Here is a 95,372-nt window from a genome sequence, read left to right as displayed (position 1 = left end):
TGGCTTCAAGCGTGATGACAACCGCGGTGGTGGTTTCAAACGCGACGACAACCGCGGTGGTGGTTTCAAACGCGACGACAACCGCGGTGGCGGCTTCAAGCGTGATGACAACCGCGAAGGCGGATTCCGTGGCGCCCGTGACGATAACCGCGGTGGTGGCTTCAAGCGTGATGACAACCGCGAAGGCGGATTCCGTGGCAGCCGTGACGATAACCGCGGTGGCTTCAAGCGTGATGACAGCCGTGGTGGCGCCCGTGATGACAACCGCGGCGGTGGTTTCAAGCGTGATGACAACCGCGGTGACTTCCGAAGCAAGGGCGACCGCCCCGATCGCGGAACCCGTTTTGACGACCGGGGAGCAGAGGCACCTCGCGCTCACAACCCGGGCGACCTGCGCATCTCGAACCGTCCCGACCGTGAGCAGTCGCCAGAAATCGACGAGGACGTTACCGGTAAGGAGCTGGATCGCGTCGCACGCGCCCAGCTTCGCTATCTCGAAGAGCGTTCGGCAAGCTGGGTTGCTAAGCACCTTGTAATGGCCGGGCGTCTACTTGAAGAAGATCCAGAGCTGGCCTACGAGCACACACTGGCAGCTTCCCGTCGTGGTGGCCGTGTTGCGGTCGTCCGAGAAGCAGTTGGTATCGCTGCCTACCACGCAGGCAAATATGCTGATTCGTTGCGTGAACTGCGCACTCACCGCCGGATCTCCGGTTCGGACTACAACCTGCCGTTGATTGCCGACTCGTTGCGTGGCCTGGGCCGTGCCGAAAAGGCTATCGAACTGGCGCACTCCGAGGAATGCGCGAACCTGGAAACCGCAGTGAAGGTCGAAATGCATATGGTTGCGGCAGGCTGCTTCGGCGACTTGGGACAACTTGATAAGGCCCTGTCGGAACTGGAGTCCTTGGAGCAGCTAGACTTCAACCGTGCCTATTCGTTCAGCCCGCGTTTGTTCACCGCCTACGCTGATCTGCTTTCCGCAGCTGGACGTGGCGAAGAGTCAAAGCGCTGGTTTGCTCAGGTCGCTACTGCCGAGCGGGCCCTAGGCATCGAGGAAGAAACCGAATCCTTCATCGTGGATCTGGCTCCAGAGATGGACGAAGAGGATGAGCGTCCACGGGCCAAGGACGTGGTTGATGAAAACATCGTCGTCGTAGCTGATGAGCACGATGCTGTCGCAGAGGCCGACTCGGACGAAGCCGAGGAAGACGAAGTTGATGCCAAACTAGACGGTATCGACGAAGACGACTCAGTTGCCGAGCAGACCGGCATCGATGAAGAAGACGCACTGGTCGAGGTTCAAGCCGAAGAGGCCGAGGCTGAGATCGAGACCGAAACCGACTCCCAGAAGTAGGAACTAGTACCGAATGCTGATCTCCGGATTTGATTCTGTGCTTTCCGACCTCGATGGCGTCGTCTATGCGGGTCCCAATGGGATCCCCGACGCCGTCGAGTCGTTGAATGCACTAGCCGAAGTAAACGTCGCTCTGGCGTTCATCACCAATAATGCGGGGCGATCGCCGATGTCGGTCGCGGCCCACCTGCGTCAGCTTGGTGTGAAAACCGGTGCTGAGCAGGTTTTCGGTTCTGCCGATGCCGGCGCCGAAATGCTGGCACGCGAATTGAATCCGGGCAGCAAGGTCCTAGTGGTCGGGTCCCCGTATCTGCGTGAATGCATCGCGGTGCGGGGACTGGAAGTCGTCGAATCGCACAAAGACGAGCCGGTGGCGGTGATCCAAGGCTTCGATCCTAACGTCGCATGGAATGATCTAGCCGAGGCAAGCTATGCCATCAACAACGGCGCCCAGTGGGTTGCCACAAACACGGATCTCACGATTCCACGCGCCGAGGGCATCGCCCCGGGCAACGGTTCGTTGGTCCACGCGGTAAAACTGGCCACCGGTGTGACCCCACGTGTGGCCGGCAAGCCTGAATCCTATCTTTTCTCCCGCGCCGCGGACCGACTCGATTCTCGGCGCCCATTGGTAGTCGGTGATCGTCTTGACACCGATATTCTCGGTGGCTATCGGGCGGGGTTCTCAACCGCGCTGGTGCTGACCGGTGTAGATTCCCCGCGCACTGCGCTCGGGGCCCCGGTTGCCGAACGCCCAAACTACTTGATTTCAAGTCTCGCGGACCTCTACCGGCCGTACCCGACGATCAAGGTCCTCGGATATGGGGTTCAAGTCGGCGAGTCTGTAGCTAAGGTGGAAGGTGACTCCATTGAGGTCAACGGGAACGAATCGGACCTGAATGCCTGGCGGGCCGCGTGTCACGCATGGTGGCTGGCTCATTCGCGTCAGCAAGAACATGTCAGCCCAGAAATCCAGTTCACCTCCCGCGGATTGGATACCCTGCGACGAGCACAGAGGTGAATGACGTGAACATGGAACCCCCTCGCCCCAAGCCGGTAGCCCCCATGGACGACCAGCGGGTAGACGCAACGTTATCCTCGCTAGGGCAGCAGGATGTGATCTCGCACGCCGCAGTATATGAGCAGCTGCTCGATTCCCTCCAAGCCGAACTCAATTCCACGGAGCACCACGGATGAACCGACTCGATCAGGAACTTGTTTCTCGATCTCTGGCCCGTTCGCGCACCGAGGCCGCCAAGCTCATCGAGTCTCACCGGGTGTTGCTCGATGGAGTGTGCGTCACCAAGGCCGCCAAAAAAATTCCGACCACGGCCAGGCTCGAAGTGCTGGCCAGTATCGGCGAAGAATACGTTTCCCGAGCCGGGCACAAGCTTGCCGGAGCACTAGATGTGTTTACGACCGTCGACCCAATGTCTATGCGCTGTCTCGATGCAGGAGCGTCGACCGGCGGATTCACCGATGTGCTATTGCGCCGCGGGGCTAAGCATGTAGTGGCAGCCGATGTTGGGCATGGACAGCTCGTCGATCAGATCCGCCAAGACCGACGGGTTTCGGTTTTTGAAGGGCTTAACGTTCGTTATCTGAAACCCGAAGATATTGGAGGAGAAGTCGACCTTGTAGTGGCCGACTTGTCCTTCATCTCCTTGCGCTTGGTGATCGATGCGCTCGCGGGAGCAACACGCCTAGGCGGTTCCTTGATGTTGATGGTCAAGCCGCAGTTTGAAGTTGGCCGCGACCACTTGAACCGCACCGGTGTGGTTTCATCTCCCGAGCTACGCCGCAGCTCCATTGAAGGCGTCGTGAAAGCCGCGCGGGAAGCTGGGCTGGAGCTTTGCGGAGTAGCCCGCAGCCCGCTGCCCGGACAAGACGGCAACGTTGAATTCTTCCTCTGGCTCGGAAAAGTTCCAACCGGTCATCAACAATCGGTCAGTGAAACCGAAATGTGGGACGCGGTTGACTACTCTTAGAAGTGACTTGCTTGTGCGGTGACATACTCAGCGCCAAGCACATACCTCGAACCAGAGAGGGGCAGCCTGCCTTGCGACGCATTCTAGTTTTCACCCACACCGGGCGCCAAGAAGCGATCGCCGCGGCCATCGAAACCTGTGGGTTGCTCGATGCGGCAGGTGTGATGCCGGTAATGCGTCAAAAGGATCACGAAGCAGTGCTGGAGGCCAGCCACGGGCTGCAGGTTCCCATGGAGATCTTGGACCAGGACTGCACCATCGATGAGGTGGATCTGGGCGTAGTCCTTGGCGGCGACGGGTCGGTGCTGCGCGCCGCGGAACTGGTCCGCCAAGCGCCGCTGCCATTGGTAGGCGTGAATCTAGGGCATGTCGGTTTCCTTGCGGAGGCCGAGCGCTCCGAGCTGGCGAGCACCGTACGGGATCTCGTCTCCGGTGCATATTCCGTCGAAGAGCGGATGACCATCGAGGTTAAAGTGTGGTTGGACAATGTCTGCCTGGCCGAAACTTGGGCTCTGAATGAAGCCGCCGTTGAAAAAGCCAACCGTGAACGCATGATCGAAGTGGTAATCGAGGTAGACGGTCGACCAATCTCCACATTCGGCTGCGATGGCGTCGTGATGGCTACCCCCACCGGATCTACCGCCTATGCATTCTCGGCTGGAGGCCCGGTAGTTTGGCCAGAGGTTGCCGCGCTGATTATGGTCCCGATTAGTGCGCATGCGCTGTTTGCCAAACCGCTGGTGGTTTCCCCGGACTCGGTTATGGCTGTGGAGACGCTCACTCGCTCAGAGGCCGGTGCGGTGCTGTGGTGCGATGGGCGCCGTACCATCGACCTGCCTCCGGGTGCACGCATCGAGGTTACGCGCAGTGAAATACCGGTACGCATGGCTCGCTTGAACACCACTCCTTTCTCCGAACGTCTGGTGAAGAAGTTTGAATTGCCCATCCAGGGTTGGCGCGGACCTGCCGACGAGGACGATCGTCGTCCGGCGACCACCGCGCTGCAGGTGACCGGCCCGGGCTTTCAAAGCATTGAGCCGCACCACAAGGACGAACCAAGCATCCCCTTGGTAGCCCGTGACGAAACTAAGCAGTAGAAAACACGACCCGCAGTAACAATATTCGAACAAACTTACGATTGAGCAAGTACTATTAGGACGAGAACTGGAACGCATGAACTAGAACGACCGGGAGCGGGCTATGATTCAGGAAATTTCGATCTCCAACCTTGGTGTGATCACTAAGGCAACTCTGCCACTGGGGCCGGGGTTGACGGTAGTCACCGGTGAAACGGGCGCGGGTAAGACCATGGTCATCACCGCCTTGTCACTATTGCTTGGGCGGCGGGCCGATGCAGGTGCCGTGCGAAACGGCGCCAAGCATGCGCTGGCCGAAGCGGTCGTGCATCTGGAGCCCGACAATCACGTACTTGAATCCGCCACCCATGCCGGCGCGTTCGTGGACGAGGTGGGGGAGAAGAGCGAACTGATCCTCACCCGGTCGCTGTCCGCGCAGGGGCGCTCGAAGGCGACTGTCGGAGGACGAAGCGCTCCGGTAGGCTTGCTGGCCGAATTGGGCCAAGAGCTTGTCGCGGTGCATGGTCAGTCCGATCAGATCCGTCTGAAGGAAGCCAGCGCGCAGCGCGACGCGCTGGACCGTTTCGCTGGCTCGGCCCTTGCCCGCACGTTAAGCAGCTATCAGCGCACCTATCGGCAGTGGCGCACCGCCAGCAAGGAACTCGCGGCGCTGAAGCAAGACTCGCGAGATCGGGTGCGCGAAGCCGAAAATCTACGACTGGCTCTCGACGAGATCGATTCGCTGGAGCCAATGCCAGGCGAAGACGAACAACTGCGCGAAACCGCAATCAAGCTGGGCAATGTCGAATCGCTGCGTAACGCCAGCCAGCAGGCTCGCGCGATCGTCGACAGCGAAGATTTTGAGACCCCCGGGATCACCACCCTGGCCGAATCCGCTCGCGGTGTGCTCGCGCAGTCAAGCGGCGATGATCCAGCATTGGCGGCATTTGCCGAGCGCGCCGCAGAATTGGGCATTCTCGCCTCCGAACTTTCTAGTGATATGGCCAGCTATGTTTCGGACCTCGATGAAGAGGGGCCGGAGCGGCTGGCGCTGATCGAATCCCGCCGCGCGGAACTGAACAAGCTGCTGCGCAAGTACGCACCGAGCATCGATGAGGTGCTTGCCTGGGCTGATGAGTCCCGACAGCGGCTGGAGCAGCTTGGTTCCGATGACACCCGCATCGAGGAGCTCGAAAGCACGGTGGTCGAACTGGAGCAGAAGGCCGCGTCGCTGGCTACCGAACTATCCGAGTCTCGTCGTAAGGCGGCCGCAAAGCTCTCCAAGCGGGTCAGCGAGGAATTGACGGCGTTGGCCATGCCGGATGCGAAACTATTTGTCGAGATCAGTGAATTGCCTGAACCCGGTGCCTACGGCCAAGACCAGATCGAGATGCTGCTTGCTCCGCATGCCGGCGCCTCGCCGCGGCCGCTGGGCAAGGGGGCCAGTGGTGGTGAGCTCTCACGCGTGATGCTTGCCATCGAGGTGGTGCTCGCGGCGGTGGACCCGGTGCCAACCTTTATCTTCGACGAGGTCGACTCGGGCGTGGGCGGCAAGGCGGCGGTAAGCATTGGTGAGAGGTTAGCCATGCTCGCGCGCCATGTGCAGGTCATTGTGGTCACACACCTGCCCCAGGTTGCCGCTTACGCAGATCGTCATATCCGGGTGATCAAGACCTCAAATGGAAAATCCGCGGCCGGTGCAGGGTTTACCGCCAGCGATGTAATCACCTTGGACGAGGCCGAGCGCGTGCGCGAGTTGGCGCGCATGCTGGCAGGTCAGGAGGATTCCGACACCGCGCAGGCGCATGCCGAAGAGCTGCTCGCCGACGCGCGAAAGATGGTCGACGCTCTGGTGACGAAGAGCGCACGCTAGATTGCGGAATCGGACTTTGGCATCGCGGATGCGTGTCGTAGAGTTGCAAAGTGGATGGTCGGTATTCGCGCAAGCGAGCAATGGTGATAGGATGAAATCCCGTGGTGCAGCGTAATTTAACTCGTGATTCTCGGTCGTCTGAAACGACAAAGCATATCTTCGTCACCGGCGGTGTGGCCTCCTCCCTGGGTAAGGGATTGACGGCATCCAGCCTTGGACATCTACTTCGAGCTCGTGGTCTCTCAGTGACCATGCAGAAGCTCGATCCGTACCTGAACGTCGATCCAGGTACAATGAACCCCTTCCAGCACGGTGAAGTCTTCGTTACCGACGATGGCGCAGAAACCGACCTGGACATTGGACACTATGAGCGTTTCCTGGATGAAAATCTTCCAGGCAGCGCGAATGTGACCACCGGTCAGGTTTACTCAACCGTTCTGGAACGCGAACGTCGCGGCGAATACCTGGGCGACACCGTCCAGGTCATCCCGCATATCACCGATGAGATCAAGCGTCGTATGCGTTTGGCCGCCACCGATCCCGGTGCCGGCAAGTCCGCCCCGGACGTGATCATCACCGAAATCGGTGGCACCGTCGGCGATATCGAATCCCAGCCATTCCTCGAAGCGGCCCGCCAGGTCCGCCAGGATATCGGCCGGAAGAACGCCTTCTTCGTGCACGTCTCCCTCGTTCCATACATTGGTCCAAGCCATGAGCTGAAGACCAAGCCAACCCAGCATTCGGTGGCAGCCCTGCGCTCCATCGGCATTCAGCCAGACGCACTGGTAATCCGCTCGGACCGTGAAATTCCCGACGAGATGCGCGCCAAGCTCGGCCGTACCTGCGATGTGGAAACCGAAGCGGTCATTAGCTGCGCCGATGCGCCAAGCATCTACGAAGTTCCCAAGATCCTGCACTCCCAGGGCCTTGACGCCTACATCGTGCAGACCTTGGAACTGAAGTTCCGCGACGTGGACTGGGAGGGCTGGGACCGACTGCTGGACGTGGTGCACAACCCGAAGCATGAACTGACCATCGCTCTGGTGGGCAAGTACATCGATCTGCCAGATGCCTACCTGTCGGTTACCGAGGCGCTGAAGGCCGGTGGTTTCGCCAATGAATCCAAGGTCAAGATTCGCTGGGTGCCATCGGATGACTGCGCCACCGAAGACGGTGCACGCAAGTCGCTTGAGGGCGCCGAAGCGATCTGCGTCCCCGGCGGATTCGGCATTCGCGGCCTGGAAGGTAAGCTCGGAGCTTTGCGCTTCGCTCGCGAAAACCAGATTCCAACCCTCGGCCTCTGCCTGGGGCTGCAGTCGATGGTGATCGAGTACGCCCGCAACATGGCCGGCCTGCCAGGGGCTTCCTCGACCGAATTCGATCCAGAATCTTCCACCCCGGTCATCGCGACCATGGAAGAGCAGCTGAGCATCGTTGACGGAAAGGGCGATCTTGGCGGCACCATGCGTCTGGGACTGTATGACGCGAAGCTCGCAGCAGGATCGGTCTTGGCTGAAACCTATGGCAAGACCGAGGTCGCAGAACGACACCGTCACCGCTATGAGGTCAACAACTCCTACCGTGCGCAGCTCGAAGAAGCAGGTCTGGTCTTCTCCGGTACCTCCCCGGACGGACAGCTTGTCGAGTTCGTGGAACTGCCTAAGGACGTACACCCGTACTACGTCTCCACGCAGGCCCACCCGGAACTCTCCAGCCGCCCAACCCGTCCGCACCCGCTGTTTGCAGGTCTGGTCGCCGCGGCGCTGGCCAAGCGCAACGCCTAAGCAAAACCCGGTTCTAAACCGTCTAAGGTAGTACCAGCAAGGTAATACCTATAGAAGGGCCCGTTCGCGTGGAACCACAACCGATAGCCGATGAACTTTCACCACGAGAGCTCATCGCCAGCGAAACCGTTTATGAAGGACGCATCTGGAATGTCGTCCACGATACGGTGCAACTTTCGGATGATGGAACCCGCATCGAGCGAGACTACATCGTGCACCCTGGTGCCGTGTCGATTCTCGCCCTCGATGAGCGTGAACGGGTCCTTCTCGTTAACCAATACCGTCACCCGGTAGGCATGCGGCTATGGGAGCTACCCGCTGGCCTGCTCGACGTGGCTGGCGAGCCGCCCTTGGACGGGGCGAAGCGCGAGCTCTGGGAAGAAGCCGATAGCACCGCCGAGACCTGGTCGGTGCTCACCGATGTGTTCCTCTCACCGGGCTCTTCCTCCGAGGCATTGCGCATCTTCTTGGCGCGCGATGTGCAGTTGGTGCCAGAGGACCAACGCCACGCACGGACCGAAGAAGAAGCTGAAATCATCACCCGCTGGGTGCCCTTGGACGAGGCTGTTGCCGCAGTGCTCGCCGGGGAGATCCACAACCCTTCGGCGGTTGTCGGCCTGCTGGCAGCGCACGCGGCCCGAGCCACCGGTTACGCCTCGCTACGCGAGGCGAACAGCGCCTTCGAAGCGCACCCTGGGCTGCGCAGCAAAGCCTCATCGTAGCGATGAGCAGTCCCGAGCACGCCGCGGTACCAAGCCCGAAGTCCTCGAAGTTCGCTTCCGCGCTACGCCGCTACTTGCAGCATCTGGCCATTGAACGCGGACTGGCGAAGAATACGCTGGAGTCCTACCGACGGGATCTGACCCGGTACCAAGAAGCGTTGGAAGCGCGCGGCATCACCGACCCGGCACGCCTCACCGAGAATGAGGTCAGCGGCTACCTGCAACAGCTGGCCCGCGGGGATGCGGAGCACCAGGCGCTGGGGGCGCGTTCGGTCGCCCGGCATACGGTGGCCATCCGGCAACTGCATAAGTATTGGGAGCTAGAGGAAATCTGCTCCCCGAATCCGGCCCGCGAGGTGCAGCCTCCGGCCGTCGGCCAGTCGCTGCCCAAGGCGATCAGCATTTCTGCCGTCACCCAGATCCTCGACTCGATCGCTCTCGATACTCCCGCGGGGTTGCGCGATCGGGCGATTCTCGAATTCTTGTACTCCACCGGGGCACGCATTTCCGAGGTCGTCGCCCTGGACGTCGACGACCTGCACTTTGCCGCCGACGCGGTAGTGCGGCTGTTCGGCAAGGGCTCCAAGGAACGCGTTGTTCCGGTGGGCGGATATGCGCAACGCGCAGTGAGCGACTATCTGGTGCGGGCCCGTCCGGGGCTGGCCGCCAAAGGCAAAGGCACTCCCGCGTTGTTCTTGAATCAGCGCGGTGGGCGGCTATCGCGCCAGTCGGCGTGGCTGATCCTGTCCAAGGCCGCCGAACGCGCCGGGATTCAGGGCGACGTTTCCCCGCACACGCTGCGCCACTCTTTCGCCACCCATCTGTTGGAGGGCGGTGCGGATGTTCGCGTGGTGCAGGAACTGCTCGGCCATGCCTCGGTCACCACCACGCAGATCTACACGAAGGTCACCGTCGATTCGCTGCGGGAGGCGTACCTCTTCGCGCACCCGCGCGTGAACTAGCGGAGTGGGGCCAGTACGATGGTGACCCAGCCGCAACCCGTCGCGCTCTTGGCGCTGCTGCGCGAAGGCACCCGGGGCACCGAGCTGCTTTTGGGACGCAAGCTGCGCGGCTTTGGGCAGGGGAACATTGTGCTGCCGGGCGGAAAGATTGAGCCCGGGGAGTCTGCGCAGCAGGCTGCGATGCGGGAGTTCGGCGAAGAGACCGGGGCTTGTGTGCAATCGGCAGATCTGACGCTCGCCGCCCGGGTGGCCTTCACCTTTCCGGCGAATCCGCGCGCGGATATGGACTGTGCGGTCTTCACTGCGCGAATCGCCAGCGGAATGCCCTCGCCCAGCGAGGAACTTGAACCGTTATGGTTCCCTGTCGGTGAACTGCCGGTGAGGCAGATGTGGGAGGATTCCCCACTCTGGCTCCCGGCCTTGGCTGCAGGGACGCGGTTCACCGCGAAGATCATTCTGGCCGCGGATAATCTGGCGGTGCAATCGATCGATTTCGAGCCCTGGGACTAGGCTATTTTCGACGCGTCGGATGGAAGCGTGGCTTGGGACAGCGGAGCTTCGGATCCGCGCGGATCGTGGTTTTCGGCTTCGAATATCAAAAGGTCGCCCGGCTGGCAATCCAGGACCTGGCACAGCGCTTCCAGTGTGCTGAAGCGCACCGCCTTGGCACGTCCATTCTTCAGGACCGCAAGATTGGCCGGGGTAATACCGATCCGCTCGGCTAATTCGCCGACCGCCATTTTGCGTCGGGCAAGCATCACATCGATATCCACTCGAATGGCCACTAAATCACCCCGCCCAACTCGGTGCGTAGCATGGCCGCTTGGGCTTCGGTGGTCGCCGCCTGCGACAGCAGATGACGCAGCACCAAGACGATCAGGGCGATGCCCGCTAGCAGGACACCGAATCCGCCGACCAGGAGCACTACGCCGGGAGCCACCGCCTCGCCAGGGGCCATGATCGCGCCAAGTACGAATGTCAGCACCGCTCCGGAGGCAATTGCGGTGATGATGATGTTGACGAATTTGAATGAGGCGTGGGTGAATACCGTTCCGCGCCGCACCCGGGCGACCAGCTTCCACACGCAGACGCAGCAGATCTGGACGATCAGCAGGGCCAATACCGCGTAGCTGAACAACGAGATGCGCAGGTAGGCGAATTCTGCTGGACGGTCGGCCAGTTCCATGGCCGCCAGGGGGATCATGAAGCATTGGATGAAGAGCGAGCCGAGGACTACCAGTCCCAGCACGATTCGCAACGCCAAAGTGCTCGATTTACCCATGTGACACTCTCCAATTGTCGCTTAGCGATGCATACCTATCGAAAAACAATAGACTGTACTTGCCGGAAACGCAAGAGCGGGGTCGGACCCGTAGATCCGACCCCGCCGAATGAGCCGTAGCTGCGCTAGGTGTTTACAGGGCGCGCTGCTCCGGGCCGTTGTATGCGGACAGCGGCCGGATCAGCGCGTTGGAGGCGCGCTGTTCGAAGATGTGGGCGGTCCAGCCGGTGATTCGCGCCGCGATGAAGATCGGCGTGAACATTTCGGTGTCGAAGCCCATCAGGTGGTAGGTCGGGCCCGCCGGATAGTCGAGGTTCGGCTTGATCGCCTTGGCCTCGTCCATCGCGGATTCCAGCCCGTCGTACAGGCCGAGCATTTCGGAGCGATCGTAGTGCTCGATCATCTTATCCAGCGCGGCCTTCATCGTCGGCACGCGCGAGTCCCCATGCTTGTAGACCCGGTGGCCGAAGCCCATGACCTTCTTCTTCGCGGCGAGGGCTTCTTCCATCCACGTTTTTGCGCGGGCCGCGGCATCCTTGCGCGACTCGTTCTTGTCGATTCCGATCTCGTCGAAGGTGTGCATCACTGCCTCGTTGGCGCCGCCGTGCAGCGGACCCTTCAAGGCGCCGATGGCACCGGTAACCGCCGAGTGCAGATCCGCGAGCGTCGAGGTGATCACTCGCGCGGTGAAGGTGGAGGCGTTGAAGGAGTGCTCCGCATAGAGCACCATCGACACGCGGAACGCGTCGACTACCGCCGGCGCGGCTTCTTCGCCGAAGGTCATCCACAAGAAGTTCGCCGAGTAGTCCAGGTCCTCGCGCGGAGGCACCACTTCCTGGCCGCGGCGGCGGCGCTGATCGTAGGCGACGACCGCGGGGAAGGCGGCGAAGAGCTCTTTCGCCTTGCGCAGTTCCGCCTCGGGGGAGGAGTTCTCCGCCTCCAGGTGGTTCGCGCCGATCACCGAGACCGCGGTGCGTCCGACATCCATCGGGTGGCAATCTGTGGGCAGCAGATCGATGGCTGCCTTCACCCGCGGATCGAGCGCACGATTGGCCCGCTCGAAGGCGCAGAATTCGGTCAGCTCCGACTCGCTGGGCAGCTCGCCGGTCCAGAGCAGCAACGCGACCTCTTCAAAGGATTTGTTCGCCGCCAGATCCTGCACCGGGTAGCCGCGGTAGAGCAGCGAGTTGGTGTCCGGGTTGACCTTGGAGACGGCCGTGTAATCCACGACGACGCCTGCAAGGCCCTTCTTGATTTCCTCGGTGGTGGTCATGAGTTCATCCTCTTCGTTGATGGATTCCCGTGCTAGAGGTTCGAGTTGTTGGTATCGATGTCCAGGGTGGGGACTTGGAAGTTGAAGATCCCGGTGTCGAACCGGTTGTACGCCTCGTAGTCGACAAGCTCGTAGAGGCGTGACCTGGTTAACATGTTATCCACTTCACGCTCCTGAGTCCCATCCTCGCTGATTGCGTCGAGCACACGCTCGGCGGCGCCCATGGCGCTGCGCAGCAAGGTCACCGGGTAGATGATCAGCGCGACGCCCGCGTCGGCAAGCTCCTGGCGGTTGAACAGCTCGGATTTGCCGAACTCGGTCATATTCGCCAGCACCGGCACGTCGACCGCGTTGCAGACCGCTTCAAATTCCGAAACATTCTTCATCGCCTCGGGGAAGATCGCGTCGGCCCCGGCATCGACCATCGCCTTGGCCCGGTCGATGGCCGAGTCCAGCCCCTCCACCGCTCGGATGTCGGTGCGCGCCATGATCAGGAAGTTCTCATCGATGCGTGCGTCCGCGGCGGCGGCGATGCGCTTGAGCATGGTGTCGGTATCCACCACGTTCTTGCCGTCCAGGTGGCCGCAGCGCTTGGGGTTGAACTGGTCCTCGATGTGGCAGCCGGCCAGGCCGGCGTATTCAAGTTCCTGGATGCTGCGGGCCACGTTCATCGGCTCGCCGAATCCGGTGTCCGCGTCCACGATCGCCGGCAGGTCCGTCATCCTGGCGATCTGCCCGGCGCGGGTGGCGACCTCGGTCAGCGAGGTCAGCCCGATGTCCGGCAGGCCCAGGTCGTTGGCGAGCACCGCGCCGGAGATGTAGACCCCGTCGAAGTTCTTCTCGCCGATCAGCTTGGCCGAGAGCGGGTTGAACGCCCCGGGGAACTGGCGGGCGGCACCCGGGGTGAGCATTTCGCGCAGCGCGACCCGCTTCGCGGCGGGGGTGAGGGTTGAGTACAGCATGTTAGAACAGGCCCTTCGGTGCGTTCGACTGGTCGATCACGCCGGTGGCGGCGACGATGTTCAGCTGCTCCAGCTCGCCGGCGCCGAGGTTTTCCAGGTTTTCGGCGGCCGCGATGAAGCGGTCGATCTCCTGCTCGTCCACCAGGCCCGCGGCCAGGCTGCGGAACTTGTTGATGTACTGCTCGCGGGCGAAGGGGCGGGCGCCCAGCGGGTGCGCGTCGGCCACGGCGATCTCATCGGTGATCACAGTGCCGTCGTTCAGCGTGATTTCGACGCTGCCGCCGAAGGCCTTCTCCGCGATGTCCAGCGAGTGGTAGCGGCGGGTCCATTCGGCGTCTTCTTCGGTGGTGACCTTGTGCCACAGTTCGACGGTATCCGCGCGTCCGGCTCGCTCCGGGGCGTAGGAGTCCACGTGGTGCCAGGCACCGTCCTGCAGCGCGACGGTGAAGATGTAAGGGATCGAGTGGTCCAGGGTTTCGCGCGACGCGGTCGGATCGTACTTCTGCGGGTCGTTGGCGCCGGAACCGATCACGTAGTGGGTGTGGTGGGAAGTCTTGATCAGCACCGAGGCCACGTTCTTCGGATCGGTGGCTTCCGGGTGCTCGCCGTGCAGCTTGCGGGCCAGGTCGATCCAGGCTTGCGCCTGGTATTCGGCGGAGTGCTCCTTGGTGTAGGTGTCCAGGATCGCGCGCTTGGCCTCGCCGGCCTCGGGCAGCGGCACCTCGTAAGCGGCGTCCTTGCCATCGAGCATCCAGGCGATCACGCCGTCTTCGCCTTCGTAGATTGGGACCGGGGAGGTCTGCCCGCGCATCGCGCGGTCGGCGGCCTCGACGGCCATCTTGCCGGCGAAGGCCGGGGCATGGGCCTTCCACGTGGAGATCTCGCCCTTGCGCGACTGGCGGGTCGCGGTGGTGGTGTGCAGACCCTGGCCGACGGCTTGGAAGATCGTTTCCAGATCCAAGCCGAGCAGGGTGCCGATGCCGGCGGAGGCCGAGGGGCCCAGGTGCGCCACGTGGTCGATCTTGTGCTTGTGCAGGCAGATCGCCTTGACCAGGTCCACCTGGATCTCGTAGCCGGTGGCGATGCCGCGGATCAGGTCCTTGCCCGAGGCCCCGGTGTGCTGGGCGACGGCGAGGATCGGCGGGATGTTGTCGCCCGGGTGGGAGTACTCGGCGGCCAGGAAGGTGTCGTGGTAGTCCAGCTCGCGCACGGCCACGCCGTTGGCCCAGGCCGCCCATTCGGGGGAGACCTTCTCGGTGATGCCGAAGACGTTGGCGCCCGTCCCGCCGGTGGACGGCGCGTGGGCCAGTGCCTGGGTGCGGGCGGCGATGATCGGGCCGCGGTTCAGCGAGGCGATGGCCACCGAGGCGTTGTCGATGATGCGGTTGATGATCATGTCGGTGACCTCGGCGGTGACCTCTACCGGGTCGACCGCGACGGTTGCGATCTTGTGGGCGAGCTGATCCTCGCGGGCCAGATTTTCCTCGGAGCGGTAAACGCGAACTGGATGATTGATCATGGTGTCCTTTCAGAGGCGACCGCGTGGGTCATGATGTGTTCAAACGATTGGTGCAGGTGCACGGTGGTGGCCGCCGCGGCGACCTCTGGTTTGCCCGAAGCGATGGCCCGGGCGATCGCCGCATGCTCGCCGGCGGACTGCTCGAGCCGATCGGGGTTGTCCTTGGCCAGCCGGCGCACCCGTTGCAGGTGGACGCGCAGCGTGCGCAGCGCGTGAGATAGGTAGGCATTATTGGCCGCGTCGTCGATCATTTCGTCGAGTTCGCCCACCAGCTCGTAGTAGCCCTCGGTGGGGGTGCTTGCACGCAGCTGCTTGGCGGCCGTTTCGAAGCGCCGTGCCAGCTTGGCGAAGGCCTCGCTCCGGCTTGAGCGGGCCGCGAGCCGCGCGCTTTCGCATTCCAGCGCCCGGCGCAAGACGAACAGGTCCTCGACGTGGGATTCGGAAACCTCGGAGACGATCGCACCGCGCCCGCGCTGCTGCACCGCCAGCCCGTCGGCGACCAAGCGGGCCAGTGCCTCACGCACCGGGGTGCGGGAGACTCCGAGCCTGGCCGACTGCTCCACCTCGGCGAGTACCGTGCCCGGTGACAAACGCCATTCGACGATGTCTCGGCGCAGGCTCTCGTAGACCTTGTCACTTGCTTTCATGGTTCGATTGTATACACGAATAGCGAAAAAGCGACAGAGAGCCCGAATATTTTTCGTCAAATAACGAGAAATGTATACATAACACTTGCGATCATGTGACTGCGCTCATACGCTTGGAATCGAAGTTACCGCACAGCCGCCGGGTGATGACGCCCGGCCCCAGGAGGGAAACATGGCACAGGAATACCGTCAGGCCTTTGACCAGGCCGCTGCCGATCCGGCCGCGTTCTGGCTCACCGCCGCCCAAGATGTGCACTGGGATAAGGAACCCACCCAAGCCATCGACGACTCGAAGGCGCCGTTGTACAACTGGTTCCCGGACGGCGAGCTCAACCTGTCGGCCAACGCGCTGGATCGGCATGTGGCCGCCGGGCGCGGAGACTCCACGGCCTTGGTCTACGACTCGGCAATGCTGGGGACGAAGACCGAGTACAGCTACAGCGAACTGCTTCGCGAGGTCGAAATCTTCGCCGGCGTGCTCAAATCCCGTGGGGTGGAAACCGGGGACCGCGTACTGATCTACCTGCCGATGATCCCGCAGGCGGTCATCTCCATGCTGGCCTGCGCGCGGCTCGGGGCGGTGCACTCGGTGGTCTTCGGCGGATTTGCGCCCAAGGAACTGGCCGCGCGCATCAACGACTGCGCGCCGGTCGCCATCGTCACCGCCTCCGGCGGCATCGAACCCTCGCGGCATATCGAATACCTGCCGGCCGTGGCCGAGGCGCTGGCGCTCGCCGATGCCTCGGTGCGCGATGTCATCGTCGCCCACCGCGAAGGCTTTGCACATACGCCCGGCGAATATCAGGGCGCGGCGGCGGTGAACTGGCTGGATTGGGACGAGCTGGCCAAACTCGCGCAGCCGGCCGGACCGGTATCGGTTCCCTCCACGCATCCGCTGTACGTGCTGTACACCTCCGGGACCACCGGGGCACCGAAGGGCGTGGTGCGCGATACCGGCGGCTACGCCACCGCGCTGCAGTATTCGATGAATGCGATCTACGACGTGCACCCGGATGATGTCATGTTCACCGCCTCGGATGTGGGCTGGGTGGTGGGGCACTCCTACATCGTGTATGCCCCGCTGATCGCCGGGGCCACCTCCGTGCTCTACGAGGGCAAGCCGATCGGCACCCCGGACGCGGGCGTGTTCGGGCGCATCATCGAGGACCACAAGGTCACCACGATGTTCACCGCGCCGACCGCCCTGCGCGCGGTGCGCAAGGCGGATCCCTCCGGTGCCATGATCGCCTCCCACGACCTGTCCACGCTGCGTGCGCTCTTTGTCGCCGGCGAGCGGCTGGACCCGGACACCTACCATTTCGCGGTGGACCTGCTGGGAATCCCGGTGGTGGATAACTGGTGGCAGACCGAAACCGGCTGGCCGATCGCCTCGAACCCGCTGGGGTTGGAGGAGCTGAGCGCCAAGGCCGGCAGTCCGACCACCCCGGTCCCCGGATTCAACGTGGAGATCCGCGACGCACTGGGTGAATTGGTGCCCGCCGGTGCCGAGGGGAACATCGTGATCAAGCTGCCGCTGCCGCCGGGCGCGCTGACCACCCTGTGGGGCAACGACCAGCGGTTCATCGACACCTACCTGAGCCAGATCGAGGGCTTCTACCTGACCGGCGACTCGGGATTCCTGGACGAAGACGGGTATCTGTTCGTGATGGGCCGCACCGATGACGTGATCAACGTGTCCGGGCACCGGTTGTCCACCGGGGCGATGGAACAGGTGCTGGCGAGCCATCCGGCGGTGGCCGAATGCGCGGTGATCGGCATCAGCGACGCGCTCAAGGGGCAGCGGGCCAGCGGCTACGTGGTGCTCAAATCCGGTGTCGACACCGATGCGGAGACGCTGAAGAAGGAGATCGTCGCGCTGGTGCGCCAGCATATCGGCCCGGTCGCCGACTTCCGCGAGGTCACCGTCGTCGCCGGACTGCCTAAAACCCGTTCGGGCAAGATCCTGCGCAAGACCATGCAGCAGATCGCGGACGGCAAGGACTACACGGTGCCCTCGACCATCGAAGACAGCACGGTGCTCGATGACCTGACCCGGTACCTGCGTCCACAGGCCTAGCCCGGAACCTCCGACGGTTAACGCTGCAAGGGCCTGGCCCCGCAGAAATTCTGCGAGGCCAGGCCCTTGCCTTGTGCGGTGGATAAAGTCCTAAGACGAGCACCATCGAGATCGCCAACCAGGCCGCGCAGTCGGTCACCATTTGCCCCTGGAATCACAGCGAATCATACCGAACGCCGCGAGAGAAGGTGGCGGAAACCTTATTCCGCCACGGACGGCGCTAGCTCGAATTGTGCCGGTATTCGAATTCCGGTCTCCCGCGCGTGCCATGCCGAGGCTGCTTCACCGCCGAATTAGCCATCGCCAGATGCTCCAGGTAGCGGCGCGCCGTCACGCGGGAAAGGCCCAGTTCTTCGCCGAGCTCGGTAGCCGAGAAGGCGCGGGCGGGGCTGGCTGCCAGATGGGTGCGCACCTGCTCCAGGGTCTGGCTGATCAGCCCCTTGGGCAGGGACAGCGAGGCGCTGGTGGTGCGCAGCGCGGAGAACGCGGTATCGATGGAGGCCTGCGAGGTGGAGGAGCCGGTGGAACGCATGGTGGCGATGAACGCCCGGTGGTTTTCGAGTTTTTCGGCAAACACCGCGAAGCTGAAGGGCTTGATCAGGTACTGGGTGATGCCGGTGGCTACGGCCGAACGCACTACCGCCAAGTCCCGAACCGCGGTGATCGCGATGATGTCCAGCGTGTAGCCGCGCCCCCGCATGCGCCGGGCCACGTCGATGCCGTGCAGATCCGGCAGGGTCATATCCAGCAGGACCAGATCATAGGGCGTGCCGGCGGCGTGCGCTTCGGCCAGCAACTGCAGGGCGCCGTGTCCATTGGCCGCGATGGCTCCGGTGCGAAAGCCCGGCACCCGGTCCACATAGGTGGCGTGGGCGCGTGCGGTTTCCGGTTCGTCGTCGACCACCAGCACGAGGAATTCGGCGGTCGGCTCGGTGTGGCTCACGCGTGCTCCTCCTTGGGCGGTACCGGCAGGGTGACGGTGAAGATCGCACCGGCGTCGTTGTCTATGGTCATTGTTCCATGAAGCCGCGCCACCGCCTGCTGGACGAGGGCCAGACCGAGCCCGCGCGGTGCGCTGCCCTGTTTGGTGCTCACCCCGAAGCGCAGCAGGTTCTCCAAGAATTCGGGTTCGATGCCCGGGCCGGAGTCGGCCACCGCGATGATGACCTCGTCGGCAAGGGCGGTGACCTCCACCCAGACGGTGGATTCCGCGGTGCCCACCGAGACGTCCAGCGCATTGTCGAGCAGGTTGCCCACGATGGTCACAATGTCCGTGGCGTGGAAGGTGTCCGGACGCACCACGCCTTCGGCGCTGATGCTCAGCGTCACCCCGCGCTCGTGCGCCTGGGCGGACTTGGCCACCAGCAAGCTGGAGAGGTACACATCGTCGATATTGCGCACGATCGCGTCGGTGAGCGCCTGCGAGTGCTGCCGGTCGTCGACCGCGAAGGCCAGCGCCTTGTCCGAGCTGCCGTTTTCGATGAGCGTGGCGATGGTGTGCAGGCGGTTTGCGTGTTCGTGGGTTTGCGCGCGCAGGGCGGTGGAGAAGGTCTTCAGCGACTGCACCTCGCCGGTCAGCTCCTGCACCTCGGTCAGATCCCGCAGGGTGAGCACCTGCCCGGTGGGCGGCTGCACGCGCAGCCAGCGCAAGGGCAGGCGGTAGCGGCCGGGCAGCTGGGTGCCGGTCAGCCGGGCGTTGCTCTGCGACACGGCGAGCACCGATCCGTGGCCCAGATGGATTTCATCGCGGGCGGCTCGGCCACCGGCCATCAGCTCGCGCAGGGTGTCGGGCAAGCCGGCATCGGCCAATTCCAACCCGCCGCCGGGGGTCTGCGCCGGAAGCTGCAGCAGCCGGGCCGCCTCGGAGTTGTAGAGCACGATGCGGTGCTTGCGATCCAGCAGGATCAGCCCCTCGCGGACCGAATGCAGGGCGGAGAAGTAGAAGGCGTAGAGCCGGCGCAGCCCGTGCGGGCCGAAGCCGAGGGTGGCGCTCTGGATGTACCGGGAGAAGGACCAGGAGGTGAAACCGGCCAAGAGCAGGGCGAAGAGCGAAACCAGCAGGATCTGCGGGAGCTCCTCGCGGTAGAGCACCTGCAGGCTCTCCAGCGTGATGCCGGTGGCGACCATGCCGACCAGCGTGCCGTCCGCGGCGTAGACCGGGGCGATGGTGCGCACCGAGCGGCCGAGGGTTCCCACCGCTTGCTCCGAATAGACCTGCCCGCGCAGTGCTTGCGCGGTGGAGCCCGAATAGCGCTTGCCCAGCTGGGCCGGATTCGGGTGGGTCACGCGCAGCAGGTCCGGTGTCATGATCGTGATGAAATCTATCGTCGGCGCGTGGGACAAGATGTCCTGGGTGTAGGGCTGCAAGTCGGCGCTGGGATCCGGCTGCTGCAAGGAGTCAACCACAAACGGGTCGTTGGCCAAGGTGGTGGACACCGTGGCCACGGTCGATTGGCGTACATCGAGGACCACCCGGGCCTGCTGCTGGTAGGAAGCGATTCCCAGCCACACCACCACCACGATGACCAGCAGCATCTGCGCGGCGAAGATTCGTGCCGCGAAGGACCAGCCGTCGCGGGTCAACGGGACCGGCGCATTGGCAGCGGCAACCTCCTGCGGGTTGCTGACCATCTGGCTGACTCCTTCGTCGGGGAAGTTTAAGTTTCTGCTGTGTGAACAATATGAACGCAATAGAGAGGCGGATCACTTTGGCGCGCACGATGGGACAAGAACGATTTTACGCGCCAGCCCGATGATGACGTTGAGCTGGCCCCTCGGCATATTAAGGCTGGAATCTCCATGGCTGTCACAGAACAAGTTCCGCAGGACCCTGCGTCGCAGGCACCGGTCAAGAAAAAGGACCGCACCCACTGGCTCTACATCATGGTGATCGCCGCCGTGGTGCTCGGCGCAGCCATCGGGCTGATCGCACCGGACCTCGGCAAGGCACTGAAGCCACTGGGAACGGGCTTCGTTGCGCTGATCAAGATGATCATCGCACCGGTCATCTTCTGCACCATTGTCCTAGGCATCGGCTCGATCGCCAAAGCAGCTACCGTGGGCAAGGTCGGCGGCCTGGCGCTGCTGTACTTCATGACCATGTCGACCTTCGCGCTGGCCCTGGGCCTGCTGGTGGGCAACCTGATCCACCCCGGCGAAGGCCTGGAGCTCAAGCCCTACGAGGCCGGTGGCGGAGACGCCGAAAACCCGACCGTCGCCTTCCTGCTGGAACTGATCCCCGGTGATCTGCCGGTGCTGCCGACCCTGGTCCTGGCGCTCATCGTCGGCTTCGCGCTGCAGTCCATGGGAAAGTCGGGCGAGCCGGTGCTGAACGCCATCAAGAGCATTCAGCAGGTCGTCTTCCGCATCATGATGATGATCATGTGGGTTGCTCCACTGGGTGCCTTCGGCGCGATCGCCGCCGTGGTCGGCGCCACCGGCTGGGCCGCCATCGGCTCGATGGCCATCCTGATGGGCGCGTTCTACCTGACCTGTGCGGTGTTCATCGTGGTAATCCTTGGAACTATTCTGCGCCTGGTCACCGGCCTGAACATCTTCTCGCTGCTGAAGTACCTGGCCCGCGAATACCTGCTGATCTTCTCCACCTCGTCCTCCGAGTCGGCGCTGCCGCGCTTGATCGCCAAGATGGAGCACGTCGGTGTCTCGAAGCCGGTAGTGGGCATCACCGTGCCAACCGGCTACTCCTTCAACCTCGATGGCACCGCGATCTACCTGACCATGTCAGCGCTGTTCGTCTCCACCGCCATGGATATGCCGATGAACCTCGGCCAGCAGATCGGCCTGTTGCTGTTCATGATTATCGCTTCCAAGGGCGCGGCCGGCGTGACCGGTGCGGGTCTGGCCACATTGGCCGCCGGACTGCAGGCGCACCGTCCGGAACTGCTCGGTGGCATGGGCGTGATCGTGGGTATCGACAAGTTCATGTCCGAGGCTCGCGCGCTGACGAACTTCACCGGTAATGCGGTGGCCACCTTGCTGATCGGCAAGTGGACCAAGGAACTGGACATGGGGCAGGCCCGCGCCGTGCTTGCCGGCGACCGTCCGTTCGATGAGCTCTCAATGAATCCAGACGCCCACTAGTCTCGATAGACGCATAACCCAAAAATTCCGTGGTTCCTCTAAATGGAACCGCGGAATTTTTAGTTTCTGGCATGAAACCACGTCGAACTACCGGGCATTGGAGCTGGCGCATCGGCACAGACCGCCCAAGGCAACCGCCAGCGTTGGGCCGCTGACGTCTATCTATGATCAGCCGGCACCCATCGCGAACCGAGCTTGGGCTCAGTGCCCTGAATTAGTCCTTGGCAAGGCGAACCGTAGTAGTGGTGCCCATCATGCCCGCTTCGTAACTGATCTGTTCGTCGCTGAAAGTGAATTCTTTAGTGTCCGAAGTCGAAGCCAACAATGCGCTATCGGTAGCTGCTTCATCCCGTTTCGAAGTCCAGACGTACGACTCCGCGGCTTTTGCAGGAGCTTCGAAGGTGCCGACCCAATACACGGACTTGGTATCGCCGTTATTGGTCACCCAATCGATGCTGATCATGTCATCGCTAACGGTGGCGCTTTGGAAGGCGTCATCACTTTGGGAGTTAACCTGTTTCCATTCCCCGGTCAGGTCAGCCGGTTTCGCTTCTTGTATGACTTGCGCCTCGGTTGTCTCGGCGGATTTATCGGTAGCTGCAGGGGCACTGGAGCATCCGACGAGCATTACGGTCAGCGCAAGTGCGATGGGTGCGAGTGATTTTCTCATTCCTTCAGTGTTACAAGCGCAGACATTACTTTGAAGTAGTTGAGCCTTGAAATAAAACATCGTTCCACTGTGCGCTGATGTTCTCGCGATTCTCCCGACCTGTGCTGAGTTGGGCAGCGAGCCTGGGCCAATTGGCCGTTCTGCCGCGGCATTCAGGGCAGCGGAATGACCAGGGCCCCGGCGAGAACTACGCGATTTCCGTCGGGATCCTCCAACTGCAGGATATGCGCGCCCCCGCCCAATTGCGGACCCTGATGCGCGAGTCCGGTCTCAAGCAGGCGAGCGGCTTCCGCATCGAGGTCGGACTCATCGAGCACGATGGTCGAGTTGCCAGCACGGTCAGGTTCGGACCAAACCTGCACCCCGTAACCTACGCCAAGGTGCCATTCCAGCAAGCCAGGCATGGGCCGGTGATCCGGTTCGCGACCGAATAAGACGGTGTACCACTCTTCGGCACGTGCAAGATCGGTGACCGTGCAATTGGCAAGTATTCCTTTGATCATGGCTCTGTCCTTCGTTGCTGGATTATGCACCGTGGTGTTCCAGTCGAACACGGGAGCTGAACTGCTGCAAGCCTTTTGAGCCGGGAGGTTTTCAAACTACGGGGTTGGATTTTCTTCGACGCGACGGCCAAGGAATGCTACGAGCCTTTCGATCGCCGGCGCATCATCTGCGATGGCCTGCACCGGATCGAAGCGCCCGGTTCGGGGCTGATCTGCGAGCTGGCGCCGAACGAACTGCAAAGCTTGTTCGGCCAAGTCCTCTAGTGGCTCGAGTCGCTGGCCGGTGGCTTGGGCAAGGTCCCAGCCGTGCGCGAGCAGATCGTACATGCGTATCTGCAACCGCTCCTGTCCGGTGGCCGAACCCATGGGGCTCTGATAACTGCGTTCAAGGGCTCCGGGGCGATCGAAGGCGGCGAGTAGCCGGGTGGATGAATCGAGGTAAGCGGCGAGCGGATCATCGCCCAGGACGTCGGTCGTGCGCTGTGGCGGTGACTGCTCGGTCATGAGGGCGGTAAAGACGAGGTTCATGCCGACCAGGTGCGCGATCAACTCGCGCACCGTCCAATCGGTACACGGGGTGGGCGCGGAGAGCTCTCCGGCATCAGTCCCTTTGATGAGTTCCGCGACCGAGGACAATGCGCGCTCAAGCTGTTTCACGGTTAGCTGCTGTGGTGTGCTCATGATTCCTCCAGATGATTCATATGGCCAGGTGGCGATGGGTGCGCGACATCCATAGATGAAGTTTCCCGAAGCAGTTTATCGATAACAACGCCAGACGGCGGATGTTCTGATGCGGAGTTCGGGGAGCCGATGGGTTGACGGGCAATTATTTGGTGAAAGAATCACGATGCAACCATCGTCGAGCCTTGATTGCGAAGACCACCGGCTTGAACACTGAGCTCATCGCCCTGCCGGCCGGTGCATGGGTGGCGAAATGCCCGCGTCGTCGTCTTCAGCCGATACTCCGAGAGGCTTCCAGCTCCCATACAACATTTGAGTTAAGGTTCAAGGTAAAGGCTCGCCGTATGAGAACCGCAAACCCGAGAATTTTTGAACCGAACCGTTAACCTTTAACCAAGTACATCGTCCGATCCGAACGGGAAGTGTGGTTCACCCATCGTGAGCGAACAGCAGGGAAGCAAACAGCGCGGCACGGGAATGCTCAAGGAGCCCCGCCCGCTCGGTCCTACCGGTAAACCGCTAACCGAATTCCCGACCCCGCAAGAACTTCCATCGCACGGCCCGGCGCGGGTGATCGCGATGGTCAACCAGAAGGGTGGCGTGGGTAAAACCACCTCCACCATCAACTTGGCCGCCGCGCTCGCCGAATACGGTCGCAAGGTGCTGCTGGTGGACTTCGATCCGCAGGGTGCGCTCTCCGCGGGCTTCGGGATGAACCCCCACGAGCTGGACATGACCGTCTACAACGTGCTGATGGACCGCAAAACCGATATCACCGATGCGATCCGCAGCACCGAGGTGGAGAATATCGATCTGCTGCCGGCCAATATCGATCTCTCCGCCGCCGAGGTGCAGCTGGTCAACGAGGTCGCTCGCGAGCAGGCGTTGGAACGTGCGCTGCGCAACGTGATCGACGACTACGACGTGGTGCTCATCGACTGCCAGCCCTCCCTGGGGCTGCTGACCGTCAACGCGTTGACCGCGGCGCACGGAGTGATCATCCCGTTGACCGCAGAATTCTTCGCGCTGCGCGCGGTGGCACTGCTGATGGAAACCATCGACAAGGTCAAGGACCGGCTGAATCAGGTGCTCGAGGTCGACGGCGTGGTGGCCACCATGTACGACGCCCGCACCCTGCACAGCCGCGAGGTCATGTCCCGCCTGGAGGAAGCCTTCGGGGACAAGCTCTTCGAGACGGTCATCAAGCGCACCATCAAATTCGCCGATGCCAATGTCGCCGCCGAACCGATTACCACCTATGCGGGCAATCACCCGGGCGCCGTGGCGTACCGGAATCTCGCGAAGGAACTGATCTACCGTGGTGGCGCCCCTTAATGAGCGCGCAGGCCACCGAAAAAACCGCCACCGACCCATCCGCCACGGATGAGACGGCTGGCGGTTTTCGGCTTGCACTGGAAAATTTCAACGGCCCCTTCGACGTGCTGCTGCACCTGATCACGCAGCGCGAAATGGACATCACCGAGGTGGCGCTGGCCGAGGTCACCGACGAATTCATCGCCTATCTCAAGGAACTGCAGGGCGCCGGGGACGGGCTGAAGCTGCTCGATGAGACCACCGAATTCCTGGTGGTCGCCTCCACGCTGCTCGATCTCAAGGCGGCCCGGCTGCTGCCGCGCGGCGAAATGGCCGACGAGGAAGACTTCGAGCTGCTCGAAGCAAGGGATCTGCTCTTCGCCCGGCTGCTGCAGTACAAGGCGTTTAAGCACGCCGCAGAATTCCTCGGGCAGCGCTACCACGAGGAATCGGCGCGCCGGCCGCGCGAGGTGTCGCTGGAGCCGCAATTCGCCGCCCTGCTGCCGGAGCTGATCTTCAACATCGGCCCGGAGAAATTCGCGCAGCTCGCCGCCGCGGCTCTGGTCCCGAAGCCAGAGCCGGTGACCGAGGTAGGGCTTTCGCACCTGCACGGGGCGAATGTCACCATCGGCGCCGAGGCGGAGGCGATCACCGCGATGCTCACCGAGCGCGGCACCTTGGATTTTGCGGCGCTGATCGCAGACACCAGCGAACAGTTGGTCGTGGTGGTGCGTTTTCTGGCATTGTTGGAGATGTTCAGGCAGAAGGTCATCGTATTCGCGCAACAGGATCCGCTGGGCCGGCTGGAGATTTCGTTGGCCGGCGAGCAGGACTTCGACGTCCAAGCGGTGCAGGATAGCTACGAGGGGAGTGCTGGTGAGCCAGATCATGAGTGAGATTGCACCCATCGACGAGCTCCCCGGAGGGCTCAAATCGGGGCTCGAAGCGGTGCTGATGGTCGCCGATTCGCCCGTATCAACGGCACGTTTGGCCGAAATCTTCGAGCTGCCGGTAGCCCGGATTGCCACCACCTTGGAAGAGCTGGCGACCGAGTATGATGGTAAAGATCGTCCGCGTGGATTTGAACTACGCCGTGTCGCCTCTGGCTGGCGCTTTTATACGCGGACCGATTACGCCGATTTCGTCTCCAGTTATGTGCTCGACGGGCAAACAGCACGCCTTTCGCAGGCCGCCCTAGAAACCCTGGCTGTCATCGCTTACCGACAGCCGGTCTCGCGTGGACGTATTTCGGCGATTCGAGGTGTTAACGTCGATTCGGTGGTGCGCACACTGCTGACTCGGGGATTGATCACGGAGTACCCGGAAATAGGCGACGGCGGAGCGACGCTGTACCAAACTACCGAGTACTTCTTGGAACGACTGGGACTGGGCACGCTGGAGGAACTTCCGGCGCTCTCCCCGTATCTTCCCGGAGTAGCCGACCTTGAATCGCTCGATTCGGCAACCTACGACGATTAGGCATCCGCGAATATAACGGATGCCGACCGGACACCAGATGCGTCCCGCTTGGCTGAGCGGTGCGCCCGCGATACGTAACAGACAAGGGAAGTACGAACCATGAACAAGGGTTCCTCGGCACCGCGCAATCCGCGTGGCCCCAAGAGCTTCGGCGGCAAGTCCGCCGGCAACAAGTCCTACGGCGAGAAGTCGTACGGCAACCGCTCCGATGACAACAAGTCCTATGGCAATCGTTCCGAGGGTGGTCGCTCTGAGGGCGGTCGTTCCTACGGCGAGAAGTCGTACGGCAACCGCTCCGAGGGCAACAAGTCCTATGGCAATCGTTCCGAGGGTGGTCGCTCTGAGGGCGGTCGTTCTTCCGGCGAGAAGTCGTACGGCAACCGCTCCGAGGGCAACAAGTCCTATGGTGCGAAGAACGCGTCCGGTGCAAAGCCTTACGGCTCCAAGCCGGGGACCAGGTCCGGCAAGCCGGGCGAAAGCCGCGATAAGTCGAGCTCGGCGGCCTTTGGGAAGAACTCCGAGCGCGCCTTCGGCAAGGAGCGCTTCGGCAACTCGGTGCAGTCCAGCTACGCTCGTCCTACCCAGCGCGCTCGCGCCCAGGCACGGGTCGAAAACCAGGCCAACCGCGTCGAAAACCAGGATGGGATCCGTCTGCAGAAGGCCATGGCCAACGCCGGGGTCGCTTCGCGCCGCGTCTGCGAACAGATGATCACCGAGGGCCGGGTCGAGGTCAACGGCTCGCTGGTCGTCGAACTCGGTGCCCGCGTGGACCCGAAAAAGGACTCGATCCACGTCGATGGCATGCGTCTGCAGCTGAACCAGTCGAACAAGTACTTCGTGTTCAACAAGCCCAAGCACGTGATGTGCACCATGGATGACCCAGAAGGCCGTCGCACCATCGCGGACTACTTCCGCCACGAGCACGAGTCGCTGCGCCTCTTCCACGTCGGGCGCCTGGACTACAAGACCGAAGGCCTGCTGATCCTGACCAACGACGGGGAACTGGCAAACCGCCTGCAGCACCCGAAGTACGAGGTCCCGAAGACCTACCTGGTGCAGATTCCCGGCCCGATTTCGCGCGCCGCGAGCAATGCCCTGCGCGAAGGCATCCGCTTGGAAGATGGCTGGATCAAGGTTGATGATCTTAAAGTGATTGACACCACGCCGAAGTCCGTGATGGTGGAGGTGACCCTGCACTCGGGCCGCAACCGCATCGTGCGCCGCATGTTCGACGCGGTGGGCCACCCGGTAGAGCGCCTGGTGCGCGTGGGCATCGGACCGGTCCAGCTGGGCGACCAGAAGCAGGGAACCATCCGGCCACTGGGCAACCAGGAAATCGGACACCTGATGGCCATGGTGGGGATGTAGCCCATGCCCACCTCTCACCTTGCCGGCCCGGTGCTGGTGATCGGCACCGGACTGCTGGGCACATCGGTGGGCCTAGGACTGCGCGCCAAGGGCGTGGCGGTCTACCTGCAGGACATCTCGCCGACCGCGGCGGGCGTGGCCCAGGACATCGGCGCCGGCCAGCCGCTGGATGCGCAGACGCGCATCGCCCCGGAGCTGGTGGTCATCGGCGCTCCGCCGGATGTCACCGCCGCGCTGGTGGCCGATGCATTGCTGGCCTACCCGAACGCGACGGTGGTGGACATCGCCAGCGTGAAGGGCTCGATCCTCGACGCCGTATGCGCCGACCAGCGGCTGGGTGAGGCCGAACTCGCCCGCTATGTGGGAACCCACCCGATGGCAGGACGGGAGAAATCCGGTCCGGCCGCCGCGCGCGGGGCGCTGTTCACTTCGATGCCGTGGGTCATCTGCGCGCATGCGCAGGCTACCGCGGCCAGCGTGAAGACCGCCGAGGCGCTGGCCATCGATCTGGGGGCGACCCTGCATCGCATGGATGTCCGGACCCACGACGAGTCGGTCGCGCTGACCAGCCACTTCCCGCAGGCAGCCAGCTCGATGATCGCCTCGCGGCTGCTCAACGCCGAGGCCCACCAGCTGGGCCTGGCAGGCAACGGACTGCGCGACATGACCCGCATCGCGGCCAGCGATGAGAAGTTGTGGATCCAGATTTTCGCGCATAACGCCACCGCGCTGATCCCGATCCTCTCGGGGATGAAGGAAGACCTGGACCGGCTGATCAACACGCTGCACAACCCGCAGGGCCCTGGGGCGCTGCTGGATCTGTCGCAGCTGATGAGCGAGGGCAACGCCGGGCAGGCGCGGATTCCGGGCAAGCACGGTGCGCCGCCGCAGGCCTTCGCGCTTGTCACCGTCGTGGTGGATGACAAGCCGGGGCAGATCGCCGCGCTGATGGCAGACATCGGGGCAGCGGGGATCAACCTGGAGGACCTGCGCATGGAGCACTCCGCCGGACACCAGGTTGGCCTGGTGGACGTGTCGGTGCTCCCTGGCCGGCGCGATGAACTGATAAACGTATTGACGAACAACGGATGGAAAGTAGCCCAGTGACGCACGCAGCTAACCCGACGAACCTTGTCGTTGCCATCGACGGACCCAGCGGTTCGGGCAAGTCCTCGGTCTCCAAGGCCGTGGCCCGCGCACTGGGCGCGGCCTATCTCGATACCGGTGCAATGTACCGGGCGATCACCTATTCGGTGCTCGAAGCGGGAACCGATCTGAGCGACGCGGACGCGATCGCCCAGGCGGTGCGCGCGGCGACGCTGGAGATTTCGGTGGACCCGGACCGCGAGCAGGTGGTCATCGGGGATACCGTGGTGACGGACGCGATTCGTGAACCGCGCATCTCGGAGCAGGTTTCGGCGGTGGCCACCAATCTGGAGGCCCGCGCCGAGCTGGTGCGCCGGCAGCGCGAAATCATCGCCGCCAACACGCGCATCGTCGCCGAGGGACGCGATATCACCACCGTCGTCGCCCCGGACGCGGAAGCCCGCATCCTGCTGACCGCTTCCGAGGAAGCGCGCCTGCGCCGCCGCGGAATCCAGCTCGGCGGAACCCAAGACGCGAACCAGCTCCAAGCCCAGGTGCTGGAACGGGACAAAAAAGATTCGACGGTAGTGAACTTCACCCAGGCCGCCGACGGAGTCATCACCGTGGACTCTTCGGACCTGGATTTTGAGCAGACCGTCGCAGCCGTGCTTGACGCAATCGCCACGGCTGCGAAAAAGTAGTACCAACTAAGCCATAATCGGCGCCCATCCTCGGCGAGAGCCGATGAAGATTCACGTCCCGCCCGAAACAACGGGTCGGACCTATCGCCTTGAAGGGAAAATCATGAGCGAGCACAACACCTCCCACGACGGGGAGTACACCCCGGTCGTAGACGACGATATCGCCGAGCGCCTAGCCGAACTGAGCGAGGAAGACGCGGAAATCCGTACCCGCGCCCTGCTCTCCGGCCTCGAAGACTATGACCTGGACGCGGAGGACTCCGCCCTGCTTTCGGGCCTGGACGATGACTCCGAAGACGATTCAGACGTTGTCATCCCACCGGTCCTGGCCATCATCGGACGCCCCAACGTAGGCAAGTCGACCTTGGTCAACCGCATCCTCGGCCGCCGCGAAGCGGTCGTGGAAGACGTACCGGGGGTCACCCGTGACCGTGTTTCCTACTCGGCCGAGTGGCTGGGCCGCCCGTTCAGCGTGGTTGACACCGGTGGTTGGGAGCACGATGCCAAGGGCATCCACGCCTCCGTTGCCGACCAGGCCGAAATCGCCGCCGATGTGGCCGACGCGATCCTCTTCGTTGTCGACTCCCATGTGGGTGCCACCGCGACCGACGAGGCAGTGGTGAAGATGCTGCGCAAGAAGCGCAAGCCGGTCTTCCTGGTCGCCAACAAGGTCGACGATTTCAACCAGGAAGCCGAAGCCGCCACGCTGTGGGGCCTCGGCTTCGGCCAGCCATGGCCGGTCTCCGCTCTGCACGGCCGCGGCACCGCGGACCTGCTGGACGCGGTCATGGAGAAGCTGCCCAAGCACTCCGCCCACGGTGGAGTGATCCCTTCGGGCGGTCCGCGCCGTATCGCGCTGATCGGCCGCCCCAACGTGGGCAAGAGCTCGCTGCTGAACAAGCTCGCAGGCTCCGAGCGTGTCGTCGTCGACGATTACGCCGGCACCACCCGCGACCCGGTTGATGAGCTCATCGAACTCGGCGGCGAAGTCTGGCGCTTCGTGGATACCGCAGGTATCCGCCGCCGCCAGCATATGGCGCAAGGCTCGGACTACTACGCCTCGCTGCGCACCCAGACTGCCCTGGAAAAGGCGGAAGTTGCGGTGGTGCTATTGGCCGCGAACGAAACCGTTTCCGAGCAGGACGTGCGCATCATCCAGTTGGCCGTCGACGCCGGCCGCGCGCTGGTGCTTGTGTTCAACAAGTGGGATGAGGTGGACGAGGATCGCCGCTACTACCTGGAGCAGGAGATCGAGCGCGACCTGGCCCACATCGAGTGGGCGCCGCGCATGAACATGTCCGCGCTGACCGGCTGGCACAAGGACAAGATGGTTCCGGCGTTGCATACCGCGCTGGAATCCTGGGATAAGCGTGTTCCGACCGGCAAGCTCAACGCGTTCCTCGGCGAGCTGGTTGCGGCGCACCCGCACCCGGTGCGCGGTGGCAAGCAGCCGCGGATCCTCTTCGGCACCCAGGCCTCGGCCCGTCCGCCGAAGTTCGTGCTGTTCACCTCCGGATTCCTGGATCCGGGATACCGCCGCTTCATCGCCCGTCGCCTGCGCGAGACCTTCGGTTTCGAAGGCACTCCGCTCGAAGTTTCGATGCGTATCCGAGAGCGTCGCAGCCGCACCCGGTAACGGTTCGAAAATTACCCCGCATATGAGGTAGGGTGATTGAGGAGCTTTTCGTAGACGGCACCCCGAGCCGAAAGGCGCGGGGATAACGGCTGCGAGAGCATCGGGCTATGGCGCAGCTTGGTAGCGCGCCTGACTGGGGGTCAGGAGGTCGCAGGTTCAAATCCTGTTAGCCCGACCAGCTGAAAAACCCCGGCGAAAATACGTTTTCGCCGGGGTTTTGGCATGTCGAAACGCAAGTGAGCGCGGCTTTCGCTAGTATTTTTTATACCCGGGTGAAAGGTCCCAACTCATGCTGCGTAGTTTCCGACAGGTCGATGTCTTTGGCGTACAACACTATAAGGGCAACCCGGTAGGCGTCGTGCTGGACGCGGTGGGACTGAGCGACGATGACCTGCGCGATTATTCGGTGTGGTCGAATTTGTCGGAGTGCACCTTTGTCTACCCGCCATCCTCGCGGCAGGCCGACTACCGGTTCCGAATTTTTAGCCTGAGCACGGAGCTTCCCTTTGCCGGCCACCCCACCTTGGGTACCGCCCGGGCATGGTTGGATCAGGGCGGAGTCCCGCGCCAGGCGGGAATGATTATTGCCGAATGCGAGGCGGGTCTCGTGCCGATTCGCATCGAGGATGACCTGCTCAGTTTCGTTTCTCCTCCCGCCACTCGCACCGGGGAGGTCGAGCCAGGCTATCTGGCACAGGTCATCGAGATCTTGGGTGTCGCCGCCGAAAGCGTGCTCGCCGCACAATGGGTGGACAACGGCCCGGGGTGGGTAGGCCTGCAGCTTTCCGATGCGGCAACGGTTCTGAGCCTGAACCCCAACGCCGCTGGCCACCCAGGTGATTGGAACATCGGAGCCATCGGTGCCCTAGCGCCGGGAGAGAGCCCGACAGGGGAAGATTTTGAGGTGCGCACCTTCTTCACCGAAGACGGTTTCGATATGCGCGAAGATCCGGTGACGGGAAGTTTCAACGCGGCCGTCGCAGCGTGGATGCTGGATACCGATCGTGCCCAGGCGCCGTACGCGGTGCGCCAGGGAACTGCGATGAATCGACGCGGTCACCTTGAAATTTCGGTCTCCGACGGCCAGCTTTGGGTCGGCGGCGCAACGCACGTAGCCATCTCGGGACAGATCGATCTCTGACGTGTCGGCCAAGGTCGCTACCGATGTTTAATCGGTAGCGGCCTTGGCAGCCGTGAAGTCCACGCGTACTGTGGAATGCATGGGAACGTTGTTTTTATAGACCGGAACACCGCGTTGAGTCACACTCCGCGGTGTATCCTTCGCACGAATACCGGGACATTCCCGGGATTATTTCGTGAGCCCGGTCCATTTTGGCTCTTAGCCGACGACTATCCGTGTAGCCGATAGCCCCCTTTGGCTTCGGTCCGCGAGGGAGGATATCCCCATGTCCCGCGAACCCGAACATCCAGAAAATCCGCCGCGTCCCATCGACGGCTTCGAAAGCTTCCAATGTTCGCTCGAACAGGTCAGCCACAGCTTCGGCGATCGCGATGTGCTGCAGGAGATTGAGCTGCATGTGGCCGCACACCAAAGACTTGCCATACTTGGCGACAACGGGGCCGGCAAATCAACGTTGCTGCGGCTGCTTTCCGGTACATTGGCGCCGACATCCGGGCGAAGACGCGTTCACGTGCCCGGCGGTATCGCCATGGCTAGCCAACATCCACAGTTCGCATCCGGTGCCACCGTCCAGCAGGCCATCGACGGCTATCACCGCACCTTCCGCGACCTTGAACGTCTCCTCGCCGCCATTGGCCGACGTTTGGAACGTTCACCTGAGGACGAGGCCGCACGACTTCTAGTTCAGCTGTCGCAAGTGACAGAGCTCTATGAAGCACGCCAAGGCTACTCGCTGGATCAGCGGCTAAACCGTGCATTGGAACAGCTTGGCCTCGGCGAAGTTGATCGCAACGCTCCAGTGGCGACCCTTTCTGGCGGCCAACGGTCTCGGTTGACCTTGGCCGCGGTGCTGTGCGCAGAGGCGCAGCTGTTGCTCCTGGACGAACCGACCAATGATTTGGATGATACCGCCTTGGAATGGCTGGAGCAGAGCTTGCATGCCCATCGCGGTGCGCTGGTGGTCGTCAGCCATGACCGGGTGTTTCTACGCAGGTTCGCCCACGAAATCGTGCAGGTGCATCAGGGAAAGCTACAGCACTACGGTGATGGCTACCTAGGATATTTAAGTGAGAAAAAACGAGAACGCGAGCGGCTGATTGCCGAACATGAGCAGTGGAGCCAGGAACTTGAACGGGCTCGCAAGCTGGTGCTCAAAAATGCGTCTCGGGTGTCAGCTGTACCGCGAAAGCGCGAAAAGGCAGGATTTGGGCACGGTTCCTTTCGACAGCGCAGCCGTACTCATGGTTCGACGAGCAAAACACGCCAGGCCAAGTCGCGTATCAACGAGTTAACTGCAGCACCTGTCGTGGAACCGGCCAAGGAGCTGCACTTCGCCTTGCCCGAGGCAGCCGAGCAAAACGGTGGGACCCGCGAAGAGCTGATCCTAGTTGATGGTGCGTCACGCAGTAAGGCGCCGGCGGTAAACGCAGAAAAGTTCATCATCAGGACGGGGGAGCGGTGGCTGGTCTCAGGGCCCAACGCGGCGGGTAAATCAGCACTATTGCGAGTGCTAGCCGGTGAACTTCCAATAGACCATGGACTCGTGGCGCGCGCATCGCATTTGAGCGTGCAATGGTTGCGGCAGGAGTTATGCGCTCTGCCCGGGCAAAGCGTCGTTGAAGCTTTTGCCTTGGCAATTGACGAGTATGTACCGCAAGCATGGGTAAAGCTGGCGCACTTGGGGCTTTTCGAGCCGCAGGATTTCTCACGCCATCCGCAAAGCCTTTCGGTGGGTCAACAGCGCCGGTTGGAATTGGCGGTCGCCCTGTCTAGCGGGGCTGAGCTGCTATTGCTCGATGAACCGACGAACCATCTGTCTCCAGAACTCGTGGAAAGCGTGGAAGAAGCCCTTGCCGACTATGCCGGAACCGTCATCACGGTGACACACGATCGGCGTTGGCAGCAAAAACTCTTCGAGTCCTGCCAAGTGCGGCGCCTGCTTGTTGCACCGGGCGGGATCGTTACCGAAGTCCGCTGAGGGCGGCGAAGGCACTTCACGGACGGTGGTACACCAGGGCGAGGGTCGGAAAGGGTGTATCCAGAAATGCTTTATCGGCGTAGATTTTGAGCCAGTGACTTAGGCAAAGGTGAGATGTGCGTAATCTCGGCTTGTGTCGACGTTCACAGTTCACTTATAGTTAGTGTGCGATATGCGAATCTAATGTTCGATTATAGAACACCTAAGTTTTGAGCCAAAGCGTTCACAGAGAAGTGAGGATGAAGCTGTGCAGTTTCACCACAATGGATATGTATCGGGCGACCCACGCATCGAGCCGGCCGCCGGAACCGGTCTCAACCGACCGGCCGACCTTCCGGACGCGATGGACGTATTGATCGTCGGTGCTGGTCCCGCCGGTATCATTACTGCTGCGCAGCTTTCGCAGTTCCCCGAGGTGCACACGCGCATTATCGACCGGCGCCCGCACCGCTTGGAAATCGGCCAGGCCGACGGCATCCAAGCGCGCAGCGTCGAAACTTTCCAGGCTTTTGGCTTTGCTGAGCACATCACCGCCGAGGCGTACCAGATCAAGGAAACCATCTTCTGGGAGCCGGATCCGAAGAACCCGGAGAGCATCATCCGCGGCGCCCGTACGCCTGATGACGCTCACGGCATTAGCGAATTTCCACACCTGATCGTCAACCAGGCTCGCGTTATTGACTACTTTGCCGACTACGCAAACAACTCGCCAGCACGAATCACCCCAGACTACGGCTGGGAATTCAAGACACTCGAAGTCCATGACGGTGAGGAATACCCTGTCAAGGCCACCTTGATTTCCACCGATGGCGAGACCAAGGGCCAAGAACGCGTTGTGCGTGCCAAGTACGTCGTTGGCTCGGACGGAGCCCGCAGCGGCGTGCGTCGTTCCATCGGCGCGCAACTCGCCGGCGGCGCAGCAAACCATGCGTGGGGCGTTATGGACACTCTCGCGCTCACCGACTTCCCTGACATTCGCACCAAGTGCGCCATCCACTCCCAGGCTGGCTCGATCTTGCTGATCCCTCGCGAGGGTGGAAACCTGTTCCGGCTTTATGTGGACCTAGGCGAGGTTCCAGAAGACAACAAAGGCAAGGTCCGTGAAACCACCTTGGACCAGGTCATCGAGCATGCCAAGGCGATCCTGCACCCGTACACGCTTGAGGTGAAAGACGTTGCGTGGAACAGCGTTTACGAGGTTGGCCACCGCCTGACCGACCGCTTCGACGATGTCCAGGTCGAAGAAATCGGTACTCGGGAGCCACGCGTCTTCATCACCGGCGACGCTTGCCACACCCACTCGGCCAAGGCCGGCCAGGGCATGAACGTGTCCATGCAAGACGGTTTCAACCTCGCTTGGAAGCTCGGCTACGTGCTCTCCGGCCGGGCGCCCGAAGAGCTGCTGCGCACCTATTCGGGCGAGCGCCAGGTCATCGCAAAGAACCTGATCGACTTCGATAAGGAATGGTCCTCGTTGATGGCGGCCAAGCCTGAAGAATTTGAAGGCAAGGAAGGTATCGCTGAATTCTATGTGCGTACCGCCGAATTCCCTGCAGGCTTCATGACCGAATACCAGCCCTCGATTCTCACCGGCGAAAAAGATCATCAGGACTTGGCCAAGGGTTTCCCGATCGGCAAGCGTTTCAAATCATCTGAGGTCATGCGCCTAGGCGACAACAATCCTGTGCACTTGGGCCACCACCACCGCGCAGACGGTCGATACCGTATCTACGTGTTCGCCGACCAAGCTGTGGCCGGTGCCGATTCGAAGGTGACCAACCTGTCGAAGTGGCTGCTCGAATCGCCAGAATCACCAATCGTCAAGTTCACCCCGGCTGATGCCGATATTGATTCACTTTTCGACGTGAAGGTCGTCTTCCAGCAGGACTACACCACCTTCAACCTCAATGACGCGCCGAAGGTCTTCCGTCCTAACAGCGGCAAGTTCGGACTAATGGACTACGAGAAGGTCTACGCGGTGCTCGATGGCTCAGATATCTACGCGAAGCGTGACATCTCGGCTAACGGTGCCATTGTGATCGTCCGCCCTGATCAGTATGTTGCTAATATCCTGCCGCTGGATGCGACGGCCGAGCTGGCGACCTTCTTCGACGGTGTTCTGGTTCCGAAGAACTAGGCTGCTCACGAAGCCGAATCAGGCTACCCAAGGTCAATGATTGCCCCGTCACGAATCACGTGGCGGGGCAATCGTCATTGCTGCCGGAATATTCAGTTCTTGTTTGCTGTTCTCTATGCTAAGAACCGCCACTGTTTTGGGAGCACAATGGAATTCAAATTTGATCTGCAGCAAGTCTCGGAGTCCGATAAGGCGTGTGTCGAAGGTGTATGTTTTGTTCCGCCAGCCTCGACCCGAGATGAGGTCACTGTTTCAGCTGTGCAAGCAGAAAGTCGCGAAGCACCACCGCGTGATTAATTTCCTCGTCTTTTGCCGCAAAGATGAACGTAACGACGGGGTGTTCGGCGACCAGCTCCAAGAATTCGTCAATAGCCGGGTTCTGGTTTAGCTCTTCACGGTAGTGCTCCGCGAACTCATCAAATCGCGCCGGATCGTGGTGCCAAGACTTGCGTAGTTCATTTGACGGTGCGATGCCTTTGGCCCACCGCTCCACACAGAGTTTCTCTTTGGTCTGCCCGCGTGGCCACAAACGATCGACCAAGACCCGGTATCCGTCGGATGCTTCAGCGTCGATGTATGCGCGTTTGAGCCGAATGTCAGTCATGTTGTTTTCGATCATTGTGCTTCATCGTGTGAGCTTGTGCGGCGCTGTGCTTCATGCTGCGCTTCAAGATCTTTGACGCGCGATCCCCGTCGACGCAAGATCATCCAGGTAATGAAGATGACCAAGAAGATGGCTGCGGCGCTGATGGCTCCAACTAGTGTGGCGCCGCCGAACCAGGTAGCGCCGGTATTCAAAATTGCCTGAGCCTTCTGCGCGGCATCCGAGCCGTTCCAGAAGATTCCAAGCGTCAGCCAATTGGGCAGTGCGAGAATGATTGCCAGGACCGCAATAACTCCACGCCATCGCCAGCTCAACTTGCGGAACCGAATCTGCCAAAGTACGAGAAGCGGGATCAATGTAAAGACGAACCCGAGAGAGAACCCCGAAATCCAGCCTCCGGTGGCTGATCCAATATTTTGGCTGGAAATTCGAGTTGCCCACCATACCGGCATAAATATCGTAGCGATCGCGTAAATTGCCAGGATAGTGAGAATTGCAAGCGAACCTAGTACGAGCCGTAGTTTCCAATTTGAGTGCTTATTGGTAGGCGCGGATTCTCCGCGTGTTGCCGGTGCAATGGCATTAGAATTCTCTTCCATGCAGGAATCATTGCACGTTTGAGCATGCCAAGCATTGAAAATGTGTAATTTCGTGTTATCTCTTGAGCGTTGAGTAGGCTAATCTGGAGATAGTCTGGTGCAAACCACCAAACACCCGTTTAACCGAAGGTCGTCAAGCGCGAGCTTGAGAGCAAATTTTCTTGGAGGACCCCAAATGTCTGAACATGGGCCGGTTGACCCGCACAACGAGTCTGCCTCCGAAACGACCAATATCTCCTTGCCGGCAGCTCACAAGACTGCAGAGCCCTCGGTAATTTATCCCCTGTCCGAGGACGAACGCGCAGCGGTCTCAGCACTTCCTGAGGGATCTGCGCTACTGATTGCCCATACCGGACCTAATAAGGGTGCCCGCTTCCTGCTGGATACCAATTCCAGCATTGCCGGTCGCCACCCGGATGCGGACATTTTCTTGGACGATGTTACGGTTTCTCGGCGGCACGCAAAGTTTGAGCGCGTTGGCGACATCTTCAAGCTCACCGACATTGGTTCATTGAATGGAACCTACATCAACGGCGACCGTATCGACTCGGTGACTTTGGCTAACGCGGTACAGGTGCAGATCGGTAAGTTCCGTCTGAATTTCTACCAGAGCGTACCTAACGTTTAAACTAGTGAAGAACTAGTTTCCTGGCAGCCTCGCAAGCGGCTGTCAATCCGCTTAACTACTTGAGGAGATTCTCCTTTGCCAATCTTTGATGCAGCCCGTAGCCCACGACTCGAGGCAATACGCCACGAGAACGTGAGGGCGGCAGCACTGAATATCGGCGAGGTGCTCTCTGAACTGAAAGACGAATTCCCACGGGTAACCGCCTCCAAGATTCGATTCTTGGAGGACAAGGGATTGATTATCCCGCAGCGCACCTCGGCCGGATATCGAAAATATTCCGCCTCCGATGTGAGTCGACTTCGTTTCATTCTCTCAGTACAGCGCGATCAGTACTTGCCGCTAAAGGTCATCAAGGACCATCTCGATGCCATCGACCGTGGTGAAGCTCCCGCAGCATTGCCCGGTGGAGCGCCCACAGCGCCGCAGGCAGTCAATAGCGATATGGTTGAGGCAGTCGACCGTCATTCGCGTCCTGTCTCCCTAGCGGAGCTGCAGGGGCTGACCGGAGCAAGCGAAGAGCTCGTCCATGAGCTAGTTAACTTTGGCCTGGTCGAGCCTGAATCGGGCAAATTCGATGCCCACTGCGTGCGGGTCACCAAGTCCGCCGTCGATCTCTCCAATCACGGTATTGAGCCTCGCCACCTTCGCCAGTTCCGTACCGCTGCAGAACGCGAGTTCTCCTTGATCGAGTCCATCATTGGTGCGGACTTGAAAAAGCCTGAAGTTTCCGCGCGCGCGAGGGCAACCGAAGAAGCTCAAGAAATCTCGCGACAGTGCCTAGAGCTTCATGAAGCGCTCGTGCAGCGTGCGATTTCGCAGCTTGATCGCTAGGCTGATAGCAGGAACGAGTTCGCAACGCTAGGGGGAGTGCATGCTTGAACTAGAATTTGCCGGTATTCGGATTCAGCTTCCATCGAATCAGCCGCTGTTGCTACTTAAGCGTCATGAGCAGAATTTGTATCTCCCTCTCTGGATTGGCGCACCCGAAGCGTCCGCTATCGCCATGTCGGAACAGGGGCTCACCCCGCCAAGACCGATGACTCACGATCTGATAGTTAACATGCTCGAAGCTCTTGAAGTGAGACTTGTGCGAATCGAGATCGTCTCGGTGCAGAATGCAATTTTCACCGCGGAGCTGGTGCTCTCCAACGGCAAGCGCGTCGACTCGCGGTCTTCTGACGCAGTTGCGCTGGCGGTACGTACGCAATGCCCGATCCTGTGCACCGAAGAAGTCATGGAATCAGCGGGGGTTGCCATCGAAATCGAGTCCGAAGACGAAGAGCTTCCCGAGGAACAAATGCGTGAATTCAGAGAATTCCTTGACAATATTGACCCCGAAGATTTCTCCGCCTAGCTCGTCTCCCACTCGTCATTTGCGACACGCCTTAAAGTTAAGCTTGAAGGTCTTTGACCAACGCCCCTTATAGCCGTACCGTCGAAGCATAGAGAAAATTTCTGTTGACCGATACCAGGTTCGTCATCACTCGCACCGGTCAGTCGCATGAAAGTCTCTGGCCTCTCAAATGAATGTGCATATACGCTAGGAGTATTTGGATGGAGTCTAGCCAGACCGGTCCTCGCCATGGGACCACCGGTGGCGTTCAGCGATCCAATACCCAAGGTTTGCTCTTCACCGATGATCTGCCCGAGCTGGATGAACATGCCGGCTACCGGGGACCAGTTGTATGCAAGGCTGCCGGGATTACCTACCGACAGCTGGACTACTGGGCTCGTACTGGTCTGGTTGAACCGGCGGTTCGTGAAGCCAAGGGATCCGGTACTCAGCGGTTGTATTCGTTCCGCGATATCCTGGTCCTGAAAGTGGTTAAGCGCCTATTGGACACCGGTGTCTCGCTGCAGCAGATCCGCACAGCGGTGAGCCACCTCCGCGAACGTGGTGTGGAAGATCTGGCTCAGATTACCTTGATGAGCGATGGCGCTTCGGTTTACGAGTGCACCAGTGCCGACGAAGTCATAGACTTGGTTCAGGCCGGTCAAGGCGTCTTCGGTATCGCCGTAGGCCGAGTGTGGCGCGAAGTTGAAGGAACGTTGGCCATGCTGCCATCGGAAAGCACGGGGGACCAGTTGGTCACCGATGAGCTCGCTTCACGACGCGCTGCTAAGGCCGCCCGTAACGTTAGCTGATGAGTACTTAGAATTGCAAAAGCTTCGGCTCGAACAAACTTCCATAAGTTTGTTCGAGCCGAAGCTTTCTTGTTTCTAAACCCTAGGACTGTGCGTTCTGTGTCGGCGCCGTGGACATGAGGTCCTTGAGTAGCGCATCGAACTGAGAAAGCATGGGGGCAGTGGCCTTGCTTGGCCACTGATGTACCGAATATGCTGCGCCCTGAATCTGCTGCCATTCTGGGTGCTCGGGGATCTCCGGCTTCACCATGGAATCGCCGAACATCTGGCGCATCTCGTTCACTCGGAACGTATGCTCGGCAGAATCCTTGCGCACACGGTTGGCTACCACGCTAACCGGGCCCAGGGACGGAGCGAATTCGCGGCGGAAGAGTTCAAGTGCTCGCTGTGTGCGTTCGGTTCCAGCTACTGAGAACAAGCTAGGCTCAGCGACGAGCAATAACTGATCTGAAGCGCTCCACGCCATGCGGGTTAGACCGTTAAGCGATGGTGGGCAATCGATAAGTACTAGCTGGTATCCGCTGGTGCGGCTCAATAGCTGCGAGAGGCGACGCAAATCTCGTGTACGAAGATCTGGTCGATCATAAATTCCGGTGAACGCGTCGCCCACGGCGACATCGAGTACCGGAATTCGGGTGCGCGATTTCTTCTCGGCAGCTTTTGACTGCCATGCGCTGGCTGCGACATTATCTTGAAGTCGCGCACGGCGAACATTCTTGAGCATTTGCCCAATTGGCTGTTTGCCGTTGGCTCGGGCGCCTAAGCCGGTGCTCGCGTCTGCATGCGGATCTAAATCGATCACGAGCGTCGGAATTCCGGCTGCGAGTGCTGCTGAGGCCAATCCGAGTGTTACGGAGGTTTTTCCTACGCCACCCTTGAGGCTGCTGATGCTCACTACATGCACGGACCAGACCACGCCTTTCACTGCTTGCTGATTAAACGTCCCACCGAATATTTAGTCTCTCTTTATCATAGTGTGCCACGCGGTATTTCCCCGACTCCGCAACGTGGGATTTTTAGCACGAATGTAACTATGTCATAAAAACAGCATGCGGACGCTAGAAAGTCATGTGGTCAGACCACTGGGCGAAATGTTTGGTAATTGTGCACCCCGTCACGGTAGGGTATCCACAGCAGCGGTTAAAAATATCCGTTATGCGAGGCCCTACACCCGGGAAAACGGGAACAAAGCGTCCCACGAAGGACGTTCCCCCGTCTTCCAAATGGGTGTGCTGAATCGATGTAGGGAAACTATGTTTGAGAAAATCTTGGTCGCCAACCGCGGTGAGATTGCAATTCGTGCTTTCCGCGCTGGTTACGAACTAGGCGCAAAAACAATTGCCGTCTACCCATATGAAGATCGTAACTCGATCCACCGCCAGAAAGCGGGAGAGGCCTACCAGATTGGCGAAGAGGGCCACCCGGTTCGCGCCTACCTGGACATTGACGAAATCGTCCGCGTCGCCAAGGAAGCCGGCGCAGACGCGATTTACCCAGGTTACGGATTCCTTTCGGAGAACCCAGACCTGGCCCGCAAGGCTGCAGAAAACGGTATTAAGTTCATCGGTCCAAAGGCGGACGTGCTTGAGCTGGCCGGAAACAAGGTCGCTGCGCTGAAGGCAGCGCGCAAGGCCGGCATCCCGGTATTGGAATCCTCCGAACCGAGCGACGATGTTGACTTCCTCCTAGCCGAGGCCGACCGCATTGGCTTCCCGATCTTCGTCAAGGCAGTTGCTGGCGGTGGCGGCCGCGGCATGCGCCGTGTCGACAAGCGCGAAGACCTGCCCGAGCTAATGGGTGCGGCAATGCGCGAAGCCGGTACCGCCTTTGGCGATCCGACCGTCTTCCTTGAGCAGGCAGTCCTTCGCCCGCGTCACATCGAGGTGCAGATCCTCGCCGATGAGCAGGGCAACGTGGTGCACCTGCACGAGCGTGACTGCTCCTTGCAGCGCCGTCATCAAAAGGTCGTCGAGATCGCTCCGGCACCGAACCTGGATGAGTCCATCCGTCAGGCGCTGTTCCGTGACGCCGTGAAGTTTGCGCAGACCCTGGGTTACCAGAACGCTGGTACCGTCGAATTCCTGGTTGATACCGTCGGTGAGCGGGCAGGACAGCACGTGTTCATCGAAATGAACCCACGTATCCAGGTGGAGCACACGGTGACCGAAGAAGTCACTGATATTGACCTCGTACAGGCTCAGATGCGTATCGCCTCCGGTGAATCGCTGAGCGATCTTGACATCAGCCAGGACAACATCGAGGTTCGTGGTTGGGCGCTGCAGTCGCGCATCACCACTGAGGACCCGGCAAATGGCTTCCGACCAGATGTGGGAACCATTACCGTTTACCGTTCTGCTGGTGGTTCCGGCGTGCGTCTTGATGGCGGCACCATCTACGCAGGCGCAGAAGTTTCCCCGCACTTTGACTCCATGCTGGTTAAGCTCACCTGTCGTGGCCGCGACTACAAGACCGCCGTAGCGCGGGCACGACGTGCGCTGGCCGAATTCCGCGTCCGTGGTGTGGCCACCAACATTCCGTTCATCCAGAATGTTCTCAACGATCCACAGTTCATCGCCGGAGACGTCGCGACCGACTTCATTGACTCGCGCCCGGATCTGCTGACCGGCAACGAATCTCAGGACCGCGGCACCAAGGCGCTGAACTACCTGGCTCACGTGACCGTCAACAAGCCGAACGGCGAACGAATCGATGGCATCGATCCACGCAAGAAGCTTCCGAGCTTCCCGGGGGACAAATCCTCGGAGCCGGAGCGTTCGCCATTCGACGGCCCTTCGAAATCGGTAGCAGCTCCAGCTGGCTGGCGTCAGAAGCTGCTGGATCTGGGGCCCGAAGGTTTTGCCAAGGCGCTGCGCGATGCGAAGGCCGTGGGCGTTACCGACACCACCTTCCGCGACGCACACCAGTCATTGCTGGCCACTCGCGTGCGTACCCGCGATCTGCTCGCCGCTGCGCCTGCCTACGCGCATACCGTGCCGCAGTTGTTCTCCATGGAAGTCTGGGGAGGCGCGACCTACGATGTCTCGCTTCGATTCCTGGGCGAAGATCCATGGAAGCGTCTAGAACTGCTGCGTGCCGAACTGCCGAATATCCCGCTGCAGATGCTGCTGCGTGGCCGCAATACCGTAGGTTATACCCCGTACCCCACCGAGGTTACCGACGCGTTCGTAAAGCAGGCCGCGAAGAGTGGCATCGACATCTTCCGCATCTTCGATGCGTTGAATGACGTCTCGCAGATGGCTCCGGCCATCAAGGCTGTGCGCGAAACCGGAACCGCCGTCGCCGAGGTGGCCCTGTGCTACACCGGCAACCTGCTCGATTCCAACGAGAAGCTGTACACCCTTGACTACTACCTGAATCTGGCTCAGCAGATCATCGATGCCGGTGCACACATTATCGCGATCAAGGATATGGCAGGACTGCTGCGTCCGGCCGCCGCAAAGAAGCTGGTCACCGCTTTGCGCGAACGCTTCGACGTGCCGGTTCACCTGCATACCCATGACACCTCTGGTGGACAGCTTGCTACCCTGATGGCAGCGATCGATGCAGGCGTGGATGCAGTTGATGTGGCTTCGGCTGCGATGGCCGGCACTACCAGCCAGCCTTCTGCCTCTGCCCTCGTGGCAGCGCTTGAGCATACCGAACGCGATTCAGGGCTTTCCTTGGACGCGGTAGCCTCGCTGGAACCGTACTGGGAGGCGGTGCGCGCGATGTACAAGCCGTTCGAATCCGGGCTGCCTGCACCAACCGGGCGCGTATACCAGCATGAAATTCCCGGTGGACAGCTCTCGAACCTTCGTCAGCAGGCCATCGCACTGGGGCTGGGCGAGCGTTTTGAGGCCATCGAATCCATGTATGCCTCGGTCAACGCCATGCTCGGAAACGTGGTCAAGGTGACCCCGTCTTCCAAGGTTGTCGGCGATCTGGCATTGCAGCTGGTCGGCTCCGGCGTTCCGGCGGCAGATTTCGAAGCCAATCCGCAGAACTTCGACATCCCGGATTCGGTCATCCAGTTCCTCTCGGGTGAGCTGGGCAATCCTCCGGGTGGCTGGCCAGAGCCATTCCGCACGAAGGCATTGCAGGGCCGCAGCGTGCGCCCACGCGTTGAAGAGCTCTCGGACGAAGACTCGGCGGCGCTCAATGCCGACGACGAGACGATCCGCGCGACCTTGAACCGCTTGCTCTTTGCCGGTCCGACGCGCGACTTCGAGAAGTCCCTGGAGAACTACGGCGACCTGTCCGTGCTGCACACCCGCGACTACCTATTCGGCCTGACCCCAGAGGTTGAGCGCGTGGTGTCCCTTGGTACCGGTGTGCGCCTGCTGGTGAAGCTGATCTCGGTATCCGAAGCTGATGAGAAGGGCTTGCGCACCGTGGTGTTCTCGCTCAATGGCCAGTCGCGCCAGATCAAGGTGCGTGACGAATCGGTCGAGTCGACGGTGAAGAGTGCGGCAAAGGCCGATCCGACCAATTCGGGCCACGTGGCGGCACCGTTCGCCGGCGCCGTGACGGTCAACGTCAAGGTCGGCGACTTGATCGAAGCAGGGCAATCGGTAGCAACCATCGAAGCGATGAAGATGGAAGCTGGCATCACGGCCAACGCTTCGGGTGTCGTTTCGCAGGTAACGTTGGACGGAACCAGCCAGGTGCAGGGCGGCGATCTGCTGCTCGTCATCGAACCAAAGTAAGTCAACGAAGGCGCAGCATTCGCTGAGCAATAGGTGTGGCCCCGGGGACTTTGAACTGGTCCTTGGGGCCACACCTTTGCACATTGGCATCAATGCGCTTGTGCGCGGTCCACCGGAGTAGTACCCCAACGGGCAGATGTGGCACGATGCTCTCTGACGGCTTCGATTTTCACCAAGAAGTCCGGAGAGCTCAAATTCTTGTTCAAGGAGAGACATGAGGATAGCGCGTAAGTCAGGTCCGACGCTGAAGCCAGCCACGTTGCGAGCGAAAGCCATCGCGGCGGGCAAGGTGCGGGAGAACTTGAAAATTACCGTCTTCGCGCTTAGTGCGGCACTGCCGGCCGCAGAACTTGCCGAGTTCCTTGAAGGCCAGTTGGCGCAGCTAGCGCTGAACTCGCAGGTCCACGTCGCGGGCCCCGAACGAGTCAAGGCGGCACTTGCTGGACGCTTCAACGAGGCCGACGTGCTGGTCGTGGTGGGCGATGGCTCCGCAACTGCAGAGCCTGCACTGATGGAGCTAGTGCAGTGGCTACTGCTCAACGGCCGAACGGCACTGGCCGAGAACCTGGTGTACGTGCAGCTCGGTGCGAGAACCTCTGCCACCCCGGCGCCGGTCTTCGAACGGGTTGTGCTCCCAATGAATTTTGCCGAGCAGACGCAGCAAAGCGGCCGCAGGTTGCCCTGGGCCGCTGCATCCCACGAATCGTGGGAACTTGCCGATGCTGTATTGAACTATGCGACGGGCTTATCTGCCGAATAGATTTCGTCGATGACCGCTTCGTAATCCTTGAAGACCACGGCGCGCTTGATCTTCATAGAAGGGGTCAGATGTCCGGAAGATTCGGTGAAGTCCGTCGGCACAATCCGGAAGGCCTTGATCGATTCTGCCCGGCTAACAGAGTTATTGGCTTTGTCGATGAGGGACTGCACGTGGGTCTTTACCTGATCTAGGTCGCTAACCTCTTCCACGGTCAGCGCGGTATCGAGCTGGTGGCGCTCCAACCAACCATGCAATGCCTCTGGGTCCAAGGTGACCAGAGCCGAAATGAACGGCCGGCCATCGCCCAAGACGACACACTGGGAAACAAGCGAATCGGCGCGAATTTGGTCTTCAAGCAGTGCAGGAATTACATTCTTGCCACTGGCAGTAACAATGATTTCCTTCTTGCGCCCGGTGATTCTCAAGAAGCCGTCGGCATCCAGCTCGCCAACATCTCCGGTGCGGAACCAGCCGTCGACGAAGGTTTCGCCTTCCAGTTCGGGGCGGTTGTGGTAACCGCGCATGACACAGATGCCCTTGGCTAGAATCTCGCCATCCTCCGCGATGCGTACAGCGTTGCCCGGTAGCGGTGGACCCACCGTGCCGATCTTAATGCGATCGATGGTGTTCACGGTGATCGGAGCCGTAGTCTCGGTCAGCCCGTAGCCTTCGAGGACAGTCAGCCCGATCCCGTGGAAGAAATGACCGAGGCGTTCTCCTAGCGGGGCACCGCCGGAAACTGCATGGCGAATGTTTCCGCCCATCGCGGCGCGCAACTTGCTGTACAACAGGGCATCGAACAGCTTGTGCTTTAGCTTGAGGACCAGCGGAACCTTGCCGGCGCCTTGAGCTTTGGAATATGCGACAGCAACATCCACGCCGGCATGGAAGATTTTGCCCTTGCCGGCGTCTTCTGCCTTGAGCATCGAAGAGTTGTAGACCTTTTCGAAGACTCGCGGCACCGCGAGAATGAAGTTTGGCTTGAAGGACTGTAAATCAGGCAAGAGATTTTTGACATCCGGGGTGTGTCCCACGCGGCAACCTGCGGAAACTGCCAGCACCGAGATGTAGCGGGCGAACACATGCGCCAGCGGCAAGAACATGATCGTCGCGGCTCCCGGATACACGCACTGCGGAAGTTCAGCTGCAGCGTTTTCGGATAGTTCAACGAAGTTTCCATGGGTCAGCTCGCAACCCTTGGGGCGTCCGGTGGTGCCAGAGGTGTATATCAGGGTGGCCACGTCGTTCAGCGTGGCCGAGGCGCGTCGTTCTTCCAACTCTTCGTCGCTAACATTTTCGCCGGCCTTGCGTAGCTCATCGAGGCCACCTTCGAATTGCCAGATGTTGTCCAAGGATTCGAGGGTTTCTTGATGGGCCGCCTGACGGACGACGTTTTCGTGGTTGGGTGATTCAACGACCATGGCGCAGGCTTCGGAATCGGCGACGATCCAGGCGACCTGGCTGGGGGAGGAGGTTTCGTAGATGGGCACGGTGACGCATCCCGCGTACCAGATAGCGAAATCAACGAGTGTCCACTCATAGCGGGTACGGGCCATGAGTCCGATGCGTGACCCCTGCTCAATGCCGGAGGCGATGAAACCACGCGCGATGGCCGAGGCATCGGCTGCGAACTGCGATGCGGTGATGTCCTGCCAAGCCCCACTGGCGGTCGGCACAGAGAATAAGGCAGGGTTGGCTGCCGAATTTGCATGTCGTAGGAGCAGATCGGTGATGTTCGAATTTTCCGGCGAGTGGATGCGAAGTGGCGAGCTAAATTCGCGCATCTGGTACTCAACTCCTGTGGTAAGTGTCCTAGGTTATAACGCCTCGTAAGCTGCGTCACATTTATATTACTCGATAGTAACGTAGCAGTTGCAGTGTTCCAAGTCGATTAGACCTTTGCCCCATCATCTCCCGGATCGCGCTGAGTCGGTAGTCTTCGCAGCAGGTAAAAAATGCCAAGAATCGCCGCTGCGGCCAAGCCCAGATAAATAAACCCCGGTGCACTGCGGAAAAAGATCACGCAAAACAGCAATCCAAAGGGTCCGCCGGCCGCGCCGACCCACGCCAAATTCAACATCGGATCGCCACTGCCCAGAGCGGCGGGCTCTTCGGGAACGAATTCGTCGGGAGTATCTACTGGTTCATAATCGCGTGGTCCGCGAGCGAGCGGCCCGGTGTTAAACAGCTTGTCCAATTGGGTGGCACGTTCGGCAGCGCTTGGCTCGCGAGGAGCCTGCGCGTCGAGACTTTTGAAATTCTCCACCAGTTGATCCCAGCGCGGGTCCTCGGCTTTTGAAGGCTCGTTCTCTGCAGGGCTCATTGGGCCTCTTCCCGTGCCGCGACGTCAGTAATGAAGCGCAGCGATTCCTTGAAAATTTTAGGCGCATCATAATCCAATGTCGCCACATGCCTACTACGTGACAACGCAATTCGCTCGCGCAGAATTCCCGGCCCGAGCCCGTTGAGCAAGGCGTGAACGGATGCATCCGAGACCACGTTGTCCACTGCGGAACGGAGTAACTGTACTGGTGCCGCCACCAATGGCAAACGAGCCCGCGTCTGCGCGAAAAGCTTGTACACCTCATGTACTGCCGCAACCGGCGTACGTTCGTAGGCATTCTCGTCGGCCCCGGGATAGGCAATGTCATTGCTTATCGGCGCGACTGTCCGAACCACCCGGCGCAGATAGCCCGCGTAGGGGGCAACCGGCGAATCGATGACCAAGCCAGGGTTCACCAGGGACACTCCGCTGACATTACGGCGTGATGCGAGGTGCAGTGCCAACGCCCCGCCCATCGAGAGCCCGGCGACAAAAACATGTTGATGCGCGGACGCCAGTTCATCGAAGGCATCCTCCGTCGCCTGGATCCACTGTCCGTAGGGTCGGCCGATCAGATCCTGCCAGCGTGTCTCATGTCCGGGAAGTATAGGTACGCTCGTGTGTACACCATGGCTCTGCAGCGAGTCAGCCCATGGGCGCATAGCCGTCGTGGAGCCGGTGAAACCGTGGATCAGCAATACAGCCACGTCCGAAGCGGACCCGGTTTCCGGGACCAAGGAAGTATCTTTCATCATGTGCACCCCTAAAATTCAACGGTTCACTGTCGAGCGTAGTGCACAATTGTATGGTGTGGGCTAAGGCGCCGTCCGGTTGTCTCCTGCGCAAAGTTGTTCGAAGACGAGAATAAGGAAATGCCACCCCGTGCTCTACGACTTTCTTAAACGGTTCGCGGTCCGGCCATTGTTGCGTATCTTCTTCAAGATCGATCTCCAAGGCATCGAAAATATCCCCGAACATGGTGCCGCGATCCTCGCCTCGAACCACCTGTCGGTCAGCGATTCGGTCTTTCTGCCCGCGAGTCTTGAGCGCCCGGTTATTTTTCTTGCAAAGGACGACTACTTCAACGGCAAGGGGCCCAAGGGACGCTTCGTCGCCTGGTTCTTTCGAAACATTAATCAGCTGCCGATGGACCGTTCCGGCGGCAAAGGCTCCGCGGCCTCGCTGGACAGCGCCAACCGGGCACTGCGAGAAGGCAAATTGCTTGGGATCTACCCGGAAGGGACGCGTTCGCCTGATGGCAGGCTCTACCGAGCCAAGCTGGGAGTAGCGAAACTCGCCATGGAATCCGGAGCTCCAGTCATTCCGGTCGCCATGATCGGCACGGATAGGGTTCAACCTATCGGGCAAGGAGTCCCGCGTCCGGGCCGTATCGGGATCCACGTCGGAGAACCCCTGGACTTCAGCAAGTATGCCGAACAGGTCGATGACCCGCAGGCGCTGCGTCACGTGGCAGATGAAATCCGCAAGGCCATCAACGAGCTTTCCGGACAGAACTATGTTGACGTTTACGCCCCGAAAAAAATCAAAAAATAGTTGGTCTCGCAACACGCCGGACTTCCAGAATCGGTGTGTTACGTCGAGTTGTTACATTCATCGCGGTGCTTTGATGCTCTCGGACGTAGAATTGTTAAGGTGAGCGAAGAAAACCGAACCCCATTGCCTGGCTCTTCTGTAGCCGGCCCCGCCACCGACCCTCAACTTGATGCGTGGCGTGATTTGCCTATTGCCCAACAGCCCACCTGGCGTGAGCACCCGGACTATAGTGCCTCAATATCCGAACTGGGTTCACGTCCGCCACTGGTATTTGCCGGTGAAGTGGATGTCCTCCGCGAACGCCTGGCCGCCGCGGCGCAGGGTAAAGCCTTCCTGCTGCAGGGTGGCGACTGTGCCGAGACCTTCGACGCGGCGACCGCGGATAAGATCTCAGCGCGCGTTAAGACCATTTTGCAGATGGCCGTCGTGCTTACCTATGGTGCTTCGATGCCAGTTATCAAGATGGGACGCATGGCGGGCCAGTTCGCCAAGCCACGTTCTTCAAATGATGAGACTCGCGATGGCGTGACCTTGCCGGCCTTCCGCGGCGACATCGTCAACGGCTATGACTTCACCCCCGAGTCCCGTGCGCATGATCCGAAGCGTCTGGTGCAGGCTTACAACACCTCTTCGGCAACGCTGAACCTGATCCGCGCCTTCACCCAGGGCGGATTCGCAGACTTGCGCAGCGTGCATTCATGGAATGCCGGCTTCATGGCTAACCCTGCGCACTCTGCTTACGAACAGCTTGCCGGAGAGATCGACTCCGCCATCCGCTTCATGGATGCCTGCGGAGCCGACTTCGAAGCACTGAAGCGCACCGAATTCTTCGCTTCCCACGAGGCGTTGCTGCTGGACTACGAGCGTGCCTTGACCCGTACCGATTCGCGTACCGGCCAGCCGTACGACACTTCGGGACACTTCTTGTGGATCGGCGAACGCACCCGCCAGTTGGATCACGCACATGTGGACTTCCTGTCCCGAGTGCGCAACCCGATCGGCGTCAAGCTTGGCCCGAACACCTCGCCAGACGATGCGCTGGAACTGATCGAGAAGCTGGATCCAAACCGGGAACCAGGGCGACTGACCTTCATTACCCGAATGGGTGCGCAGAACATTCGCGAGAAGCTGCCAAATTTGGTCGAGAAGGTCACCGCCTCCGGCGCCCAGGTACTGTGGGTAACCGACCCGATGCACGGAAACACCGTCACCAGCGAGAACGGCTACAAGACCCGCAAATTCGACGATGTCATGGACGAAGTCCGTGGATTCTTTGAGGTCCATGATTCGCTGGGCACCTTCCCAGGTGGCCTGCACGTGGAAATGACCGGTGACGACGTGGCCGAGTGCCTCGGCGGTGCCGACCCGATCCGCCAGGAACAGTTCGACGACCTCTACGAGTCGGTCTGTGACCCACGCCTGAACCACAAACAGTCCCTGGAAATGGCCTTCTTGGTTTCCAGTGCGCTGCAGAGCCGTGGTCGTCGCTAAACGCCCGCGGCACTAATTAACTTTGGCTTCCCGCGATTGCGGGAAGCCAAAGTAATTTAAAATAGCGAAGCCTTTGGTTTAGAACGCGTACAGTCTGACTTCACTGCCGCGTACGGCGCGCTGGTTCCGTGGGGTCTGCATGCGTACCGTGTCCGAGAAGCCGCCAAGCACCGATCGCGTCGAGACGGTGAATCCGGCTTCCTCAAGCGTTGCACTCGCCTCGGCCAGGCTTTGACCGATCACCGAAGGCACCTGAAGGTATTCAGGCCCCTTGGAGACATGAACGGTGACGGTGCTGCCAAACTCAACGGTTTGCTGCCGTGGGCTCTGATCCGCGACCAACCCTTGGTCAACTTTTGGCGAGTACTGCTGCTCGCCGAGCTTCAGCTTCAAGCCGACCTCGCTCAGCGCCTGCTCGGCGTGCTCCGGTGACATCCCAGCGAGGTTAGGTATCTGCACCGGTGCCGGACCCCGCGAGATCACCAATGCCACGGTGTTTTTCCGCCCCGCCAGTTCGCCGGCGGCCGGTGAGCTGGAAGTGACCTGTCCCTTGGCGACGGAGGAGGAATACTCTAGGCTCGTCTTCACTTTGGCCAAGCCCAGATCGGAAAGTTGCTCGGCGGCTTCCTCCTCGGTCACTCCTTCGAGCGCCGGAATTTCGAAGAGTTCCGGGCCGCGAGAAATCAGTAAATCGACGCCCTGAAACTTCATCATGCTTTCACCGGTGCGCGGCTGGGTTTGCACTACGCGGCCGACAGCGATCTCATCGTCATAGACGGAGTTCACTCGTACCGGTACGCCTTGCTCATCAAATTGGGCGACAACCTGGTTTTGCAACATTCCGGTCAGCGATGGGATGCGAATAATGGTTCCCGGGCCGCGGCCGAAGAACCATGCACCAGCAGCGACTAACGCGATGATAAAAATGAGTACCACCAAGATCACCGAACGCCTTCCGGCAGATTTTGGCTTCACCAGTTGATGGGTGGGTATTTGCGCGGTCTTGCGCCATTGTTTCGCCGCGCGTTTTTGCTCCTGCTTCTGCGCGCGAGCTGAACCATGGGTAGTAGCTGGTGCCACGGGTTTTTCGGCCACCAGAGCTGAATCGTCGAACCCAACTAAATCTTCGCGAGAATAAGCCGCAGTGGCGTCCGTTGCCGGTAACGCTTGGACTGGATCGCCGAGGGACAGCTGAGGTGTCACAGTGGTGGGCTGGGCCTCGCGAAGATCCAATACTTCGGTTGCTTGGGAGGCGCTGATGACCGCGGTGGCTTCTTCGAAGGGAACCGCAGAGTAGTCTTCGGTCGTCGAAGCGGCCGTCTCCCCGAGCGTGTTTTCGTCCAACCACCACGGTTGGCGTTGTTCCTCACGATAACGCTGCCACTCGTCTAGTCGTTGCTGCACGGTGGTAGGCATTGCCTCGGCAGCCAATGGGGCCAAGTCCGAAATCTGACCTAGAGAATCGGCATCAAGGTCGAGCTCCTCATCGGTGAGCGTGGAACGGATCTGGATGACATCATCGAGTAAGAAGCCGGCATTCTGCGGACGGAGATCCGGATCTTTTTCTGTGCAGTAGCGCACCAGTTCATCGAGATCTTCGCTGAGCCCTGGAACCATTGTAGAAGGCAACGGCATTGGCGAATCGAGATGTTGCTTCATCATCGCTGCGGGGTTGGATACCGGGAATGGCAACTGACCGGTGAGCATTTGATAGATCATGATTCCAACGGCGTAAATGTCGCTACGCGAATCGGAGGGCGCCCCTGAAACTAGCTCGGGCGAAACATGGGAGAGCGTGGCGACAAGCGTCCCGGACTGAGTATGCGCGCTGGCCGCACGAGCCAGGCCAAAATCGGTGATCTTGATTTCGCCATTATCTGAAAGGAGAACGTTCGCCGGTTTCATATCCCGGTGCACAATGCCTTCGAGGTGCGCGGCACGTAGGCCGCTGCAGATTCGCTCAAGAACGCTTAGCATCTGCCGTGGAGTAAACCGTCCACGTTCCTCGATAACTTGGGAAAGATTACGTCCGCGAACGTACTCCATCACCAGATACACGTGACTTCCGGAAACGGCATGGTCGCGGATGGACACTACATTCGGGTGGGAGATATTCGCTGCGATAATGGCTTCGGACTCGAACCGTTCGCGGACCATCGATTCGCTAGCGTAGTTCTCGTCCAGTACCTTGACGGCCACAGACCGGTGCAAATTCTGATCCATCGCCCGGTATACCCGTGACATCCCACCGAGCGCGATCAGCGTATCTAACCGATAGCGGTGACCAATTACTTGTCCGACGAGCGAGTCTGGTCGATCCGGGCTAATCAAAGAAAACTCCTGCCACAGGGGAGCACGGATGGCGAGTCTGGGACACGACCTTGCTCCTTTCGAACACAGATACTAAGTGTAGGTTACTCAGCTGGCCTGAGAATTTCACGGGTTAAAGTCGAAATCCGCCAGTAGAGTTGCCACTGACGGATTTCGGACAGCAACCCGGGTTGCGAGAACTACCTCGGGTGCAGCTATTACTCTAAGAAGCGCGACGGGCCCGTGCAGCACGACGCTTCAGGGCGCGACGCTCGTCTTCACTCATGCCGCCCCAGACGCCGGCATCCTGCCCGGACTCGATGGCCCACTGCAGGCAGGTTTCCGTGACGTCGCATCGACGGCATACGCTTTTGGCCTCTTCGATCTGTAATAGGGCCGGACCGGTGTTACCCACCGGGAAGAAAAGTTCCGGGTCCTTTTCCAGACACGCCGCGCGGCTACGCCAATCCATGCTTATTGATGCTCCTTGAAATATTTAGGGGAACGAAGACCTCCCAGAAATCGTCACAAACAGAAAACAACTGCGAATAGGAATTGCAGGTGCGTTACGTTGTGTGTACCGGAAAGGTCATCGATGAGTTGGAGAGGTACGAGCAGGGGTGTTCGTTTAACCAACCACATTAGGTTTTCATGTTACGAGAAAGTAAACAAGAGTCACGGAAGTGAAATGTGGTTGAATGCCTGAGTGCTTTCTCACATGGATTTCCGTGGCTCGCTGCGCTAACTGAAGGGGCTGTGGTCGGTGCCATATTCGCCTTCGATGTTGCGCGTTTGAGTTCCTGAGTTGCTTGCACGAAAATTGTTGTCGTGAGCAACAACGAATCTTCCGTATCCCGTCCTCCCAGCGTTTTGGCCGTCTCAGCCCTGACAATGCTCGAAGCGGTGGCGGTCCTGGTTTACGCGGTCAACTACCTAATGCATCTCGCTGACGCCGGGGACTTGAACATGGGCGGCCGAATCTTCATGCTCGTCCTGTGCTTCGCAGCCGGCGCCTGGCAGATCAGCGTTTCCTTCAACTTCTTCCAGGGGAAGGCCTTCACACGCGCACCGATTATCGTGTGGCAGCTGTTCCAATTGATCCTCTCGTTTTCCTTCTTGCAAGGCCCATTTAGCGGTATCGCGATTGCGGCCATCGTGATCGCCGGAATCATCGTCGTGATGTTGTTTGCACCCAAGACAACCATATTTCTAGGAGACCGCCCGCAATCCTAGAAGTCATCCATGTCGATATAGATGGCGCGTGGTTGCCCACGGTAACTGGCGACCGCGCGCCATTTGTTTACCCGCTGTCTCGATTCTTGAGAACTCAATGGCTCCCACGACATGGGTTGCATATCGTGCGGATGGTGGGCTTCGACTAATGCAACACAACGGTCATCGAGTGCCATGCCCGGCGCCCCGATCTCGTAGGCAAGTCGGCTGGAAGGCGGTACGAATAGCACCGGGATCACCGCACGGCTCAGCGCGGAATTTAGCAACCCGGCAAGTCGTGGGTCGTTCGTATGTTCGAGCACCAGCGCGATATTCCCCGGTGCCATTTGGTCAAGCCGTGATTCGAATTCGTCGATTCCGTGCAAGCGTTCTAGCGACCACCGGTGACACAGGCATTTGCTTAGCTCTTCTCGGATCAAAGGGTTTCCACAGATCAGGAGCGTCATCGCCGAGGCAGACAGACTTATCGTGGCATCTACAAATGAACGCTTGCCAAGCGGGAAAGCCCCTGGCTCGGCTAAGTAGGAAGAGTCATCGATATTCGCGTTCCACACGCCTTGTTCCAAGGCCGCGGGCTGGGGCGAACCTAACTGGATGGTGCGTGCAGCGTCGGTACCGCACACCATTATTCCTCGTCCGACCACGCTTGCAGTTTCGGGCAGGCGAGGCCAGGTCATTTTCAAGGATTCGGTGGCCTGAAAAGGAAAGTACCATTGCTCGGTGCACAGCCCTGCGGCTTTGAGCAGCGCCTGATCCCGATCCACCGCGAGGAGGATGGTGGTGCCACCGGCTGCACCGCGACGCAAGAGACCCCCGAGAACTTCGTCGAAGCGTTGAAAATGCTGTGGGTGCAGCAAGGATTGCAGCTGCGCGACACCATGAACTAGAACGAGTAGGCGCGTGTCTTCGCACCGTTCCTCGAGGTAGTCCAGCGCATCTAGAAAGTCGTAAACGTCTTCCCCGGTAATTTGTCGCAGGTGCGGGCTGCTGCGTTCATCTGCGTTCAGCGCGGGCCCGAAACTCAGTATTTTGCGCGGCAGCCGACACAGGCCGGTCAATAGCTGACGAGGGCCAGCCTCCGGAAGGCCACACACCAACAGGCTGCGCCTCGCCTCGCCACCAAGCTCTAGTGGCTCGAGGGCGCCGTGCTCTAGCTGGTCAATCAACCCGCACCAAATAGTGTCTGGCCTCATGGGTGACCAGTCCGAACCGGGTGGTTCAGGTTGCGCGGGTAGTGCCGGGGCAAACGGTGAGCGCGGTAATCGAAGCGTCGCCCAGCGCTGAGCCACAGTTTCCATCTGGTCGTGCAGTGCCTCCATAGCTTCGTAGGCAGTTGGGGGCGCCCCAAAGGTGCAGAGCTGCCGTGCGCGGAGGTTCATTGGCCCTCGTTCGGCCAGTTCACCATAGGGCGGTGGGTCGAAGGCGAGCGCAAATTGGAATTTTCGGGTCTGCCGCGTGGCGCAATGGATGATTGCTTGCCCGGGGTCCAACAGCGAGGCAGCGTCCCGGATACCGACCAGCTCAATGGATTCACCCGGGTCATTAACGCGCAGTGCGATCACGGTATTGAGGTTTGCCCGGGTTTGCCCGGTCAGGGTTCCTGCTGGCCGCTGGGTGCTAAGCAACAGGTGAATGCCCAGAGCCCGGCCCACGGCCGCGAGCCGGTCGATTCGTGGGCTGGCTTCCGGGATGGATTCGCTAAATACCCGAAATTCGTCGATCACCACCAACAGCCTTGGCAAGGCTGGCGCCGGATCGCTCAGTTGTTGGTATTCGAGCAGGTCGCTGCAGCGATAGTTGGCCAGCAGTTGTTCGCGGCGAGTGACCTCGACTTCTAATTGAGCCAGGGTGCGTTGCGCGGCCGCCGCGTCGAGGTCGCTGGCGAAGAGTTGGACATGAGGCAAGGCGGCGAAGACCGAAAGCCCGGCTCCGCCCTTGAAATCGACGAGGACGAAGGCTAATTCTTCGGGGGAGTAATCGGCAGCTAGTTCTTTGACAATGCGGCGTAGCGCCTCGGATTTTCCTGATCCGGTGGTGCCGCAGATCAGCATGTGCGGCCCGTCGGAGTCAAAGTCCAGAACCACCGGATCAAGCTGCGTGGTGGTGCCAATGTGGGCGGTCAACCCGGGTCGTACAGGCTGTCCCTCGCCCGTCGGCGGCGCAGGACTGCTGAGGGGACCGTGGGTTTCGGCGAGGTCCAGACATCGATCGATCAGCCGGGCGAAACGCGGTGCGCTCAGCCGCTGCACGTTCCGCAAGGCCAGCTGCGGATCTTCGAGCGAGGCTAGCGGCAACAGGGGATTCACCCACCAGGTGCCCTGCGGCACCGGGGCGCGGCTCAGCCCGAGCACTATCGACTCCTCGCAGGGCTGTGCTGCGGTGGCCAGCACGTACAGGGAGCGCACTTCGCCGGTCGCCGGTGCTGCCAGCAGGCTTGCGCGTGGAGCCGGTGGCAGCCCGGTGCTCACCCCGGGTAACAGGATCAGACTGGCCGGAAGGCATTCGAGTTGCGGGTCAAGTATCAGTTCCAGCCGTCCGGCAAGGACCGCGGGCAGGTAGCGGGCGAGCAGGGCAAACAGCAGTTCGCAGCTCGCCTTGTCCTGATCGCCGACGATCTGCCAGGCGCCGGGAACGCTGGCGGTGAACACCGGCGAGGGGCAGGGGGCATCCAAAGCGCTGCGCGGTTTCCTGCGCCGCTTCTTCTTCGGCGTCATCTCTTCCGCCGCCGGGGACCACAGCCCTCGGCCGAACACCAGCGGAGGCAATCCGGAATTCGGCATCCCCAACTCGGTACGATCCAACCCGGCGAGCAGGGCGATCCCCAACGGCGGCGCATAGGCCTCACGAGCTTGCGCCACCTGGGCGCGGTGCACCACGGCCTTGGCTTTCCACCGGCGACGCTCGAGGATCAGCTGCCCGGCAGGTACGATTCCCAAGAGGGCCGAAGCGCCGCTGAGCAACAAGAACAACATCGACCCGGTGAGCACCGCCAGCAACACCCCGGAAAGCATCGGAACCAGGGCAGCCAAGCACAAGGCGATCAATCGTTGTAGCTCCGGTTTGTCTGGCAGCTGCCAGCGCAGTTGCTCGGCCGACAGACTCTGGCCGGTATCAAGCAGTACCGGATCGCCGACGCACAATTCGGTGTCTCCCAAACAAAAGCGCGTTCCGCGGTGCAGCTGCAGACGGGTCACCGAACTCCGCTTCCCGACGCGGTCATCCACCCCGATCGTATTTGCATCATCACAGGTCAGTACCAGGGCCGATTGGTCCACTGCAATTTGGGCATGGTGCCGGGCGATCAGCGGGTCCTGCAGCCACAGCGGGGCACAGCGCCCCAGCCGATGCACGCCTTGGTCCAGTCGCACGCTCGCCCCGGCGTCCGGCCCAGATGCGACAAAGAGTTGCAGCGCGGCAGGCATCCGGACCCCCGAGGTGGCAGTGGCTCGCGGAATATCGGTCAGCAACAGGTGAGTGCGCGCGCTGAGCATCCCACAATCTTCCAGAGCGGTGTCTGCCACAAACCAGCGCGTCGCGCCGAAGGAGCCGGCCAAAATTTTGGCCAGCCCAGCGCCATCTAGCTGCGCGGAAACGTCGAGCCTGAATTGGCGCGGCTGGGCGAAACACCGCGCCGCCAGCAGCAACTCATAGCGCACCATGAATTCTCCTCCTCAATCGCTAGCTGGGTCTTGGCAACACTTCAGCACGCACGATGGTCCACTATTCGAGCCGCACCTCGCACTGTGGAAAACCCGTCGGAGTTTATCCACATCTTCGGGCATGCTATTGAAAGCGCTAGCCGGTGGGGCTAGGCTCCCTTGACATAGCCCTTCTAGCTAACCTCCAGAAAAGGGTTGCAAGACGCTGTGCCGGTGCCGCGCTCGCCGGTGTACCTCGAAGCATTCGGGAACGATTTTCATAGTTTCGGCTAAGGACTTTGACGTGGACGCGCTATCCATCGTGGAAGACGAAGTGCGAGAGCTGGTGCGCCGGCGCGGACTGGACCCTGGCAGACAACCTGCGCTCATCAGATCCCTGATTGACGATGTCTTGCGTGACTATGACGAACGTTCCCTGCTCGGCGCGGTCCCGGCCATCGGATCGCTCGATCAGGTTCGCCGTTCGGTCTTCGACAATGTGGCAGGATTCGGGGCGCTGCAACCGCTGCTCGATGACCCCAACGTCGAAGAAATATGGATCAACTCGCCGCAACAGGTTTTTTGCGCGCGTGGCGGGCAAAGCGAACTGACGCATATCAGGCTCGAATCCGACGAGGTAGCCGGCCTGGTGGAACGAATGCTGAAATCCTCTGGGCGCCGGTTGGATCTGTCCCAACCCTTCGTGGACTGCCAATTGCCCGATGGCTCCCGACTGCACGTAGTCATCCCGGACATCACCCACGAACACTGGGCGGTGAACATCCGTAAATTCATCGCCCGCGCAACGAAGCTCGAAGATTTGGTGGAAATCGGTTCGCTCAGCCAGGATGGGGCAGCCTTCTTAGGGTGGTCGATCGCCGCAGGGCTCAACGTGGTGGTCACCGGTCCTACCCAAGCTGGCAAGACGACGATGCTCAACTGTTTGGCATCCTCCATCGGATCGCGCGAACGCATCATCACCATCGAGGAGATCTTCGAACTGAATCTGGCCCTGCGCGATGTGGTCAGCATGCAAACCCGTCTAGCAAACTTGGAGGGCACCGGGGAAATCACCATGCGTCGGCTGGTCAAGGAAGCGCTACGCATGCGCCCGGACCGAATCATCGTAGGTGAGGTGCGCGAGGCCGAATCATTGGACATGCTCATCGCCTTGAACTCAGGCATCGCCGGACTGTGCACCTTGCACGCGAACTCTGCGCGCGATGCAATCACCAAGATCTGCACCCTGCCGCTGTTAGCCGGACCCAATATCACCAGCGACTTCACCGTGCGGACCGTGGCCGCCTGCATCGACCTGGTGGTGCACTGCACCCGCGACCCGAGCGGAAAACGCTACGTGCAGGAAATCCTCAGCGTGCGGGGCCGGGTGGAGGACGGCCAGTTCGAAACCTCAACGCTTTTCGAATACGGGCAGGGCGAGCTGAACCAGGCATCAGGAGCCGACTGGGCGCACGAGAAATTCGCGCTCGCCGGGATTAACGTCGCCCAATTGCTGATGGAACGCTCATGATCGCATTTCTAGGATTACTCGGCGGGCTGGGCATCGCGTTGATAGTGGACTGGCTGCTTTTCGACCCCACTCCGCCGCGGGCCAAACGCCAGTCGGCGATCCGGTTGTCCCTGCTGCGTGCGGGCATCGTAAGCCTGAGCCCGGCAAAATTTGTGGCGATCTGCGCGGCCAATGGACTGGTGTTCGTGCTGATCACCCTCGCTTTGACCGGTTCGTGGCTTTTTGCCAGCGTGTTTTTGCTCTTCGGGCTGTGGGCGCCATGGGTGTATCTGCGCCATCAGGCGGCTAAACGACAGGCGGCGTTGCACGAACAGTGGCCAGAGGTGGTTGATCACCTGCGCAGCGCCATCCGGGCCGGGCTATCGCTGCCCGAATCGTTGAGCCAGCTGGGCAGCATGGGACCAGAACTGCTGCGCCCGGCCTTTCGCGACTTCGCCCTGGACTATCGGGCCACCTCCAATTTTTCCATTGCACTTGAGCAATTGGGTGCGCGGCTGGCGGATCCGGTCTCCGATAAGATCCTGGCCACGCTGCGCATCACCCGCGAGGTCGGCGGTACCGACCTGGGGCAAACCTTGAGCACCCTGGCAGCATTTTTGCGCGATGACGTGCGCACCAGGGGAGAACTGGCCGCCCGCCAGTCGTGGATCGTTTCCGCGGCCCGGCTGGCGGTTGCGGCCCCCTGGATCCTGTTGCTGGTGCTCGGTACCCAAGACGCGGCGAAAAACGCCTACCTGACCTCGGGCGGAGTGGTAGTACTCATCGCTGGACTGCTCATCTCGCTGTTCTGCTATCGGGTGATGCTGCGCCTTGGCACGTTGCCGGTCGAAGAGCGGGTGCTGGCATGAACTCGCTGATCCCGTGGGCGGTGCTGTGCGGCTTCGGCTTCGGCCTGGGCTTATGGATGATCATCGTCAACCTGCCCGCTTGGCGTCCGATGTCCTTCGCCGAACGCGTTGCCCCGCACATCCGTGTGGGCATGCGTTCTTCGAGGATGCTCGAAGATTCCTGGCGGGCCGAATCGCGGAGCCCGGCGGTGGTGCAATTCGCTGCGCCGCTGCTGAACCAGATCAAACGCCTCGCCAGCCTGCACAGCCCCGGCACCGAGACCGTACGCAAGCGGCTTCGTGCCGCAGGATTGAAAGCCAGCGTTGTGGACTACCGCTCGCAAGAGATCATCTGCGCGCTGTTTGGCCTGCTGGCCGGCTCGGCGCTCATGGCCCTGCTCGCGCTGAGCCGGCCCATAAATTTCGCTTTCGCTCTCATCGTGGCGCTCGGCTGCGGCATGCTCGGGTTCATGGCCCGTGGATGGTGGCTGAACGAACAGATTCAGCGTCGTGCCCGCAAGGTTCTCACGCAATTCCCCACGGTTGCGGAGGTTCTCGCCCTCACTGTGGGAGCCGGTGAATCGACCACCGGGGCGATCGAACGGATCTCGCGTATCTGCCATGGGGTGATTGGCGATGAATTCACCGAAACGCTCAACGAAATCCACGCCGGCAACTCGATGATTCAGGCAATGCAGAATATGTCCGATCGTATCCAAGTTGGGGCGATGACCAGGTTCGTCGACGCGATCGTCGTGGCCACAGAGCGAGGCACGCCGCTGGCACAGGTGCTCCGAGATCAGGCTCAAGATGTGCGTGATGCCTCCAAGCGAGAGCTGATGGAAGTTGCCGGAAAACGTGAAATCAGCATGCTGATTCCAATAGTTTTTGGAGTCCTGCCGTTGACCATCGTATTTGCGGTGTTCCCCGGCCTAGCACTCTTGGAGATGAGCTATTGACAATTTGCCGCAAGATCACAGTATTTGCCAAACGCAAAAAATGTTAGGAAGTAATCCCATGTCAAGCTTCCAATCGTGGCTTCTGATCATGTCACTACGGCTGTCCGAAGGTTGCCAGAATTTCTGGCGTCAATTCACGGTGAAGCTGCGCGAAGAGCGCGGCGACGTCCCCGGATGGGTCATGATCACCTTAATGTCCGCTCTGCTCGTTGCCGCGTTGTTGGCCATCGCTGGTCCGCGTTTGCAAGACCTCTTCAACCAGGCGATCGATCGAGTCTCTGGATTAGGCTGAGCCAGGGGTCCGCGAAGATGAGCAGCGCCGCGACCGTGGTACGACGTCGCTTCCGGAGACAAGGCCCGGATGAGGCAGGATCGGCCGTGGCCGAATTCGTTATGATCACCAGCTTGCTGATCGTCATCACGTTAACGCTGATTCAACTGACGCTGGTGCTCCATGTGCGCAATACGCTCACCGACGCGGCGGCCAACGGCGCGCACTACGGGGCGTTGGCAAACCGAACTCCAGCCGACGCGGGCGGTCGAACCCGCCTGTTGATTGCCGAATCCTTGCATAGTGGTTTCGCCCAAAACGTGCAGGTGTCAACGAGCGCGGTTGGGGAAAGCCAGCTAGTGAGCGTCACCGTGTCGACGCGGGTGCCGTTGATCGGGCTACTGCCCAACGGGTGGAATTTGAGTGTTCGCGGCGATGCGGTGCGTTATGGCTAAAAGTACGCCCCGTGCCTCGCACGATGAAGGCAGCGCCATCGTGGAATTTGTGTTCGCCTCCACGGTTTTGCTGATCCCAATGATTTACCTGATCCTCGCGGCCGGTCAACTCCAGGCAGGATCCTATGCAGTGGTCGGCGCGGCCGACCAAGCCGCCAAGGTCTTCGCCGTCGCCGATACTCCCGCCCAGGCGCATTCCAACGCCCATCAGGTGGTGGAGCGTGCGATGAATAACTTCGGTTTATCCGGTGCCAGCACGCAGATATCCTGCGATCTTGATTGTCTGAGCCCCGGTAGCATCGTCACGATTCAAGTGTCCTTGCGCGTGCAGCTGCCGTTTGTCTCCGACTACTTTGATGTCTCCGTTTTCACCGTCGACGCTGCCTCGACACAACGAATCGACCGTTTTGGATAGCGGCGGGAGGTGGCCGAGGTTGCTGCGTACTGCCCGCGCCGAGGACGGGCAGTCGCTGGTGCTTGCCATTGGGTTGTGCGCGATCACCTTGTTGACTATCTCGGTGGTGCTCGCCGCCAGCGCGGTGAACCTCAAAGCGCGCCAGCTTTTGTCCGTCGCCGATGGTGCGATTGTCGCGGCCGTGGATGAGTTCGAATTTGTAGCCGACGGAGGTCAGCCACGGATCGAACTGAACCAGGCTCAAGTGCGGGCGGCAGTTCAGCGCTATCTGCAGGATGTGGACGCGGGACAGCGTGTCGATAATCTTGCCATTGGATCGGTACAGATTCTGCCCGATGGCCAAGGCGCGCGTTTATCTCTGACTGGTTCGGTGCAGCCACCGATCATCGGGTGGATCGTCCCGTCCGGGGTGAATATCAGCGTCAATTCCTCCGCGCGCACCGTTTTGAGCAGATAGTGTCGCGAGCTTAAGCCGTCCGCTTTCATGGCGTAGGCTTAGATAACTATGGCAAAAACTGACTTCTCCGCTGAAATTCGTTCGCTTCGATCCACTTTCTCTGCGATTGAGGACGTAAGCGACGTTGCTCAAATCAAGGCCGATATCGCCATGCTTTCGGAAGAGGCCGGTGTCCCTGACCTATGGGATGATCCAGCCAGCGCGCAAGTTGTCACTAGCAAGCTGTCCCATCGCCAGACAGAACTTGAACGCCTGAATAAGTTGCGCACGCGAATTGACGATCTTGAAGTTCTCGTGGAACTTGCCGAAATGGAAGACGACGACGAAACCCTGGTCGAAGCGGACAAGGAACTCATCTCGATCCACAAGGCGCTGGATGAGCTGGAAATCGTCACATTGCTCAATGGCGAGTTCGATTCGCGCGGTGCGGTGGTGACGATCCGTGCCGGAGCCGGCGGCGTCGATGCCGCAGACTTCGCCGAAATGCTGTTGCGCATGTACCTGCGCTGGGCGGAAAAGCACGGTTACAAGGCCACCGTAATGGATACCTCCTATGCGGAAGAAGCAGGGTTGAAATCCGCTACCTTCGAAATCGACGTGCCATACGTCTTCGGAACTCTTTCCGTCGAAGCCGGAACCCACCGCCTGGTACGGATCTCACCATTCGACAATCAAGGGCGCCGTCAAACCTCCTTCGCTGCGGTGGAAGTTGTGCCCCTGATCGAACAGACCGACACCATCGAAATACCCGAATCCGAGCTTCGAGTGGACGTCTTCCGATCCTCGGGACCAGGCGGCCAAAGCGTGAACACCACCGACTCGGCGGTCCGCATGACGCACATTCCCACTGGCACCGTGGTGTCGATGCAGAACGAGAAATCACAAATCCAGAACCGCGCCGCCGCCTTGCGCGTCATGCAGTCGCGTCTGTTGCTGATTAAGAAGCAACAGGAAAGTGCGCAGAAGAAGGAGCTGGCTGGAGACGTTAAAGCATCGTGGGGTGATCAGATGCGCTCCTACGTGCTCAACCCTTATCAGATGGTTAAGGACCTGCGTACCGAACACGAGGTCGGCAACACTCAGGCGGTACTCGACGGTGAAATCGATGATTTCATTGACGCTGGAATCCGTTGGCGAGCGGGAAACCGACGCCCCGCGAACTAACTCAAAGGCCTGGAACTGAAATAGTTTCAGGCTTTTTTGTTTCCAAATTTCTCTAATTTTTAGAACTAAAAAGTTCAAGTTTATCGCCGATTTCGAGGCGATATCCTAGGAATTCAGCTACCTGAAAATCGAGTACATGCTAGGATGAAATGGTTGCTGCGGGCATTGCACCCTGCGGTTTTCGCGATTCTAGTAGCTCAGAACCCGCTCGATGTAGGCACCTTGGCCTCTTTGAAGCCGTCGGAAGCGCCATCGATAATGGCAGGTAGACGCGAAAATTAGGTGCATCATTTTGCGAGACCACGGCAACGAATGAACAACCGAGAATCTATGGATTTGAACGGATGTTCGCGCGCAATTGTGTGTGGCATTTCGGTTTTTAAGGAAAGAAATCGCATTAATGCGACCGTGCTGTCCCGGAATCGGGGCAGCTCTTTGCGTGCCAGTACAAGGATGCGAAGTAACTGAAAACGATACGTAACGATGAGTGAAGGAAGTGATTGATGGATAGAGGGCTTATGTACGTCGGCTAAGCGAATCCTCGCGAATCATTTCGCGGGATGAGACGTGCGAACCACGCATCAAAGGTTCCGAGGCTTGCCTCGGAAGATGCCAATTCTCAACTACGTCGTTTGAAGGAGGTGGCGTGTGAACAACCCGGAAACGGTCGGTTTCAGCGCCTTGATCATCGTACTTTTACTGGTCTTATTCTATGGGGGAACTTTTTTTGTTTCCACGAAGATTGGCCAGAAAAATGAAAACGCCGACGGTTACATGACCGCAGGCAATAAAATCGGATTCGGAATCTCCGCGGCCAGTATGACCGCGACATGGATCTGGGCATCCTCAATGTATGCCTCCGCCGCCTCGGGCTACACCTACGGCATCAGTGGTCCTATTCACTACGGTCTCTGGGGCGCCCTGATGATTCTGTTCATCTACCCGTTCGGTAAGCGGATCCGTAAAGTCGCACCGAAGGCCCATACCCTGGCCGAAGTTATGCACGCCCGCCACGGTCGCTCTAGCCAGCTGATGCTAGCCGGTTCGAACATCGTCGGTTCGGTCATTTCATTGATGTCCAACTTCATCGCCGGTGGCGTGCTCATCTCCATGCTCTCTCCCTTCAACTTCATTCAAGGCGTACTCGCGGTAGCCGGTGGCGTACTGCTCTACACGCTGTGGTCCGGATTCCGCGCCTCGGTTCTCACCGACTTCATGCAAGTTATGGCGATGCTTGGTGCCGTGGCAATCATCGTCCCGTTCATTTTCTTCGCTGCAGGATTCCCCGCGGCGTTCGAGACCGGTGCCGGCAACCTGAGCGCCCAACAGTCGAACTTCTTCTCTTCCGAAGCATTCCTGAACCAGGGTGCCCCGTATATCGCAGCGGTGTTGGCTTACGCAATCGGTAACCAAACCATCGCACAGCGTCTGTTCGCTGTTCGCGAGGATTTGATCAAGCCGACCTTCATCACCGCCACCATCGGCTACGGCGCCATGGTTATCGGTGTCGGCATGATCGGCGTACTAGCCCTGTACCTAGGCTTCGAACCAACCGATGGCAACGTCAACAACATCATTCCGGAAATGGCCATGAGCTACCTGCCTGGTATCTTGTTGGCTCTGTTCTTCGTGATGATCATCGGTGCGCTTTCATCCACCGCTGACTCGGACCTAGCTGCTTTGTCATCGATCATGATGGCCGATGTTTACGGTCAGAACGTTGCAGGCAAGAAGAAAGCCAATCCGAAGACCATGTTGTTGGTTGGACGTATCACGATGATCGTGGCAACGGTCTTGGCGGTCTGCCTCGCTAGTTTGCAATTGAACATCCTTGACCTTTTGGTCTTCGTCGGTGCACTCTGGGGAGCTTTGGTGTTCCCAGTGCTTGCCAGCTTCTACTGGAAAAAGGTCACAAACAAGGCCTTCACCGCAGCGGTATTGGCCGCCTTGGCTGTTTTCATTCCGGTGCGTTTCGACTTGATTCCAATGGTCGGATTCACCGCCATAGTCATTGAGCTCCTGGCGATTCTTGGTATCGGCATTGTGCTTGGTCTGATGAGTTTCGGCTTCTTTGGGCTGCGTCCTGCATTGATCGTCGGCACCATCGCCTCGCTCGTCGCAGCACCATTCTGCTTCGGCTTCTTGCGTGACTACACGACCTTGACCGCCTCGCTCGTCGCTTACTCGGTGAGTACCTTGATTTGTTACTTCATGTCGTTCCGTTCCAAGGAAGACTTTGACTTCGCGGTCATCGCCGAGCGCGCTGGCGACTTCGACCCGGTCGAAGAACTAATCAGCACCGCCACAAGTGGTGCGGATAAAACCGAAGGTACGAATACTCCGAAGGGGAAGGGATAAACATGCTGGCACTCACCATTTACGTATTGGCCTGGCCCGTGGTCGTTGCCGGAGTGGCGATCTTTATTGGCAGGGCCTTCATCATCGAGGCCCGCGCAGCAAAGCGCAATGGCCACCCGCTGATCTAGCATTCTAAATTCGGGGGGTAAGTGCCGGTCATGTGCCGACGCTTACCCCCGAGATATTTAACAGCGGCCAGATCAGATCCCTTGTTGGATAGGCCGGGCCCTTGAATTATCCGGAAGTACCGCTGATGTGCGGAAGGTCACCGGGGCCACTTGTTTGACGAAAAAGTAGTCAGGTCACCGTGTTTCACGGTTTGCGCCAAGCCTGTGGAAACAGCATGAATGTGACAACACACCGTCCCAGCCGCACGCGATGTTCACGTTGCACCGATAAGGTTTGGAAGACTGGCGCATCAAAAACGTTCGATCTCGACCTGAGTTTCCGTGGGTCGCGCCCCGACGGCAACTAGCGATTGAAGACATGATTAAATTCGAAAATGTCTCGATGGTTTACGAGCCGAAGCAGAAGAATGCTGCTTTGAATGACGTAAACATCGAGGTTAACCGTGGCGAATTCGCCTTCTTAGTTGGAGAATCCGGCTCGGGAAAGTCTACTTTTCTGAGCTTGATACTGCGCGAAAAACGAGCCACGGACGGAGCGGTATACGTTGCAGGTCAAAACCTGAACCGTATCCCGAGCCGACGCGTGCCCAAATTGCGCCGCGACATCGGATTCGTGTTCCAGGACTTCAGACTGCTTCGCGAACGGACCGTGTTCGATAACGTCGCGTTTGCGATGGAAGTTATCGGTGCCTCACGCGCGCAAATTCGTGAACGTGTTCCGGACGCGCTGAGAATGGTCGGACTAGAAGATAAGGCCCGCCGTAAACCAACCGAACTTTCAGGTGGCGAGCAGCAGCGTGTGGGTATTGCCCGCGCCATCGTGAACAAGCCATCGATCCTGCTTGCCGATGAGCCGACTGGTAACCTCGACCGCAAAAACAGCGTCGAGGTCATGAACGTGCTTGATCGGATTAACCAGAACGGCACCACCGTGCTGATGGCCACGCACGCACACGAACTGGTCAGCGAATTCCGTCATCGCGTCATTGAACTGAGTAAGGGCAACGTCGTCCGCGACGAAGCTGATGGTCAGTACACGGCGATGACTACCGTAATTAATCAAGATGGTTCTCGCGAGCTGCTCACCGGTGAGGCCGCTAAGGAAGCATCTGGCGAGCTCGCAACGAACGTAGAGAAGGACGAGGACCAGTGAGACTAGGATTCATCCTCCGCGAGGCTGCTAAGGGCCTTCGGCAAAATGTCATCATGGTCGTCTCTGTTGTTTTGGTGACTTTCGTATCCCTGACCTTCGTGGGCGCTTCGGCGTTGCTGCAGCTGCAGATCAACCAGATGAAGGGTTACTGGTATGACCGCATGGAAGTTGCGGTCTTCTTGTGCGACGACAACACCGCCGCGCCGAATTGCGCCGGCGAGGGGGTCACCGATGAGCAGCGCACGAGTATCCAGCACCTGCTGGAATCTGACGAGATGGCTCCGTACATCAAGGAATTCGCGTATGAGTCGAAGTCTGATGCGCTGAAGAACTTCAAGGAGCAGTACAAGAACTCCTCACTTGTCGATCAGGTCACCGAAGATCAGCTTCCGGAATCGTTCCGTGTTGGGCTAGTTGACCCGGAGAAATATCCGGTGATCAACGAGGCGTTCTCCACAGTAGCGGGCGTGGATTCGGTGGTGGACCAACGCGAACTTTTGGAAAAGGTTTTCCAGCTCGTACGAGTAGCATCGGCCGCCGCGGCGGTGGTGGCGATCGTGATGATTGCCTGCGCGGTGCTGTTGACCGGCACGACCATTCAACTTTCTGCGATGCACCGGCGTCTGGAAACCACGATTATGCGTTTAGTCGGCGCTTCGAAAACGACCATTCAACTTCCGTTTATTATCGAAGGCGTGATTGCCTCCGTTATCGGTGGTTTACTTGCTTCGGGCACCCTGTGGCTGCTTGTGAAGTTCCTTGTTCAAGATAAACTCGCCAACGAAAACGTTGGAGTTGCCTTCATTTCGACGAATGAAGTTCTACTCGTTGCTCCAGGGCTCTTGATTATTGGTATCGTTTTGGCCACAATTTCTTCAGTGGTAACGTTGAAGCGTTACCTGAAGGTTTAGTTGTTCGTTATCTTTGGTCGAACTTCAGAACTTGATGCACAAAAACCTCTAAGGAGCAGTATGCTGTCCAACGCGGTGCGACGTAAGTTCCTACGCGCCACCATCGGTGGAGCCCTTGCTTTGTCACTTACTTTGCCGGCGGGGATCGTACTCGCCGACGAATTGGATGACCGTAAGGAAAAGGTCGAACAGAACATCGACAACCTCGAACAGGATATGGAAGTCCTAGACGCGGATATCGTTGAGACGGATCGCAAGCTGCGAGAGCAACAAGCACAAGTTCCGGTGGCAGAAGCGGCCTTGGCTGACGCGCAAAGCCGTGTAGCGAATGCCCAAGCCACCGTCGCTGACCTGACGAATCGGTTGATCAGCGCCCAGGCCACGCGTGACAAGGTTGCCAAGGCGATCGAAGAAAACGCAGCCAAGATTGCTGAAGCTGAAAACACCATGGCGCAGATCGCCTCCGAGGCATACAAGCGCGGTGGAGTTTCTAGTGGTCTAGACATGATCCTGAACATGGACTCAGCCACTGCCATGGCCGAAGGTCTCGACATGGCCAATAGGGCTATGGATTCTCAGAACGCCGTATATAACGATCTGGCGCAAGAGAAGGCAACGGACGAAAGCAACAAACTTCGCCTGGCCGCCGTAGAGGAAGAAATTTCTTCGCTCAAGGGGCAAGCCGAAGAAGCTCTCGCGCAGGAACAGGGCGCTCGCGATGCAGCGCAATCGGCCAAAGATGAACTGAACGCCCTCGTGGCCAGCACCGAATCACTCAGTGCCGAGCTGGAATCTAAGAAGCCGCAGATTCAGGCGAAGCTGAAGTCGCAAGAGCAGGAATACGCCACGGTTAACCAGCAGATCAAAGAACGCCAAGAGCGCTTGATCCGCGAAGAAGCCGAGCGCAAGCGCAAGGCGGAGGAGAAAGCTCGCAAGGAAGCCGAGGCGGAGCGTCAGCGCATCGCCAAAGAGAAGGCAGCCTACGAGGCCGAGCAGGAGCGCCAAGCCGCCGAAGCGAAGCGGAAGCAGCAGACGTACAAGAAGAAGCAATACGTCGCTCCCAAGGCAAAACCGAAAACCGAATCCCGCGCGGAACCAAGTAGCTGGGGCTTGATCAAGCCAACGAGCAGCTCGCGTATTACTTCCAGCTTCGGCTGGCGTCCGACCCCGGCGGGAACCATCGACTACACCGGTCGCGGCGGCTATGTTCACGCAGGCGTTGACTGGGGCTTCGGTGGCCAGTGTGGTTCGCCGGTTGTCGCAGCTACCAGTGGTGAAGTGTGGTTCGCCGGATGGGGTGGTTCCTCGGGCAACAAGGTGACTGTTTCGCACGGTGTCGTCAAGGGCAAGGCTTTGGCAACGAACTACCACCACCTTTCACGTATCGCTGTGAGCAACGGCCAGCACGTCAACCAGGGCCAGGTCGTCGGGTACGTGGGCACCACCGGCAACTCGACCGGTTGCCACCTGCACTTCGAAACGATCATCAACGGTTCGCACGTGAACCCATTGGGACTTCTCTAGCGTTAGACTTGTTATTTGTGCGCGGGAATCCGCCCGCGACATGCAAGGAGTGTCATGGCTAAGAAGAACCAAGAAGATCGCATCATCGCGAGCAACCGCAAAGCGCGCCACGATTTTGAGATTCTAGATACCTTCGAAGCGGGCATGGTGCTGACAGGGACCGAGGTCAAGTCGCTGCGCGAAGGTAAAGCTTCGCTGGTGGACGGATTCGGCCAGTTCTACCGCAATGAGCTCTACATTGAGAATTGCTACATTCCTGAGTACCTGAACGGTTCGTGGACTAATCATGCCGCACGCCGCCGCCGCAAGCTCTTGCTGCATCGTGCAGAACTGCTTAAGATCGAACGAAAAATCTCTGAGTCAGGCCTGACCATCGTCCCGCTGAAGTTGTACTTCAAAGACGGGCGCGCGAAGATCGAAATCGGCGTGGCTCGCGGTAAGCGCGAATACGATAAGCGACAGACGCTGCGTGAACAGCAAGATAACCGCGAAGCACTGCGTGCAATGCGAGAGCGTAATCGCGGACACGCATAAGCGTGAGGCGAAACTCGTTGGGATACCCTCCAAGATTGCGCTATGATTGTTTAACGCACCTTTGGTGTGGTTGTACCCGGGAAACCGGGACTGACAACAAAATACGGGGATGATCGGTTTCGACGGTGTGAGTCGCGACAGATGAAGCGGGCCGAGGATGCAAAGTTATCTCGTAAACGCTCTTTGCAAAACAATAAGTGCCGACTCAAAGCGCACTGACTTCGCTCTCGCTGCCTAAGCAGCCAGACAGTCCGTAAGCCAGGGGATGCTATCGCCCCTGTACCTTACGTCATTTAGATAGCCCCTGTATCCAGCGGCCGTTACCGCTGTTGGGTACATATTTTGGTAACTGTGCCTGGATCAACCACATGTTTGCGTGATGGTTGGGGCAGAGAAAATCCGCAGCAAACTGCGCCCGGAGAAGACCTGGCAACACCACATCGGACGGGAGTTCAATTCTCCCCATCTCCACGTATTTTAGCCCCGGGATCCTAGTGATCCCGGGGCTTCTTTTTTGCTCGACGCCCAAATCGGCTTGACCATTGGCCGCGCGACCATGGCTCAACACGATACGCGGCACCTCGTTACCTTCCAATCGTTTCTTTCAATCAAGGTCCGAGGGATCCTCGCGGAAAATGGCAACGCTACTGCTGCTGTCCGGCGTTCTCGGGGTCATATGATGCAGCTGAGGCGACGCGTATCCCACCCGGACATCACAGCCTCGGCGTAGGCATGCGCGGCCTGAAGGTACACCCAGTAGGCGTCCTCGACGGTGATCACGAATGAACTTGTCTCCGGCGATTCCCAGCTTGTGGTTCCGTGCTGCGGTGTCCAGCCTTTGAAGGCTGCGATGCTTCGAGCTACCAGACCATTGAGGTATTGGTTTATTTTCTCGTCGGCTGATTGCTGCGGGTTCTCCGGCGTGGTGAGCTCATTGGCATAGTAGCGCAGCTCGGTGGAACCGATGTTGGCCCCAGTTCCCGACTCAAAGGCGGGCGTCATCCGAGATCCCGGGGCACTTCATCGGCGGTAAAGCCGGCAAGGGGCAGCGCAACTGCCAGGGGGTGCGGGGCTAATCTCGTCAGGAATCCTCCGTCAGGCATCGGCAGGAGTTGTATCGTTCGGGGTGGAGAAATATCGTCAGACGATGCAGAACCACGGCCACCTGCCCAGCGGTTTCGTGGGAAAATCTTTCGGCCGGCAATTACTGCGAGCAATAATCCAGCGGATAGGGCAGATCCAGGCAGAGTGGTCGAGGACGAATCGCTTACGGAACCTTGCGGAACCTTGCGGTGGCCGCGGCAATGAATATTGATGGCGCAACGTTTGCAACTCGACTAACTCCGGTCTCCAGCAGGCTTCGGACCACCGGTTTCGGGCCCTCCCAGCTGTGGATATGATAGGTAACAAGGAGCCTTGCGAGCGAGTCCATGTCGCGGGGCTGCCGTTTACCACCTAGACTTAAACAGAACGGCCAAGCCGATGGCCAGATCGCTGAAACGGAGTGAGATCGAAAACGATGGGTAAAAACGGTTCCCAGCGGGTATCACCGGCAATTTCGGCAATCTATGCTGTGATCGCGTTCCTCCTCGAGGTTGGATTGCTTTTCGCCGCCGCGCTGGCCGCCATCGCATTCATTCCCTGGCCGACGATTCCAGCGATCCTCGTGGTCGTGGTGCCTTTGCTGATCATCTGGGCGCTGTTCTTCTCGCCTAAGGCGAAGTTCCGGCTCCGCTTGCGCACACGCTTGATGCTCATTCATCTGATTTACCTGGTCGGTGCCTACGTGCTCTGGCTGAGCGTGGATCATTCATTCACCGATCAATCGCAAATCTGGGCGATCGCGATGCTTTCCTTGACTGGAATTAGCGCAATCTTGATTCTGGCTACCGGCGGATATGTGGTTCCACATGACCGCGAGAAGCGTGCACCGGTCGCGCCGCAACCTGCACAGGATGCCAAGCGCAGCCAAAATCGTGGACGCCGCGCGGCACGCTAAGTTTTCGCTGCAAGTAATGAGGGGCTCGGTCGGCTGACCGGGCCCTTGCTCATACCCGCCACGCAAGGTTTAGACGTTCAGCAACCAGCCCAGCAGCCCGGCGGTTCCGGCCAGTGACAGCGTGCCTAACAGGAACATGATGGCGCGGGCGCGGTTTACCTCGTAGAGCAGGTGGAAGCCGACGAAGAGGGTGCTTGCCGTCGTCAACGAACCGCAGAATCCGGTCGTCAGCAACCATAGCCGGTCCGCGGTAGATGTGCTGCCGGCGAAGTTATCCCGAGCGAGCTCTAGTCCGTGAGCGTGCGCATAGCCAAGGAAAAGGCCCAGCGCGAAGGTTCCAACGATGTTGGCGGCGAGGATTCCGAGCGGCCAGCCACGCCAGAGGCTGTGGGTATCGCCATGGGTGGCAGGAAGCGCTCTGTCAAGCAGATATCGTCCCACCGCGCCCAGCGCCCCAGCCAGCAGCAAGAGCCCGATCATGGGCGGCCCTCGGACGCTGGGACCAGACGCAGGATGACTCGGTGGGTGGTGAAGACCGCGGCCAGGCACAGGGCGACGGTCAGGGCCAAATAGCCCAGGTAGCCGGTGGCGCTCATCGCGGTGAAGAGCAGCAGCACGGTGGACAGGGTGGTGAATGCGCCACAGAAACCGGTACCGGCGGCCAGCTGGAGCAGCGGATTCAATGGCCTGCGGGCGCCGTAGGCGCTCAGCCCGGCCAGGGCGGTGCTGCCCAGCACATTGACCAGCAATGTCGACGCGGCCCACTCGTTGGCTGGCAGGAGCATGTCCACCCCGACCCGGACGTAGGCTCCGAGTGCGCCGCCAATTGCTACCGCAAAGAGCCGGTAGACGGTCTCCCTGCGGATCACAGTTCGCGAACCCAGATCAGCGATGCCGAGATGTAATCCAGGCCGTGCGGAATCTCGATAACCGCTCCGGGGACGAGCCCCAGGTCCTTGGCGCGGCGCAGGAAATCCGGGTCCTCGTCGCTGACCCGGCAAATGACCGCGCGCGGTCCGTCGAAGCGGTCCAGCCGTTGCGCATCGCGTGCGGCCAGCACGCCGGCGGCCGAGGGGATTGCGTCTCCGTGCGGGTCTACCGCCGGGTGGCCCAGACGTGCATGCAGCGCGTCGATGAATCGGTCGGTGACGGTATGCTCGAGCTGTTCAGCCTCGTCGTGGACCTCGTCCCAGCCGTAGCCGAGCTCATCGCGCAGGAAGGTCTCCAGGATGCGGTGCCGGCGCACCATGCGCAGCGCTTCGCGCCGCCCGGTGGCGCGAAGCGAGATGGCCCCGCGCGGAATATGGTCCACCAGGTTCTTGGCCGCCAGCTTTTGCACCATCGCGGTGGCCGAGGCGGGGGACAGGCCCAGCTGGTCGGCCAGCGCACCGGTGCCGACCGGTGTCTCTTCCCACTCGGTGAGCAGGTACAGCGCCTTGAGGTAGTCTTCCTCGCTGGTGGTCAGCTTGCGCGGATCATATCCGGGCATGGCTAGCCGCGGTTCAGATAGGGCAGGATCGCGTCGTGCAGCTTCCCGTTGCTGGCCAGCGCGTTGCCTTCGTGGCAGCCCTCCACGCCGGCGATGCTGGTGAAGCGGCCACCGGCCTCGCGTACGACGGGGACCAGCGCGGCCATGTCGTAGAGCTCCAGTTCCGGTTCGAAGGCGGCGTCCACCGCGCCCTCGGCGACCAGCGCGTAGGACAGGAAATCGCCATAGCCGCGGGTGCGCCAGGCCGTCCCAAGCAGTTCGAGCAGGCCATCGAGCTTGCCGCGCTCCTTCCAGCCGTTCAGCGACGCGTAGGACAGCGAGGCGTCGGGCAGTTCGGCCACCGCCGAGACCGCCAAGCGGCGTTGGCCTTCGCTGCCCGGCTCGGTGACGAATGCCCCCAGCCCGGTGGCCGCATGCCAGCGGCGGGAAAGCGCCGGAGCGGAAACCACGCCGAGCACCGGCTCGTCGTCGATGAGCAGCGCGATCAGCGTCGCCCACACCGGCACGCGGCGCACGAAGTTCTTCGTCCCGTCGATCGGGTCGATGACCCAGCGCCGGGACCCGGTGCCGTGCACCCCGAATTCCTCGCCGAGCACCGAATCTTCGGGGCGGTGCGCGGCGAGCTCTGCGAGGATCAGTTCCTCGGCGCCGCGGTCCGCGTCGGAGACCGGGGTCATATCGGGTTTGGTTTCCACCCGCAGGTCGTTGGAACCGTAGCGGGCCAAGGTGAGCGCATCGACCTTATCGGCCATCGCCAAGGCGAATTCAAGGTCTTGCTGCAAGGTGTATTCGGCCATGGTGTGGTGGCGCTAGAGCGCGCCCAGCTCCTTCTCGTGCGTGGTGTCCTCGGTGGTGATCAGTCGGCGGTAGGAAGCCAGCCGGGAGGCGGCGGCCGGAGGCGTTTGCGGATCCTGCACCCAGGCTTCCAGCGCGCAGCCGGCGGCGTTGGCCTGGTGGTTGCAGCCGCGCGGGCAGCCGGTGGCGATATCTGCCAGCTCCTCGAAAGCGCCCAGGATATTGTCCGGATCCACCAGGCCCAGCCCGAAGGACCGGATGCCGGGGGTGTCGATCAGCCAGCCGCCGGCGGCCTCGCCCAGGCGCAGCGCCAGCGCATTCGATGAGGTGTGCCGGCCGCGGCCGGTCACCGAGTTCACCTGCCCGGTGGCACGGGTGGATCCGGTCAGCGCGTTGACCAGCGTGGATTTGCCCACCCCGGAATGGCCGAGCACCACCGAAACGCAGCCCGAGAGCAGTTCTTCGAGTTCCTCCAGCGCGCCGACCGCTAGCCGGGCGCTGGATCCGTCGGCACCGCGCGCATCCACGCCGGTGGCCTCATCCCCGGTGGTGCGCGAGATGACTACCGGCAGCGCCAGCCCCTCGTAGTGGCCCAGGAATTCGGCCGGGTCCTTCACATCGGCCTTGGTCACGCAGAGCACCGGCTGGATCCCGGCATCATAGGCGGCCACCAGGGCGCGGTCCACGAAGCCGGTGCGCGGCTCGGGGTTGGCGGCGGCGACCACGATCACCAGCTTGTCGACATTCGCCACGACCACCCGCGCGGTCGCGTCGGTGTCATCGGCGCTGCGGCGCAGCAGCGTGGTGCGTTCCTCGATGCGCACCAGCCGTGCCAGGGTGTCCGGCTTGCCGCTGGTGTCGCCGACCAGCGCCACCAGATCCCCGGGCACGACCGCCTGGCGGCGCAGCTCGCGGGCGCGCGCGGCGACCACGATCCGCTCCTCGGGCGTGTCCTCGTCCAGGATTGCCGTGTAGCGGCCGCGGTCCACGGTGATGATGCGTCCGATGACCGCCTTCTCGTAGGCCGGGCGCTCCTTGGTGCGCGGGCGGGAGCCCTTCTTGTTGGGCCGGACCCGCACCGTGAAATCGTCGTATTCGCTGTAGCTCATCAGCCTGCCTGACCCGGTGCGCCGGGCGCTGCGGTGCTGGCCATCTGCGCCCAGAGCTGCGGGAAATCGGGCATGGTTTTTGCGGTGGTGGCGATGTTCTCCACGCGCACCCCTTCGATGGCCAGACCCAGCAGCGCGCCGGCGGTGGCCATCCGGTGGTCCTCATAGCTGTGCAGGTCCGCCGCCTGCAGCGCCCCGGGTTCGATGCGCAGCCCATCCTCGGTGGCGCGCACCCGGGCGCCCACCTTGGACAGCTCGGTTTCCAGCGCGGCGAGCCGGTCGGTTTCGTGGCCGCGCAGATGCCCGATGCCGTGCAGCGTACTCGGCGCATCGGCCAGCACGCACAGCGCCGCCAGGGTGGGAGCCAGTTCGGAGGCGTCCGCGTAGTCGATCCCGTGGATGGTTCCGGAACCGCGCACCGAGAGCACCCCGTCCGCGGAGCGCGAGACCTCGGCGCCCATGGCGCTGAGGATCTGCACCCATTTGCCCCCGACCTGGGTGGTGTTTTCGGGCCAGAAAGGCACCCGCACGGTGCCCGCGGTGGCCAGCGCCGCGGCCAGGAACGGTCCGGCATTCGAGAGATCCGGTTCCACGGTGACGGTGAAGCCGGCGATGGCGCCGGGAGCGATCTGCCAGCCGCGCCCGTCGGCGTCTTCCGCGACCGCAACGCCTAGTTCGCGCAGCGTGGCCACGGTCATCAGGATGTGGTCGGGGCTGGCGATATGCCCTGCGGCGGCCCGCAGGTGCAGCCCGCCGGGCAGCGCATGCCCGATGAGCAGCATCGCGGAAATGAATTGGGAGCTGGCCGAAGCGTCGATGGTGACCGATTCGCGCGCGGCCACCGCGGAGGCATCCATGGTGAAGGGCAGCATGGAGGGCTGTGCGTGGAAATCGAATTCGACGCCGAGCGCGGCCAGCGCGTCGAGCACCGGGGCCATCGGGCGCACCCGGGCGGCGGGGTCCCCGTCAAAGTGGACCTTCGCCCCGGTGACTGCCGCCAGTGCGGGCACAAAGCGCATCACGGTGCCGGCCAACCCGCAGTCCACGCGCGGGGTTTCGGCGCCCGCGGGGCCACCGGGGGTGAGCACCACCGTGGTGGAGCCGTCCTCCTGCGCGGTTCGCTGAACGCGCACGCCGAACTGCTCCAGAGCACGCAGCATCAGTTCCGTATCGCGGCTGATCAGCGTGTTGTGGATCGTGGAGGGTGAATCTGCCAGCGCGGCCAACACCAGATACCGGTTGGTGAAGGATTTCGACGCCGGAACGCTCACCGTCGCATCCAGCGCGCCGGAGGCAAAAGGTGCCTCCCACCAGTTCAGCTCGCTTCCATGAGTGCTCACAGAGATAATCGCACTTCCTTCAAATCAGCCGTCGGACTCTTGGCACAATTCTAGCCGAGAGCGTGGCGGGAATATCCGCATAGCTACCGCGGTTGAGATAAGTGTGACGACGATTGAAGACATTCAGACGCAGCAGACGGCTTGCCCCGGTGTGAGCCGCACCCTGTCCAGCCATCGGGCCAAGCGCGTAGACTCTGTGGTGATGACTGATAACACCGTGGACACGGACTTGCCCGATGTGAGCAAGGAGACCGATCAACAACGTCGCGAGCGCTTCGAACGCGATGCGCTGGGCTATGTCGACCAGCTGTACTCGGCGGCGCTGCGCATGGCGCGCAACCCGTCGGACGCCGAAGATTTGGTGCAGGAGGCCTTCACGAAGGCCTACTCGGCATTCCATCAGTACAAGCCCGGCACGAATCTGAAGGCTTGGCTGTACCGGATTCTGACGAACACCTACATCAACCTGTACCGCAAGCGGCAGCGCGAGCCGCAACGCACCTCCACCGACACGGTCGAGGACTGGCAGATGGCCGCCGCGATGGAGCATTCCTCCACCGGGTTGCGCTCCGCCGAGGCCGAGGCCTTGGACCACCTGCCGGACTCCGATGTGAAGGCTGCGCTGCAGTCCATCGGCGAGGACTTCAGGATGGCTGTCTACTTCGTGGACGTCGAGGGCTTCAGCTACAAGGAAGCGGCCGAAATCCTCGGGGTGCCGATCGGCACGGTGATGTCTCGGTTGCATCGCGGACGCAAGTCGTTGCGTGAACTACTCGCAGATTATGCAGCCGACCGCGGCATCAAGCCGGCGGAGAGCAAAACCAAGGCCACAGCGAAGAAAGCAGAGAAGTAGCGATGGACTGTAACTCATTGGGGGATTGCGCCGATGACCGCATGGTGCGCATCTATGAATACCTAGACGGTGCGTTGACGCTCAATGACCTCAAAGACGTCAAGGCACACCTGGACCACTGCCCGGAATGCACCGAGCAGTACGACCTGGAATGCATTATCCGTTCGGTGGTGCGCCGCAGCTGCCAGGAGCATGCCCCGCAGCAGCTGAAGGCGAATATCATCACGCGTATTTCGCAGATTCGGATCGAATCCGGACACTGATTTTCACGCTTTTGCCGCCGGTGCGAGGCGCAGGCGGCCAAAGGGCATAAGAAAAACCCCGTATCCTTCGAAAAACTTCGAATGCTACGGGGTTCTTTTTACTCGCATCGCTTAGCTGTTTGGGCGCTTGCCATGGTTGGCACCGCCACGCTTGCGATCTTTACGCTTACGCGAACGCTTCGACATGGTGACTCCTTTGCGCGATCAATATTTCTCTTCCCGATTTCTCGGGTCGGCTAGTAGTCTTTCACACCTTGATGTGATTTCCCTAACCAGAGGCCCGGGCCGCGATTCGCGGTCCGACGGCTTAGCTGGCGTCGGGTTCGGGCAGGTCCAGCCAGGAGTACCAGCCGCGGTGCAGCACCAGCCACGCCATCAGCCCGTAGCCGGCCTGTCCGGGCACTCCGCCGGAAGCCGTCAGGTCGCTGCGCCACTGCGAATGCGCCCGCAACGGGGTGAAGGTGTCGATGTAGTGGTGGTTGCGGCGCAGGGCCACATCCGAATAGACCCGGTTCAATTCCGCGACACGTTCGTTGCGCGCGTCGTCCAAGCCCGGGGCCGGGCCGACGAGCAAGGCCTTGATGCTCATCTGCGAGGCCGAGTCGAGAATGTTGGCCAGGTTCAGCCGGCTGCGCGCGGTGGTCAGCCCGAGGTCGACGTCGCGATCGGAGAGCGCGATGACCAGGCGGTTTTCCACCTGATCGCCGAAACGGCGGGAGGCTTCCCCCATCCAGCGTTCGGCTAAGGCCTCGGAACCTTCGGCGGGGCTGGCGAGCACGAAGGACTGCAAGCGCAATGCCGGGTCCTGGGTCCGAGCCAGCACGCGGCCGAACCAGCCCAGCGCACGCGGGTCGCCATGTCCTGCAAGTAGCTCATCGCCGATGGCGGTGATGCGGATGGTGCGAAACTCCAACTTGGCGACCTTTCGTTGGGAAATCTAAATCTTTGTCAACCTTAGCAGTGTTGACTTGCCGGATCGGGGAGGACAAGGCGGGTTAAATGCCACAGCCGGCGAACCCGGCTCCGTGTTGACGGGGTCGGGTTCGCCGGCTGTGCGCCGTTCAACCGAGCGTGTCGGCTAGCGGGCGAAGGCCTGCTTCAGCAGCACCGCGGCTTCGGCGTCGTGACGCTTAGCGGTACCGGCAGAGGTCGCGGCCGAGGCCGGACGCGAGACCAGGGTGACCTTCTTCTCAAGCTCCGGGGCGACGTACAGGCCGAAGAACGGCCATGGGCCCTGGTTGGCTGGTTCGTCCTGAACCCACGAAACCGTGGCGTTCGGGTACTTGGCCAGCTCGGCAGCGATCTGCTCGGCCGGAGCCGGGTAGAGCTGCTCGACGCGGACGATCGCGACCTTCTCGTCCTGCGCCTTGGTGCGCGCGGCGAGCAGATCGTAGTACAGGCGACCGGAAACCAGCAGCACCTTCTCCACGGCATCCGCGTTGGCGATCGACTTGTCGCCGATGACCTCCTGGAAGCCGCCGGTGGTGAAGTCCTCCACCGAAGTGGCCGCGGCCTTCAAGCGAAGCAGCTGCTTCGGGGTGAAGACGATCAGCGGCTTGCGTGGCCGGGCGTAGGCCTGGCGGCGCAGCAGGTGGAAGTGGTTGGCACCGTTCGAAGGCTGGGCGACCACCATGTTGTTCTCCGCGCACATCTGCAAGAAGCGTTCGATGCGCGCCGAGGAGTGGTCCGGCCCCTGGCCTTCGTAGCCGTGCGGCAGCAGCATCACCAGGGAGGTGGACTGCGACCACTTCTGCTCGGCCGAGGAGATGAACTCGTCGATCACGGTCTGCGCGCCGTTGACGAAGTCACCGAACTGCGCTTCCCACATCACCAGCGCATCCGGGCGCTCCACCGAGTAGCCGTATTCGAAGCCGAGGGCCGCGTATTCCGAAAGCAGCGAGTCGTAGATCCACAGCGGTGCCTGGCCTTCGCTCAGGTGGTGCAGCGGGTACCACTCGTTGTCGTTCTCGCGGTCGTGGAAGACCGAGTGGCGCTGCACGAAGGTGCCGCGGCGCGAGTCCTGGCCTGCCAGACGAACCGGCACGCCTTCCATGGACAGCGAGCCGAGGGCCGCCAGCTCGGCGAAGCCCCAGTCGATGCCGCCTTCGCGGGACATCTTCTCGCGGCGTTCGAGCAATGCCTTGAGCTTGGTGTGCATGGTGAAGTCTTCGGGCACCGCCAGGTGGGCCGCGCCGATCTTCGCCAGCGTCTGCTCGCTGATCGCCGATCCGCGGGCGCCGTCGACGGTGTTCTCGTCGGCGGCCTGCGCGAAAGGCTTCTCCAGGTCGTTGATGGTCGAACCCGGGGTGATGATCGGGATCGGGGAGGTCTGGGCGGCATGCGTCTCGGAGAAGATGCGCTCCAGGTTCTCCTTGTATTCGGCCAGCACGTTCTCGGCTTCTTCCGCGGTGATGTCCCCGCGGCCGACGAGGGCCTCGGTGTACAGCTTGCGGGTGGAGCGCTTCGCCTCGATCAGGTTGTACATGATCGGCTGGGTCATCGAGGGGTCGTCGCCCTCGTTATGGCCGCGGCGGCGGTAGCAGATGAGGTCGATGACCACGTCCTTGCCGAACTTCTGGCGGTACTCGAAGGCCATCTGGCCCACGTGCACCACTGCCTCCGGGTCATCCCCGTTGACGTGGAAGATCGGTGCCTGCACGGTGCGTGCCACGTCGGTGGCGTACACCGAAGAGCGCGAAGAACTCGGAGCGGTGGTGAAGCCGATCTGGTTGTTCACGATCACGTGCACGGTGCCGCCGGTCTTGTAGCCGGGCAGCTGGCTCATCGCGAGCACCTCGGAGACGACGCCCTGGCCGGCGAAGGCCGCATCGCCGTGCACCAGGATCGGCAGCACGTTGTTCTTCGAGCCCATGCGGTCCAGCTTCGCGCGGGTGATGCCCTCGAGCACCGGATCCACGGCTTCCAGGTGCGACGGGTTGGCCGCCAGGTAGACCTTGGTGGCGTTGCCGGCGTCCGAGGTGTAGGAGCCCTCGGTGCCCAGGTGGTACTTCACATCGCCCGAACCCTGGACGGAGCCCGGGGTTGCGGTGCCTTCGAATTCGCGGAAGACCTGTGCGTAGGTCTTGCCGGCGATGTTTGTCAGCACGTTCAAGCGGCCGCGGTGCGCCATGCCGATGGCCACCTCGTCCAGCTGCTCGTCGGCGGCGTCGGAGATGATCGCGTCGAGCAATGGAATCAGCGACTCACCGCCCTCCAGGGAGAAGCGCTTCTGGCCGACGAACTTGGTCTGCAAGAAGGTTTCGAAGGCCTCGGCGGCGTTCAGCTTGCTCAGGATGCGCAGCTGCTCGTCGCGGGTCGGCTTCGCGTAGCCGGACTCCAGCTTCGCCTGGAACCACTCGCGCTCTTCCGGGTTCTGCAGGTGCATGTACTCGGTGCCGGTGGTGCGGCAGTAGGCGTCGCGCAGGATGCCCAGCACGTCGCGCAGCAGCGCGCGGTTCTTGCCGCCCAGCCCGCCGGCAACCCATTCGCGATCCAGATCCCACAGGGTCAGCCCATAGGTCTGGATGTCCAGGTCCGGGTGCTTGCGCTGGACGTATTCCAGCGGGTTGGTATCGGCCATCAGGTGGCCGCGCACGCGGTAGGAGTTGATCAGGTGCTGGATGCGCGCGACCTTGTTGACCGCCAGGTCGACGTCGACCTGGTTGTCGATGGCCCAGCGCACCGGCTCGTAAGGGATGCGCAGCTGCTCGAAGATCTCATCGTAGAAGCCCTGCTCGCCGAGCAGCAGTGCCTCGACCAGCTTCAGGAATTCGCCCGAACCGGCACCCTGGATGACGCGGTGGTCATAGGTGGAAGTCAGCGTGATGTGCTTGCCGATGCCGAGGGACGCGACGGTCTTCTCGGATGATCCGCGGTACTCGGCCGGGTATTCCAGCGCGCCGACACCGATGATCGCTGCCTGGCCCTTGGACAGGCGCGGCACCGAGTGCACGGTGCCGATGCCACCGGGGTTGGTCAGCGACACGGTGGTGCCGGAGTAATCGTCGGCGGTCAGCTTGTTGTTGCGGGCCCGCTTGATCAGGTCTTCGTAGGTGGCCCAGAACTCGTTGAAGCTCAGGGTCTCGGCGACCTTGATATTCGGGACCGCGAGCATGCGCGAGCCGTCCGGCTTTGGCATGTCGATGGCGATGCCGAAGTTCACGTGGGCCGGCTGGACGGCGGTCGGCTTCTTGTCGATCACATCGTAGGTGACGTTCATCGACGGGATCTGCTTCAGCGCGCGAATCACGGCGAAGCCGATCAGGTGGGTGAAGGAGATCTTGCCGCCGCGGGCGCGCTTGAGGTGGTTGTTGATGACGATGCGGTTATCGATCATCACCTTGGCCGGAACCGCGCGCACGGTGGTGGCGGTCGGCACGGTGAGGGAAGCATCCATATTGGTTGCGATGGCCTTCATTGGCCCGCGCAACGGGGTGCGCTTCTCCTCGCCGTACAGCCCGGTGGAAGGCGTTGCCTTCGGAGCCTGGGCCGGAATCGGAGCAGTCTTCGGCGCTGCTTCCTTTGCTGCTGGTTCGGCTTTGGCCGCGGCCGGCGCGGGAGCCGATTCGGTGCTGCGCGCCTCGGCCGCGGCGCGTGGTGCGCCCTGGCCGTTGGCTGCAGGAGCAGGTTTCGCCGCCGCTGCCGCCGCTGCCGCCGCCGGCGGCGCGCTCGGCGCGGCCTTGGCCGCGGATGCTGCCGGTGCTGCCGGTGCTGCCGGTGCGTTGTTTTCGGTGGTGAGGGACTCGAAAATGTCCCACCATTTCTTATCGACCGAGTTCTTATCGACGAGATACTGCTGGTACAGCTCGTCTACTAGCCACTCGTTTCCACCAAACTCTTCAGTAAGTCGGTGGTGTGCTTGCTCTGGCACGTGCAACGCCTCTTCCCTGATTTCTACGTTGTTCTAGCTTGAGCCGGTGGTAGCCCGAGGACGTGAATAATGGCCACCGATACTCACAAGATTTCTAGACCTGCGCCCCAGTCTAGTGACTTTTCCAAGGGATTTGCCACGAGTCGTCGGGAATCTCACGAAAGTGGCGCTTAACACTGCCCATTTAGCTTGTTTCCCGTACCGCTGGTCGTGCGTGCGTGGCTATTGTGCGCGAAGCGGGTTCATTGGATAGAATGAATCGCACTATGGAATCTCATTCTCCTAGCCGGACCGCCGCCCGCGGGCGCAGTGCCGGCCACCTTTGCCATCGTCCGGAAGGCTCCGCCTCCCAATTGGAGCCTTCTAGTTGCCGCTTACGGCAAATTAGACGCAATTTAACCCATTCACCCCGGGGGCGTGGTTAGCCGCCCATGGAATGGATCTACATACTTTTCGGCCTGCTGCTGATTCTGGGCACAGGCTTCTTCGTGGCCGTGGAATTCTCCCTCGTTGCCCTCGACAAGAGCACCGTTCAACAGGCCATCGATCGCGGCGAACGCGGTTCCAAGGCGCTGTTGCAGTGCTTGACCTCGCTGTCCACCCAGCTTTCCAGCTGCCAGCTGGGCATCACCCTGACCACCTTGCTCACCGGCTATGTGCTCGAACCGGCGATGAGCAAGCTCCTGGCTCCGGTGCTCGAGAACATCGGCGTGGTGGGAGCCAGCTCCAAGGCCATCTCGGTGGTCATCTCCATGGTGATCGCCACGCTGCTCTCGATGCTGATCGGCGAGCTGGTGCCCAAGAACCTGGCCATCGCGAAGGCCATGGCCGTGGGCAAGGCGCTGGCCCGCCCGCAGCTGATCTTCACCGCCATCTTCAAGCCCGCCATCGTGCTGCTCAACGGCTTTTCGAACTCGGTGCTGCGCAAATTCTTCGGGCTGGAGGCCAAGGAAGAAATTTCGGCCGCCCGCAGCGCCCAGGAGCTCGCCTCGCTGGTGCGCCGTTCGGCGGAACTCGGCACGCTGGACATCCAAACCGCGCGCTTCGTGGAATCGACCATCGAATTCTCCGAACGCACCGCGGCCGATGTGATGACCCCGCGCACCTCGATGTCCACCATCGAGTCCGAGGCGGCACTATCCGAACTGATCCTGATGAGCGCGGACACCGGGTTCTCCCGGTTCCCGGTCACCGAGGGATCGAGCGATGACATCCAGGGCATCTGCCATGTCAAGGCCGTGGTCTCGGTGCCGCGCGAACGCCGCGCGGCGCTGCAGGTCGGCGAATTTGCGCGCGATGCGCTCTACGTGCCGGAAACCATCCACCTCGACGTGCTGCTCGAGCAGCTGCGCGCCGCGGAATTCCAGGTGGCCATCGTGATGGACGAGTACGGCGGAACCGCCGGGCTGGTCACCCTGGAAGACCTGGTCGAAGAGATCGTCGGAGAGGTCTCCGATGAGCACGACGAGGACGAGGAAGAGGCGGTCACCCAGCCGGACGGCAAATGGCTGTTCCCCGGCATGTACCGCCCGGACCAGGTCAACGAACACTTCGCGAGCGATATCATCGCCGACGATTCGGCCTACGACACCATCGGCGGGTTCATGCTCTCCGAGCTGGGGCGTTTGGCCGAACTGAACGATGCGGTGCAAACCGAGGCGGGAATTTTCACGGTGACCGAGCTCGATGGCCGCCGGATCGCCCAGGTGCGCTTCGAACCTGCCACGCACACCAAGGAGGAGTCCAATGAGTGATTTCATCGGGTTGGCCTGGCTGGTCGTGCTGCTGGCGGTCAATGCATTTTTCGTCGCCGGCGAATTTGCGGTGATGTCCGCGCGCCGCTCGCAGATCGAGCCGCTGGCCGACGAGGGAAACAAGCGGGCGAAGATCGCGCTGTATGCGATGGAGCACGTCTCCATCATGCTCGCGGTCTGCCAGCTGGGCATCACCGTCTGCTCGCTGCTGATCCTGAACATCTCCGAACCGGCGCTGCACCACCTGCTGGAGGTGCCGATGACGGCGCTGGGCATGCCGGAGCAGATCGCGGACACCGCCGCCTTCCTCATCGCGCTGGTGCTGGTGACCTTCCTGCACGTGACCTTCGGCGAAATGGTGCCGAAGAACATCTCGGTCTCCGTCGCCGACAAGGCGGTGCTGGTGCTGGCCATGCCGCTGGTGGGCGTGGCCAAGGTGCTCAAGCCGATCATCTCGATGCTCAACGGCGCGGCGAACCTGTTCCTGAAGCTCTTCGGCGTCGAGCCGCAGGACGAGGTGACCAGTTCCTACACCGCAGCGGAGGTCCGCTCGATCATCGACACCTCCTCCCAGGAGGGCACGCTGCGCAACGAGCATGCGCTGCGGCTGACCAAGGCGCTGGAATTCTCCACCGTCACGGCCGCCTCCTGCATGGTTCGGGTCGACGACCTGTTCACCCTGGAGTGGGGGCAGACCACCGCGCGCGAATTCGAGAAGAAGGTCGGCAAGACCGGCTACTCGCGCATGCTGATCACCCGCGACGAGGTGCCGGTGGGCTACTGGCATGTCAAGGACGTGATGCTGATCGACGACGCGCACTCCACCGCGCCGCTGCGCGACCTGCCGCTGCACCCGCTGGGCGTGGTCAAGCAGGACGCCGAAATCGAGGAGGCGCTGGAGAGCATGCGCCAGGAGGGCAACCACCTCTCGGCCGTGGTCGACGAGGCGGGGCACACCATCGGCGTGCTGTTCCTGGAGGACATCATCGAGGTGCTGGTCGGCGAGATCAGCGACTCGACGCAGAAGCGCCACGCTCCACCGAGCAAGGCGAACGGCAATTAGTCTCACAGCCAAACGCGTAATGCGAACCAGTCGCAACTGGTAGGATTGACTGCGGCACCGCTTCAGCGGTGCCGCAGTCTTCTTTAAGCGCGAAAGCCGGTTCATGAGCACATCCCCGATTGTCACCTTCGACGCCGCACGCCTGGCCTTCGGGTCCCGGGTGCTGTGGGAGGGGCTGGACTTGCAAGTGCAGCCCGGGGAGTTCTTGGCGGTGCTCGGGCCCAACGGCTCGGGCAAAACCAGCTTCATCAACACCATGCTCGGCACCACGGCCCTGAACGCCGGTACCGTGTCCATCGCCGGGGACCCGGTGCGCCGCGGCTCGGAGCTGGTGGGCCTGATCCCGCAGCAGCGCCCCTTCGGCGACAACGTGCCCCTGCGCGCCCGCGACCTGGTGGCCCTGGGCGTGGACGGCAACCGCCCCGGCATCCGGCTGGCCCGGCGAAAGGTTCACGCGAAGGTGGACGAACTGCTCGAGCTGGTCGGCGCGCAGGACTACGCGCACCGCCCGGTCTCCGATCTTTCCGGCGGCGAACAGCAGCGGCTGCGCGCCGCGCAAGCGCTCGCAGGGGATCCGCGGGTGCTGCTCTGCGACGAGCCGCTGCTCTCCCTGGACCTGCACCACCAGCAGGCGATCAGCGAGGTGATCCACCGCCAGGCCGTGCAGCACGGGGCCGCGGTCATCTTCGTCACCCACGAGATCAACCCGATCCTGCCCTATGTGGACCGGGTGCTCTACCTGGCCGAGGGCAAATTCCACCTGGGCAGCGTCGACGAGGTGATGCGCTCCGAGGTGCTGAGCGCGCTCTACGGCGCCCCGGTTCAGGTATTGCGCGTCAACGGGCGGATCGTGGTGCTCAGCGGCGACGGGAACCGGCAGCTGCCGCCGGACGGGCATGAGCACCCCGAAGACCACGCACTAGAGACCGGAAGGTAGGCGCGCGATGAATTTCGCAGACTTCCTGGAGCGCACGCTGAATTTTGATGACTACGCGCAGCTGCTGCCGCTGGTGACCAACTCGCTGATCGCCGGGGCGGCGCTGGGCATCGTCGGCGGGCTGATCGGCATCTTCATCATGATGCGCGATATGGCCTTCGCGGTGCACGGCATCGCCGAACTCTCCTTCGCCGGGGCGGCCTTTGCGCTGCTCATCGGCGTGGATGTGGTCACCGGCTCGGTGTTCGGCTCGCTGGTCGCGGCGCTGGTGCTCGGCGTGCTGGGCACCCGGGCCAAGGACCGCAACTCCATCACCGGGGTGCTGATGCCCTTCGGCCTGGGGCTCGGGATCCTGTTCCTCTCGCTCTACGAGGGGCGCAGCGCCAATAAGTTCGGCCTGCTCACCGGGCAGATCGTCGCGGTGGACGATGTGCAGCTTTCCGGCATGCTGGCCCTTTGCGCGGTGGTGGTGCTCGCGCTGCTCGTCGTCTGGCGGCCGCTGACCTTCGCCTCGGTGGACCCGGTGCTGGCCAACGCCCGCGGGGTGCGCACCGGCGGGCTGTCGATAATCTTCATGGTGATCCTCGCCCTGGCGGTGGCCGTCGCCATCCAGGTGGTCGGCGCGCTGCTGGTGCTGGCGCTGCTGATCACCCCGGCCGCCGCGGCCCTGCGGATCAGCTCCAACCCCGGGCTCACGGTGTTCCTGGCGATTCTCTTCGCCGAAATTTCGGTGCTCGGCGGGATCCTGCTGGCGCTGGCCGGCTCGCTGCCGATCAGCCCGTATGTGACCACCATATCCTTCGTGATCTACCTGGTCTGCCGGGGGATCGAGGCGCTGCGCTCCCCGCGCAAGCACCTGGTCTAGCCGAGCGGCCCACCGGCCCGCTCGGCGCAGCGCGAAGGCCGCCCACCGTAAATGGGGGCGGCCTTCGCCTTTGGGGTTCGATGGAGCCGTTCAGCTGGCCTTGCGGCGGCACTCTTCGCAGAGCCCGTAGATTTCCACGGTGTGCTCCGGGTCGGTGAAGCCGTTCTCCTGCGCGACGCGCGCGGCCCAGCGCTCCACCGCCGGGGCGAGCACCTCCACGGTCTTCGAGCACACCCGGCAGACCAGGTGGTGGTGGTGCACCTCGGTGAGGCACTGGCGGAAGCGCGCCTCGCCGTCGCCGCTGCGCAGCACGTCCACCAGCCCGTCGTCGGCCATGGACTGCAAGAGCCGGTAGACGGTGGCCAGCGAGACCTTCTTCTGCGTATCCACCAGCCAGCGGTGCAGTTCCTGGGCGGTCGCAAAATCATCGACCTCGCCCAAGGCCTCGGCCACCGCGAGCCGCTGCTTGGTCACGCGGGTTTCTGGCTGCACCATCGACTTGCACCATTCCTTCTGAAAAGCTGTTTCGGGCGAAACGTGTTCGGCCCCGTTCCACCCAATTTTAGCCAACTTTTCGGCCGAGTGCGTGTCAGTGGCTGGCCGAGGGCGCGCCGTCGGCCTAGGCTGAAGCTATGCGCATCACATTACGCGGGCATTCCTGCTTGGAAGCCACCACCATCGACGGTTCGCTGCTGCTGGATCCGGGCAGCTTTTCGCAGCTGGACGGGGCCTTCGCCGGCATCAGCGCCGTGCTGCTCACCCACCAGCACCCCGACCATGCGGACCAGCGCCAGATCCTCGCCGCGGTGCAGGACAGCTCGCTGCTGCGCGTGTATGCCCCCGATGCGCTGGCCCGGATCCTGCGCGAGCAGCTGCCGGCGCCCAAGCGGGCGCAGATCATCACCGTGGCGCCGGGGGAGGACTTCGTGGTCGGCGGCATCCGGGTGCGCACCTTCGGCGGAACCCACGCCACCATCCACGGTTCGATCGAGCTGGTGGCCAACGTCGGCTACCTGCTGGGCGACGAACAGCTCTTCCACCCGGGAGACAGCTACCAGATGCCGATCGGCATCCGCCCGCAGGTACTGCTGCTGCCGCTGATGGCCCCGTGGGCGAGGATCGGGCAGACCATGGACTTCGCCACCGCGCTGAACGCGCCGGTCTGGGTGCCGATCCACGACGGGCTGCTCAACGAACGCGGGCTGAACCTCTTCGACACCATGCTCGGCGCGCGCGCCGAAGCCAACGGCAGCCTGCTGCGCCGGCTGGAGGCGGGCACCACCTACCTGCTCGACGAGCTGGCCGAAGGCAGCGGGCAGAATTCCGGAACACCGGCGGGAGAGAGAAAATGAACACGCTGATCAGCGCCGCGGAACTCGCCGCCAAGCTAGCCGATGAAAGCCTGGTGCTGCTCGATGTGCGCTGGGTGCTCGGCCGCAAGGACGGGCAGGAGCACTACGCCGCCGGGCATATCCCCGGCGCGGTGTTCGTCGAGATGGAAACCGAGCTATCGGGGGCGACCGGAGCGCATACCGGACGCCACCCGCTGCCCGAACCGGCCGACTTCGAGGCCGCCGCGCGCCGCTGGGGGATCGGAGCGGATTCCTTCGTTGTCGCCTACGATGATTCCGGGGCGCTGGCCGCCGCCCGCGCCTGGTGGCTGCTGCGCCACGCCGGCTTTGAGAACGTGGCCGTGCTCGACGGGGGACTGGATGCTTGGAAGGAACGCGGCGGCCACCTGGCCACCGGGATCGAAACCAGGGAGCCGTCGGAGGTGGCGCTGAGCTGGGGCGGGATGCCGGTGCTCGAATACCAGGAGCTGGCCAGCTACTCCGGCACGCTCATCGACTCGCGCGCCACCGCCCGCTACCTGGGCATCCAGGAGCCGATCGACCCGGTAGCCGGGCATATCCCCGGGGCGCGCAACCGGCCGACCACCGACAACCTCGACGCGCAGGCCAAATTCTTTTCCGCCGAGCGGCTCGCGGCGGCCTTCGCCAAAATCGCGCCGGAGCACCTTCCGCTGGCGGCCTATTGCGGCTCCGGGATCACCGCCGCCCACCAGGTGCTCGCCGCCGAGCACGCGGGCCGCACGGCCGCCCTCTACCCGGGCAGCTGGTCGCAATACTGCTCCTACCCGCAGTCTCCGATCGCCACGAGCGATGAACAACACCGCCACTAACCGAGCCGAGAAAGGCCGCCATGAGCACGCTCTTCACCAAAATTATCGACGGCGAGATCCCCGGACGCTTCATCTGGTCCGATGAGAGCTGCGTCGCGTTCCTGTCCATCGGACCGCTGACCGACGGGCACACCCTGGTGGTCCCGCGCGCGGAGATCGACGAATTCACCGACGCCGACGAGGCGCTGCTCAGCCACCTGAACCTGGTGGCCGCGAAGATCGGCCGCGCGCAGAAACGCGCCTTCAACGCGCAGCGCGCCGGGCTGATGATCGCCGGTTTTGAGGTCCCTCACCTGCACGTGCATGTCTGGCCGACGAACTCGCTGGCCGATTTCGACCTGTCCAACGCGATGCTGAACCCGGAGGCGGCACGCATGGACGCGAGCGCGGCCAAGCTGCGTGCGGCCCTGCGCGAAGACGGGCACAGCGAATTTGTGCCCGCCGATTGAGCCTGCGCGGTTCATCCGCTACCAGTCGCTGGTGCCCAATCAACGCGGGGTGCACCCCGGCATTTTCGCGCTGGTCAACAAGCTGGGCGCGCAGGGGGAACTGAGCCCGGCCGAGCACGCGCGCTGGCGGGCCGGAAACGACTGGTACAACGCGGCCTACCCGAATCCGAGCCTCAGCGACCCGCAGGTCTACGACCGGGTGCTCAACCCGGGCGCGGCCGCCTGGTTCAAGCACGGCGCCGTGCACCTGCTGGCGCGCGTGGAGCCCTACCTGCTGCTGCTCGATGCGCACCAGATCCGTTGGGAACGGCTGGAAACTGCCGATCCGGGCCGCATCGTCTACGAGGACCCGGTGCAGGTGATCGCCGCCGGCGGGCCCCGCGGCTAGAGCGCCGCGAGCCCGTCCTTGATGGCCTTGCGGATGCGCTTCTCGCTGACCGAATAGGCGGTGCCCAGCTCCTGGGCGAACAGCGAGATGCGCATCTCCTCGAGCATCCACTTCACCTCGCGCAGCCCGGCCGGGGTGCGCGCGCCCTCCGGCACCCGCCCCAGCGCGCCGTCGTAGTCGTCCTCCAGCTTCTGGATCACCGTCAGCGACTGCCCGTCGCGGGTGACCGCCCCGGAATTGAGCTTCACCAACCGCGATTCGATGCCCGCCAGGTAGCGCGGCAGGCGCATCAGGTGCGCGGCCCCGGTGGCGGCGATGAACCCGGGGTAGATCAGCTGCTCCAGCTGCGAGCGGATGTCGCTGACCGCGGCGTACATCGCCAGCGACTTGGTGGACTTCAGCTGATTCGCCACCCGGGTCGCGGCGCCGAACACCTGGGAGATCACCGAGGTGATCGAGAAGACCGTGTCGATCTGCTCGGCGCGCACGGTTTCGAAGAGCTTCTCGTAGCCCGCCTCATCCATCGGTAGCGCCTCGGGCACCAGCTTGTCCACCGCGGCCATGGTGCAGTCGGCGATCAGCTCGTCGATCGACCCGTGCGGGTTCTGGCTGAACGCCAGCCGCTCGGCATTGCTCAGGTGCCCGATGACGAACTTCGCCGCCGGCGGCAGGCGCAGCATCAGCAGCCGGATGATCCCGGCCCGGTGCGCGGCATCGCGTTCGGCCGCGGTGCGGTAGACGCTCAGCGCCGCATCCTTGCCGGCGTCGTGCAGCCCCGGATAGGCGGTGATCTCCTGGCCCATCACCGTGGTGGTGACCTGGGCCGGCAGCGCGTTCCCGGCCGTGTGCAGCTTCGGCCAGCCGGTCAGCTCGCGCTGGTCCCACTGCCCGGAGCCGGGCGCGGACTTCGGAGCCTTGGCCGCCGGGGTGGCCTTGGATCCCTTCGCGCCCTTGGCCTGCGCAGGGGCCGCGGCGCGCACGGTGGCGGGGGAGTTGACCTGGCTGGCCAGCGCCGCCCGGTTCGCCGCGGCCAGCTTGTACTGCAGGGCGGCGAGGTCATCGCCGTGCCCCAGCGGCTTGCCCGCGGCGTCCACCACTTCGAAGCCGAAGCGCAGATGCGCCGGCAGCGTCGAGAAGTCGAAGATCGCCGGGTCCACCACGATGCCGCGCAGCCGGCGCAGCACCAGTGCCAGGGAGTCGGCGAGGTCGTCGCTGCCCGGATCGAAGTCCGCGTCTAGCATGGCCAGCGCCTGGCCGGCCACATCCGGGGCGGGCACGAAGTTCTTCCGGATCGCCTTGGGCATGGAGCGGATCAGCGCGGTGAGCAGCTCGTGGCGCAGCCCGGGGATCAGCCAGGCGAAGCGCGCCGGATCGAGCTGGTTGAGGAACACCACCGGCACCTGCAGGCTCACCCCGTCGCCTTCGGCCTCGGCGGAGGCCGGGTTGTACTCGTAGCTCAGCGGCAGCGCGATGGCCCCGTGGCTCCAGTTGCGCGGGAACGCGGTCTCATCGAGCTGCTGTGCGTCGCCGGCGAGCACCGCGGCCGGATCGAAGTCCAGCAGGCCCGGATCCTTGGCCGCCGCGCGCTTGAACCAGCGGTCGAAGTGCCGCTCGGAGACCACCTCTTCGCCCAGCCGGGCATCGTAGAAGTCGAACAGGTCCTCGTCGGAGATGCGCAGATCGTGGCGGCGCATCCGGGTTTCGAGCTCCTCCACCTCGGCGAGCACCGCCCGGTTGCGCGCGAAGAACTTGTGGTGGGTGCGCCAGTCGCCCTCCACCAGCGCATGCCGGATGAACAGTTCGCGGGCCAGCGGCTTATCCACCCGCCAGTAGTGCATGCGGCGCTTGAGCACGATCGGCAGCCCGAAGAGCGTGACCTTCTCGTAGCCCATCACCGAGCCCATTTTCTTGGACCAATGCGGCTCGGAGTAGCTGCGCTTGAGCAGATTCGGGGCGAGCTCCTCCACCCAGGCGGGGTCGATGACCGCCGCGGTGCGCGCCCAGAGCCGGGAGGTCTCCACCAGCTCGGCGGCCATCACCCAGGTCGGGGACTTCTTGAACAGCGCGGAGCCGGGGAAAATCGAGAAGCGCCCGCCGCGCGCGCCCTGGTAGTCGCGTTTGCGCTCGTCATAGAGCCCGATATGCCCCAGCAGCCCGGACAGCAGCGACTTGTGGACCGCATCCTCGTTGGCCGCCGGGTCCACCGGGGCCGCGGCGACGGTGATGTCCAGCGACTTGGACAGCTGGCGCAGCTGGGTGAACAGGTCCTGCCATTCGCGCACCCGCAGGTAGTTGATGTGCTCGGCCTTGCACAGCCGGCGGAAGGCCGAGGAGGACAGCTCCTTCTGCTGTTCCTGCAGGTAGGCCCACAAGTTCAGCAGCCCGATGAAGTCGGACTTCTCATCGGCGAAGCGCTTATGCAGTTCGGCGGCGCGTTCGCGCTGCCCGGTGTCCTCGCTGGGCCGCTCGCGCGGATCCTGGATGCTCAGCGCGGCGGCGAGCACCATCAGCTCCTTCGCCACCCCGCGCTCCGCGGACTCCAGGATCATCCGGCCCAGGCGCACGTCCAGCGGCAGTTGGGCCAGCTTGCGGCCGATCTGCGTGACCTGCGCGCGCTTGTCTTCGCCCAGTGCGCCCAGTTCGCGCAGCAGATTTACCCCGTCGGAGATCGCCCGCGCGTCCGGCGGCTGCACAAAGCCGAAGTCGGCCACGTCGGCGGCGGTGGCCACTACGCCCATGGAGATCATCTGCAGGATCACGCTGGCCAGCGAGGTGCGCAGGATCTCGGGGTCGGTGAATTCCGGGCGCGCGGCGTAGTCCTCTTCGGAGTACAGCCGGATCGCGATGCCCTCCGAGACGCGCCCGCAGCGGCCCGAACGCTGATTCGCGCTGGCCTGCGAGACCCGCTCGATGGGCAGGCGCTGGACCTTGGTGCGGTGCGAATAGCGCGAGATGCGTGCGGTGCCGGTGTCGATCACGTACTTGATGCCCGGCACGGTCAGCGAGGTTTCGGCCACGTTGGTGGCCAGGATCAGCCGCGGCGCGGACCCCGGGTGGAAGACCCGGTGCTGTTCGGCCAGCGAGAGCCGGGCGAACAGCGGCAGCACCTCGTAGCGCGGCAGCCGCTTGTTGCCGGCCACCATGGCGCGCAAGGCGTCGGCGGCGTCGCGGATCTCGCGCTCCCCGGAGAAGAAGATCAGGATGTCTCCCGGCTCCTCGGCGGACAGTTCGCGCACCGCGTCGGTCACCGCATCCAGCGGGTCGCGGTCATCTTCCAGTGCGTTCGCATCTGCCTCGTCCGGCTCTTCGCCGCCGGCCTCCAGCGGCCGGTAGCGGATTTCCACGGGGAAGGTGCGCCCGGAGACCTCGAGGATCGGCGCGGGCACCAGCGCACCTGCAGCATCGAGGGTGCCGAAGTGCGCGGCGAAGCGTTCGGGGTCGATGGTCGCGGAGGTGATGATGATCTTCAGCTCCGGGCGCTGGACCATGATCTGCTTGAGGTAGCCGAGCAGGAAGTCGATGTTCAGGCTGCGCTCGTGCGCCTCGTCGATGATGATCGCCGAGTACTTCTTCAGCAGCCGGTCGCGCTGGATCTCGGCGAGCAGGATGCCGTCGGTCATCACCTTCAGCTTCGTTTGGCGCGAAACCTCCCCGGTGAAGCGCACATGGAAGCCCACCTCGTCGCCGATGCTCGTGCCCAGCTCCTCGGCGATGCGCTCGGCCACGGTGCGCGCGGCCAGTCGGCGCGGCTGGGTGTGCCCGATCATGCCGTGCTTGGCCAACCCGAGCTCGAGCAGCATCTTGGGCAGCTGGGTGGTCTTGCCGGACCCCGTTTCGCCGGCGATGATCACCACCTGGTTCTGGCGCACCGCATCGAGGATGTCGGCGCGGCGGGCAGAAACGGGAAGGGCTTCGGGATAAGAAATGGTGAGGGCCATGATGTGCCCATTCTATTCCGGCCAGGCGGCTGCCGGCAGACACCGCGACTCAGCGCGCCCGCGGGGGCGCAAAACCGGCCGCGCGC

88 protein-coding genes, 1 tRNA gene and 1 other RNA gene are annotated in these 95,372 nt (G+C 61.6%); 58 read left to right on the top strand and 32 right to left on the bottom strand.

The window, feature by feature from the left end:
- From CQ017_RS18185 to CQ017_RS14935, 10 genes are all read left to right on the top strand, one after another.
- Window positions 1-1,354 (top strand): hypothetical protein (locus tag CQ017_RS18185; protein ID WP_105554350.1); only part of this gene is annotated, 1,354 nt, incomplete at its 5' end.
- 13 nt (window positions 1,355-1,367) lie between these two features.
- Window positions 1,368-2,375 carry an HAD-IIA family hydrolase gene (locus tag CQ017_RS14970; protein ID WP_181150467.1) on the top strand — a complete coding sequence of 336 codons (1,008 nt, stop codon included), beginning with the start codon at window positions 1,368-1,370 and terminating at the stop codon, window positions 2,373-2,375.
- Between the two features lie 5 nt (window positions 2,376-2,380).
- Window positions 2,381-2,551, top strand: a complete 171-nt coding sequence (locus CQ017_RS18180) for a hypothetical protein (RefSeq protein ID WP_181150466.1) — start codon at window positions 2,381-2,383, stop codon at window positions 2,549-2,551.
- Window positions 2,548-3,342 (top strand): TlyA family RNA methyltransferase, encoded by a 795-nt coding sequence (locus CQ017_RS14965; RefSeq protein WP_105554349.1) that lies wholly within the window; start codon window positions 2,548-2,550, stop codon window positions 3,340-3,342. Before CQ017_RS18180 ends, CQ017_RS14965 begins: the two co-directional genes overlap by 4 nt.
- Before the next feature lie 71 nt (window positions 3,343-3,413).
- Window positions 3,414-4,439, top strand: a complete 1,026-nt coding sequence (locus CQ017_RS14960; protein ID WP_105554348.1) for an NAD kinase — start codon at window positions 3,414-3,416, stop codon at window positions 4,437-4,439.
- A 103-nt stretch (window positions 4,440-4,542) separates the two neighbouring features.
- Window positions 4,543-6,291, top strand: coding sequence for a DNA repair protein RecN (gene recN, locus CQ017_RS14955; RefSeq protein WP_105554347.1), 1,749 nt, complete (start codon window positions 4,543-4,545; stop codon window positions 6,289-6,291).
- Window positions 6,292-6,392: 101 nt separating this feature from the next.
- The gene (locus CQ017_RS14950) at window positions 6,393-8,075 is read left to right on the top strand and encodes a CTP synthase (protein WP_105554346.1); all 1,683 of its coding nucleotides are present in this window, start codon (window positions 6,393-6,395) and stop codon (window positions 8,073-8,075) included.
- Between the two features lie 68 nt (window positions 8,076-8,143).
- Window positions 8,144-8,797, top strand: coding sequence for an NUDIX hydrolase (locus CQ017_RS14945; protein ID WP_105554345.1), 654 nt, complete (start codon window positions 8,144-8,146; stop codon window positions 8,795-8,797).
- A 2-nt stretch (window positions 8,798-8,799) separates the two neighbouring features.
- Window positions 8,800-9,759: a site-specific tyrosine recombinase XerD gene (gene xerD / locus CQ017_RS14940; protein WP_105554344.1), complete on the top strand. Its 960-nt coding sequence runs from the start codon at window positions 8,800-8,802 to the stop codon at window positions 9,757-9,759.
- An 18-nt stretch (window positions 9,760-9,777) separates the two neighbouring features.
- Complete coding sequence (locus CQ017_RS14935; protein WP_105554343.1) at window positions 9,778-10,269, top strand: 8-oxo-dGTP diphosphatase; 492 nt, start codon at window positions 9,778-9,780, stop codon at window positions 10,267-10,269.
- On the opposite strand, the gene CQ017_RS14930 is transcribed toward CQ017_RS14935, so the two are convergent.
- The 6 genes from CQ017_RS14930 to CQ017_RS14905 form a co-directional block, all read right to left on the bottom strand.
- Window positions 10,266-10,544 (bottom strand): helix-turn-helix transcriptional regulator, encoded by a 279-nt coding sequence (locus CQ017_RS14930; protein ID WP_258133720.1) that lies wholly within the window; start codon window positions 10,542-10,544, stop codon window positions 10,266-10,268. The two genes, CQ017_RS14935 and CQ017_RS14930, sit on opposite strands and share 4 nt — an antisense overlap.
- On the bottom strand, window positions 10,544-11,041 hold the full coding sequence (locus CQ017_RS14925; protein ID WP_105554342.1) for a DUF2975 domain-containing protein: 498 nt from the start codon (window positions 11,039-11,041) through the stop codon (window positions 10,544-10,546). The genes CQ017_RS14930 and CQ017_RS14925 overlap by 1 nt, the downstream gene beginning before the upstream one ends.
- A 133-nt stretch (window positions 11,042-11,174) precedes the next feature.
- The gene (locus CQ017_RS14920; RefSeq protein ID WP_105554341.1) at window positions 11,175-12,314 is read right to left on the bottom strand and encodes a bifunctional 2-methylcitrate synthase/citrate synthase; all 1,140 of its coding nucleotides are present in this window, start codon (window positions 12,312-12,314) and stop codon (window positions 11,175-11,177) included.
- Between the two features lie 32 nt (window positions 12,315-12,346).
- Window positions 12,347-13,276, bottom strand: a complete 930-nt coding sequence (gene prpB / locus CQ017_RS14915; RefSeq protein WP_105554340.1) for a methylisocitrate lyase — start codon at window positions 13,274-13,276, stop codon at window positions 12,347-12,349.
- Window position 13,277: 1 nt separating this feature from the next.
- Window positions 13,278-14,795: an MmgE/PrpD family protein gene (locus CQ017_RS14910; RefSeq protein ID WP_105554339.1), complete on the bottom strand. Its 1,518-nt coding sequence runs from the start codon at window positions 14,793-14,795 to the stop codon at window positions 13,278-13,280.
- The gene (locus CQ017_RS14905; protein ID WP_105554338.1) at window positions 14,792-15,442 is read right to left on the bottom strand and encodes a GntR family transcriptional regulator; all 651 of its coding nucleotides are present in this window, start codon (window positions 15,440-15,442) and stop codon (window positions 14,792-14,794) included. The genes CQ017_RS14910 and CQ017_RS14905 overlap by 4 nt, the downstream gene beginning before the upstream one ends.
- 172 nt (window positions 15,443-15,614) lie before the next feature.
- Here CQ017_RS14905 and CQ017_RS14900 point away from each other — a divergent pair, with 172 nt between their 5' ends.
- Window positions 15,615-17,519, top strand: coding sequence for an AMP-binding protein (locus CQ017_RS14900; protein WP_105554337.1), 1,905 nt, complete (start codon window positions 15,615-15,617; stop codon window positions 17,517-17,519).
- 220 nt (window positions 17,520-17,739) lie between these two features.
- On the opposite strand, the gene CQ017_RS14895 is transcribed toward CQ017_RS14900, so the two are convergent.
- Window positions 17,740-18,462: a response regulator gene (locus tag CQ017_RS14895; RefSeq protein WP_105554336.1), complete on the bottom strand. Its 723-nt coding sequence runs from the start codon at window positions 18,460-18,462 to the stop codon at window positions 17,740-17,742.
- A complete protein-coding gene (locus tag CQ017_RS14890) occupies window positions 18,459-20,150 on the bottom strand; it encodes an ATP-binding protein (protein ID WP_105554335.1) in 1,692 nt (563 codons plus the stop codon). The genes CQ017_RS14895 and CQ017_RS14890 overlap by 4 nt, the downstream gene beginning before the upstream one ends.
- A gap of 168 nt (window positions 20,151-20,318) precedes the next feature.
- On the opposite strand from CQ017_RS14890, the gene CQ017_RS14885 reads away from it, so the two are divergent.
- Window positions 20,319-21,620, top strand: coding sequence for a cation:dicarboxylate symporter family transporter (locus tag CQ017_RS14885; protein ID WP_105554334.1), 1,302 nt, complete (start codon window positions 20,319-20,321; stop codon window positions 21,618-21,620).
- A gap of 214 nt (window positions 21,621-21,834) precedes the next feature.
- Here CQ017_RS14885 and CQ017_RS14880 read toward each other — a convergent pair whose 3' ends face one another.
- The 3 genes from CQ017_RS14880 to CQ017_RS14870 form a co-directional block, all read right to left on the bottom strand.
- Window positions 21,835-22,350 (bottom strand): hypothetical protein, encoded by a 516-nt coding sequence (locus tag CQ017_RS14880; protein WP_219843952.1) that lies wholly within the window; start codon window positions 22,348-22,350, stop codon window positions 21,835-21,837.
- 92 nt (window positions 22,351-22,442) lie between these two features.
- Window positions 22,443-22,793: a VOC family protein gene (locus CQ017_RS14875; protein WP_105554332.1), complete on the bottom strand. Its 351-nt coding sequence runs from the start codon at window positions 22,791-22,793 to the stop codon at window positions 22,443-22,445.
- A 96-nt stretch (window positions 22,794-22,889) separates the two neighbouring features.
- A complete protein-coding gene (locus CQ017_RS14870; protein ID WP_105554331.1) occupies window positions 22,890-23,474 on the bottom strand; it encodes a TIGR03086 family metal-binding protein in 585 nt (194 codons plus the stop codon).
- A gap of 477 nt (window positions 23,475-23,951) precedes the next feature.
- On the opposite strand from CQ017_RS14870, the gene CQ017_RS14865 reads away from it, so the two are divergent.
- From CQ017_RS14865 to CQ017_RS14815, 11 genes are all read left to right on the top strand, one after another.
- Window positions 23,952-24,809: a ParA family protein gene (locus CQ017_RS14865; protein WP_176484102.1), complete on the top strand. Its 858-nt coding sequence runs from the start codon at window positions 23,952-23,954 to the stop codon at window positions 24,807-24,809.
- Window positions 24,809-25,684 carry a ScpA family protein gene (locus CQ017_RS14860; RefSeq protein WP_105554330.1) on the top strand — a complete coding sequence of 292 codons (876 nt, stop codon included), beginning with the start codon at window positions 24,809-24,811 and terminating at the stop codon, window positions 25,682-25,684. Before CQ017_RS14865 ends, CQ017_RS14860 begins: the two co-directional genes overlap by 1 nt.
- Entirely contained in the window at window positions 25,677-26,267 is a 591-nt protein-coding gene (gene scpB, locus CQ017_RS14855; RefSeq protein WP_096284271.1) for an SMC-Scp complex subunit ScpB, read from the top strand. The genes CQ017_RS14860 and scpB overlap by 8 nt, the downstream gene beginning before the upstream one ends.
- Window positions 26,268-26,366: 99 nt before the next feature.
- The gene (locus tag CQ017_RS14850) at window positions 26,367-27,635 is read left to right on the top strand and encodes a pseudouridine synthase (protein ID WP_105554329.1); all 1,269 of its coding nucleotides are present in this window, start codon (window positions 26,367-26,369) and stop codon (window positions 27,633-27,635) included.
- A gap of 3 nt (window positions 27,636-27,638) precedes the next feature.
- Window positions 27,639-28,742 (top strand): prephenate dehydrogenase, encoded by a 1,104-nt coding sequence (locus CQ017_RS14845; RefSeq protein WP_105554328.1) that lies wholly within the window; start codon window positions 27,639-27,641, stop codon window positions 28,740-28,742.
- Window positions 28,724-29,422, top strand: a complete 699-nt coding sequence (cmk, locus tag CQ017_RS14840) for a (d)CMP kinase (RefSeq protein ID WP_105554327.1) — start codon at window positions 28,724-28,726, stop codon at window positions 29,420-29,422. The genes CQ017_RS14845 and cmk overlap by 19 nt, the downstream gene beginning before the upstream one ends.
- A 103-nt stretch (window positions 29,423-29,525) precedes the next feature.
- On the top strand, window positions 29,526-31,058 hold the full coding sequence (gene der, locus CQ017_RS14835; protein WP_105554326.1) for a ribosome biogenesis GTPase Der: 1,533 nt from the start codon (window positions 29,526-29,528) through the stop codon (window positions 31,056-31,058).
- A gap of 101 nt (window positions 31,059-31,159) precedes the next feature.
- Window positions 31,160-31,236: transfer RNA gene (locus CQ017_RS14830), tRNA-Pro, on the top strand.
- Window positions 31,237-31,347: 111 nt separating this feature from the next.
- Window positions 31,348-32,199 carry a PhzF family phenazine biosynthesis protein gene (locus CQ017_RS14825; protein ID WP_105554325.1) on the top strand — a complete coding sequence of 284 codons (852 nt, stop codon included), beginning with the start codon at window positions 31,348-31,350 and terminating at the stop codon, window positions 32,197-32,199.
- A gap of 265 nt (window positions 32,200-32,464) precedes the next feature.
- Window positions 32,465-34,177 (top strand): ABC-F family ATP-binding cassette domain-containing protein, encoded by a 1,713-nt coding sequence (locus tag CQ017_RS14820; protein ID WP_105554324.1) that lies wholly within the window; start codon window positions 32,465-32,467, stop codon window positions 34,175-34,177.
- 247 nt (window positions 34,178-34,424) lie between these two features.
- Window positions 34,425-36,314, top strand: a complete 1,890-nt coding sequence (locus CQ017_RS14815) for an FAD-binding monooxygenase (RefSeq protein ID WP_105554323.1) — start codon at window positions 34,425-34,427, stop codon at window positions 36,312-36,314.
- A gap of 244 nt (window positions 36,315-36,558) precedes the next feature.
- Here the strand turns inward: CQ017_RS14815 and CQ017_RS14810 are convergent, their stop codons facing one another.
- Window positions 36,559-36,933, bottom strand: coding sequence for a DUF488 domain-containing protein (locus CQ017_RS14810; protein WP_258133714.1), 375 nt, complete (start codon window positions 36,931-36,933; stop codon window positions 36,559-36,561).
- Window positions 36,930-37,232 carry a hypothetical protein gene (locus tag CQ017_RS17925; protein ID WP_146112498.1) on the bottom strand — a complete coding sequence of 101 codons (303 nt, stop codon included), beginning with the start codon at window positions 37,230-37,232 and terminating at the stop codon, window positions 36,930-36,932. The genes CQ017_RS14810 and CQ017_RS17925 overlap by 4 nt, the downstream gene beginning before the upstream one ends.
- A 460-nt stretch (window positions 37,233-37,692) precedes the next feature.
- On the opposite strand from CQ017_RS17925, the gene CQ017_RS14800 reads away from it, so the two are divergent.
- From CQ017_RS14800 to CQ017_RS14785, 4 genes are all read left to right on the top strand, one after another.
- Complete coding sequence (locus CQ017_RS14800) at window positions 37,693-38,145, top strand: FHA domain-containing protein (RefSeq protein ID WP_105554321.1); 453 nt, start codon at window positions 37,693-37,695, stop codon at window positions 38,143-38,145.
- 75 nt (window positions 38,146-38,220) lie between these two features.
- Complete coding sequence (locus tag CQ017_RS14795) at window positions 38,221-38,976, top strand: MerR family transcriptional regulator (RefSeq protein WP_105554320.1); 756 nt, start codon at window positions 38,221-38,223, stop codon at window positions 38,974-38,976.
- A gap of 40 nt (window positions 38,977-39,016) precedes the next feature.
- A complete protein-coding gene (locus CQ017_RS14790) occupies window positions 39,017-39,499 on the top strand; it encodes a bifunctional nuclease family protein (protein WP_105554319.1) in 483 nt (160 codons plus the stop codon).
- A gap of 200 nt (window positions 39,500-39,699) precedes the next feature.
- Window positions 39,700-40,290: a MerR family transcriptional regulator gene (locus CQ017_RS14785; RefSeq protein WP_096284180.1), complete on the top strand. Its 591-nt coding sequence runs from the start codon at window positions 39,700-39,702 to the stop codon at window positions 40,288-40,290.
- An 82-nt stretch (window positions 40,291-40,372) separates the two neighbouring features.
- Here the strand turns inward: CQ017_RS14785 and CQ017_RS14780 are convergent, their stop codons facing one another.
- On the bottom strand, window positions 40,373-41,194 hold the full coding sequence (locus CQ017_RS14780) for a ParA family protein (RefSeq protein ID WP_105554356.1): 822 nt from the start codon (window positions 41,192-41,194) through the stop codon (window positions 40,373-40,375).
- A gap of 349 nt (window positions 41,195-41,543) precedes the next feature.
- Between CQ017_RS14780 and CQ017_RS14775 the strand changes: the two genes are divergently transcribed.
- The gene (locus CQ017_RS14775; protein WP_105554318.1) at window positions 41,544-44,996 is read left to right on the top strand and encodes a pyruvate carboxylase; all 3,453 of its coding nucleotides are present in this window, start codon (window positions 41,544-41,546) and stop codon (window positions 44,994-44,996) included.
- 214 nt (window positions 44,997-45,210) lie between these two features.
- Window positions 45,211-45,756: a hypothetical protein gene (locus CQ017_RS14770; protein ID WP_105554317.1), complete on the top strand. Its 546-nt coding sequence runs from the start codon at window positions 45,211-45,213 to the stop codon at window positions 45,754-45,756.
- Here CQ017_RS14770 and CQ017_RS14765 read toward each other — a convergent pair.
- From CQ017_RS14765 to CQ017_RS14755, 3 genes are all read right to left on the bottom strand, one after another.
- Window positions 45,729-47,540: a long-chain fatty acid--CoA ligase gene (locus tag CQ017_RS14765; RefSeq protein WP_105554316.1), complete on the bottom strand. Its 1,812-nt coding sequence runs from the start codon at window positions 47,538-47,540 to the stop codon at window positions 45,729-45,731. The two genes, CQ017_RS14770 and CQ017_RS14765, sit on opposite strands and share 28 nt — an antisense overlap.
- A gap of 107 nt (window positions 47,541-47,647) precedes the next feature.
- The gene (locus CQ017_RS14760) at window positions 47,648-48,079 is read right to left on the bottom strand and encodes a hypothetical protein (protein ID WP_096284171.1); all 432 of its coding nucleotides are present in this window, start codon (window positions 48,077-48,079) and stop codon (window positions 47,648-47,650) included.
- Window positions 48,076-48,834, bottom strand: coding sequence for a carboxylesterase (locus CQ017_RS14755; RefSeq protein ID WP_105554315.1), 759 nt, complete (start codon window positions 48,832-48,834; stop codon window positions 48,076-48,078). The genes CQ017_RS14760 and CQ017_RS14755 overlap by 4 nt, the downstream gene beginning before the upstream one ends.
- A 127-nt stretch (window positions 48,835-48,961) precedes the next feature.
- On the opposite strand from CQ017_RS14755, the gene CQ017_RS14750 reads away from it, so the two are divergent.
- Window positions 48,962-49,633, top strand: a complete 672-nt coding sequence (locus CQ017_RS14750) for a 1-acyl-sn-glycerol-3-phosphate acyltransferase (protein ID WP_105554314.1) — start codon at window positions 48,962-48,964, stop codon at window positions 49,631-49,633.
- A 99-nt stretch (window positions 49,634-49,732) separates the two neighbouring features.
- A complete protein-coding gene (locus CQ017_RS14745) occupies window positions 49,733-51,124 on the top strand; it encodes a class II 3-deoxy-7-phosphoheptulonate synthase (RefSeq protein ID WP_374954806.1) in 1,392 nt (463 codons plus the stop codon).
- 78 nt (window positions 51,125-51,202) lie between these two features.
- Here the strand turns inward: CQ017_RS14745 and CQ017_RS14740 are convergent, their stop codons facing one another.
- Window positions 51,203-53,455: a Stk1 family PASTA domain-containing Ser/Thr kinase gene (locus CQ017_RS14740; RefSeq protein WP_258133710.1), complete on the bottom strand. Its 2,253-nt coding sequence runs from the start codon at window positions 53,453-53,455 to the stop codon at window positions 51,203-51,205.
- Between the two features lie 202 nt (window positions 53,456-53,657).
- Window positions 53,658-53,906, bottom strand: coding sequence for a WhiB family transcriptional regulator (locus CQ017_RS14735; RefSeq protein ID WP_096256388.1), 249 nt, complete (start codon window positions 53,904-53,906; stop codon window positions 53,658-53,660).
- Between the two features lie 356 nt (window positions 53,907-54,262).
- Between CQ017_RS14735 and CQ017_RS14730 the strand changes: the two genes are divergently transcribed.
- On the top strand, window positions 54,263-54,667 hold the full coding sequence (locus CQ017_RS14730) for a hypothetical protein (RefSeq protein WP_105554312.1): 405 nt from the start codon (window positions 54,263-54,265) through the stop codon (window positions 54,665-54,667).
- Here CQ017_RS14730 and CQ017_RS14725 read toward each other — a convergent pair.
- Window positions 54,664-58,326 carry an FtsK/SpoIIIE domain-containing protein gene (locus CQ017_RS14725; protein ID WP_105554311.1) on the bottom strand — a complete coding sequence of 1,221 codons (3,663 nt, stop codon included), beginning with the start codon at window positions 58,324-58,326 and terminating at the stop codon, window positions 54,664-54,666. The genes CQ017_RS14730 and CQ017_RS14725 overlap by 4 nt on opposite strands.
- Before the next feature lie 283 nt (window positions 58,327-58,609).
- On the opposite strand from CQ017_RS14725, the gene CQ017_RS14720 reads away from it, so the two are divergent.
- The 15 genes from CQ017_RS14720 to ssrA all read left to right on the top strand — a co-directional run bounded on the left by CQ017_RS14720 (window position 58,610) and on the right by ssrA (window position 71,466).
- Complete coding sequence (locus CQ017_RS14720; RefSeq protein ID WP_105554310.1) at window positions 58,610-59,836, top strand: CpaF family protein; 1,227 nt, start codon at window positions 58,610-58,612, stop codon at window positions 59,834-59,836.
- Window positions 59,833-60,684 carry a type II secretion system F family protein gene (locus CQ017_RS14715; RefSeq protein ID WP_105554309.1) on the top strand — a complete coding sequence of 284 codons (852 nt, stop codon included), beginning with the start codon at window positions 59,833-59,835 and terminating at the stop codon, window positions 60,682-60,684. Before CQ017_RS14720 ends, CQ017_RS14715 begins: the two co-directional genes overlap by 4 nt.
- Entirely contained in the window at window positions 60,681-61,622 is a 942-nt protein-coding gene (locus CQ017_RS14710) for a type II secretion system F family protein (RefSeq protein WP_105554308.1), read from the top strand. Before CQ017_RS14715 ends, CQ017_RS14710 begins: the two co-directional genes overlap by 4 nt.
- Window positions 61,623-61,710: 88 nt before the next feature.
- Window positions 61,711-61,914, top strand: a complete 204-nt coding sequence (locus CQ017_RS14705; protein ID WP_374954808.1) for a hypothetical protein — start codon at window positions 61,711-61,713, stop codon at window positions 61,912-61,914.
- 86 nt (window positions 61,915-62,000) lie between these two features.
- The gene (locus tag CQ017_RS14700; protein WP_258133707.1) at window positions 62,001-62,348 is read left to right on the top strand and encodes a TadE family protein; all 348 of its coding nucleotides are present in this window, start codon (window positions 62,001-62,003) and stop codon (window positions 62,346-62,348) included.
- Entirely contained in the window at window positions 62,341-62,763 is a 423-nt protein-coding gene (locus tag CQ017_RS14695) for a hypothetical protein (protein WP_105554306.1), read from the top strand. The genes CQ017_RS14700 and CQ017_RS14695 overlap by 8 nt, the downstream gene beginning before the upstream one ends.
- Before the next feature lie 19 nt (window positions 62,764-62,782).
- On the top strand, window positions 62,783-63,220 hold the full coding sequence (locus CQ017_RS14690; RefSeq protein WP_105554305.1) for a hypothetical protein: 438 nt from the start codon (window positions 62,783-62,785) through the stop codon (window positions 63,218-63,220).
- A gap of 48 nt (window positions 63,221-63,268) precedes the next feature.
- The gene (gene prfB / locus CQ017_RS14685) at window positions 63,269-64,384 is read left to right on the top strand and encodes a peptide chain release factor 2 (protein WP_105554304.1); all 1,116 of its coding nucleotides are present in this window, start codon (window positions 63,269-63,271) and stop codon (window positions 64,382-64,384) included.
- Between the two features lie 648 nt (window positions 64,385-65,032).
- On the top strand, window positions 65,033-66,742 hold the full coding sequence (locus tag CQ017_RS14680; protein ID WP_105554303.1) for a sodium:solute symporter family protein: 1,710 nt from the start codon (window positions 65,033-65,035) through the stop codon (window positions 66,740-66,742).
- A 2-nt stretch (window positions 66,743-66,744) separates the two neighbouring features.
- Entirely contained in the window at window positions 66,745-66,870 is a 126-nt protein-coding gene (locus CQ017_RS18250) for a putative transporter small subunit (protein ID WP_219843951.1), read from the top strand.
- 358 nt (window positions 66,871-67,228) lie between these two features.
- A complete protein-coding gene (gene ftsE, locus CQ017_RS14675; RefSeq protein ID WP_105554302.1) occupies window positions 67,229-68,023 on the top strand; it encodes a cell division ATP-binding protein FtsE in 795 nt (264 codons plus the stop codon).
- On the top strand, window positions 68,020-68,934 hold the full coding sequence (gene ftsX, locus CQ017_RS14670; RefSeq protein WP_105554301.1) for a permease-like cell division protein FtsX: 915 nt from the start codon (window positions 68,020-68,022) through the stop codon (window positions 68,932-68,934). Before ftsE ends, ftsX begins: the two co-directional genes overlap by 4 nt.
- Window positions 68,935-68,994: 60 nt before the next feature.
- The gene (locus CQ017_RS14665; protein WP_105554300.1) at window positions 68,995-70,458 is read left to right on the top strand and encodes a M23 family metallopeptidase; all 1,464 of its coding nucleotides are present in this window, start codon (window positions 68,995-68,997) and stop codon (window positions 70,456-70,458) included.
- A 54-nt stretch (window positions 70,459-70,512) separates the two neighbouring features.
- On the top strand, window positions 70,513-70,992 hold the full coding sequence (smpB, locus tag CQ017_RS14660; protein WP_105554299.1) for an SsrA-binding protein SmpB: 480 nt from the start codon (window positions 70,513-70,515) through the stop codon (window positions 70,990-70,992).
- A 105-nt stretch (window positions 70,993-71,097) separates the two neighbouring features.
- Window positions 71,098-71,466, top strand: a transfer-messenger RNA (tmRNA) gene (ssrA, locus tag CQ017_RS14655).
- 198 nt (window positions 71,467-71,664) lie between these two features.
- On the opposite strand, the gene CQ017_RS14650 is transcribed toward ssrA, so the two are convergent.
- On the bottom strand, window positions 71,665-71,994 hold the full coding sequence (locus CQ017_RS14650) for a hypothetical protein (protein ID WP_105554298.1): 330 nt from the start codon (window positions 71,992-71,994) through the stop codon (window positions 71,665-71,667).
- Window positions 71,995-72,511: 517 nt separating this feature from the next.
- Here CQ017_RS14650 and CQ017_RS14645 point away from each other — a divergent pair.
- Window positions 72,512-72,991 (top strand): DUF2568 domain-containing protein, encoded by a 480-nt coding sequence (locus CQ017_RS14645; protein WP_105554297.1) that lies wholly within the window; start codon window positions 72,512-72,514, stop codon window positions 72,989-72,991.
- 69 nt (window positions 72,992-73,060) lie between these two features.
- Here CQ017_RS14645 and CQ017_RS14640 read toward each other — a convergent pair whose 3' ends face one another.
- Genes CQ017_RS14640 through aroA form a run of 6 tightly spaced genes read right to left on the bottom strand, consistent with a single transcriptional unit; the run spans window position 73,061 to window position 77,724 of the window.
- The gene (locus CQ017_RS14640) at window positions 73,061-73,471 is read right to left on the bottom strand and encodes a CrcB family protein (protein WP_105554296.1); all 411 of its coding nucleotides are present in this window, start codon (window positions 73,469-73,471) and stop codon (window positions 73,061-73,063) included.
- Window positions 73,468-73,860, bottom strand: a complete 393-nt coding sequence (locus CQ017_RS14635) for a CrcB family protein (protein ID WP_181148554.1) — start codon at window positions 73,858-73,860, stop codon at window positions 73,468-73,470. The genes CQ017_RS14640 and CQ017_RS14635 overlap by 4 nt, the downstream gene beginning before the upstream one ends.
- Window positions 73,857-74,480: a metal-dependent transcriptional regulator gene (locus tag CQ017_RS14630; RefSeq protein ID WP_105554295.1), complete on the bottom strand. Its 624-nt coding sequence runs from the start codon at window positions 74,478-74,480 to the stop codon at window positions 73,857-73,859. Before CQ017_RS14630 ends, CQ017_RS14635 begins: the two co-directional genes overlap by 4 nt.
- A gap of 2 nt (window positions 74,481-74,482) precedes the next feature.
- Complete coding sequence (locus CQ017_RS14625; RefSeq protein WP_105554294.1) at window positions 74,483-75,277, bottom strand: inositol monophosphatase family protein; 795 nt, start codon at window positions 75,275-75,277, stop codon at window positions 74,483-74,485.
- Window positions 75,278-75,289: 12 nt separating this feature from the next.
- A complete protein-coding gene (locus tag CQ017_RS14620; protein WP_105554293.1) occupies window positions 75,290-76,384 on the bottom strand; it encodes a ribosome small subunit-dependent GTPase A in 1,095 nt (364 codons plus the stop codon).
- Entirely contained in the window at window positions 76,384-77,724 is a 1,341-nt protein-coding gene (aroA, locus tag CQ017_RS14615; RefSeq protein ID WP_258133705.1) for a 3-phosphoshikimate 1-carboxyvinyltransferase, read from the bottom strand. Before aroA ends, CQ017_RS14620 begins: the two co-directional genes overlap by 1 nt.
- A gap of 202 nt (window positions 77,725-77,926) precedes the next feature.
- Between aroA and CQ017_RS14610 the strand changes: the two genes are divergently transcribed.
- Entirely contained in the window at window positions 77,927-78,577 is a 651-nt protein-coding gene (locus tag CQ017_RS14610; protein ID WP_096284260.1) for a sigma-70 family RNA polymerase sigma factor, read from the top strand.
- 2 nt (window positions 78,578-78,579) lie between these two features.
- Window positions 78,580-78,840 carry a mycothiol system anti-sigma-R factor gene (gene rsrA / locus CQ017_RS14605; protein ID WP_096283949.1) on the top strand — a complete coding sequence of 87 codons (261 nt, stop codon included), beginning with the start codon at window positions 78,580-78,582 and terminating at the stop codon, window positions 78,838-78,840.
- A 111-nt stretch (window positions 78,841-78,951) separates the two neighbouring features.
- On the opposite strand, the gene CQ017_RS18570 is transcribed toward rsrA, so the two are convergent.
- The 3 genes from CQ017_RS18570 to CQ017_RS14595 form a co-directional block, all read right to left on the bottom strand.
- Window positions 78,952-79,026 (bottom strand): 50S ribosomal protein bL37, encoded by a 75-nt coding sequence (locus tag CQ017_RS18570; RefSeq protein ID WP_374954809.1) that lies wholly within the window; start codon window positions 79,024-79,026, stop codon window positions 78,952-78,954.
- 121 nt (window positions 79,027-79,147) lie between these two features.
- Window positions 79,148-79,753: a GDSL-type esterase/lipase family protein gene (locus CQ017_RS14600; protein ID WP_105554291.1), complete on the bottom strand. Its 606-nt coding sequence runs from the start codon at window positions 79,751-79,753 to the stop codon at window positions 79,148-79,150.
- A gap of 165 nt (window positions 79,754-79,918) precedes the next feature.
- A complete protein-coding gene (locus CQ017_RS14595; RefSeq protein WP_105554290.1) occupies window positions 79,919-83,710 on the bottom strand; it encodes a multifunctional oxoglutarate decarboxylase/oxoglutarate dehydrogenase thiamine pyrophosphate-binding subunit/dihydrolipoyllysine-residue succinyltransferase subunit in 3,792 nt (1,263 codons plus the stop codon).
- A 431-nt stretch (window positions 83,711-84,141) separates the two neighbouring features.
- Here CQ017_RS14595 and CQ017_RS14590 point away from each other — a divergent pair, with 431 nt between their 5' ends.
- The 4 genes from CQ017_RS14590 to CQ017_RS14575 all read left to right on the top strand — a co-directional run bounded on the left by CQ017_RS14590 (window position 84,142) and on the right by CQ017_RS14575 (window position 88,329).
- Window positions 84,142-85,464, top strand: a complete 1,323-nt coding sequence (locus tag CQ017_RS14590; protein WP_105554289.1) for a hemolysin family protein — start codon at window positions 84,142-84,144, stop codon at window positions 85,462-85,464.
- Complete coding sequence (locus tag CQ017_RS14585; RefSeq protein WP_105554288.1) at window positions 85,457-86,527, top strand: hemolysin family protein; 1,071 nt, start codon at window positions 85,457-85,459, stop codon at window positions 86,525-86,527. The genes CQ017_RS14590 and CQ017_RS14585 overlap by 8 nt, the downstream gene beginning before the upstream one ends.
- Before the next feature lie 103 nt (window positions 86,528-86,630).
- Window positions 86,631-87,464 carry a metal ABC transporter ATP-binding protein gene (locus CQ017_RS14580; RefSeq protein ID WP_105554287.1) on the top strand — a complete coding sequence of 278 codons (834 nt, stop codon included), beginning with the start codon at window positions 86,631-86,633 and terminating at the stop codon, window positions 87,462-87,464.
- 7 nt (window positions 87,465-87,471) lie between these two features.
- Window positions 87,472-88,329 carry a metal ABC transporter permease gene (locus tag CQ017_RS14575; RefSeq protein ID WP_105554286.1) on the top strand — a complete coding sequence of 286 codons (858 nt, stop codon included), beginning with the start codon at window positions 87,472-87,474 and terminating at the stop codon, window positions 88,327-88,329.
- A gap of 90 nt (window positions 88,330-88,419) precedes the next feature.
- Here the strand turns inward: CQ017_RS14575 and CQ017_RS14570 are convergent, their stop codons facing one another.
- Complete coding sequence (locus tag CQ017_RS14570) at window positions 88,420-88,824, bottom strand: Fur family transcriptional regulator (RefSeq protein WP_096283935.1); 405 nt, start codon at window positions 88,822-88,824, stop codon at window positions 88,420-88,422.
- A 137-nt stretch (window positions 88,825-88,961) separates the two neighbouring features.
- On the opposite strand from CQ017_RS14570, the gene CQ017_RS14565 reads away from it, so the two are divergent.
- From CQ017_RS14565 to CQ017_RS14550, 4 genes are read left to right on the top strand one after another with little or no spacing between them, the layout of a single operon-like run.
- Window positions 88,962-89,681, top strand: a complete 720-nt coding sequence (locus tag CQ017_RS14565) for an MBL fold metallo-hydrolase (protein ID WP_105554285.1) — start codon at window positions 88,962-88,964, stop codon at window positions 89,679-89,681.
- Entirely contained in the window at window positions 89,678-90,511 is an 834-nt protein-coding gene (locus CQ017_RS14560) for a sulfurtransferase (RefSeq protein WP_105554284.1), read from the top strand. Before CQ017_RS14565 ends, CQ017_RS14560 begins: the two co-directional genes overlap by 4 nt.
- Window positions 90,512-90,531: 20 nt before the next feature.
- A complete protein-coding gene (locus CQ017_RS14555; protein WP_105554283.1) occupies window positions 90,532-90,960 on the top strand; it encodes an HIT family protein in 429 nt (142 codons plus the stop codon).
- 31 nt (window positions 90,961-90,991) lie between these two features.
- Window positions 90,992-91,348: a hypothetical protein gene (locus CQ017_RS14550; protein WP_258133703.1), complete on the top strand. Its 357-nt coding sequence runs from the start codon at window positions 90,992-90,994 to the stop codon at window positions 91,346-91,348.
- Here CQ017_RS14550 and hrpA read toward each other — a convergent pair.
- Window positions 91,345-95,286: an ATP-dependent RNA helicase HrpA gene (gene hrpA / locus CQ017_RS14545; protein ID WP_105554282.1), complete on the bottom strand. Its 3,942-nt coding sequence runs from the start codon at window positions 95,284-95,286 to the stop codon at window positions 91,345-91,347. The genes CQ017_RS14550 and hrpA overlap by 4 nt on opposite strands.
- Window positions 95,287-95,372: the final 86 nt, after the last annotated feature.

Source organism: Arthrobacter sp. MYb224 (assembly GCF_002975455.1).
GTDB lineage: Bacteria > Actinomycetota > Actinomycetes > Actinomycetales > Micrococcaceae > Glutamicibacter.
This window is presented reverse-complemented; position numbering and strand designations above follow the sequence as displayed.

Coding starts and splice junctions, on each gene's coding strand:
- CQ017_RS14970 (WP_181150467.1), top strand. CDS start 1,368: ATGCTGATCTCCGGATTTGATTCTGTGCTTTCCGACCTCGATGGCGTC.
- CQ017_RS14965 (WP_105554349.1), top strand. CDS start 2,548: ATGAACCGACTCGATCAGGAACTTGTTTCTCGATCTCTGGCCCGTTCG.
- recN (WP_105554347.1), top strand. CDS start 4,543: ATGATTCAGGAAATTTCGATCTCCAACCTTGGTGTGATCACTAAGGCA.
- xerD (WP_105554344.1), top strand. CDS start 8,800: ATGAGCAGTCCCGAGCACGCCGCGGTACCAAGCCCGAAGTCCTCGAAG.
- CQ017_RS14935 (WP_105554343.1), top strand. CDS start 9,778: ATGGTGACCCAGCCGCAACCCGTCGCGCTCTTGGCGCTGCTGCGCGAA.
- CQ017_RS14925 (WP_105554342.1), bottom strand. CDS start 11,041: ATGGGTAAATCGAGCACTTTGGCGTTGCGAATCGTGCTGGGACTGGTA.
- CQ017_RS14920 (WP_105554341.1), bottom strand. CDS start 12,314: ATGACCACCACCGAGGAAATCAAGAAGGGCCTTGCAGGCGTCGTCGTG.
- prpB (WP_105554340.1), bottom strand. CDS start 13,276: ATGCTGTACTCAACCCTCACCCCCGCCGCGAAGCGGGTCGCGCTGCGC.
- CQ017_RS14910 (WP_105554339.1), bottom strand. CDS start 14,795: ATGATCAATCATCCAGTTCGCGTTTACCGCTCCGAGGAAAATCTGGCC.
- CQ017_RS14905 (WP_105554338.1), bottom strand. CDS start 15,442: ATGAAAGCAAGTGACAAGGTCTACGAGAGCCTGCGCCGAGACATCGTC.
- CQ017_RS14900 (WP_105554337.1), top strand. CDS start 15,615: ATGGCACAGGAATACCGTCAGGCCTTTGACCAGGCCGCTGCCGATCCG.
- CQ017_RS14890 (WP_105554335.1), bottom strand. CDS start 20,150: ATGGTCAGCAACCCGCAGGAGGTTGCCGCTGCCAATGCGCCGGTCCCG.
- CQ017_RS14885 (WP_105554334.1), top strand. CDS start 20,319: ATGGCTGTCACAGAACAAGTTCCGCAGGACCCTGCGTCGCAGGCACCG.
- CQ017_RS14880 (WP_219843952.1), bottom strand. CDS start 22,350: ATGTTTTATTTCAAGGCTCAACTACTTCAAAGTAATGTCTGCGCTTGT.
- CQ017_RS14875 (WP_105554332.1), bottom strand. CDS start 22,793: ATGATCAAAGGAATACTTGCCAATTGCACGGTCACCGATCTTGCACGT.
- CQ017_RS14870 (WP_105554331.1), bottom strand. CDS start 23,474: ATGAGCACACCACAGCAGCTAACCGTGAAACAGCTTGAGCGCGCATTG.
- CQ017_RS14865 (WP_176484102.1), top strand. CDS start 23,952: ATGCTCAAGGAGCCCCGCCCGCTCGGTCCTACCGGTAAACCGCTAACC.
- CQ017_RS14860 (WP_105554330.1), top strand. CDS start 24,809: ATGAGCGCGCAGGCCACCGAAAAAACCGCCACCGACCCATCCGCCACG.
- scpB (WP_096284271.1), top strand. CDS start 25,677: ATGAGTGAGATTGCACCCATCGACGAGCTCCCCGGAGGGCTCAAATCG.
- CQ017_RS14850 (WP_105554329.1), top strand. CDS start 26,367: ATGAACAAGGGTTCCTCGGCACCGCGCAATCCGCGTGGCCCCAAGAGC.
- CQ017_RS14845 (WP_105554328.1), top strand. CDS start 27,639: ATGCCCACCTCTCACCTTGCCGGCCCGGTGCTGGTGATCGGCACCGGA.
- cmk (WP_105554327.1), top strand. CDS start 28,724: ATGGAAAGTAGCCCAGTGACGCACGCAGCTAACCCGACGAACCTTGTC.
- der (WP_105554326.1), top strand. CDS start 29,526: ATGAGCGAGCACAACACCTCCCACGACGGGGAGTACACCCCGGTCGTA.
- CQ017_RS14825 (WP_105554325.1), top strand. CDS start 31,348: ATGCTGCGTAGTTTCCGACAGGTCGATGTCTTTGGCGTACAACACTAT.
- CQ017_RS14820 (WP_105554324.1), top strand. CDS start 32,465: ATGTCCCGCGAACCCGAACATCCAGAAAATCCGCCGCGTCCCATCGAC.
- CQ017_RS14810 (WP_258133714.1), bottom strand. CDS start 36,933: ATGATCGAAAACAACATGACTGACATTCGGCTCAAACGCGCATACATC.
- CQ017_RS14800 (WP_105554321.1), top strand. CDS start 37,693: ATGTCTGAACATGGGCCGGTTGACCCGCACAACGAGTCTGCCTCCGAA.
- CQ017_RS14790 (WP_105554319.1), top strand. CDS start 39,017: ATGCTTGAACTAGAATTTGCCGGTATTCGGATTCAGCTTCCATCGAAT.
- CQ017_RS14785 (WP_096284180.1), top strand. CDS start 39,700: ATGGAGTCTAGCCAGACCGGTCCTCGCCATGGGACCACCGGTGGCGTT.
- CQ017_RS14775 (WP_105554318.1), top strand. CDS start 41,544: ATGTTTGAGAAAATCTTGGTCGCCAACCGCGGTGAGATTGCAATTCGT.
- CQ017_RS14770 (WP_105554317.1), top strand. CDS start 45,211: ATGAGGATAGCGCGTAAGTCAGGTCCGACGCTGAAGCCAGCCACGTTG.
- CQ017_RS14765 (WP_105554316.1), bottom strand. CDS start 47,540: ATGCGCGAATTTAGCTCGCCACTTCGCATCCACTCGCCGGAAAATTCG.
- CQ017_RS14760 (WP_096284171.1), bottom strand. CDS start 48,079: ATGAGCCCTGCAGAGAACGAGCCTTCAAAAGCCGAGGACCCGCGCTGG.
- CQ017_RS14755 (WP_105554315.1), bottom strand. CDS start 48,834: ATGATGAAAGATACTTCCTTGGTCCCGGAAACCGGGTCCGCTTCGGAC.
- CQ017_RS14735 (WP_096256388.1), bottom strand. CDS start 53,906: ATGGATTGGCGTAGCCGCGCGGCGTGTCTGGAAAAGGACCCGGAACTT.
- CQ017_RS14725 (WP_105554311.1), bottom strand. CDS start 58,326: ATGGTGCGCTATGAGTTGCTGCTGGCGGCGCGGTGTTTCGCCCAGCCG.
- CQ017_RS14715 (WP_105554309.1), top strand. CDS start 59,833: ATGATCGCATTTCTAGGATTACTCGGCGGGCTGGGCATCGCGTTGATA.
- CQ017_RS14710 (WP_105554308.1), top strand. CDS start 60,681: ATGAACTCGCTGATCCCGTGGGCGGTGCTGTGCGGCTTCGGCTTCGGC.
- CQ017_RS14705 (WP_374954808.1), top strand. CDS start 61,711: ATGTCACTACGGCTGTCCGAAGGTTGCCAGAATTTCTGGCGTCAATTC.
- CQ017_RS14695 (WP_105554306.1), top strand. CDS start 62,341: ATGGCTAAAAGTACGCCCCGTGCCTCGCACGATGAAGGCAGCGCCATC.
- prfB (WP_105554304.1), top strand. CDS start 63,269: ATGGCAAAAACTGACTTCTCCGCTGAAATTCGTTCGCTTCGATCCACT.
- CQ017_RS18250 (WP_219843951.1), top strand. CDS start 66,745: ATGCTGGCACTCACCATTTACGTATTGGCCTGGCCCGTGGTCGTTGCC.
- ftsE (WP_105554302.1), top strand. CDS start 67,229: ATGATTAAATTCGAAAATGTCTCGATGGTTTACGAGCCGAAGCAGAAG.
- CQ017_RS14665 (WP_105554300.1), top strand. CDS start 68,995: ATGCTGTCCAACGCGGTGCGACGTAAGTTCCTACGCGCCACCATCGGT.
- smpB (WP_105554299.1), top strand. CDS start 70,513: ATGGCTAAGAAGAACCAAGAAGATCGCATCATCGCGAGCAACCGCAAA.
- CQ017_RS14650 (WP_105554298.1), bottom strand. CDS start 71,994: ATGACGCCCGCCTTTGAGTCGGGAACTGGGGCCAACATCGGTTCCACC.
- CQ017_RS14645 (WP_105554297.1), top strand. CDS start 72,512: ATGGGTAAAAACGGTTCCCAGCGGGTATCACCGGCAATTTCGGCAATC.
- CQ017_RS14640 (WP_105554296.1), bottom strand. CDS start 73,471: ATGATCGGGCTCTTGCTGCTGGCTGGGGCGCTGGGCGCGGTGGGACGA.
- CQ017_RS14630 (WP_105554295.1), bottom strand. CDS start 74,480: ATGCCCGGATATGATCCGCGCAAGCTGACCACCAGCGAGGAAGACTAC.
- CQ017_RS14625 (WP_105554294.1), bottom strand. CDS start 75,277: ATGGCCGAATACACCTTGCAGCAAGACCTTGAATTCGCCTTGGCGATG.
- CQ017_RS14620 (WP_105554293.1), bottom strand. CDS start 76,384: ATGAGCTACAGCGAATACGACGATTTCACGGTGCGGGTCCGGCCCAAC.
- CQ017_RS14610 (WP_096284260.1), top strand. CDS start 77,927: ATGACTGATAACACCGTGGACACGGACTTGCCCGATGTGAGCAAGGAG.
- rsrA (WP_096283949.1), top strand. CDS start 78,580: ATGGACTGTAACTCATTGGGGGATTGCGCCGATGACCGCATGGTGCGC.
- CQ017_RS14590 (WP_105554289.1), top strand. CDS start 84,142: ATGGAATGGATCTACATACTTTTCGGCCTGCTGCTGATTCTGGGCACA.
- CQ017_RS14585 (WP_105554288.1), top strand. CDS start 85,457: ATGAGTGATTTCATCGGGTTGGCCTGGCTGGTCGTGCTGCTGGCGGTC.
- CQ017_RS14580 (WP_105554287.1), top strand. CDS start 86,631: ATGAGCACATCCCCGATTGTCACCTTCGACGCCGCACGCCTGGCCTTC.
- CQ017_RS14575 (WP_105554286.1), top strand. CDS start 87,472: ATGAATTTCGCAGACTTCCTGGAGCGCACGCTGAATTTTGATGACTAC.
- CQ017_RS14570 (WP_096283935.1), bottom strand. CDS start 88,824: ATGGTGCAGCCAGAAACCCGCGTGACCAAGCAGCGGCTCGCGGTGGCC.
- CQ017_RS14565 (WP_105554285.1), top strand. CDS start 88,962: ATGCGCATCACATTACGCGGGCATTCCTGCTTGGAAGCCACCACCATC.
- CQ017_RS14560 (WP_105554284.1), top strand. CDS start 89,678: ATGAACACGCTGATCAGCGCCGCGGAACTCGCCGCCAAGCTAGCCGAT.
- CQ017_RS14555 (WP_105554283.1), top strand. CDS start 90,532: ATGAGCACGCTCTTCACCAAAATTATCGACGGCGAGATCCCCGGACGC.
- hrpA (WP_105554282.1), bottom strand. CDS start 95,286: ATGGCCCTCACCATTTCTTATCCCGAAGCCCTTCCCGTTTCTGCCCGC.